The sequence below is a fragment of the Amycolatopsis coloradensis genome, from assembly GCF_037997115.1.
Classification (GTDB): Bacteria; Actinomycetota; Actinomycetes; order Mycobacteriales; family Pseudonocardiaceae; genus Amycolatopsis; species Amycolatopsis coloradensis_A.
The window spans coordinates 4,932,425-5,044,810 of the sequence record NZ_CP150484.1; the positions used below are offsets into that span (position 1 = coordinate 4,932,425).

At 68.5% G+C, this 112,386-nt stretch carries 108 protein-coding genes and 2 pseudogenes (2 of these 110 only partly in view); 59 read left to right on the forward strand and 51 right to left on the reverse strand.

Annotation, left to right across the window (positions count from 1 at the left end):
• On the forward strand, positions 1 to 954 hold the end of the coding sequence (locus LCL61_RS23050) for a glycoside hydrolase family 2 TIM barrel-domain containing protein (protein ID WP_340681620.1). 2,781 nt of this gene lie to the left of the window's left edge; 954 of the gene's 3,735 nt are visible here — the last part of the coding sequence; its start codon lies beyond the left edge, outside the window; the stop codon is at positions 952 to 954.
• A gap of 70 nt (positions 955 to 1,024) precedes the next feature.
• Here the strand turns inward: LCL61_RS23050 and LCL61_RS23055 are convergent, their stop codons facing one another.
• Positions 1,025 to 1,660, reverse strand: coding sequence for a hypothetical protein (locus LCL61_RS23055; RefSeq protein WP_340681621.1), 636 nt, complete (start codon positions 1,658 to 1,660; stop codon positions 1,025 to 1,027).
• A 307-nt stretch (positions 1,661 to 1,967) separates the two neighbouring features.
• Here LCL61_RS23055 and LCL61_RS23060 point away from each other — a divergent pair, with 307 nt between their 5' ends.
• The gene (locus LCL61_RS23060) at positions 1,968 to 2,375 is read left to right on the forward strand and encodes a hypothetical protein (RefSeq protein ID WP_340681622.1); all 408 of its coding nucleotides are present in this window, start codon (positions 1,968 to 1,970) and stop codon (positions 2,373 to 2,375) included.
• Between the two features lie 26 nt (positions 2,376 to 2,401).
• Here the strand turns inward: LCL61_RS23060 and LCL61_RS23065 are convergent, their stop codons facing one another.
• A complete protein-coding gene (locus LCL61_RS23065; protein WP_340681623.1) occupies positions 2,402 to 2,950 on the reverse strand; it encodes a hypothetical protein in 549 nt (182 codons plus the stop codon).
• Positions 2,951 to 3,234: 284 nt separating this feature from the next.
• Here LCL61_RS23065 and LCL61_RS23070 point away from each other — a divergent pair, with 284 nt between their 5' ends.
• Positions 3,235 to 5,523, forward strand: a complete 2,289-nt coding sequence (locus LCL61_RS23070) for an ATP-binding protein (protein ID WP_340681624.1) — start codon at positions 3,235 to 3,237, stop codon at positions 5,521 to 5,523.
• Between the two features lie 111 nt (positions 5,524 to 5,634).
• On the opposite strand, the gene LCL61_RS23075 is transcribed toward LCL61_RS23070, so the two are convergent.
• The 7 genes from LCL61_RS23075 to LCL61_RS23105 all read right to left on the reverse strand — a co-directional run bounded on the left by LCL61_RS23075 (position 5,635) and on the right by LCL61_RS23105 (position 13,086).
• Positions 5,635 to 6,165, reverse strand: coding sequence for a DsbA family oxidoreductase (locus LCL61_RS23075; RefSeq protein ID WP_340681625.1), 531 nt, complete (start codon positions 6,163 to 6,165; stop codon positions 5,635 to 5,637).
• 588 nt (positions 6,166 to 6,753) lie between these two features.
• Entirely contained in the window at positions 6,754 to 7,527 is a 774-nt protein-coding gene (locus LCL61_RS23080) for an HpcH/HpaI aldolase family protein (RefSeq protein WP_340681626.1), read from the reverse strand.
• On the reverse strand, positions 7,512 to 8,297 hold the full coding sequence (gene hpaH / locus LCL61_RS23085; RefSeq protein WP_340681627.1) for a 2-oxo-hept-4-ene-1,7-dioate hydratase: 786 nt from the start codon (positions 8,295 to 8,297) through the stop codon (positions 7,512 to 7,514). Before hpaH ends, LCL61_RS23080 begins: the two co-directional genes overlap by 16 nt.
• 9 nt (positions 8,298 to 8,306) lie before the next feature.
• On the reverse strand, positions 8,307 to 9,401 hold the full coding sequence (gene hpaD, locus LCL61_RS23090; RefSeq protein ID WP_340681628.1) for a 3,4-dihydroxyphenylacetate 2,3-dioxygenase: 1,095 nt from the start codon (positions 9,399 to 9,401) through the stop codon (positions 8,307 to 8,309).
• A gap of 31 nt (positions 9,402 to 9,432) precedes the next feature.
• The gene (hpaE, locus tag LCL61_RS23095) at positions 9,433 to 10,938 is read right to left on the reverse strand and encodes a 5-carboxymethyl-2-hydroxymuconate semialdehyde dehydrogenase (protein WP_340681629.1); all 1,506 of its coding nucleotides are present in this window, start codon (positions 10,936 to 10,938) and stop codon (positions 9,433 to 9,435) included.
• Positions 10,939 to 10,951: 13 nt separating this feature from the next.
• Entirely contained in the window at positions 10,952 to 11,623 is a 672-nt protein-coding gene (locus LCL61_RS23100) for a GntR family transcriptional regulator (protein ID WP_340681630.1), read from the reverse strand.
• Positions 11,605 to 13,086 carry a fumarylacetoacetate hydrolase family protein gene (locus LCL61_RS23105; protein WP_340681631.1) on the reverse strand — a complete coding sequence of 494 codons (1,482 nt, stop codon included), beginning with the start codon at positions 13,084 to 13,086 and terminating at the stop codon, positions 11,605 to 11,607. Before LCL61_RS23105 ends, LCL61_RS23100 begins: the two co-directional genes overlap by 19 nt.
• Before the next feature lie 147 nt (positions 13,087 to 13,233).
• Here LCL61_RS23105 and LCL61_RS23110 point away from each other — a divergent pair, with 147 nt between their 5' ends.
• Positions 13,234 to 14,607, forward strand: a complete 1,374-nt coding sequence (locus LCL61_RS23110) for an MFS transporter (RefSeq protein WP_340681632.1) — start codon at positions 13,234 to 13,236, stop codon at positions 14,605 to 14,607.
• Between the two features lie 43 nt (positions 14,608 to 14,650).
• On the opposite strand, the gene LCL61_RS23115 is transcribed toward LCL61_RS23110, so the two are convergent.
• A complete protein-coding gene (locus LCL61_RS23115; protein ID WP_340681633.1) occupies positions 14,651 to 15,340 on the reverse strand; it encodes an IclR family transcriptional regulator in 690 nt (229 codons plus the stop codon).
• Positions 15,341 to 15,399: 59 nt separating this feature from the next.
• Here LCL61_RS23115 and LCL61_RS23120 point away from each other — a divergent pair, with 59 nt between their 5' ends.
• From LCL61_RS23120 to katG, 4 genes are all read left to right on the forward strand, one after another.
• On the forward strand, positions 15,400 to 15,933 hold the full coding sequence (locus LCL61_RS23120) for a flavin reductase family protein (protein WP_340681634.1): 534 nt from the start codon (positions 15,400 to 15,402) through the stop codon (positions 15,931 to 15,933).
• A 31-nt stretch (positions 15,934 to 15,964) separates the two neighbouring features.
• Positions 15,965 to 17,422, forward strand: a complete 1,458-nt coding sequence (gene hpaB, locus LCL61_RS23125) for a 4-hydroxyphenylacetate 3-monooxygenase, oxygenase component (RefSeq protein WP_340681635.1) — start codon at positions 15,965 to 15,967, stop codon at positions 17,420 to 17,422.
• Positions 17,423 to 17,577: 155 nt separating this feature from the next.
• Positions 17,578 to 18,009 (forward strand): Fur family transcriptional regulator, encoded by a 432-nt coding sequence (locus LCL61_RS23130; RefSeq protein ID WP_340681636.1) that lies wholly within the window; start codon positions 17,578 to 17,580, stop codon positions 18,007 to 18,009.
• Positions 18,010 to 18,041: 32 nt separating this feature from the next.
• A complete protein-coding gene (gene katG / locus LCL61_RS23135; protein WP_340681637.1) occupies positions 18,042 to 20,282 on the forward strand; it encodes a catalase/peroxidase HPI in 2,241 nt (746 codons plus the stop codon).
• Between the two features lie 107 nt (positions 20,283 to 20,389).
• Here katG and LCL61_RS23140 read toward each other — a convergent pair whose 3' ends face one another.
• From LCL61_RS23140 to LCL61_RS23160, 5 genes are all read right to left on the reverse strand, one after another.
• Positions 20,390 to 20,863: a DUF4383 domain-containing protein gene (locus tag LCL61_RS23140; protein ID WP_340681638.1), complete on the reverse strand. Its 474-nt coding sequence runs from the start codon at positions 20,861 to 20,863 to the stop codon at positions 20,390 to 20,392.
• On the reverse strand, positions 20,860 to 21,024 hold the full coding sequence (locus tag LCL61_RS23145; protein ID WP_340681639.1) for a hypothetical protein: 165 nt from the start codon (positions 21,022 to 21,024) through the stop codon (positions 20,860 to 20,862). Before LCL61_RS23145 ends, LCL61_RS23140 begins: the two co-directional genes overlap by 4 nt.
• A 50-nt stretch (positions 21,025 to 21,074) precedes the next feature.
• Complete coding sequence (locus LCL61_RS23150; RefSeq protein ID WP_340681640.1) at positions 21,075 to 21,530, reverse strand: ester cyclase; 456 nt, start codon at positions 21,528 to 21,530, stop codon at positions 21,075 to 21,077.
• The gene (locus tag LCL61_RS23155) at positions 21,527 to 22,423 is read right to left on the reverse strand and encodes a hypothetical protein (protein WP_340681641.1); all 897 of its coding nucleotides are present in this window, start codon (positions 22,421 to 22,423) and stop codon (positions 21,527 to 21,529) included. The genes LCL61_RS23150 and LCL61_RS23155 overlap by 4 nt, the downstream gene beginning before the upstream one ends.
• Positions 22,424 to 22,515: 92 nt before the next feature.
• Positions 22,516 to 23,526, reverse strand: a complete 1,011-nt coding sequence (locus tag LCL61_RS23160) for a hypothetical protein (RefSeq protein ID WP_340681642.1) — start codon at positions 23,524 to 23,526, stop codon at positions 22,516 to 22,518.
• A gap of 192 nt (positions 23,527 to 23,718) precedes the next feature.
• Between LCL61_RS23160 and LCL61_RS23165 the strand changes: the two genes are divergently transcribed.
• From LCL61_RS23165 to LCL61_RS23205, 9 genes are all read left to right on the forward strand, one after another.
• Complete coding sequence (locus tag LCL61_RS23165; protein ID WP_340681643.1) at positions 23,719 to 25,119, forward strand: fatty acid desaturase; 1,401 nt, start codon at positions 23,719 to 23,721, stop codon at positions 25,117 to 25,119.
• Positions 25,116 to 25,310 (forward strand): ferredoxin, encoded by a 195-nt coding sequence (locus tag LCL61_RS23170; protein WP_125782839.1) that lies wholly within the window; start codon positions 25,116 to 25,118, stop codon positions 25,308 to 25,310. The genes LCL61_RS23165 and LCL61_RS23170 overlap by 4 nt, the downstream gene beginning before the upstream one ends.
• A 2-nt stretch (positions 25,311 to 25,312) precedes the next feature.
• Entirely contained in the window at positions 25,313 to 26,521 is a 1,209-nt protein-coding gene (locus tag LCL61_RS23175; protein ID WP_340681644.1) for an NAD(P)/FAD-dependent oxidoreductase, read from the forward strand.
• 1 nt (position 26,522) lies between these two features.
• A complete protein-coding gene (locus LCL61_RS23180; protein ID WP_340681645.1) occupies positions 26,523 to 27,149 on the forward strand; it encodes a TetR family transcriptional regulator in 627 nt (208 codons plus the stop codon).
• 394 nt (positions 27,150 to 27,543) lie between these two features.
• Complete coding sequence (locus LCL61_RS23185) at positions 27,544 to 28,032, forward strand: hypothetical protein (RefSeq protein ID WP_340681646.1); 489 nt, start codon at positions 27,544 to 27,546, stop codon at positions 28,030 to 28,032.
• The gene (locus LCL61_RS23190) at positions 28,032 to 28,670 is read left to right on the forward strand and encodes a DUF3558 domain-containing protein (protein ID WP_340681647.1); all 639 of its coding nucleotides are present in this window, start codon (positions 28,032 to 28,034) and stop codon (positions 28,668 to 28,670) included. The genes LCL61_RS23185 and LCL61_RS23190 overlap by 1 nt, the downstream gene beginning before the upstream one ends.
• A gap of 41 nt (positions 28,671 to 28,711) precedes the next feature.
• The gene (locus LCL61_RS23195; RefSeq protein WP_340681648.1) at positions 28,712 to 29,926 is read left to right on the forward strand and encodes a hypothetical protein; all 1,215 of its coding nucleotides are present in this window, start codon (positions 28,712 to 28,714) and stop codon (positions 29,924 to 29,926) included.
• A gap of 35 nt (positions 29,927 to 29,961) precedes the next feature.
• The gene (locus LCL61_RS23200) at positions 29,962 to 30,747 is read left to right on the forward strand and encodes an ESX secretion-associated protein EspG (protein ID WP_340681649.1); all 786 of its coding nucleotides are present in this window, start codon (positions 29,962 to 29,964) and stop codon (positions 30,745 to 30,747) included.
• A 171-nt stretch (positions 30,748 to 30,918) separates the two neighbouring features.
• Positions 30,919 to 31,221, forward strand: a complete 303-nt coding sequence (locus tag LCL61_RS23205; RefSeq protein WP_340681650.1) for a DUF1905 domain-containing protein — start codon at positions 30,919 to 30,921, stop codon at positions 31,219 to 31,221.
• Between the two features lie 3 nt (positions 31,222 to 31,224).
• Here LCL61_RS23205 and LCL61_RS23210 read toward each other — a convergent pair whose 3' ends face one another.
• Entirely contained in the window at positions 31,225 to 32,199 is a 975-nt protein-coding gene (locus tag LCL61_RS23210) for a metalloregulator ArsR/SmtB family transcription factor (protein ID WP_340681651.1), read from the reverse strand.
• Between the two features lie 72 nt (positions 32,200 to 32,271).
• Here LCL61_RS23210 and LCL61_RS23215 point away from each other — a divergent pair, with 72 nt between their 5' ends.
• Positions 32,272 to 33,513, forward strand: a complete 1,242-nt coding sequence (locus LCL61_RS23215) for an MFS transporter (protein ID WP_340681652.1) — start codon at positions 32,272 to 32,274, stop codon at positions 33,511 to 33,513.
• A gap of 66 nt (positions 33,514 to 33,579) precedes the next feature.
• Here the strand turns inward: LCL61_RS23215 and LCL61_RS23220 are convergent, their stop codons facing one another.
• Positions 33,580 to 35,610, reverse strand: coding sequence for an MMPL family transporter (locus LCL61_RS23220; protein ID WP_340681653.1), 2,031 nt, complete (start codon positions 35,608 to 35,610; stop codon positions 33,580 to 33,582).
• Between the two features lie 106 nt (positions 35,611 to 35,716).
• Here LCL61_RS23220 and LCL61_RS23225 point away from each other — a divergent pair, with 106 nt between their 5' ends.
• Both LCL61_RS23225 and LCL61_RS23230 read left to right on the forward strand, forming a co-directional pair.
• On the forward strand, positions 35,717 to 36,199 hold the full coding sequence (locus tag LCL61_RS23225) for a MarR family winged helix-turn-helix transcriptional regulator (RefSeq protein WP_340681654.1): 483 nt from the start codon (positions 35,717 to 35,719) through the stop codon (positions 36,197 to 36,199).
• An 11-nt stretch (positions 36,200 to 36,210) separates the two neighbouring features.
• Positions 36,211 to 37,671: an SDR family oxidoreductase gene (locus tag LCL61_RS23230; protein WP_340681655.1), complete on the forward strand. Its 1,461-nt coding sequence runs from the start codon at positions 36,211 to 36,213 to the stop codon at positions 37,669 to 37,671.
• Positions 37,672 to 37,718: 47 nt separating this feature from the next.
• On the opposite strand, the gene LCL61_RS23235 is transcribed toward LCL61_RS23230, so the two are convergent.
• Positions 37,719 to 39,428: a glycoside hydrolase family 6 protein gene (locus LCL61_RS23235; RefSeq protein ID WP_340681656.1), complete on the reverse strand. Its 1,710-nt coding sequence runs from the start codon at positions 39,426 to 39,428 to the stop codon at positions 37,719 to 37,721.
• Between the two features lie 202 nt (positions 39,429 to 39,630).
• On the opposite strand from LCL61_RS23235, the gene LCL61_RS23240 reads away from it, so the two are divergent.
• The 3 genes and pseudogenes from LCL61_RS23240 to LCL61_RS23250 all read left to right on the forward strand — a co-directional run.
• Positions 39,631 to 40,308, forward strand: coding sequence for a response regulator transcription factor (locus tag LCL61_RS23240; protein WP_340681657.1), 678 nt, complete (start codon positions 39,631 to 39,633; stop codon positions 40,306 to 40,308).
• Positions 40,301 to 41,695 (forward strand): ATP-binding protein, encoded by a 1,395-nt coding sequence (locus tag LCL61_RS23245; protein ID WP_340681658.1) that lies wholly within the window; start codon positions 40,301 to 40,303, stop codon positions 41,693 to 41,695. The genes LCL61_RS23240 and LCL61_RS23245 overlap by 8 nt, the downstream gene beginning before the upstream one ends.
• A gap of 57 nt (positions 41,696 to 41,752) precedes the next feature.
• Positions 41,753 to 42,718 (forward strand): annotated as a pseudogene (locus LCL61_RS23250) (acyltransferase family protein); the annotation flags it as partial.
• A 165-nt stretch (positions 42,719 to 42,883) separates the two neighbouring features.
• Here the strand turns inward: LCL61_RS23250 and LCL61_RS23255 are convergent.
• A complete protein-coding gene (locus LCL61_RS23255; RefSeq protein WP_340681659.1) occupies positions 42,884 to 44,332 on the reverse strand; it encodes a DHA2 family efflux MFS transporter permease subunit in 1,449 nt (482 codons plus the stop codon).
• A 299-nt stretch (positions 44,333 to 44,631) separates the two neighbouring features.
• Here LCL61_RS23255 and LCL61_RS23260 point away from each other — a divergent pair, with 299 nt between their 5' ends.
• Positions 44,632 to 45,405 (forward strand): maleylpyruvate isomerase N-terminal domain-containing protein, encoded by a 774-nt coding sequence (locus tag LCL61_RS23260; protein WP_340688655.1) that lies wholly within the window; start codon positions 44,632 to 44,634, stop codon positions 45,403 to 45,405.
• 293 nt (positions 45,406 to 45,698) lie between these two features.
• On the opposite strand, the gene LCL61_RS23265 is transcribed toward LCL61_RS23260, so the two are convergent.
• Entirely contained in the window at positions 45,699 to 46,088 is a 390-nt protein-coding gene (locus LCL61_RS23265; RefSeq protein ID WP_340681660.1) for a helix-turn-helix domain-containing protein, read from the reverse strand.
• 98 nt (positions 46,089 to 46,186) lie between these two features.
• Here LCL61_RS23265 and LCL61_RS23270 point away from each other — a divergent pair, with 98 nt between their 5' ends.
• Positions 46,187 to 46,594, forward strand: a complete 408-nt coding sequence (locus LCL61_RS23270) for a RidA family protein (RefSeq protein WP_340681661.1) — start codon at positions 46,187 to 46,189, stop codon at positions 46,592 to 46,594.
• A 4-nt stretch (positions 46,595 to 46,598) separates the two neighbouring features.
• Here the strand turns inward: LCL61_RS23270 and LCL61_RS23275 are convergent, their stop codons facing one another.
• Both LCL61_RS23275 and LCL61_RS23280 read right to left on the reverse strand, forming a co-directional pair.
• Entirely contained in the window at positions 46,599 to 47,078 is a 480-nt protein-coding gene (locus tag LCL61_RS23275) for a cupin domain-containing protein (protein ID WP_340688656.1), read from the reverse strand.
• Between the two features lie 281 nt (positions 47,079 to 47,359).
• Positions 47,360 to 47,791, reverse strand: a complete 432-nt coding sequence (locus LCL61_RS23280; RefSeq protein WP_340681662.1) for a VOC family protein — start codon at positions 47,789 to 47,791, stop codon at positions 47,360 to 47,362.
• A gap of 103 nt (positions 47,792 to 47,894) precedes the next feature.
• Here LCL61_RS23280 and LCL61_RS23285 point away from each other — a divergent pair, with 103 nt between their 5' ends.
• The 12 genes from LCL61_RS23285 (at position 47,895) to LCL61_RS23340 (ending at position 62,211) form a co-directional block, all read left to right on the forward strand.
• The gene (locus tag LCL61_RS23285) at positions 47,895 to 48,551 is read left to right on the forward strand and encodes a GntR family transcriptional regulator (protein WP_340681663.1); all 657 of its coding nucleotides are present in this window, start codon (positions 47,895 to 47,897) and stop codon (positions 48,549 to 48,551) included.
• 152 nt (positions 48,552 to 48,703) lie between these two features.
• Positions 48,704 to 50,014 (forward strand): sugar ABC transporter substrate-binding protein, encoded by a 1,311-nt coding sequence (locus LCL61_RS23290; RefSeq protein WP_340681664.1) that lies wholly within the window; start codon positions 48,704 to 48,706, stop codon positions 50,012 to 50,014.
• Complete coding sequence (locus tag LCL61_RS23295) at positions 50,014 to 50,970, forward strand: sugar ABC transporter permease (protein ID WP_340681665.1); 957 nt, start codon at positions 50,014 to 50,016, stop codon at positions 50,968 to 50,970. The genes LCL61_RS23290 and LCL61_RS23295 overlap by 1 nt, the downstream gene beginning before the upstream one ends.
• Positions 50,963 to 51,802 carry a carbohydrate ABC transporter permease gene (locus tag LCL61_RS23300; protein ID WP_340681666.1) on the forward strand — a complete coding sequence of 280 codons (840 nt, stop codon included), beginning with the start codon at positions 50,963 to 50,965 and terminating at the stop codon, positions 51,800 to 51,802. The genes LCL61_RS23295 and LCL61_RS23300 overlap by 8 nt, the downstream gene beginning before the upstream one ends.
• 32 nt (positions 51,803 to 51,834) lie before the next feature.
• A complete protein-coding gene (locus LCL61_RS23305; protein ID WP_340681667.1) occupies positions 51,835 to 53,175 on the forward strand; it encodes a GH1 family beta-glucosidase in 1,341 nt (446 codons plus the stop codon).
• A gap of 270 nt (positions 53,176 to 53,445) precedes the next feature.
• Positions 53,446 to 54,921, forward strand: a complete 1,476-nt coding sequence (locus LCL61_RS23310) for an amidohydrolase family protein (RefSeq protein ID WP_340681668.1) — start codon at positions 53,446 to 53,448, stop codon at positions 54,919 to 54,921.
• Entirely contained in the window at positions 54,918 to 56,060 is a 1,143-nt protein-coding gene (locus LCL61_RS23315) for a M20 family metallopeptidase (RefSeq protein WP_340681669.1), read from the forward strand. The genes LCL61_RS23310 and LCL61_RS23315 overlap by 4 nt, the downstream gene beginning before the upstream one ends.
• A gap of 31 nt (positions 56,061 to 56,091) precedes the next feature.
• Positions 56,092 to 56,976, forward strand: a complete 885-nt coding sequence (locus LCL61_RS23320) for a GNAT family N-acetyltransferase (RefSeq protein WP_340681670.1) — start codon at positions 56,092 to 56,094, stop codon at positions 56,974 to 56,976.
• Positions 56,973 to 58,079, forward strand: coding sequence for an o-succinylbenzoate synthase (gene menC, locus LCL61_RS23325; protein WP_340681671.1), 1,107 nt, complete (start codon positions 56,973 to 56,975; stop codon positions 58,077 to 58,079). Before LCL61_RS23320 ends, menC begins: the two co-directional genes overlap by 4 nt.
• A 76-nt stretch (positions 58,080 to 58,155) precedes the next feature.
• Positions 58,156 to 59,826 carry a PucR family transcriptional regulator gene (locus LCL61_RS23330; RefSeq protein WP_340681672.1) on the forward strand — a complete coding sequence of 557 codons (1,671 nt, stop codon included), beginning with the start codon at positions 58,156 to 58,158 and terminating at the stop codon, positions 59,824 to 59,826.
• A 141-nt stretch (positions 59,827 to 59,967) separates the two neighbouring features.
• Positions 59,968 to 61,236: an MFS transporter gene (locus LCL61_RS23335; RefSeq protein ID WP_340681673.1), complete on the forward strand. Its 1,269-nt coding sequence runs from the start codon at positions 59,968 to 59,970 to the stop codon at positions 61,234 to 61,236.
• A gap of 60 nt (positions 61,237 to 61,296) precedes the next feature.
• A complete protein-coding gene (locus LCL61_RS23340) occupies positions 61,297 to 62,211 on the forward strand; it encodes a serine hydrolase (RefSeq protein WP_340681674.1) in 915 nt (304 codons plus the stop codon).
• Here the strand turns inward: LCL61_RS23340 and LCL61_RS23345 are convergent.
• Positions 62,180 to 62,374 (reverse strand): hypothetical protein, encoded by a 195-nt coding sequence (locus LCL61_RS23345; RefSeq protein WP_340681675.1) that lies wholly within the window; start codon positions 62,372 to 62,374, stop codon positions 62,180 to 62,182. The genes LCL61_RS23340 and LCL61_RS23345 overlap by 32 nt on opposite strands.
• Before the next feature lie 41 nt (positions 62,375 to 62,415).
• Between LCL61_RS23345 and LCL61_RS23350 the strand changes: the two genes are divergently transcribed.
• Positions 62,416 to 62,895 (forward strand): VOC family protein, encoded by a 480-nt coding sequence (locus LCL61_RS23350; RefSeq protein ID WP_340681676.1) that lies wholly within the window; start codon positions 62,416 to 62,418, stop codon positions 62,893 to 62,895.
• A 381-nt stretch (positions 62,896 to 63,276) separates the two neighbouring features.
• On the opposite strand, the gene LCL61_RS23355 is transcribed toward LCL61_RS23350, so the two are convergent.
• Positions 63,277 to 63,921: a response regulator transcription factor gene (locus LCL61_RS23355; RefSeq protein ID WP_340681677.1), complete on the reverse strand. Its 645-nt coding sequence runs from the start codon at positions 63,919 to 63,921 to the stop codon at positions 63,277 to 63,279.
• The gene (locus LCL61_RS23360) at positions 63,909 to 65,108 is read right to left on the reverse strand and encodes a sensor histidine kinase (RefSeq protein WP_340681678.1); all 1,200 of its coding nucleotides are present in this window, start codon (positions 65,106 to 65,108) and stop codon (positions 63,909 to 63,911) included. Before LCL61_RS23360 ends, LCL61_RS23355 begins: the two co-directional genes overlap by 13 nt.
• A gap of 73 nt (positions 65,109 to 65,181) precedes the next feature.
• Between LCL61_RS23360 and LCL61_RS23365 the strand changes: the two genes are divergently transcribed.
• Positions 65,182 to 65,508, forward strand: a complete 327-nt coding sequence (locus tag LCL61_RS23365) for a putative quinol monooxygenase (RefSeq protein WP_340681679.1) — start codon at positions 65,182 to 65,184, stop codon at positions 65,506 to 65,508.
• Here the strand turns inward: LCL61_RS23365 and LCL61_RS23370 are convergent.
• The gene (locus tag LCL61_RS23370) at positions 65,492 to 66,361 is read right to left on the reverse strand and encodes an alpha/beta fold hydrolase (protein ID WP_340681680.1); all 870 of its coding nucleotides are present in this window, start codon (positions 66,359 to 66,361) and stop codon (positions 65,492 to 65,494) included. The two genes, LCL61_RS23365 and LCL61_RS23370, sit on opposite strands and share 17 nt — an antisense overlap.
• A 121-nt stretch (positions 66,362 to 66,482) precedes the next feature.
• Here LCL61_RS23370 and LCL61_RS23375 point away from each other — a divergent pair, with 121 nt between their 5' ends.
• Entirely contained in the window at positions 66,483 to 67,400 is a 918-nt protein-coding gene (locus LCL61_RS23375) for an AurF N-oxygenase family protein (RefSeq protein WP_125676900.1), read from the forward strand.
• A 1-nt stretch (position 67,401) separates the two neighbouring features.
• Positions 67,402 to 68,907 (forward strand): FAD-dependent oxidoreductase, encoded by a 1,506-nt coding sequence (locus tag LCL61_RS23380; RefSeq protein ID WP_340681681.1) that lies wholly within the window; start codon positions 67,402 to 67,404, stop codon positions 68,905 to 68,907.
• Positions 68,908 to 68,914: 7 nt separating this feature from the next.
• On the opposite strand, the gene LCL61_RS23385 is transcribed toward LCL61_RS23380, so the two are convergent.
• From LCL61_RS23385 to LCL61_RS23415, 7 genes are all read right to left on the reverse strand, one after another.
• Positions 68,915 to 70,144, reverse strand: coding sequence for a cytochrome P450 (locus LCL61_RS23385; RefSeq protein WP_340681682.1), 1,230 nt, complete (start codon positions 70,142 to 70,144; stop codon positions 68,915 to 68,917).
• 90 nt (positions 70,145 to 70,234) lie between these two features.
• Positions 70,235 to 71,188 (reverse strand): PDR/VanB family oxidoreductase, encoded by a 954-nt coding sequence (locus LCL61_RS23390; protein WP_340681683.1) that lies wholly within the window; start codon positions 71,186 to 71,188, stop codon positions 70,235 to 70,237.
• A 15-nt stretch (positions 71,189 to 71,203) separates the two neighbouring features.
• On the reverse strand, positions 71,204 to 71,953 hold the full coding sequence (locus LCL61_RS23395) for an SDR family NAD(P)-dependent oxidoreductase (protein WP_340681684.1): 750 nt from the start codon (positions 71,951 to 71,953) through the stop codon (positions 71,204 to 71,206).
• Positions 71,950 to 72,444, reverse strand: coding sequence for an aromatic-ring-hydroxylating dioxygenase subunit beta (locus tag LCL61_RS23400; RefSeq protein ID WP_016334552.1), 495 nt, complete (start codon positions 72,442 to 72,444; stop codon positions 71,950 to 71,952). The genes LCL61_RS23395 and LCL61_RS23400 overlap by 4 nt, the downstream gene beginning before the upstream one ends.
• Entirely contained in the window at positions 72,437 to 73,732 is a 1,296-nt protein-coding gene (locus LCL61_RS23405) for an aromatic ring-hydroxylating dioxygenase subunit alpha (protein WP_340681685.1), read from the reverse strand. The genes LCL61_RS23400 and LCL61_RS23405 overlap by 8 nt, the downstream gene beginning before the upstream one ends.
• Positions 73,733 to 73,737: 5 nt before the next feature.
• Positions 73,738 to 74,109 (reverse strand): hypothetical protein, encoded by a 372-nt coding sequence (locus LCL61_RS23410; protein ID WP_340681686.1) that lies wholly within the window; start codon positions 74,107 to 74,109, stop codon positions 73,738 to 73,740.
• A 38-nt stretch (positions 74,110 to 74,147) separates the two neighbouring features.
• Positions 74,148 to 75,287, reverse strand: coding sequence for an acyl-CoA dehydrogenase family protein (locus LCL61_RS23415; protein ID WP_340681687.1), 1,140 nt, complete (start codon positions 75,285 to 75,287; stop codon positions 74,148 to 74,150).
• 158 nt (positions 75,288 to 75,445) lie between these two features.
• On the opposite strand from LCL61_RS23415, the gene LCL61_RS23420 reads away from it, so the two are divergent.
• The 5 genes from LCL61_RS23420 to LCL61_RS23440 all read left to right on the forward strand — a co-directional run bounded on the left by LCL61_RS23420 (position 75,446) and on the right by LCL61_RS23440 (position 79,684).
• On the forward strand, positions 75,446 to 76,933 hold the full coding sequence (locus LCL61_RS23420; RefSeq protein ID WP_340681688.1) for a PAS domain-containing sensor histidine kinase: 1,488 nt from the start codon (positions 75,446 to 75,448) through the stop codon (positions 76,931 to 76,933).
• A gap of 70 nt (positions 76,934 to 77,003) precedes the next feature.
• Positions 77,004 to 77,519, forward strand: a complete 516-nt coding sequence (locus LCL61_RS23425; RefSeq protein ID WP_340681689.1) for a flavin reductase — start codon at positions 77,004 to 77,006, stop codon at positions 77,517 to 77,519.
• Positions 77,520 to 77,527: 8 nt separating this feature from the next.
• Positions 77,528 to 77,788 (forward strand): hypothetical protein, encoded by a 261-nt coding sequence (locus tag LCL61_RS23430; protein WP_340681690.1) that lies wholly within the window; start codon positions 77,528 to 77,530, stop codon positions 77,786 to 77,788.
• Positions 77,785 to 79,032 carry an amidase gene (locus LCL61_RS23435; RefSeq protein ID WP_340681691.1) on the forward strand — a complete coding sequence of 416 codons (1,248 nt, stop codon included), beginning with the start codon at positions 77,785 to 77,787 and terminating at the stop codon, positions 79,030 to 79,032. Before LCL61_RS23430 ends, LCL61_RS23435 begins: the two co-directional genes overlap by 4 nt.
• A 10-nt stretch (positions 79,033 to 79,042) precedes the next feature.
• On the forward strand, positions 79,043 to 79,684 hold the full coding sequence (locus tag LCL61_RS23440; protein ID WP_340681692.1) for a response regulator transcription factor: 642 nt from the start codon (positions 79,043 to 79,045) through the stop codon (positions 79,682 to 79,684).
• Here the strand turns inward: LCL61_RS23440 and LCL61_RS23445 are convergent.
• On the reverse strand, positions 79,674 to 80,252 hold the full coding sequence (locus tag LCL61_RS23445; RefSeq protein WP_340681693.1) for a nuclear transport factor 2 family protein: 579 nt from the start codon (positions 80,250 to 80,252) through the stop codon (positions 79,674 to 79,676). The genes LCL61_RS23440 and LCL61_RS23445 overlap by 11 nt on opposite strands.
• Positions 80,249 to 81,571, reverse strand: coding sequence for an MFS transporter (locus LCL61_RS23450; protein ID WP_340681694.1), 1,323 nt, complete (start codon positions 81,569 to 81,571; stop codon positions 80,249 to 80,251). Before LCL61_RS23450 ends, LCL61_RS23445 begins: the two co-directional genes overlap by 4 nt.
• 159 nt (positions 81,572 to 81,730) lie before the next feature.
• Here LCL61_RS23450 and LCL61_RS23455 point away from each other — a divergent pair, with 159 nt between their 5' ends.
• Genes LCL61_RS23455 through LCL61_RS23465 form a run of 3 tightly spaced genes read left to right on the forward strand, consistent with a single transcriptional unit; the run spans position 81,731 to position 86,557 of the window.
• Positions 81,731 to 83,203: an amidase gene (locus LCL61_RS23455; RefSeq protein WP_340681695.1), complete on the forward strand. Its 1,473-nt coding sequence runs from the start codon at positions 81,731 to 81,733 to the stop codon at positions 83,201 to 83,203.
• 38 nt (positions 83,204 to 83,241) lie between these two features.
• Positions 83,242 to 83,982, forward strand: coding sequence for an ABC transporter ATP-binding protein (locus LCL61_RS23460; protein WP_340688657.1), 741 nt, complete (start codon positions 83,242 to 83,244; stop codon positions 83,980 to 83,982).
• Between the two features lie 4 nt (positions 83,983 to 83,986).
• Complete coding sequence (locus LCL61_RS23465; RefSeq protein WP_340681696.1) at positions 83,987 to 86,557, forward strand: FtsX-like permease family protein; 2,571 nt, start codon at positions 83,987 to 83,989, stop codon at positions 86,555 to 86,557.
• An 18-nt stretch (positions 86,558 to 86,575) separates the two neighbouring features.
• Here LCL61_RS23465 and LCL61_RS23470 read toward each other — a convergent pair whose 3' ends face one another.
• Both LCL61_RS23470 and LCL61_RS23475 read right to left on the reverse strand, forming a co-directional pair.
• Complete coding sequence (locus LCL61_RS23470) at positions 86,576 to 87,925, reverse strand: DUF2252 domain-containing protein (RefSeq protein WP_340681697.1); 1,350 nt, start codon at positions 87,923 to 87,925, stop codon at positions 86,576 to 86,578.
• Positions 87,926 to 87,976: 51 nt separating this feature from the next.
• Positions 87,977 to 88,825, reverse strand: coding sequence for a DUF1206 domain-containing protein (locus LCL61_RS23475; RefSeq protein WP_340681698.1), 849 nt, complete (start codon positions 88,823 to 88,825; stop codon positions 87,977 to 87,979).
• A 50-nt stretch (positions 88,826 to 88,875) separates the two neighbouring features.
• Here LCL61_RS23475 and LCL61_RS23480 point away from each other — a divergent pair, with 50 nt between their 5' ends.
• Positions 88,876 to 89,235 (forward strand): antibiotic biosynthesis monooxygenase family protein, encoded by a 360-nt coding sequence (locus tag LCL61_RS23480; protein ID WP_340681699.1) that lies wholly within the window; start codon positions 88,876 to 88,878, stop codon positions 89,233 to 89,235.
• A 37-nt stretch (positions 89,236 to 89,272) separates the two neighbouring features.
• On the opposite strand, the gene LCL61_RS23485 is transcribed toward LCL61_RS23480, so the two are convergent.
• The 5 genes from LCL61_RS23485 to LCL61_RS23505 form a co-directional block, all read right to left on the reverse strand.
• A complete protein-coding gene (locus tag LCL61_RS23485) occupies positions 89,273 to 90,625 on the reverse strand; it encodes a GlxA family transcriptional regulator (RefSeq protein ID WP_340681700.1) in 1,353 nt (450 codons plus the stop codon).
• Between the two features lie 2 nt (positions 90,626 to 90,627).
• Positions 90,628 to 91,026: a hypothetical protein gene (locus LCL61_RS23490; RefSeq protein ID WP_340681701.1), complete on the reverse strand. Its 399-nt coding sequence runs from the start codon at positions 91,024 to 91,026 to the stop codon at positions 90,628 to 90,630.
• A gap of 320 nt (positions 91,027 to 91,346) precedes the next feature.
• Positions 91,347 to 91,988: a response regulator transcription factor gene (locus LCL61_RS23495; protein WP_340681702.1), complete on the reverse strand. Its 642-nt coding sequence runs from the start codon at positions 91,986 to 91,988 to the stop codon at positions 91,347 to 91,349.
• The gene (locus LCL61_RS23500; protein ID WP_340681703.1) at positions 91,985 to 93,088 is read right to left on the reverse strand and encodes a sensor histidine kinase; all 1,104 of its coding nucleotides are present in this window, start codon (positions 93,086 to 93,088) and stop codon (positions 91,985 to 91,987) included. Before LCL61_RS23500 ends, LCL61_RS23495 begins: the two co-directional genes overlap by 4 nt.
• A gap of 59 nt (positions 93,089 to 93,147) precedes the next feature.
• Positions 93,148 to 94,146 (reverse strand): LacI family DNA-binding transcriptional regulator, encoded by a 999-nt coding sequence (locus LCL61_RS23505; RefSeq protein ID WP_340681704.1) that lies wholly within the window; start codon positions 94,144 to 94,146, stop codon positions 93,148 to 93,150.
• 161 nt (positions 94,147 to 94,307) lie between these two features.
• On the opposite strand from LCL61_RS23505, the gene LCL61_RS23510 reads away from it, so the two are divergent.
• The 6 genes from LCL61_RS23510 (at position 94,308) to LCL61_RS23535 (ending at position 102,450) form a co-directional block, all read left to right on the forward strand.
• Positions 94,308 to 95,375 carry an ABC transporter substrate-binding protein gene (locus LCL61_RS23510; protein ID WP_340681705.1) on the forward strand — a complete coding sequence of 356 codons (1,068 nt, stop codon included), beginning with the start codon at positions 94,308 to 94,310 and terminating at the stop codon, positions 95,373 to 95,375.
• A gap of 2 nt (positions 95,376 to 95,377) precedes the next feature.
• Entirely contained in the window at positions 95,378 to 96,853 is a 1,476-nt protein-coding gene (locus tag LCL61_RS23515) for a sugar ABC transporter ATP-binding protein (protein ID WP_340681706.1), read from the forward strand.
• A gap of 34 nt (positions 96,854 to 96,887) precedes the next feature.
• Positions 96,888 to 97,844, forward strand: coding sequence for an ABC transporter permease (locus tag LCL61_RS23520; protein WP_126735093.1), 957 nt, complete (start codon positions 96,888 to 96,890; stop codon positions 97,842 to 97,844).
• Entirely contained in the window at positions 97,841 to 98,833 is a 993-nt protein-coding gene (locus tag LCL61_RS23525) for an ABC transporter permease (RefSeq protein ID WP_199745489.1), read from the forward strand. The genes LCL61_RS23520 and LCL61_RS23525 overlap by 4 nt, the downstream gene beginning before the upstream one ends.
• Positions 98,834 to 98,842: 9 nt before the next feature.
• On the forward strand, positions 98,843 to 101,566 hold the full coding sequence (locus LCL61_RS23530; RefSeq protein ID WP_340681707.1) for an AbfB domain-containing protein: 2,724 nt from the start codon (positions 98,843 to 98,845) through the stop codon (positions 101,564 to 101,566).
• Between the two features lie 131 nt (positions 101,567 to 101,697).
• Positions 101,698 to 102,450, forward strand: a complete 753-nt coding sequence (locus tag LCL61_RS23535; RefSeq protein ID WP_340681708.1) for a LysR family substrate-binding domain-containing protein — start codon at positions 101,698 to 101,700, stop codon at positions 102,448 to 102,450.
• A gap of 66 nt (positions 102,451 to 102,516) precedes the next feature.
• On the opposite strand, the gene LCL61_RS23540 is transcribed toward LCL61_RS23535, so the two are convergent.
• From LCL61_RS23540 to LCL61_RS23550, 3 genes are all read right to left on the reverse strand, one after another.
• Positions 102,517 to 102,867: a DUF5997 family protein gene (locus tag LCL61_RS23540; protein ID WP_340688658.1), complete on the reverse strand. Its 351-nt coding sequence runs from the start codon at positions 102,865 to 102,867 to the stop codon at positions 102,517 to 102,519.
• 250 nt (positions 102,868 to 103,117) lie between these two features.
• The gene (locus LCL61_RS23545) at positions 103,118 to 104,143 is read right to left on the reverse strand and encodes a DUF1648 domain-containing protein (protein WP_340681709.1); all 1,026 of its coding nucleotides are present in this window, start codon (positions 104,141 to 104,143) and stop codon (positions 103,118 to 103,120) included.
• Positions 104,140 to 104,535: a GntR family transcriptional regulator gene (locus LCL61_RS23550; RefSeq protein WP_340681710.1), complete on the reverse strand. Its 396-nt coding sequence runs from the start codon at positions 104,533 to 104,535 to the stop codon at positions 104,140 to 104,142. The genes LCL61_RS23545 and LCL61_RS23550 overlap by 4 nt, the downstream gene beginning before the upstream one ends.
• Before the next feature lie 71 nt (positions 104,536 to 104,606).
• Here LCL61_RS23550 and LCL61_RS23555 point away from each other — a divergent pair, with 71 nt between their 5' ends.
• Entirely contained in the window at positions 104,607 to 104,969 is a 363-nt protein-coding gene (locus LCL61_RS23555) for a hypothetical protein (RefSeq protein WP_340681711.1), read from the forward strand.
• Here LCL61_RS23555 and LCL61_RS23560 read toward each other — a convergent pair.
• Positions 104,966 to 105,460 (reverse strand): hypothetical protein, encoded by a 495-nt coding sequence (locus LCL61_RS23560; RefSeq protein WP_340681712.1) that lies wholly within the window; start codon positions 105,458 to 105,460, stop codon positions 104,966 to 104,968. The two genes, LCL61_RS23555 and LCL61_RS23560, sit on opposite strands and share 4 nt — an antisense overlap.
• A gap of 214 nt (positions 105,461 to 105,674) precedes the next feature.
• Between LCL61_RS23560 and LCL61_RS23565 the strand changes: the two genes are divergently transcribed.
• Entirely contained in the window at positions 105,675 to 106,811 is a 1,137-nt protein-coding gene (locus LCL61_RS23565) for a serine hydrolase domain-containing protein (protein WP_340681713.1), read from the forward strand.
• A 34-nt stretch (positions 106,812 to 106,845) separates the two neighbouring features.
• On the opposite strand, the gene LCL61_RS23570 is transcribed toward LCL61_RS23565, so the two are convergent.
• Entirely contained in the window at positions 106,846 to 107,139 is a 294-nt protein-coding gene (locus LCL61_RS23570; protein ID WP_340688659.1) for an isocitrate lyase/phosphoenolpyruvate mutase family protein, read from the reverse strand.
• A gap of 345 nt (positions 107,140 to 107,484) precedes the next feature.
• Here LCL61_RS23570 and fusA point away from each other — a divergent pair, with 345 nt between their 5' ends.
• A complete protein-coding gene (fusA, locus tag LCL61_RS23575) occupies positions 107,485 to 109,524 on the forward strand; it encodes an elongation factor G (RefSeq protein ID WP_340681714.1) in 2,040 nt (679 codons plus the stop codon).
• A 96-nt stretch (positions 109,525 to 109,620) separates the two neighbouring features.
• Here the strand turns inward: fusA and LCL61_RS23580 are convergent, their stop codons facing one another.
• From LCL61_RS23580 to LCL61_RS23595, 4 genes and pseudogenes are all read right to left on the reverse strand, one after another.
• Positions 109,621 to 110,403 (reverse strand): PE-PPE domain-containing protein, encoded by a 783-nt coding sequence (locus LCL61_RS23580; protein ID WP_340681715.1) that lies wholly within the window; start codon positions 110,401 to 110,403, stop codon positions 109,621 to 109,623.
• Positions 110,404 to 110,473: 70 nt separating this feature from the next.
• Positions 110,474 to 110,752: a VOC family protein gene (locus LCL61_RS23585; protein WP_425341929.1), complete on the reverse strand. Its 279-nt coding sequence runs from the start codon at positions 110,750 to 110,752 to the stop codon at positions 110,474 to 110,476.
• Positions 110,661 to 112,046 (reverse strand): annotated as a pseudogene (locus tag LCL61_RS23590) (MFS transporter); the annotation flags it as partial. The pseudogene LCL61_RS23590 and the gene LCL61_RS23585, both read right to left, overlap by 92 nt.
• An 81-nt stretch (positions 112,047 to 112,127) precedes the next feature.
• Positions 112,128 to 112,386, reverse strand: partial view of a dihydrolipoamide acetyltransferase family protein gene (locus LCL61_RS23595; protein ID WP_340681718.1) — the 3' portion only. It continues 935 nt past the right edge of the window; only the last 259 of its 1,194 coding nucleotides appear in the window; its start codon lies beyond the right edge, outside the window; the stop codon is at positions 112,128 to 112,130.

Here is a 112,386-nt window from a genome sequence, read left to right on the forward strand (position 1 = left end):
GGCGGGAAGCGGATCCCCGGCCTGGACCGGACTCCGCTCGACGGGAGGTCCGTGGGGGTCGTCGAGGACGAGGGTTCGGTGACGGCGTCGGCGGCCGGGGTCACGTACCGGGTGGACAAGACCACCGGTGCGCTGGCGTCCATCCGGCACCAGGGCAAGGAACTGCTGACCGCAGGGCCGAAGCTCGACGCATGGCGGGCACCCATCAGCAACGAGACCTTCGCCTGGGGCAGGGCAGAGGGCGAGGACTGGCGCAAGGCCGGGCTGGACCGGTTGAAGACCACGGTCACGGACGTCCGGGTCGAGAAGGACGGCTCGCGCGGTGTACGGGTGATCGTCGACAGCCGGGTCGCGGCTCCGGACGTCGCCGGGGCGTGGTTCGACCAGACGATGACCTACGCCGTCGACCGGACCGGGACGCTGATCCTCGGCAATCGGGTGATCCCGCAGGGAAGTGTGCGAACTTTGCCGTATCTGCCCCGGATCGGTGTCTCGCTCGCGGTGCCGGACCGATACGACCGGTTCGCCTGGTATGGACGGAAAGCAGAGAGCTACGTCGACCGCAAGGACGGGACGCCGATCGGCGTGCAGTCGAGCACGGTGGACGAGCAGTACGTCGAGTACCACCGGCCGCAGGACCACGGAAACCACACCGACAGCCGGTGGGCGCTGCTCACCGACGGCCGGACCGGTGGCCTGCTGGTCGGGGGCGCGAACGACGTCAGCGTGACGCCGTTCGACGACCTCGATCGGGCGGCATACCCCTTCCAGCTGCAGCGCAACAAGGGCTGGTTCACGCTGCACGCGAGCCACGCGGTGACCGGAGTCGGGGACACGCCCAACCCGGTGCGGGAACACAGTCAGGTCCGAGCTGACAGCACGTATGAGTACACGCTGTCGCTTCGGCCGTTGACCGTGCAGGAAGCGCGGGTGGGGCTGCCGACCGGCGGGTGACCTTGGACGTCGCGAAAGCCACTTTCACGACACCTGATGTCTCGAAAGTGGCTTTCGCGGCACCCGTCGGCTAGTTGAACAACTTGTAATTGAGCACGATGTATCCGGAATTCTCGGCGATCTTGACATCGTTCGCGCTGAGCCATCCGACCGTTCCCTTGGATGTCCTCAGGCAATGTTGCACACCGGCGAATATCACCTCGGGGCCGGGAACCGTTCCCTTTCCCTCGGAAACGATCTTCGGGCACTGCGCCGCGGCTTCCTGCTCGGTTCCGTAGTAATAGAACAGGCCCGATCGATTGGCGGCCAAATAGCTTCCGTTGAAATAGAGGTCTATGTCGCCGTTGGGGCCCGATGCGGACACCGGGGTGGCGCGGGAGGCGTCGAGGTCGACCCCCATGTCCGCATCGAGCTTCACCTGCTCGGGGACGGCTTCAGCGGGTTTGTTCCCCTGTTGCTGCGCGCTGGTGGCATCTTGCGACGACGACCCGGATGGCGAACCTCGGTCGTCGGCGCCTTTCGCCGGCTGTGCACTGGTGTTGATGAGTGCCACGACCACCGCGCCCACCAGGCCCACCACCGCGGTTATGACAGCCGCCAAAATCGCTCCACGTCGGCTGACAAGCGCCGCGGCCACTGCCGGATCCGAGGTTTTGACGTTTCTCGCCTGGTCGGTTTTCGACCGGCCGCGATCGTTGTTCGTCACATGATCTCCCCTGCCAAAGATGCTGAAGGAGACTACAACAAGATCAAGAAGAGATTGGCTTCAGACTCAGCCCGCTTGGGAATTTCCGGGCGCGAAGTCATCGGGGCGGATCTTGGTGCAGGCTCTCGCTGGACCTTGGGTGATCCGGTCGTAGGACCTAACGGCACGCGTTTCACCCTGCAGGGCTAAAACTTCGGTATCGGAACAAGCGCGGGCCGCCGCTGTCCGGGTGATGTCGAGGCGAGGCCGGTCTCTTCGCCCGGGCAGTCGCTAGTCTTGATCTTCGACTGCGAGGGAGACTGAAATCATGGCGGAATGGGCCGATCTGGTCGCGTTCGTACGACACGAATATCGGGTCGTGAAGGACGAACCGGACGAAATTCGCATCCGCTTGTCCTACGGCGACGACGACGACTACGAAGAGCGGGCACAGACCGTGGTCATCGCACGGGAGATCTTCGACCGCCGCGAGGACTGGGTGCAGATCGCGACACCGTTCGCGCGGGTCAGCGAGGTCGACCTGGCCACCGTGCTGACCGAGATCGGCAACACGATCGTCGTCGGGGGACTGGTGGTCATGGGGGAGCACCTGGTGCTGCGCCATTCCCTGCCGTTGGTGAATCTCGACATCAACGAGTTCACCGACCCGCTCGAACTCGTCGCCGGCTCGGCGGAACTACTCGAACAACAATTCACGGGTCGCGACGACTACTGATCATCCGGTCGTGAGCTGACGGAGTCCTACCGGCCGGCGGCGAGCGCGGTCACTTCGTCGAACGTGGTGACGCGTTCGCGTTCGTCGTCGGTGAGCTTGTTGATCGCCGCCCTGAGGGCTTGTGCCTGCGGGGTGCCGGGCAGCCTGCCGTCGAGGAGATCCGGCAACCCGAGCTCGTATCCGCAGCGGACCCTCGGTGGGTAGCGGTGCCGTGTGCGCGCGACGGCGGACGCGACGCGGAGGCCGTGTTCGGTGCCCGGCGGGGTCGCGGGACGATCGACCTCTATCGCGGCGAAGCGGAACGCGTTCGCTTGATCGCACGGTTCGCAGCCTGATGGCCCGGAGCCGAGTTCGCTGCCGCACTCGGCGCACCGCAACCGTACTAGGGCGGCATCGACCACCCGCCACTCGAAGGACGACGGATCGGCCAGCACCGTTTCGGCGAGATCGATCTCATCGACGGTTCCCGCCGTGACGCCGTACTCGGCGAGAAGCTCCAGCCAGACAGCGTCGATACTCGCTTGGATGGTGGCCAGTGCCTCCGCGGGACGGCCGCCACGCGGTAGTGCGGGCATGATCAGGAGCCTACTCCGAACCGGCCGAGCGCCGGATCGGCTCGGCGAGATGCCGGCGGGTGGTCGAGTGTCCATTGAGGACGAAGGTGGGCGCGCCGTGGTCGAACCCGAACCGTCGCGCCACGATCGGGGACCGGTTGCTCCGTACAGGTGAGCCGGTTCGCTGGGGATGGACGTGCGAGTACCGTGTCCCAGGTCGTCCTTGTCCGTCCGGAGTCGATGCTCGGATGTGAGGGATCGTGACCAGGCGAGCGGGTATGTTACCGGCCGAGGTGTCGAGTTTCGTGGGCCGGCGCCGAGAGCGGGGCGAGCTCAAGCGCTTGGTGGCGGATTCGCGGCTGGTGACGGTGACCGGGCCCGGTGGGGTGGGGAAGTCCCGGCTGGCCCTGCGTGTCGCGGCGGAATTGCGGAAGGGCTTCGCCGACGGGGTGTGGTGGGTGGAGCTCGCGGCGTTGCGGGATGCCGGTCTGCTCGCCCAGGCGGTGGCGGAGGTGCTGGGCGTGCAGGATGTGACGCCGCGCCCCTTGACCGACGTGCTGGCCGAGTACCTGGCGACACGGTCGCTGTTGCTGGTGCTGGATACCTGTGAGCATCTGGTGGATCCGTGTGCGGTGCTGGTCCACCGGCTGCTGCGAGCCGCACCGGACCTGCGTGTGCTGGCCACCAGCCGGCAGTCACTGAGGGTCACCGGAGAGTGCTTGTATCAGGTGCCGCCGCTGACGGTCCGACCCCAGGAACACGGCGCGTTGTCCGACGGAGCGAACCTGTTCGTCGAGCGAGCTCGTGCCGTACGCGCGAGTTTCGGCTTGACCGAGCAGGACACCGAGACTGTCGTGCGGATCTGCCGGCGCCTCGACGGGATCCCGCTGGCGATCGAGCTGGCGGCGGCGCAAATACAGGCCCATTCGGTGCGAGACGTGCTGGACCGCCTTGATGACCGGTTCGACCTGCTGGTCGGTGGCTGCCGTGGCGGGCCGGTGCGACACGCGACGTTGGAGACCGCGATCGGCTGGAGCCACGACTTGTGCACTCCGGCGGAGCGGCTGCTGTGGGCACGGATGTCCGTTTTCGCCGGAACCTTCGATCTGACCGCCGTCCGCGAAGTCTGCTCCGATGACCGGCTTCGTGCCGAGAGGATGGTGGAGCTGGTGGCGGGGTTGGTGGACAAGTCGGTCCTGCGATGCGAGGAACACCGATCCGGGATGCGCTACCGCCAGCTGGACACGCTCCGCGACTACGGCCGCGACCGGTTGCGGCAGACAGGCGATGAGGAGGTGCTGCTGCGGCGCCACCGCGATCATTACCTGCGCCTGGCGAAGAGGTTCGAAGCGCACTGGTGCGGCCCGGACCAGCTCGACTGGTACGAACGGCTGAACCGCGAACACGCCAATGTCCGGGCCGCGATGGATTTCTGCCTCGGCGATCGCCGGGAACATCTGCTGGGGCTGGAACTGGCCACCGCGCTGAGGTGCTACTGGTTCGGTTGCGGGTACGTGCGCGAGGGGCGGCATCACTTGGACCGCGCGCTGGCACTGAACCCGGTGCCGAGCCCGACGTGGGCCGTCGCGGTGTGGGCCCGTGCTTGGCTGCTCCTGGCTCAGGGCGACCTGGATGCGGCGGACGCCAGTCTCGCTCCCGGCATGGCCTACGTCGAACAGCACGGCGACACCGCGACCACCGGGTGGACCGTTCACGTCGCGGGACTGGCCGCGATGCTCCGTGGTGACCCGATGCGGGGAGCGGAACTGGCCGAGCGTGCCGCGAACCTGCACCGGTGCGGCGGTGATCCCGGGACCGGGCTGTTCGCCGCGTTGGCCGTGCAGTCCATCTCACTTGCTGCGGCAGGGAAATACGACCGTGCGGTCGCCGTGACGGAGGACGGCCGGGCAGCGTGCGATCGGTACGGCGAACGCTGGATGCGCTCGTATCTCAGCTATGTCCGTGCCTTGGCGGAGATGGGACGGGGTGACACCGGCACAGCGGTGAACTTCGCCCGTGACGCACTGCGGTTCAAACGCCTGCTGACCGATCAGGCCGGGATCGCGGTCACCCTGGACGTGCTCGCACAGGCGACCGCGGCACTGGGACAGGCGGACAGGGCCGCCTGTCTGCTCGGCATCGCGCACCGGCTCTGGCATACCTTCAGCCTGCCCCAGCTCGGCTCCGCAGCCCTGCTCGCCGCCAGTGAGCACTGCGAAGTGATCGTCCGCCGCGGTCTCGGTGACGCCGCCTACCGGGCGGCGTTCGACCTCGGCGCGGCTCTCGACTTCGACGACGCCATGGCCTACGCCCTCGACGAACAACCACCGCCGCTGGAGCCCGCCCCGTCGTTCGACGGCTGGGAGCTGTTGACCCGGCGCGAACTGGAGGTCGCCGAACTCGTTGCCGAAGGGCTGACCAACCAGCAGATCGCCACCCGATTGGTCATCGCCAAACGCACCGCCGAAGGCCACGTCGAACGCATCCTCGACAAACTCGGCCTCCCGAACCGCACCCGCATCGCCACCTGGGCCGCCGAGCACGGCACCGCCGCTCGTGCCGCGGGATCGGCTGACCAGCCAAACCGCCGCTGAGCTCCTCGTCCGAGTCCGCTTCCGGAAATCGGGCGGCGGTCGAATTCGCGACGCTGGTCGGAGATCAGGGCCAGATCGGCGGCCCGGCCGGGAGTGATCTTCGTCCGGGTGTCACGTGTTCGCAGTCGACCCCGGTGAGTTTGTTGATCGCCACCCGGTCGGTCTGTGCTGGGCAGTTCGCCTTCGAGAAGGGCTCCGGAGCCCTGAACCGCGCTCGTCGCCGTCGGCGTCGATGCGGTGATCGCCGTCGACGGGGACGACCGTCAGTTCGTGGGTTTCCGTGGCTCTATCGTGATTCGTGTGCTTTTTCCAGCGCGGAAAGGATGTGACCGCGGACTGCGCGCCGGAAACGCCATAAGCGCCGTTCAGCACGAAGAACGGCACCCCGTTCACGCCGATCCTGCGCGCCTCGGCGAAATCCACGTCGACCTCGCCCGCGTACTTCGTGCCCTCCAGTACTTCACGCGCCTCGTCCTCGGGGACGCCGACCTCGGTGCCGAGCCGGACCAGCGTGTCGAGATCGTCGACGATCTCGCCATCACAGAGATGCGCCTTGAGCAGCCGCTCGTGCATCCGATCGCCGAGCCCGTGCTGGTCGGCGAGATGGTTGAGGCGGTGGGCGTCGAGTGTGTTGACCGACACGGCGTTGTCGAGGTCGTACGTAAGACCCTCCGCGGCGGCGAGTTCGGTGGGTGGCGGTGACGGGCGCGGTTCTGGCGGGTCTCGAATCGAGCCCTACGTTGGCCTTCGGTGTTGTTTTCGGGTTCATCGGTGTTGTCGCCGCGGCTGGTGCTGTCGCGGCAGGTCGATTGCCGGTGGCTTCGGTCGCTGATCGTGAGGCGCGGTCGACGAATCCGGCTTGAGTCCATGGGCGCGGATGTCTTCCCGGTGTGTGGTGATAACGGTTCTAGTGGGGGTAGGGCAACGGTGGCGTGTTGCGAAAGAGGCTTTCGCAACGTTGGCGGAGGCGGGGTGCGCGGTCGGTGCAGGTGGTCGTGAGTGGCGATTCGGCCTCTAACCCGAATNTGAACCGAGCAGTCCGTGAAGGCCTCCTTCCCTACCCTGAAAGTAGGGAAGGAGGCCTTCACGGACACGCCACCAGGACACGCCACCTTCGACGGTGACGGCGACGGCATCGTCGGAGTTCCGGCTCGGAACGGCATCCTGCGCGACAGGATGAGAGACGCGGTGGGTCGCCACGACGGCAGGGCGTGGCGGCCCACCGCCCGGTCATGAGTCCGGCGGATGCCGCCGCGCGAGCGCCTCCGAACCTTGTGCGAGGAGGGTGACATCAGCACCGACCAGCACGAACGAAGCGCCGGCGTCAAGATAGCGCTGAGCCTGCGCAGGGTCGAACGCGTTGACTCCCACCGGTTTCCCCAGAGCAAGGACGGCCTCGAAGGTGCTCAAGACGGCCGAGGTGACGTCGGGGTGCGTCTGCTTTCCGAGCAGCCCCATCGAGGCGGCCAGATCGGACGGTCCGACGAACACCCCGTCGACGCCGTCGACAGCGGCGATCTCGGCGGCCGCCGCGACTCCCGTCGTCGACTCGATCTGGACGAACAGCGACGTGAACTCTTCGGCCTTCGCGAGATAGTCCTCGACTCGGTTCCAGCGCGCCGACCGCGACAGGGCGCTGCCGACACCACGCACGCCACGTGGCGGATAACGGACGGCCCGCACCACGGCTTCCGCTTCCTCCGCGCTGTCGACCATGGGCACCAGCAGGTTCTGCGCGCCCAGGTCGAGCAGTTGCTTCAGCGCGACCGCGTCACCGGACGGGGCGCGCACCATCGGCGTGATCGGATACGCGGCGATCGTCTGCAGCAACGACTGCACCGTCTCCAGCCCGGCGGGGGAGTGCTCGGTGTCGACGAGCAGCCAGTCGAGCCCGGAACCCGCGCAGATCTCCGCGACCACCGGGCTGCCCGACGTGACCCACATGCCGATCCGCGGCCGCTCGCCCAGCTGATCCCGGAACGGCGGAGCTAGACGAAGCGGCATGTGATCGCCCCCAGATCCCGGTAATCGGCGGTCACGGTGTCGCCGGGGTGCACCCACATCGGCCGCGTGAACGACCCGGCCAGCACGATGTCACCCGGGTCGAGTTTGTCACCGTGCTGAGCGAGCTTGTTCGCCAGCCAGGCGACGCCGTTCGCGGGATGGTTCAGCACCGCGGCGGCGACGCCGGATTCCTCGATGGTTTCGTTGCGGTACAACAGCGCCGAAACCCACCGCAGGTCGACGGCGTCCACGGCGACCGGGTTGCCGCCGTAGACCATCCCGCCCATGGCCGCGTTGTCGCTGATCGTGTCGACGATGGTCCGGCCGGCCATCTCGATCCGGGAGGACAGGATCTCCAGAGCGGGCACGACGTATTCGGTCGCCCGCAATACGTCGAACACCGTGGCGTCCGGCCCCGAGAGGGAATCACGGAGCACGAAGGCCAGCTCGACCTCGATGCGCACGTTCGAGAACCGGCTGTGCTCGATCACGGAACCGTTCTCGAACACCATGTCGGCGAAGATGGCGCCGTAGTCGGGTTCGGTGATCCCGGTGGCGGCCTGCATGACCTTCGACGTGAGCCCGATCTTGCGCCCGACCGGACGGCGCCCCGCCGCGATACCCCGGCGCCGCCATTCGTTCTGCACGGCGTACGAGTCCTCGACGGTCATGTCCGGGTAGCGCCCCGTCAGCAGCGGGATCGTTTGCCGGGCCTCCTCCGCGGCCGCCAGTTCGTCGGCGATCGCGATGATCGTTTCCTGTCCGAGCATGTCCCCGCCTCAGAGCTGGTTGCCGAGTTTGTACTCGCCCTGTTTCCAGGCCGGCAGTTCGCCTTCGTCGTCACCTTTGCGGGTGTAGGAGAAGCCGTCGGCGCCGATGGTGACCTCCAGTTCGCTTTCCTCGGTCCTCGCTACCACCGGCTGCGGCTTGCCGTCGAGGTCGAGTACCAGCGAGGCGTCGGTGTACCAGGACGGGACGACCGGCGTGCCCCACCAGTCGCGGCGCTGGTTGTCGTGCACGTCCCAGGTGACGACCGGGTTGTCCGGGTCGCCGGTGTAGTAGTCCTGCGTGTAGATCTCGACGCGGTGCCCGTCGGGGTCGCGCAGGTACAGGTAGAACGCGTTCGACACACCGTGCCTGCCGGGGCCGCGTTCGATGTGGTCCGACATCCGCAGCGAGCCGAGTTTGTCGCAAATGGACAGGATGTTGTGCTTCTCGTGCGTGGCGAAGGCGACGTGGTGCATCCGCGGCCCGTCGCCGCCGGTCATCGCGGTGTCGTGCACGGTCGGCTTGCGGCGCATCCAGGCCGCGTAGGTGACCCCCTGATCGTCCTGGATGTCTTCGGTGACCCGGAAGTTGAGGTCTTCCATATGCTTCACCGCGAGCGGGACGTCCGGCGTGACCTGGTTGAAGTGGTCGAGCCGGACCAGCGCGCCAGGGACGTGCAGGTCATAGCGCCAGCTGAGTCTGTCGACGTGCTCGACGTCGTGGAAGAACTCGAGCGGGAAACCGAGGGGGTCCTGCACCCGGACCGAGTCGCCGATGCCTTGGGTGAACCCGTTCTCGTTGCGCTCGACGCGGCAGCCCAGCTCCGTGTAGAACGCGACTGCCTTGTCCAGGTCCTCCGGTGACCGCACCCGGTACGAGAACGCCGCGACCGCGGCGACCGGTCCCTGGCGCAGCACGAGGTTGTGGTGGATGAACTCGTCGATCGTGCGGAGGCTGACCGTGGTCTCGTCCTCCTCGGTCACCGTCAGGCCGAGGACGTCGGCGTAGAACGCGCGCGAACGCGCCAGATCGGTGACGATGAGTTCCATGTACGCGCAGCGCAGGACGTCCGGCGGCGGCGATTTCGGGGTGGGGATCGGCTTCATTGCGTCATCCTTTGTGGACGGGGGAACGGGTTCAGCCCTTGCCGAAGGCGGGGTTGTGCACCTCGCCGAGATTGATGTGCACCGCCTGCTGGTCGGTGTAGAAGTCGATCGAGCGGTAGCCGCCCTCGTGTCCCAGCCCGGAAGCCTTCACCCCGCCGAAAGGCGTGCGCAGGTCGCGGACGTTGTTGGAGTTGAGCCACACCATGCCCGCTTCGACGGACTGCGCGAAGTTGTGAGCCCGCTTGAGATCGTTGGTCCAGACGTAGGCCGCCAGCCCGTACTTCGTGTTGTTCGCCAGTGCCAGTGCTTCGTCTTCGCCGTCGAACGGCGTGATCGCGACGACCGGGCCGAAGATCTCCTCCTGGAAGATCCGGGCGTCCGGTTTGACGTCGGCGAACACCGTCGGGGTCACGTAGTTCCCGGTCGGGAAGCCGTCCGGGCGGCCGCCACCGGCGACCAGCCTGCCCTCGGTCTTGCCGATCTCGATGTACTTCATGACCTTGTCGTAGTGCTCGGGGTGCACCAGGGCGCCGACCTCGGTCGCGGGGTCGCTCGGGTCGCCCACCTTGACCCGCTTGGCCTGCGCGGCATAACGCTCGACGAACTCGTCGTAGATCGCGCGCTCGACCAGGATCCGGCTTCCCGCGGTGCAGCGTTCGCCGTTGAGCGAGAACACACCGAAGATCGTCGCGTCGATCGCGGTCTCCAGATCGGCGTCGGCGAAGACGATGGCGGGTGACTTGCCGCCCAGCTCCATCGACAGTCCTTTGAGGAACGGCGCGGCGTTGCCGAAGATCAGGCTGCCGGTGCGGCTCTCTCCCGTGAACGAGATCAGCGGGACGTCCGGGTGCTTCACCAGCGCGTCGCCCGCGTCCTCACCGAAGCCGTTGACGAGGTTGAACACGCCCGGCGGCAGCCCGGCTTCCTCGAAGATCTCCGCCCACAGCGACGCGGAAAGCGGGGTGAACTCGGCGGGTTTGAGCACCACGGTGTTGCCGGTCGCGAGTGCGGGCGCGAGCTTCCACGACTCCAGCATGAACGGCGTGTTCCACGGCGTGATCAGCCCGGCCACGCCGATCGGCTTGCGGTTGACGTAGTTGATCTGGCGGCCGGGCACCTTGTAGGTGTCGTCGGCCTGCGCGACGATCAGGTCGGCGAAGAACCGGAAGTTCTCCGCTGCCCGGCGCGCCTGGCCCAGCGCCTGCGAGATCGGCAGACCCGAGTCGAAGCTCTCCAGCGCGGCCAGCCGCTTGTCCCGCGACTCGACGAGATCGGCGATGCGGTTCAGCACGCGCGAGCGTTCGCGCGGCAGCAGCTTCGGCCAAGGTCCCTCGGTGAACGCCTTCCGCGCGGCGGCGACGGCGCGGTCGATGTCGGCCTTCTTCCCCGCGGCGGCCTGGACGTAGACCTCGTTGGTGACCGGGTCGATCACGTCGAAGACGGCGCCGTCGGCGGAATCGGCGAGTTCGCCACCGATGTAGTGCCGGATCCGCTCAGGGACACCGTCCGGGATCGGCCGGGGAGTCGTGCTGGTCAAGATTCCTCCTCAGTCAGCGGTTCGCGCGCTCTCGAGCGTCCAAAAAGGCCTGCATGGTGGCCCAGCGGTGATTGCGCGCGGCGAATTCGATGTCGAGTGGATCGGCCTTCTCGGAGATCAGCCGGAGGATCTCTTCGTGTTCCTCGACCGACCGGTGCGCGCGGTCGGGGACGAACGCGAACGTGGAGTCGCGCAGTCCGGACAGCCGGGTCCAGCCCTGGTGCACGAGCTCGAGGATCTGCGGGTTGGGGCAGCATGCGAAGAGCAGCGAGTGGAACTGCTGGTTCAGCGCGGTGAACTCGTGCGCGTCGAAGTGGTCCAGCAGCGCGATCATGCGCTCATTGACCCGACGCGCCCGCGCGATGTTCTCTTCGGACAGCTGCGGCGCGGACAGCGCGGTGGCGACGCCTTCGACGACACCGAGGGTCTGCATGGCGTGGACGTACTCGTTCTGGTCCACCATCGCCACCCGTGCGCCGACGTTGCGTTCGAAGGTCACCAGCCGTTCGGCCTCCAGCCGCCGGATCGCCTCGCGCACCGGGACGACGCTCATGTCGAGCGCGCCGGCGATCTCGGCGAGGACGAGCCGGTAGCCGGGTCCGTACTCGTGCCGGGCGATCCGCTCACGCAACCACTCGTAGGCGAGTTCGGACTTGCTGGTCGTCTTCACTGCTTCTTCTGCCATGCCTCATACCTTTCCCGCCACAACGGGTTCAGCGGGAAGAGCCCCTCGATCGGGCGGCCCTGTCCGACCTGCTCCGCGATCCAAGCGTCCTCGTCCTCCTGGACGAGCGCCGCGTCGACGACCTCTTCGGCCAGCGACGGCGGGATGACGACCACGCCGTCGTCGTCACCGACGATGATGTCGCCGGGCAGCACGGTGGCCCCGCCGCAGGCGACCGCGACGTCGGTGTCCCACGGCACGTGCTTGCGGCCTAGAACCGCCGGATGCGGGCCCTGCGAGAACACCGGGAGCCCGGTCGCGGCGACGGCCTCGAAGTCGCGGACCCCGCCGTCGGTGATCACCCCGGCGGCGCCGAGGTAGCGCGCCCGCAGCGCCAGGATGTCCCCGAGTGTCCCGGAACCCTTGTCGCCGCGGGCTTCGATGACGATCACCTCACCGGCGCCGACCGAGTCGAAGAGGCGCTTCTGCGCGTTGTAACCGCCGCCGTGGGACTTGAACAGATCCTCGCGGTTCGGGACGAAACGCAAAGTCCTGGCCGTGCCGACGACCTTCGAGCCGGGCAGATTGGGACGTACGCCGTCGATCGCGACGTTGTTCAGCCCGCGTTTGCGCAGCTGAGCGGACAAGCCCGCCACAGGTGCGCGCAGCAGCTTGGCGCGAAGTCCTTCGCTGAGCGCGGCAGTGTCCTCTTCGACCTGTTCGACGGGCGTGCCCCAAGCCTCGGCACGTTGCTTGTCGTCCGCCTCGGGCAGGCTGCCGATGTCCGAAAAGGACCGGATCCCCTGGGTGACGGTGGTGTGCAGCCGTCCGCTGCTGACGGAGGTGCCGGGAACGTCCACTTCGACGACGACGACGTCGCCGGGGGAGACCACCGTCGACCCGGCCGGGGTCCCGGTGAGGATGACGTCGCCCGGTTCGAGGGTGAAGTGCTGGGAGAGGTCGGATACGAACTGCCGTAAGGGGAACAGCAGTCCGGCAGTGGTGTCCTCCTGCACCAGGTCGCCGTTCACCCACGTGCGGACGCGCAGCGACGAGGGATCGACGTCGCGCGCGTCGATGAGGCCCGGGCCGAGCGGGGTGTAGCCGTCGCCGCCCTTGGAGCGGACGTTGGAGCCCTTGTCCGCGGCGCGCAGGTCGTAGAGCCCGAAGTCGTTCGCGGCGGTGACCGCGGCGACGTGCTCCCACGCCTGGTCCGCTTTGACCCACCGGGCCGCGGTGCCGATGACCAGCGCGATCTCGCCTTCGAAGGCCAGCAGTTCGGTCCCGGCCGGACGTTCGACCGTGCCACCGGACGTGCCGATCGAGCTCGACGGCTTGAAGAAGTACGACGGGTTCGCCGGACGCCGTCCGCGCTGCTCCGCGCGTGACGCGTAGCTGAGATGGACGGCGATGATCTTGCCCGGCCGGGTGCCCAGCGGACCGGATGTGCGGCCGGAAGGCGCTGATGCCTCGTAAGTGCCCATGTTCCCCTGAATCCTCGACCTTGCTTCGTATCTAATAACGTATATGATTCCGTGCCACAGTGGCAAGGCGGTCACCGAGTGGCCTTCGCCTCGCCCGGGATCCCTGCGGGCCGCCACTCGCGTCAGGCCTATGTCAAAGGAGTCAAGGTGTCGAATCCAGCGCAGGATGAACGCACGCCCGGCCGGACCGCCCCACCGTCTTCCGATCGGCGCCGGGTCGCGTTCGCGACCGTCGTCGGCACCACGGTCGAGTGGTACGACTTCTTCGTTTACGCGTCCGCCGCCGGTCTCGTCTTCGGCAAGCTGTTCTTCTCCGGTCTCGGTGCCAACAGCACGCTCGTCTCCTTCGCCACGGTGGGCGTGAGCTTCCTGTTCCGCCCGCTCGGGGCGTTCCTCGCCGGGCATTTCGGCGACAAGTACGGCCGTCGTGTGGTCCTGGTGCTCACCCTGATCCTGATGGGCGCCGCGACCACGCTGATCGGCGTGCTCCCGACGTTCGACCAGATCGGTGTCCTCGCGCCGGTACTGCTGATCCTGCTGCGGATCCTGCAGGGCGTTTCGGCTGGTGGGGAATGGGGCGGCGCCGTGCTGATGGCTGTCGAGCACGCGCCGTCGAAGCGCAGGGGACTCTTCGGCGCCTCGCCGCAGATCGGCGTCCCGCTCGGGCTGTTGCTGGCCTCCGGCGTCCTGGCGCTGACCAGCCTGCTCGTCCCCGGTCAGGCGTTCCTCGACTGGGGCTGGCGCATCCCGTTCCTGCTCAGTGTCGGGCTGATCCTGGTCGGCCACTACGTGCGGCGCCGCGTCGAGGAGAGCCCGGTCTTCCGCGAGATCGCCGAACGGCGTGAGCAGACCCGGACCCCGATCATCCAGCTGTTCCGCAAGCACGCCGTGCTCGTCCTGGTGGCCGCGCTGGTGTTCGCGGGCAACAACGCCGTCGGCTACATGACCACCGGCGGTTACATCCAGAACTACGCGACCAACCCGAAGGGCCCGATCGGCCTCGACCGCGGCCCGGTGCTGTGGGCGGTGACCGCGTCGGCGGCGACGTGGCTGCTCTCGACGTGGGCGGCGGGCGCGGTGTCCGACCGGATCGGCAGGCGGCGCACCTACGTGGTCGGCTGGATCGCGCAACTCGCCGGCGTCGCGCTGCTCTTTCCTTTGGTGGACACCGGCAACATCGTGTTGCTGGCGCTGGGCCTGATCATTCTCAGCGTCGGGCTCGGGTTCACTTACGGCCAGCAGGCGGCGTTCTACGCGGAGCTGTTCCCCGCGTCGATCCGCTTCTCCGGCGTTTCGATCTCGTACGCGCTCGGTGCGATCCTCGGCGGCGCGTTCGCGCCGACGATCGCCACCGCGCTGGTCGACGCGACCGGCACGTCGGTGTCCGTGGCCGTCTATCTGGCCGGGATGACCGTCGTCGGTCTCATCGCCACCTTGCTGCTGCGTGACCGGTCGGGAATCCCGCTCGGACCGGACCACGAAGCCGAGCAGGCGGTGAGCCCGCTCCGGTTCGGCAAGTGACGAACGTGGCGTGATCGAGTGGACCCCCGGCCGTCCGTGACGCTCACCCGCCGAGAGCGTCACGGACGGCCTTCGCCGCCGCCTTGAGCCGCTCCGCTAGCTCGGCGGGAGTGCGCGTGCTGGACAAGTAGACGACCGCGAGCGCCGCGGGGGCGTGGCCGCGCAAGGGGAGCGGCACGGCCACCGAGCTGAGATTCTCGATCACTTCACCATGGCTGTCCGCGTAGCCGCGGACAGCCACTTCCTGTACCTCGACGGGCCGGTCTTCCAGCGGCAGCTGGGAAAGGATCGCGCGGCCGGGAGCGCCCGCGGTGAACGGATGCCTGGACCCCGGGCGCTGCGCGACGGACGCGATGGCGTGCCGGGGTTCCACGCTGACCAGCGTCACGCATTCCTCGCGGTCCATCACCGCCACGAAGCAGGTCATGCCGAGTTCGTTCGCGACCGCGGTCAGTTCTGGCAGCGCCGCGGCCTGCAGATCGTGTTTGATCCCGGCCGCGAGCGCCGCCAGCCGCGCGCCGAGTTCGTATTTCCCGGCGGGTTCCCGTGTGAGGAGTCCGTGCTCTTCGAGGGTGCGGATGAGCCGGTACGCGATCGAGCGGTGCACCCCGAGCCGTTCGGCGATCTGGTCGACACTGAGCGGTTCTTGGGCGTCGGCAAGGACTTCGAGCACGCGGATGCCGCGGCTGAGCGTCTGGGACGTGCTCGCGGTCTTGCGGGACTCCGAAACCATCGTATACGATCCATTTCGATAGTTGAACTGGCTGTTCGATTATAGAACAGGAATCGACGATGATGTCACGCGAAACCAGTTTCTCGCCGGGTTCGAGCCTGTATCGGCCACCCGCGCAGTTCTTCCGAGGCTGTCTCGGCCGCTTCGCGACGGGAGTGGCCGTCGTGACCTTCGACGCCGCTGCAAAACGGCACGGCCTGACGGTGAACTCCTTCACCGCGGTCTCGATGGATCCGCCGCTCGTCCTCGTTTCGATCCAGCGCACCGTGAAGAGCCACGACCTGCTCGCCGGTCGCCCGTTCGCGGTCAACGTCCTCGGCGCGGAACAGGAGGCGCTGGCGATGAACTTCGCCGGACGTCCGACCCCCGAAGGCGCGCCGACGTGGGTCGAAGGCGGGCACGCGCCGCGGCTCGGCGGCGTCCTCAGCTGGTTCGACTGCACGCCGTGGGCCGCCTACGACGGCGGCGATCACACCCTGTTCCTCGGCGAGGTGCGGGAGTTCGACTACCGCTCCGGTGACGCGCTCGGCTTCGTCAACGGGCAGTTCTCGACCATCCACGAATCCGCGCAAGGCCACGAATCCCTGTTCTGACAACGACGTCCACCCCGAAAAGGAGCCCGACATGGGAGCCCGTACCGGACAGCAGTACCTCGACAAGCTCAACGCGATGACGCCGGAGTTGTACGTCGACGGCGAGAAGGTGACCTCCAAGGTCGCCGAGCACCCTGCTTTCCGCAACAACGCGCTGACCTACGCGAAGCTGTTCGACCTCCAGCACGACCCGGCGCACCGTGACGTCCTGACCTACGAATCGCCGACCACGGGGGAGCGGGTCGGAACCTCGTTCCTGGTGCCGCGCAGCGAGGAAGACCTCAAGCGCCGCCGCGCCGCCTTCTCCGTCTGGGCGCAGTATTCCAACGGCTTCCTCGGCCGCACCGGCGACTACATGAACTCGTCGCTCACTGCGCTCTCGACCGCGAAGAAGTTCTTCTCCCAGGCCGATCCCGTTTACGGCCAGCGCATCGCGAAGTACTACGAGATGGCGCGTGAGAACGACCTCCTCGCGACGCATACCCTGATCCCGCCGCAGGTCAACCGTTCGGTGTCAGGCAGCCAGCAGGGCGGTGGCAACCTGTCGGCGAAGGTGGTCGAGGAACGGGAAGACGGCATCGTCGTGCGCGGCGCGCGGATGCTCGCCACCATCGCGCCGATCGCCGACGAACTCCTGGTCTTCCCGTCGACAGTCCTGCGCGGTACTCCCGAGGACGCCCCGTACTCCTACGCTTTCGCCGTCCCGAACGACGCGCCCGGTCTCAAGTACTTCTGCCGGGCCGGACTCGACCACGGCCGCTCGCACTTCGACGAACCGCTCGCCTCCCGGTTCGAGGAAATGGACGCGGTCGTGGTGTTCGACGACGTCTTCGTCCCGAACGAGCGGGTCTTCCTGCTGGGGCACCCGGAGCTGTGCAACGCCTGGTACTCCGAGACCGGCGCCGGCGCGCTGATGACCCACCAGGTCGTCACGCGCACGCTGGCCAAGACGGAGTTCTACCTCGGCCTCGCCAGTGAGATCGCCGCCGCGATCGGCATCGGCGGTTTCCAGCACATCCAGCAGGACCTGTCGGAGCTGATCTCCTACGTCGAGATCGAGAAGGCCGTGCTGCGCGCTGCCGAGGCCGACGGAAAACTGAGCGAGGACGGCGTCTTCCTGCCCAAGTGGGAAGTCCTCAACGCCGCCCGGAACTGGTATCCCACGAAGGTCTCGCCGCGGCTGACCGAAATCATCCGTAAGTTCTCCGCCTCCGGGCTCATGGCCCTGCCGGGCGAAGCGGACTTCGAGGCCGAAGGACGTCCTGACATCGACACGTACCTCCAGTCGGCCACGCTGCCGGCCAAGGACCGCGCGCGGCTGTTCAAGCTGGCGTTCGACGCGTCGGTCTCGAGCTTCGCCGGGCGGGAGTCGCTGTACGAGTACTTCTTCTTCGGCGACCCGGTGCGGATGGCGGGTGCCCAGGTGAACGCGTACCCGAGGGAGGCGCTGCGGGAACGGGTCCGGGAACTGCTGGCGCGGGACGAGTGATCGGAGCTGAAGGGCGCTTTCCCCGCATGCGATGTGGGGAAAGCGCCCTTCGCTGCGTCTTATGCGGGGAAAGTCCCCTTCGGCTCGTCGTGGACCGAGACACGCCCGGGATGCAAGAACTTGATTCATTCCAGAAAATGGGCCAGACTGCGGCCGTGCCCACGACCCCGGACTTCGAGCGGATGCTGCGCGGGGCCTCCCTGCGCGTGACGCGTCCCAGGGTGGCCGTGCTGACAGCGGTACGCGACCACCCGCACGCCGACACCGACTCGATCATCGGTGCCGTGCGTACGGAACTCGGAGAGGTCTCTCACCAGGCCATTTACGACGTGTTGCGGGCACTGACCGCCGCGGGTCTCGTTCGGCGGATCCAGCCGTCGGGGTCCGTGGCACGCTACGAGTCCCGGGTCGGGGACAACCACCACCACGTCGTGTGCCGAACCTGTGGTGCCATCGCCGACGTCGACTGCGCCGTCGGTCCCGCACCCTGTTTGACCGCGTCGAACGACCAAGGCTTCGTGATCGAAGAGGCCGAGGTCATCTACTGGGGCCTGTGTCCCGACTGTGCCGTTGAACCCCGTTCCTGAGCCCTGCAGTTCTGATTCCCGGAAGGATTCCCGTGTCTGACAGCCCGGACGCCGTCATCGGCGAAATGAACGAAGAGAGCGCGGGCGGCTGCCCCGTCTCGTCGGGCCGCCGCAACCACCCCACCGAAGGCGCGGGCAACCGTGACTGGTGGCCGAACCAGCTCAACCTGAAGATCCTCCGGAAGCACTCGGCGGCTTCCGACCCGATGGACGCCGGGTTCGACTACGCCGCCGAGTTCAAGACCCTCGACCTCGCCGAGCTCGCCAAGGACGTCGACGCCGTCCTCACGACGTCGCAGGACTGGTGGCCCGCGGACTTCGGCCACTACGGCGGCTTCATGATCCGTATGGCGTGGCACAGCGCGGGCACCTACCGCATCGAGGACGGCCGCGGCGGCGCGGGCGCCGGCATGCAGCGTTTCGCCCCGCTCAACAGCTGGCCGGACAACGGCAACCTGGACAAGGCCCGCCGCCTGCTCTGGCCGGTCAAGAAGAAGTACGGCCGCAAGATCTCGTGGGCCGACCTGATGATCTTCACCGGCAACCGTGCCCTGGAGACCATGGGCTTCAAGACCTTCGGCTTCGCAGGTGGCCGCGCGGACGTCTGGGAGCCGGACGAGGACGTGTACTGGGGTCCCGAGCGCACGTGGCTCGGCGACGAGCGCTACACCGGCGACCGTGAGCTGGAGAACCCGCTGGCCGCCGTGCAGATGGGTCTCATCTACGTGAACCCGGAAGGCCCGAACGGCAACCCGGACCCGCTGGCCGCGGCCCGCGACATCCGCGAGACCTTCGGCCGGATGGCGATGAACGACGAGGAGACCGTCGCGCTGATCGCCGGCGGCCACAGCTTCGGCAAGACGCACGGCGCGGCCGACCCGGACAAGTACGTCGGCCCCGAGCCCGAAGGCGCTTCGATCGAGGAGCAGGGCCTGGGCTGGAAGAACACCTTCGGCAGCGGCAAGGGCCGCGACGCGATCACCAGTGGCCTCGAGGTCACCTGGACGCCGACCCCGACTCAGTGGAGCAACTGGTTCTTCCACAACCTCTTCGAGTACGAGTGGGAGCTGACCAAGAGCCCGGCGGGTGCCCACCAGTGGGTCCCGAAGGACGGCAAGGCGAAGAACACCGTGCCGGACCCCGAGGACGGCAAGCTCAACCGCGCGCCCGGCATGCTCACCACCGACCTGGCGCTGCGTTTCGACCCGGTCTACGAACAGATCTCGCGCCGGTTCTACGAGAACCCGGACCAGTTCGCGGACGCCTTCGCCCGTGCCTGGTTCAAGCTGACCCACCGTGACATGGGCCCGATCCAGCGCTACCTCGGCCCGCTGGTGCCGCAGGAGACGCTGATCTGGCAGGACCCGGTGCCCGCCGTCGACCACGAGCTGATCGACGACGCGGACATCGCCGCCCTCAAGGAGAAGCTGCTCGCTTCGGGCCTCTCGGTCTCGCAGCTGGTCTCCACCGCGTGGGCCTCGGCCTCGACGTTCCGCGGCAGCGACAAGCGCGGTGGCGCGAACGGCGCCCGCATCCGCCTCGAGCCGCAGCGCGACTGGGAGGTCAACGACCCGCAGACGCTGTCCCAGGTGTTGCGGACCCTCGAGGGTGTCCAGGAGGCGTTCAACAACGCCCAGACCGGCGGCAAGAAGGTCTCGCTCGCCGACCTGATCGTGCTGGGCGGCGTCGCCGCCGTCGAGCAGGCCGCGAAGGACGGCGGGCACGAGATCACCGTGCCGTTCACCCCGGGCCGCACCGACGCGACGGAGGAGCAGACCGACGCCGAGTCGTTCGCCCCGCTGGAGCCGACCGTCGACGGGTTCCGCAACTACCGCGGCAAGGGCCACCGTCTCCCGACGGAGTACCTGCTCCTCGACCGCGCGAACCTGCTGAACCTGAGCGCGCCCGAGATGACCGTCCTCGTCGGCGGTCTGCGTGTCCTCGGCGCCAACGCCCAGCAGTCCAAGCACGGCGTGCTCACCGAGAAGCCGGGGTCGCTGACCAACGACTTCTTCGTGAACCTGCTCGACATGGGGGTCCAGTGGACCGCCACGTCGGAGGACGCGGAGACCTTCGAAGGCCGCGACTCCGCGACCGGCGAGGTCAAGTGGACCGGTACCCGTGCCGACCTCGTGTTCGGGTCCAACTCCGAGCTTCGCGCGGTGGCGGAGGTCTACGCCAGCGACGACGCGAAGGAGAAGTTCGTCCGTGACTTCGTGTCCGCGTGGGACAAGGTGATGAACCTCGACCGGTACGACCTGGTCCGAAGCTAGCCGACCGAGCGTCCGGGCCCGCGTGAGGTCTCCGTGGCGTCGGTCGTNCTTGGTCACGTGATCTCATAGGCGTATGAGCACCATCGACCGGCGGGCCCGGACGTCTTTCACTGGTGCTGCAGGTCCGGTTCCGGGTAGTCGCCTGCCTTGCGTTCGAGCGCGGTGGTGAAGAGACCCAGCGCGATCATGCCGACGCCGAGGCCGAGATGCAGCCAGTTGTCGGCGACGTTGAACGGCAGGAAATTCCCCGGGCTGCTCTGCGGGATCGCCAAGCCGATGAGCCACAGGAGCAGATAGATCCCGCCGCCGACCATCAGGAAGACCCGGGAAGCGGCGCGTTTGCCGGCGGCGAGCACGCCCACCACGCCGAACAGCAGATGCACCAGGTTGTGCAGGATCGACACGGCGAAGACCCCGAACAAGCGTGCGCCGGAATGATGCCCGGCGAATTCGAGCTCGTCGTAGCCGGTGGTGATACCCGGGATGAAGCCGAGGACGCCGACCACGAGGAAGACCGCGCCGACCGCCAGCGCGGCCACTTGCGGCGGACGCCGTCCGGTGTGGGTGCCGTTCGCGGTCATGAGTCGCGGCCGTCCGGTCGTTCGCCCGCGGAACCTTCCCGCGCTTCGCCGGATTGCTCGACGCTCTTGCGCTGTTCCTCAGGCGAATTCGGGTTTCGGTGGTCGGCGCCCTCGGCCGGGTCCGTGGGGCGGGCGCCGCGCACCGCCTCTTCTTCGTCCATGCCGGCCGGGTACCCCGGGTGCTCCGGGATAATCCTCGGCCGGCGTCGGCTCAGACGTCGCCGGACGCCAGAAGGGTCAGGAGTTCGGCGTGCCCGGCCTGGGTGATCAGGCTGGCGGCGTCGAAGTAGATGCGCTCGTTCGTGATCCGATCCTCGTCGAAGAAGAACACCGCGATGATCGGCACCCGGAACGCCTTGCCGGTGGGCGGGCGGCCGTAGAACTCGCCGAGGTTGGTGCCGAGCAGGTCGAATTCGACGATGACCGACTCGTCGGCGAAGTGGTACCGGACGTTGTCGTGCCGCTGGTCCGGGAACGCCGTCCTGGTCATGCGGTAGTAGGCCATGACCTCTTCGCCGCCGTCGAAGATCTGCCCGGTCGCCATGATCTCGTAGTGCGGATGGCCGTTGAAGGTGCCCAGTGTGCGGTCGAACTCGTGGGCCACCTCGGTGTCCATATGCTCTTCGATGATCTTGAGGCGGCGCTCGCGCAGGTCTTCGCTGATCACTGGTCCTCCGGGTGGTTCCTGGTCGCGATCCGGAGCCTGCCGCCCGCGGCCTCGTCGTCCGTTCCGTAGAGCAGGCTGCCGCACGAGCGTGACAAGCAGGTCATGGCCTCGATCTTGTGGCCGGGGAAGTCGCCGATCCTCACCGGAACGGGGGAGAGGGCGATCGAGCCGTCGGGGCGGAGGACACCGGCCTCGTACACGGCCGAATCGAAGGGGCCTTCGTCGCCGGGATCGGAGGCGGCCGAGATCAGGACGCGGTCGTCGGCGGTGATCTCGACGTCCGAGGCGTGCCGGACGTGGGCGACCGGGTACGGGACGCGGAACGGGATCGACTTCGGCTTCTTGAAGGACAGCTTCGAGACAGAGAACTCCGCCGAGTAGAGCGTGGCGGGGCGGGTGTCCTGACCGCGGTCCGCCCAGACCGCGAACAATCGGTCATTCACCTTTTTCAGCGCGAAACCCTCGTAATTGTCGTCCGGGTCGCCTTTCGGGACCTGGAAAGTGCCGAGCACTTTCAGGCGCCGGTCCTTCAAGGTGAAGTGGAAGCCTTTGCCGTCGCTGGCCAGTGCGATGAATTCGCCGTTCTTCCCCGGCACGGGTTCGGCCGCTTCGAGATCCACCGGGAGCTCGCCTGGCCAGTCGAGAGAGTCCACGTTGGACACTTTACCGTGGTCGATGCGGACCCGTACCGCACGGTTCTCTCCGGCTTTCTTGTTGTCCCGCAGGACAAGCGCGTCGATACGGTCGTCGTCCCTGTCCAGGACGGCGATGCCGCTGGCGCCGGAGGTCATGCCGGTGCCGATGGATTCCCAGCCGTCGCCCGCGAGCGCGGCGGACGGCAGGAACAGGGGAATGGTCAAGGCTGAAAGAATGGCGATGGAGGCGAATTTCATGCCGACAAACTAGTTCAAGAAGAGGCCGGGGGAAAGGCCGGAATCGATGCACTCCATTCCGGCGCGAATCCGCGCCGGAATGGAGCACCGGTTCAGCCGCAGGAGAGGGTGCCGGAGCGGAGCGCGTGGCCGCCTTCGTTCCCGTCGTCGGCCCAGACGACCTGCTTGCTCCCGGAGGCGCACGTGGCCGAAATCGCGAAGCCTTCGTTGTTGTAGTCCGGCATCCCGCTCGGCCGGTCGTGCATGGCCGTGACGGCGAACTTGCCCTGGGCGTCGACGGCCAGCGTCGTCGAATCACCGCCGCAGGTGTCGTCGCAGACCGCCCACAGTTTGCCGGTGGAAGCCTCGTACTCGAGTTCCATGATCGAGCCGAGCCCGCTCGCGAAACTCGCGACCCGGGTGTACTTCCCGCCCGCCTGGTCGAGCGCGTAGGCGTAGATCATCCCGTTGCTTTCGAGGCCGACCAAGTAGAGGCCGGTGCCGTGGCCGGGATAGTTGCTCGGGTTGTACGGAGTCTTCGTGCGCTGGTCCACGAACCCCTTGGCGGTGAGAGCGCTGTCCGGGATCCACGAGACGGCTTCGAGCCCGTCGTTGGCCGAAACCTTCGGCAGGTCCGCCGTCAGGTTCCATTCGGCCTTGGCGCTGAGGCTCTTGGCCGAACCGGAGACGTCGTACCGGAGCACCTTGAGAGCGCTCGTCCTGCTGTTGTCGCCGTCGCGTTCGGTGGCCGCGACCACGCCGTCCGGGGTGGCCACGACGGCTTCGGCGTCGGGGTCGCCCTTGCCGTCGCGGTAGCGCAGCTGCTTGCCCGACGACCAGCCGTTGGCCGTGTCCGGCTGCCATTTGGTGCCGTTGCGCACGAGGCGGTACAGCGTGCCGGGACCGTTCTTGACCGCCCACAGGACGTCGGGGCTTCCGAAGGACAGGCCGCTCATGTTGCCGCCGAGAACGTTCGAACCGTCGGCGGTGGTGACGGCCGAAGCGCCCGGCCAGGGGCTGTTCGCCGTGGTGCTCGCGGTGGCGGTCGCGGCGGGCAGCGTCAGCAGGGCCGCGGCGACGGTGGCCACGGCGGCGGGCCGGATCCGGCGAGTTGATCGGGGCATTCGCGCTCCTTCGGGGCGGACGAAGTGGGTCGCGGCGTGTCGTCACAAGTTAAGTAAGTTTCCTTACGAATACAAGATATCGCCAGGTTCTCACGAAATGAAGCAACGCTGGGTTTACAAATGGTGTCCACTTGTCAAACCGGATGTACATCGCCTAAAGTTTTGTAAACCCAGCCAACGGAGGAGGGTGCGATGAGCGAGATGACGGGCACGATCCCGGCGGGCTCGACCGAACGGTGGACCGACCGCAAGCGGTACCTCTGGCTGATCGGCCTGGTGGTCCCTTCGCTCGCCTTCCTGGCCATCGGCCTGCACGCGGCCACCGGATGGGGTGTGTGGTTGTGGATCGGGCCGATCGTGATCCTGGTGATCGTGCCGCTGATCGACCTGCTGGCCGGCCTGGACCGCAGCAATCCGCCCGACGACGTGATCGAACGGCTGGAGCGGGATCGCTACTACCGGTGGATCACCTTCGCCTTCCTGCCCATCCAGTACGCGGGTTTCGTCGTCGCGTTCTGGCTGATCGCCCGCGGCGACCTTTCCGTCGCGGACAAGATCGGGCTGGCGATCTCGATCGGCTGCATCGGCGGTATCGGCATCAACACCGCGCACGAACTCGGGCACAAGAAGGAGAGCCACGAGCGCTGGCTGTCGAAGATCGCGCTGGCGCAGAGCTTCTACGGCCACTTCTACATCGAGCACAACCGCGGCCACCACGTCCGCGTGGCGACCCCGGAGGATCCGGCCAGCAGCCGGGTGGGGGAGAGCTTCTACCGCTTCTGGCCGCGCACGGTGTTCGGCTCGCTGAAATCCGCGTGGGGTCTGGAGCGCAAGCGGTACGCCCGTCGTGACCGGCATCCGTTCCGGATCGGCAACGACGTGCTCAACGCCTGGCTGATGTCGGCGGTGCTGTGGGCGGCCATGACCGTGTGGCTGGGGCCGGGGATCCTGCCGTATCTGGTGATCCAGGCCGTGATCGGCTTCTCGCTGCTGGAGGTCGTGAACTACATGGAGCACTACGGCATGCGGCGGCAGAAGGTCGGCCCGCCGAACCGGCGCCGCTATGAACGGGTGGATCCCAGCCACAGCTGGAACTCCAACAACATCGCCACCAACGTGCTGCTCTACCACCTGCAACGGCACAGCGATCACCACGCGAACCCGACTCGCCGCTACCAGACGCTGCGTGATTTCGCGGAATCGCCGGTCCTGCCGACGGGGTACGCCGGAATGATCGTGCTGGCGCTGTTCCCGCCGGTGTGGCGGCGGGTGATGGATCCGCGCGTCCTCGCGCATTTCGACGGCGACATCTCCCGGGCCAACATCCAGCCGTCGAAGCGGGCGAAGATCCTGGCGCGCTACGGAACGCGCGTCACCGCGCCGTCCCGGGTCGTCGCCGACACGCACGGCGACGCGACCGAAGGCGGGATGTGCCCGGGCTGCGGCTATGTCTACGACGAGAAACTCGGCGATCCGCGTGAGGGTTTCCCCGCCGGAACGCCGTGGTCGGCGATCCCGGATTCGTGGTGCTGCCCGGACTGCGGCGTGCGGGAGAAGGTCGATTTCGTGGCACCGGGAAGGGTCGGAGCATGATGAAGATCGAAGCGGACCGCGCGAAATGCGACGGGCTGGGCATGTGCGAGGCGATGGCGCCCGACTTCTTCGAAGTGGGCGACGACGGGACGGTCGTCGTGCTCGACGAGCGGCCCGGTGAGGAATACCGCCAGGACCTGTCGGCCGCTGTCGACGCCTGCCCGGTCCTCGCGCTGAAGCTGCGGGACTGACGATGGCACTGGTCGTCGTGGGAGCGTCACTGGCCGGACTGCGCGCGGTCGAGGCCGCGCGCCGGGGCGGGTACCGGGGACGGATCGTGCTGATCGGCGCGGAGGAGCACCCGCCCTACGACCGGCTCCCGCTGTCGAAATCCTTCCTGGCCGCGGACGGCTCGGGGCGAGTCGACCCCTTCCACACCGAGGCGGTGCTGCGCGACGAGATCGGCGTCGAGTTGATGCTCGGCGCGCCGGCGGACGGGCTCGACACCGCCGCTCGCGAGGTGTCGGTCGCCGGAACGACGGTTCCCTACGACGCACTGGTGATCGCGACCGGTGCCACCGCGCGGCGGCTCCCCGGCAGCGACGGGATCGCCGGGGTTCACACGCTGCGGACCGCCGAGGACGCGTTCGCCGTCCGTGCCGCACTCGACGACGGCGCGCGCACGGTCGTGATCGGGGCGGGTTTCATCGGCTCGGAGGTCGCCGCCGCGGCCCGGAAACGCGGGCTGTCGTCGACGATCGTCGAAGCGCTCGACGTCCCGCTCGTCCGAGCGGTCGGGGCCGAGGCGGGCGCGGTGTGCGCTTCACTGCACCACGACGCGGGTACGGAACTGCGGCTTTCCACGACGGTCACCGGCCTGGAATCCGACGGCGGTGCGGTGACCGGCGTCCGGCTTTCGACCGGTGAGGTGCTGCCCGCGGATCTGGTGGTCGCCGGCATCGGCGTCGTCCCGGCCACCGGCTGGCTGGCGGGGAGCGGGGTCCCGCTGCACGAGCGCGACGGTGGCGTGGTGTGCGATGCGACGCTGTCGACCGGGGTCCCCGGTGTGTACGCCGCCGGAGACGTCGCACACGCCTCGAACCCGTTGTTCGACGGCGAGCTGATGCGGCTGGAGCACTGGACGAACGCCGCGGAGCAGGGTGCCGCGGCCGCTCGTCACGCGCTCGCCCCGGCGACGGCACGCGCGCTGGCGCCGGTGCCGTACTTCTGGTCGGACTGGTACGACCACCGGATCCAATTCGTCGGCACCCCGCGGGCGGACGAGGTGGTGGCCGCCGTCCCGGAGGCCGGTGGCTTCACCGCGCTGTACCGGCGCGGGGACCGGGTCGTCGGGGCGCTGACGATCGACCGGCCGCGCGAGATCATGAAGTACCGCCGCCATATCGCGGGACGGGCGCCGTGGCCCGAGGCGCTGGCTTTCGCGGCGGGCACGGCGGCCTAGAATGACGATCATGAGTGAGGTACCGGCGACGGGGGGTCCGTACCGTCAACCGATCGTCGCGTCGGCGATCGAACTGACCGTGCGTTCCGGCTGGTCCTCGGTGACGATGAGCAAACTCGCGGAGATCGTCGGCGTCAGCCGTCAGACCGTCTACAACGAACTCGGCTCGAAGAGCCAGCTGGCCGAAGCGATGATCTCGCACGAACTCGCCCGGTTCCTCGCTGTGGTCCGTGAAGCGTTCGAACGGCACCCCGGCGACCTCGTCGAGGCGATCCACGACGCCGTCCGAGGCGTCCTCGAACTCGCCGACGACAACCTCCTGCTGCGCGCCATCGTCTCGGCCACACATGGCGCCGACACCGAGTTGCTGCCGCTGCTGACGTCGCGGGCCGGGAGCCTCCTTGGCGAAGCGACGGTGATGCTGCGCGGTCGTGTTCGCGCCTACGGTCCGCCGCTGGACGCCGAGCAGCTCGACGTCGCCATCGACGTCGTGGTCCGGACCGTGCTGAGCCACATCATGCAGCCGTCGGACACTCCGGCGCGCACGGCCGACGCGCTGGCGTGGATGGCGTCGCGTGTACTCGGCGCGACGACGGCTCGGTCACTGCGGCATCCTTCGCAGAGTTAGGGCGCTGCCGCTCGGGGAGTCGAGTTTTCTGGACATGCCGTCGCCTCTTGATGACGACTCCTGCGCGTTTGTCGCATGTGCCGGAGACGGGCGAGCTGGAGAAGATCGAAAGCCTGATGGGTGGCATTGGCCCGCCGGAAGCCCGGACCACCGGTAGCCGGAAATCCCCGTCGTTCGCCCGTCGCGGTGAGCGAAATGTACCCCCGTGCTAAACCTCCCGCGGTCGGTGTCACATCGCGTTACCACTGGCGGAGATACCCATCAGTAGCCGAGCGACCACTCTTGTAACAGCACACGCACGGTGAACGATCCGCTACTCTGATCGGCGCGACTGAACAGGCTGCACCGATCAGCACCGCAACGCACCAGGGCGAGGGGTTCGAGGGGTGGACGCGTGACCGAAGCAGAGAGATCGTCATGGCTGGGTGACCTGGGGTTCTACATCACTGACGACCGAGTGGCGGAAAACCGAGTGACAGAAAACGTCAACCGGGCCAAGGTCGCCGAAATCGCCACCAACGACCAAGTGCAACAAGCCGCCCATGCTCCCGGGTTCCGGCTTGATCGCGACCACGCCGAAAGAATGGTCCAAAAAGCCAAAGAAGTCTTGGAACACTTGCGAAACGATCAGACCATCACTCAGTCGCTGGAGCGAATGCGGTCGGCTGCCGAGGATCCGGTGAGCATGGGATTCACCAAGGCGGCCACGTGGAACGGCGATCAGCCGGGGGCGTTTGCCTATGGGGCGGGGCATGTTCGCCTTGAGATGCTCTATCTCAAGGAATTGGTCAAGCGACTTGAGAAGGCGCTGGGCCGAACAACCGAAAATGACCAAGAATCTGGCGAAGCCCTTAAGGGCAGCGTTCAAGAAGGAGCGGTGTAATGCGTCGGCAGGTCATCATTATCGCACTCGGTGCGGCAACGGCATTGACCGTCGCGGCCTGCTCGGGTAGCGGCGCTACCCCTGGCACGTCGACCCCGGCCCCTCCGACGACGCCAGCGGCAAGTTCAGGGCAGGAATTGCCGTATGCGGGTGCGCCGAAGGTGTCCATGCCGCTCCCGGAGTCGATTTTCTCCGGTGACCCGTGCGCGGACACTCTCAACGCCGACCAAATCCTCAAGGCCGTAGGAAAGCCTTCGGAAACCAAACGTGTGGACGCGGACACGGTCGGTCCGGGTTGTCAATGGCTCAATAAAAGCACTACGGGTCAGGTGACCATGCGGTATGCCACCAAGTTGCCTGGCGGCTTGAGCGCTATCTATGAGAATGTGAAGCCCAAGGCTGAAATCTGGAAGCCGATTTCTTCCCTGCAAGGTTTTCCGGCTGTTGCGTATGTCTCCCCTTCTGGTGGTTCACCTACCGAGTTCTGTCAGATCAGTATCGGGGCGACCGATAGCACCACCATTGAAGTGTCGGTATTTCTCAGCCTCAACTCGGAAGGCAAGAAAGATCCGTGCGAGTCGGCTAACACGGTGGCGGATCTCGTTATGACGAGTCTTCGTGCGAAGGCGGGTGTCTAGGCGTGAGCTTTCTTTCTGGTCTCGTGCATGGTGTCGGGGGCTTGTTCTCTGAGCTGGGTAAGGCTGCCGGGGATTCCTTGAAAAGGGCGGTAAACTGGACCCGCGATTTGTTTAGCGGGGATCTTGGTACGCAGCCGGTGCCGGTGCCCACATTCGTGAAGCAGGTGCACGCGGGTACCTCCAGCCCGTGGCACGAGGCCGCCACGCAGGCAGGGCGGGCCTCGAAAGGACAGGGCGACCACGCGGGTATCCTCCGAGAGATCATCGGCGGCCTGGACTCTTCCTGGTCCGGTGCGGGTGCGGATGCCGCACGCGAGCGTGTCCATAAGCTCTATACGGTGGCTGATTCGGCTGATAGGTCCATGGCACGTAATCAACAGTTGGTGTTGACTGCCGCGTCAGGGTTTGAGCACACCAGAGCCACCCTCAAGCCGATGCCCCCACGTCCGGACAAGAGTTTCGGGGATGTGATTTCGCCATGGGACACCGACACTGAAAAGGCGATCAACGACTACAATAAAAAGGCGGAATTCAACCTCGCGACCTACAAAAGCTATGAAAGCCAACTCAAGCAGGCACAAAGTGGTTTGCAACGCGACTACGGGCAGCTGGGTTTTTATGACGGCGCGGATATCGCGTTAGTGCCTCCTCGCAAGAAGGGTGGGACCCCACCACCGGGGCACCCCTCACCCCCTCCGAGTGTGGGGGGGCGCAGCGACGGTGACGGCGGCTATGTGGGTAGTTCGGGGTTCTCTCCGTTCCCGCCCCCCGGTCACACACCAGGCACTCCTGGCAGTGGTTCTCACGTCGGGGCCGGTGTGGGAGGAGATCACACTGCGACCTCTGGCTACAACCCAGCCGCGCGCGATGGCCTGTCCACCCCGAACATCCCTTCCCCATCGAGCGGTCGGACCGAGACCGGGTCAGGGGTCGGTAGCGGCTTTCTGCCCGGCACGCCCGGCTCTGCCATCGGCGGGGTTGGTGGGCGCGCGGGCGGCGTGGGTGCTGGTCGCGGCAGCGGTGCGGGTGTCCTCGGCGGCGCGGGCGGTAGCGAGTCCGGCCGGGCGGGCGCGCGGTCGACCGGTACGGGTGCCCCGGGCGCGCCCGGTGGGGCGATGGCTCCCGGCGCGCGCGGCGACAAGAGCGAGGACATCGAACACGCCCGTAAGTACGGGCTGGAGGAGGCTCCGTTGGAGATCGCCGATATCGACCCCGAGACCGGGTACACGGTTGTTCCGCCGACTATCGGAACATGACCACGTTCCCTTGATATGCAAGGAAAACACGCGCTATGGCTCTCATTGACGCGCCGCTGGTGTTGCCGAAACTCGCGTTACTCACGGTGTGGGGGTGGCACGCGAGCGACCTGGGGAACCCGCACCCGATCTTTGGCACCAACACCGGGTACTACATGCCCGATGGGGCTACAGCGCGGATCGAAGCGGGCACTTGGGAACTGCTGTCCGAGCATCGATTGGCGCGTGGGCAACGGGTGAGCCCGCTCCTGCTCGACACTCTCAAGGTGGTGGGCGGAGCGGATCGTGAGTTCTACGGGTGGACCGCTTACCCGGCGGGGAGCGACCGCGACGGGGGCGGGTTCTTCACCGGTTCCCGAGATCGCGACGCGGTGCGGGTGCTGGTCGATGACGACGCGGTGATCCTGCAACCACTACCGGACCACCGGTACCTGGCGGCGGATCTGGTGGAGGTGCTGCCCCCTGTCGACTCGGCAGAAATCCGGGACCTGTCCGTGCCGCGCACGGCCCCCGCGCGGCCGGTGGCGGTTGCGGCGAGCCGTAGCCCGCTCGCCCACTCCGACCCCGAACAAGGCGACCCGGACCGGGACCTGATCACCGAACTCATGCACGCCCCACGCGACGCGACCCACCAGCTGTATACAGCATTCACCACCGCGCGCGGACGCTCCCGGAGTGTGCCGATCACCGTCGTGGACTTGATCGAGCGCGGGCGGGTGATCACCTACACCAACACCGACAAGGACGGCACCGAGTACATCCACGCGGCCGGTAGCGATGGGTTGGTGCGGCTCCTGGAGAACACCAACCGCACCCTCTGACACCGAACGCCGGCGACCTGCATGAACACAAAATCGGCAGGTCCCGAGCATGTCACAAGAGGGCGGGTCCCCTGGCGACGTTCAGCACACCCCCGATGCCACATTGGGGACACCGAAGTGGTCAGCGGCGACGAGGCGGAAACTGTCGGACCCGTATGCGAGGCTCCACCGATGATCGTCGTGTTCGATGCCGAGCTCTGGGTCTGGGACGCCCGCCGCGAGGAGACCTGGACCTTCGTCAGCCTGCCCCAGGACATCTCCGAGGAGATCCGCGAGATCACCGACGGCCCGCGTAGAGGGTTCGGCGCGGTCCGGGTCCAGGTCGGTATCGGTGGCAGCCAATGGAAGACGTCGATCTTCCCGGACGCCAAACGAGGCGCGTACGTATTGCCGGTGAAGAAAGCGGTCCGCAAGGCCGAAGGGATCGAGGAAGGTGATGTGGCGAAGGTGACGGTCGAGCTGATCGACCTCTGACCGTCAAAGCAGGCGTTCACCGAGCGGTGTCGTCAGGTAGAGGACGCTGCGGCCGGAGCGTTCGCGTGCGACCAGTCCGCTGTCCCGCAGGACCTTGAGGTGCTGGGAAACGGCGCTCGGAGTCACGCCCAAAGCACGGGCCAGATCGGTCGTGGTCGCGGGGGACGACAGGGCCGAGAGGAGGTCTGCCCGCGTCCGCCCCAGCAGTCGTACTGTGCTGGACCCGGCCGAAGGGGTTCCGGCAGCCCACAGGGCGCCGGTTCCCCGCGCCGGATAGCGGATCGTGGTCTGGGTCGAGGTGTTCTTCTTGATCAGGACATACGGAGACCCGAGGACGACCGGCATCAGCACGAGGCCACCCGGCCCTCGTGTGACGACACTGTGCCGTTCTCGCCATCGTTCGCCGGCCAGCGTCACCCGATCGGCGCGCCAGCGCAGATCCGGATGCAGATCGGCGAACAACCGCTCGGCACCGCCCGCGGTCAGTTGCCTTGCGCGGAACCCGACATCGGCGTCCAGCACTGCCCGTATCCGCGGCCAATGCGGCGCGACCAGGCGGTCATGCGCTTCACGTAGTTCGTCGGCGATCTCTCGCAGACCGGACGTGGGGTTGTCGGCGAGTGCCGCGGCGGCGGTGGGGAGCCTTCCACCGAAGACCCGGCCGAGACTCGCTCGCACCCGAGCTTCCGGGGTCCGCCGTAGCGCGTCCAGGTCATTGTCGAGGGAGGCCCCTGAGTCGCGGGGAGCGGGGACGAGGAACTCCGGCCAGCTCAGCTTGCCGTTCACGAGCAGCGGCCAGGTCCGGGAGAGATCGAGGGGCTCGCGATCGAGCTCCTCCTGAGCCCACCGCAGCCAGGGCAGGTTGACCGGATTCCGGTCGAGGCCGGCGATCTGAAGCAGACAAGCCACGGTTTCGGACAGTGGCGAGATCGCGAATCGGGTCGCGGCCAGTTCGGCCACACCGAGTTCGAGGGTCATCGGCATCATTCGAGTATGTAGGGACGAGCTAAATGGTGTTTCGGGATCACCAGGCGGCGCCACGATCCGATCATGTCCCACCTGCCTCACGCCTACCGACGACTGTGGTGGGCCACCGGGATCGACAGTCTCGGAAACGGCGTCTTCACCGCGGCGCTGCCCTTGCTGACCGTGACGGTGAGCCACGACGCGAGGGACATGGCCTTGGTCTCCGCCACGACGTATCTGCCGTGGCTTCTGCTGTCGCTCGTCGCGGGATCTGTGGCCGACAGGGTCGACCGGATCGCCCTGATGTGGCGAACACAGACACTCCAAGCCCTGATCGTCGGCGTGCTCACCGTGCTCGTCGCGGCGGGGGTGGTCACCGTGCCGGTGCTCGTCGTACTCGCGTTCGCGCTTGGGTCGTGCGACGTCTTCTACGACAACGCGGCGCAAACGGTGCTCCCGGACCTCGTCTCGAAAGGCCGGCTGCATCAGGCGAACGGCAGCCAGCAGGTGGCGTTGGTCGTCGGCAGGCAGTTCGGGGGCCCGCCTCTGGGAAGCCTGTTCTTCGCGCTCGCTTGGACGCTCCCGTTCGCCGTCGACGCCGTGTCGTTCGTCCTCGCCGCCCTGCTTCTTGCCGGGCTGCCCCGCCGACGACACGTGCCGTCGGAACGAGTGAAGGTCCTCGACGGACTTCGCTGGCTGAGGAAACACCGCCTGCTTCGTACTCTTGCTTTGCTGCTGGGCGTCAACACGTTCTGCGGTCAGTTCGGGAACGCGACTCTCGTGTTGTTCGTGACCGACGTGCTGCATCTCGGCGCGGGAGTGTTCGGTCTGCTGCTCGCCGGCGCGGCGGTCGGCGGCATCGCGGGCGGACTGGTGATCGCGCGGCTGGTCGCCCGGCTCGGTGACCTCCGCGCGCTCCTCGTCTCGCTCGCCGTGAACGCCGTCGTCTTCGCCGGTATGGGGTTCAGCCCGAACGTCGCCGTGCTCGGCGGGCTCTTGGCGGTGAGCGGTTTCGTGACGACGATCTGGAACGTCGTCACGGTCGGCGTCCGGCAGCGAGAGGTACCCGCGTCGCTGCTCGGCCGTGTCAACAGCGTGTACCGGCTGCTCGGCTGGGGGCTGATGCCGCTCGGCGCGCTGACCGGTGGGCTGCTCGCGCACAGGTTCGGGCTTCGCGTTCCCTACCCCGTCGCGGGAGTCTTGCGAGGCTTCGCGCTCTTGGCCGCGCTTCCCGTGCTGATTCCGGCGATGCGGAACGCCACTCCTCGGGGAGTTCGGTCAGCCTCCGCAGTTCGTACACCCCGTGGACCGAGCCGTCGTGCTTGAACCTGACCCCCGACAGGGCGGTGGAGAGCCGGAGGGAGGTGGGACTCGGCCCGGCGATCGCCGCGTTCATTCCCGGCCGGTCTTCGCCAGCCTCGACGGCCACCAGATCCTCCGTCCGACGTCCACCGCCAGCGCCGGTACCAGCAGCGAGCGCACCAGAAGCGTATCGAGCAGGACGCCGAACGCGACGATGAACGCCAGCTGCGCCAAGAAGAGGATGGGCAGGACGGCCAGTGCGGCGAAGGTCGCGGCGAGTACGACTCCCGCGGACGTGATCACGCCGCCCGTGACGCGGAGGCCGCGCAGCGTCCCGTCCCGCGTGCCGATTCTGCCCGCTTCCTCGCGGACCCTGGTCATCAGGAAGATGTTGTAGTCGATCCCCAGCGCGACAAGGAAGACGAAGCCGAACAGCGGGACGACCGGGTCGGCGCCGGGAAAGTCGAAGACGTGGTTGAACACCAGCGCCGAGACACCCATCGTCGCGGCGAAGGACAGCACCACCGTGCCGATCAGCAGCAGCGGCGCGAGCAGCGACCGCAGCAGGAGGGCGAGCACGAGGAAGATCACGACCAGGACGATCGGGATGATCAGCAGCCGGTCGTGCTCGGAGGTCTCCCTCGTGTCGAGCAGGGTCGCCGTCGGTCCGCCGACCTTCGTGCCCTCGACGCTGTGCACGGCTTCCCGGATCCGTTGGACCGTCGCGACCGCCGCGTCGGAATCCGGGGGATCCGCGAGGACCGCGTCGATCTTCGCGAGCCCGCCCGCTTCGCCGCTTTGGCGGACGTCCGAAACGCCGGGGACCCGCGCCAGCGTGGTGACCGCTTGTGCTTGACCGGCTGGTGTGATGATCACCGTGGGCGAGCCGGAGCCACCGGGGAAGTAGCGCGAAAGGACTTCCTGCCCCGCGACGGAATCGACCGGAGTGAGGAAGACGGCGGACTGCGCGGTGCCGGAGGCCTTGAGCTGGGGGAGGAACGCGCCGCCCGCGAGCAGGACGACCGTCGTGACGATCCAGATCGTGCGCGGAGCGCGGGCGACCCAACCGGACACGCGTGCCCAAATGCCGCCGGTCTCTTCGCGAGGCTGGGTCACCGTCGGCCGGAAGGGCCAGAAGGCGTTGCGCCCGCACAGGGCCAGGACCGCGGGGAGGAACGTGATGGTCGTGAGGAAGGCGGCGCCGATGCCGATGGCGGCGACCGGGCCGAGCCCTTTGTTGGAGTTGAGGTCGCTGAACAGCAGGCAGAGCACGCCGAGGATCACGGTCCCCGCCGAGGCCGCGATCGGCTCGATGGTCGAGCGCCAGGCCGTGCGGAGCGCGGAGCGCGCGTCGTCGGTCGCCCTGAGTTCTTCGCGATAGCGCGAGATCATGAGGAGCGCGTAGTCGGTGGCGGCGCCGAAGACGAGGATGAACAGGATGCCCTGGCTCTGCCCGTTCAGCGCCAGCACGTCGTGATCCGCGAGCAGGTACACCGCGAGACTCGCCGTTCCCAGCGCGAAGACCGCGGACAACAGGACCAGCAGGGGGAGCAGCGGACTCCGGTAGACGATGATCAGGATGACCGCGACGACCGCGCCCGCGACCAGGAGCAGCAGTCCGTCGATCCCGCCGAACGCCTCCTTGAGGTCGGCGATCTGTGCGGCGGGGCCGGTCACGAGTACCTTCAACCCGTCGGGGGTGTCGCGGGCGAGCGCCTCTCGCAGCGCCTCGACGCCGTCCCCTGGGTCACTCTTGGCGTCCAGGAACACGACGACCTGCGCGCCCGCGTTGCTCCCCGGCGCCGGGACGAGCCGGGCGTTCGACGTGCGGTCGGCGAGGAATCGCTTGTCGTTCTCGGTCAGGCCTGCGGGGCGCTCGGCGACGACGATCGCCGGGATCACGGAGGCGCCGGCGAACTGCTTCTGGAGTTCGCCGACCTCGGTGGCTTCGGCCGACGCCGGGAGAAAACTGCTGCTGTCGTTCTCCGTGACCTGGCTCAGCTTGCCCGCGTACGGGCCGCTGAACCCGCCGAAGAGCAGCCACGCGACCGCGACGAGGGCGGGGAGCAGCCAGCGCAGAGGTGACCGCGTGCGGGCTGGGCGTTCGACTTCCGAGATCATGGACGGATGGCTCCCGTGGCATCGCTACTTCGACGAGTGAATAGTTCGACCATCGAAATAGTAGAGTGGTCACCCGGACGGGGCAACGTGAGGGGAGGTTCCGGTTATGGCCGCGGGCTCTGAAGAGGTCGAACAGGTCACGGACGATCTGCTCGTTCTCCTGCTACGCCAGCTGACGGTCGAGTCGGACCGGTTCGCGGAGATGTTCGGTGAGTCACACGGCCTGCACCGGACCGACCTCAACGCGCTCGCGGTGATCATGGACGCCGCCCGTATGGGGGACCCGATGAGCCCGAGCAGGCTCGCGAGCGCCCTGCACCTGAGCGCGTCGGCGACGACGGCGGTGCTGGACCGGCTGGAGCGGGCCGGCCATCTCTACCGGGACCGGAGCGCCACCGACCGGCGCAAGGTCGAATTGCGGATGCACGACCAGGCACGGCGGATCGGTGCGGAGTTCTTCCAGCCCCTCGGGGAGCGCTACGCCGAAGCATGGCGCGACCTGGGGGAGGACGAGCGGCGGGCGGTCGCCCGGTTCCTCCGGAACAGCATCGCCGCGACCGTCGAAGTGCGCGGTCGCCTGGCACCGTGAACACTCGGGGCATGCGATGCGTGGTGCTCGGAGCGACCGGTTATGTCGGCGGACGGCTGGTCCCGCAACTGCTCGACGCGGGCCACGACGTGCGCGTGGTGGCCCGCTCGCCGGAGAAGGTCGCCGAGGAGCCGTGGCGTGACCGGGTCGAGGTCGAACGCGGCGACGTCACCGATCCGGCCTCCATCGAGACGGCACTGGCCGACTGCGAGGTTGTCTACTACCTCGTACATTCCCTGGCGCGCAAGGACTTCGTCGACGTCGACCGGGAAGGGGCGCGGACGGTCGCCGAGGCGGCGAAGGCGGCGGGTGCCCGGCGGCTGGTTTATCTGGGCGGCATCGTGCCGGACGACGAGGAGCTGTCGCCGCACCTGGCGTCGCGCGCCGAAGTGGGCCGGGTCCTGCTGGATTCCGGAGTACCCGCCCTCGTCCTGCAGGCCGCGGTGATCATCGGTTCGGGTTCGGCGAGCTTCGAGATGCTGCGCTACTTGACCGAGCGGCTTCCCGCGATGGTGACCCCGCGCTGGGTGCGCAACCGCATCCAGCCGATCGCGATCCGGGACGTGCTGCACTATCTCGTGCACGCGGCCGACCTGCCGTCCGAAGTGAACGGCGCCTTCGACATCGGCGGGCCGGACGTGCTGACCTATTTGGACATGATGCGCCGATACGCCGTCGTCGCCGGTCTGCCGAGGCGAGCGGTCGTACCCGTTCCGGTGCTCACTCCGTGGCTGTCCGCGCAGTGGGTCAACCTGGTCACGCCCGTGCCGAAGTCGATCGCCGTACCGCTGATCGAATCGCTGGTGCACGAGGTGGTCTGTCACGACCACTCGATCGCCGAGCACATCCCCGACCCCGATGCCGGCCTGACGCATTACGAGTACGCCGTCGAACTGGCGCTGACCCGGATCCGCAACGCCGACGTGCCGACCCGCTGGTCGGACGCGTCGAGTGCCGCGGCGCCTTCGGATCCACTGCCGAGTGATCCGGATTGGGCGGGCGGGACGGTCTACGAGGATGAACGGGCGCAGCGGACGGATGCCTCGCCGGAGGCGCTGTGGGACGTCATCGAGTCGATCGGCGGGGAACACGGGTGGTACTCGTTCCCGCTGGCTTGGTCGGTCCGCGGCTGGGCCGACCGGCTCGTCGGCGGTGTCGGGTTGCGGCGCGGGCGGCGGGATCCGCGGCGGCTGCATCTCGGCGAGGCGCTCGACTGGTGGCGCGTCGAATATCTCGATCGGCCGCGCCTGCTGCGGTTGCGGGCGGAAATGAAGCTGCCGGGGCGCGCCTGGCTCGAACTCGGCGTCGAGTCCGATGAGGACGGTCGGACCGTGTACCGGCAGCGAGCGGTGTTCGAGCCGCACGGGCTGGCCGGGCACGCGTACTGGAAGGGGATCGCGCCGTTCCACGGTGTGGTGTTCGGTGGCATGGTCCGCAATATCACCGGTGCGGCACAAGGAGAAGCCTCGTGAGTGGCAGGGACGGTTAGAACCGTCCTCACCACTCACGAGACCATTGCCTACAGAGCCGGGTAAGCGTTCCTCAGCAACTCCTGGAACTGGGCGGAGAACCAGTGCCCGGAGAGCGGCGCGTCGGGCAGCGCGCCGGACAGGTTGTTCTGGTTCCGCGGGTTGCCGGTGTACGTCGGATCGCACATCCGGTCGAAACCCTTGCCCTCGGTGTTCGGGATCTCCTTGCTGGCGCCGTCGGATTCACCGGGCGGCTTGATCCAGACGTAGGCGTCGATCCCGGCTTCCGGCGCGGCCTTGGGGCGTTCGCCGAGCCCCGCGCCCGCCTGGTTGCACCAGTTCCCGAGATGGATGCGGCGATCCGTCCTGCTCCCGTTCACGTAGGCGTCGACCGTGGTGGACGGCCCGGGGCCGGACGGTCGCGCGGCACCGCCCCAGCCGTTGCGGGAGGTGTCGATGAGCATGCCGACGTCCGCCGGGAAGCCCGCCCGGATGGCCTCCTGCCGGAAAGCCTGCGCGTAGGACAGCTCGTCGACGTAGCGGTTCCAGTCCACCCACTTCGACGTCCGCACCGAAGTGCCGCCGACACTGTCGTTCACGGTGAAGTACGGCTCCCTGAGCGCCCCATAGTTCGCGGTGTTCGCGACGAAGCCGTGCACGTTGGCCAGTGTGCTGCCGGAACTCTTCGCGGCCTGTGCGAAGAGCGCGGCGGACGGGCCGAGGTTGTCGTCCCAGCCGAGCCAGCCGTGGTGCCCGGCGTCGATGTAGTTGTAGACGTTGGGGATCGCGCCGAACTTCGCCAGCGCGTAGCCGACACCGGCGACGTAGTTCCCGTTGGCCTTCATGACGTCGCATTGGGGCGTGGCCGTCGGCCGTGGTGTCACGTTGGTGACGAGGTTCGGCAGGGAGTCGATCTCGATCACGGTCACCACCCGCAACGTCGCGTACTTCGGATCGGCGAGGATCGTGGCGATCGGGTCGATGTACTCGGCCTGGTAGCGCGGGAGTTCGTCCGCCTTGAGCTCGCCGTTCGACGCGAGTGCGGAGCAGTCACGGCCGGGCAGGTTGTAGATCACCAGCTGGACGACCAGCGGTTTCCCGGCGGCCTGCTGAAGCGCTCCGTCGAGATGGGCGCGCAGCCCGCGGCTCGTGCTCGTGCCCTCGATGGCGGCGATCCGGTCGAGCCAGACTCCGGTCGGCTGGTTCGCGATTCTTGCGCCGCCAGGTTCGGCGGCGGCCTTCGCCGACCATTCCGGGTTCACGTACACCCCGGCGCCGGCGTAGGGGTTGTCCGCCTTGGGGCCGCCAGGACCGGGAGTGGTCGTGGTGGTGGGCGTGGTGGAACCGGTGCAGGTGGTGCCGTTCAAGGTGAAGACGGCGGGTTTCCCGTTGGTGCCGGAGTAGCTGCCGTTGAAGCCGGGGGAGACGGCGGCGCCGGTGTCGAGCGAACCGTTCCATCCCACGTCCCGGACCGTCACTCGCGTGCCCTGCTGGCCGAAGCTGCCGTTCCAGCCCTGCTGCACCTGCTGGTTTCCGGGGAAGTCCCAGCTCAGCGTCCAGCCTCCGCTGATCGGGTCACCGAGGTTGGTGACGGTGACGGTGGCCCCGAAACCGGTGTCCCATTGGTTGGTGATCGTGTAGTCGACCTTGCAGCCCGGTGCCGCTTCGGCGCTCGAGCCCAGCACCACCGGCACCGCCACCATCGCGAGTACCGCGCCGACGGCCGATGGTGCCGAAACACCCTTTCTGCGGAATCTCATGCGTCGCCTCCTTGCGACCGGAATCCGATTTATGGGAGCGCTCCCATCGAGGACCGTAGAGGGGCGGCCGGGGTCGTGACAAGGCCGGGCGAGCTGAAATGTGGGAACGCTCCCGGAATACGTCCTGACGGCGGCGAGCCTTCACCCGGACAGCGGGCGGGCGGTGACCGGAGATGACTCGGACGTATGGGATCGTGAGCGGATGAGGATCTTGCTCGTGGAGGACGAGCGAAGGCTGGCCGAATCGCTGCGCGCGGGGCTGAGCGCCGAGGGCTATGCCGTGGACGTCGCGCACAACGGCCGCGACGCGCTTTGGTACGCCGCCGAACACCCGTATTCCGCGATGATCCTCGACATCATGCTGCCGGGGCTCAACGGCTACCGCGTTTGCCGGAGACTGCGCGAACGGGGCGACACCACCCCGATCCTCATGCTGACCGCGAAAGACGGCGAGGACGACGAGATCGAGGCGCTGGACACCGGCGCCGACGACTTCCTCCCGAAGCCGTTCTCCTACGGCGTCCTGCTCTCCCGGCTCCGGGCGCTGATCCGGCGCGGGGGAGCGACCCGGCCGGGCACGCTCCGGCTCGGCGACCTCGAACTAGACCAGGCGAGCCGCGTCTGCCGTCGTGGCACGGCCGAGATCCCGTTGACCACCAAGGAGTTCGCTCTGCTGGCGTATCTGATGAAGCGGCAGGGCGAGGTGGTCACCAAAGCCGAGTTGCTGGAGAACCTCTGGGATTTCGCCGCGTCGGCGACCGTGAACCTTGTCGAGGTGCACGTGAGCGCGCTGCGGCGCAAGATCGATCTGCCGTTCGGGGCGGAGACGATCCGGACGGTGCGCGGCGCCGGCTATCACGTGGTGGGCTCCGGTGCCTAAGGCGTGGAGGTCGACCCGCTTCCGGGTCGCGCTGACGTCGTTCGTGACGTCGCTCCTCGCGCTCGGCGTCGTTTCGGCGTGGCTGGTGCTCGATGCCCAGAACCGGCTGGGGGCGGGGGCCGCGCAGGTGGCGAAGGCGCGCGCGGCGGCGATCGTGCAGCTGCTGAACACCGGCGCCGCGCCGGCCGATCTGCTCCTGCTCGTCCGGGACTCGGCCTACGAGGTGATCGACCGGTCAGGCAAGCGCGTAATCGGATGCCCCGGTCTGCGGCACGGCATGCTGAGCCAGTCGGACATGTACAAGCCCGGTGATTACGTGTCGGTACTCGAAGCGGGTGCGGTCGACGAGTCGATGGCGGGGTCGGTCGGCTGCCGGGGAGTGCTCGGCCGTGCTGTCGAGACCACCGAGACACGCGTGCACGTCGCGGCCGAGACGAGCGGCGACAGCAAGTACCGGATCTACGGCGCCGCCGTCGTCGACGAGTCCGGACAGGCGGCGCTCGATGCGGTGCGCGTGACGCTGCTGGCTGGTGTCCCGATGATCGCACTGCTGATCGGGGTGATCGCGTGGCTCGCGGTACGCCGTTCGCTGCGGCCGGTCGAGGCGATCCGCTCGGAGGTCGCGGAGATCGGCGCGCACGACCTCTCCCGCCGGGTCCCGGCCCCGGACAGCGCCGACGAGATCGCGAAGCTCGCCGAAACGATGAACACGATGCTCGCCCGCCTGGACACGGCGGTCACCCGGCAGAGCCGCTTCACCTCGGACGCGTCGCACGAACTGCGTACTCCGCTGGCCTCCCTGCGGACCCAGCTCGAAGTGTTGCTCGCCCATCCGGACCGGCTGGACTGGCGCGACGCCTGCCGCAACGCGCTGCTCGACATCACCCGGCTGCAGGATCTCGTCGGTGACCTCGTGCTGCTCGGCAAGCTGGACAACGCGGGGCCGGAACGGACCACGCCGGTGCGACTGTCCGAAGTGGTCGAGTCCTGTCTCTCCGGGCGGAGGAGTGTCCGGGCGGAGATCGACGGGGATCCGGTGGTCCTCGGCGACCGCGGCAGGCTGGAGCGGTTGCTGCGCAATCTGGTGGACAACGCGCAACGCCATACCAGTACGGGCGTCGAGATTCAGGTGTCCACTGTGGACGAAGTCGCCGTGGTCGCGGTCACCGACGACGGGCCGGGCATTCCCGCCGCGGACCGTGAGCGGGTGTTCGATCGCTTCGTGCGTCTCGACGACGGACGTGCGCGTGACGACGGTGGCGCGGGCCTCGGGCTGGCGATCGTCGCCGAGATCGCCGAGGCGCACGGTGGATCCGTCGAAGTCGCCGACCACGACGGCGGTGCCCGGCTCGTCGTCCGCCTGCCGTTGGCGAAAGCGCGAAGCTGAAGACGACTTCAGCTTCCTTAAGCTTCGGTTCAGCGTCCACGCACGAACCTTCGGGGCATGTTCGCTCCTGCACGCCGCTCCTGGTGGCGGCCCCTCGGCCACGCCGACTACCTGGCCTCGTCGTGGTTCCCCGGCCTCACCGGCGTACGCGCGCTCGCCGCCGTGGCCGTCGTCTTCTTCCACTACGGGGGCCCGGTCGTCGACCGCCTCCAAGGCTGGATCGCCGTGCAATTGTTCTTCGTGTTGTCCGGCTTCCTCATCACGACGCTGGCCCTGCGCGAGGAAGACCGTGACGGCCGGATCTCGTTGCGCGGGTTCTACCTTCGCCGGGTCTTCCGGATCATGCCGGTGTACTTCCTGTTGCTGGCGCTGACCACGGTCGCGGTCCTGCTCGGCGGGACGTACCAGAGCAGCAGGCTCGCCGACGCCATGCCGTACTACCTCGTCTTCGGCAACGAACTCGTCGACTTCAACACGCCCTACCCGACGTCGTGGTCGCTGGGCGTGGAGGAGAAGTTCTACCTGGTCTGGCCCGCGCTGCTGGTGCTGACTTCGTTCGCGCGAAGCGGGAGGGCGGTGCTGCGTCTGCTGCTGGGCGCTTCGGCTGTCCTGGGTGTCGTGCTGTTCGCGTTGCCCCTGGCGCCCTCGCATACCTGGGCGAGTCTTTCGGTGCACTATTGCTCGCTGGTCATCGGCTGCCTGCTGGCGATGACGCTCCACCATCCGCGCGGGTTCGCCCTCGTCCGGCCGCTGACCAGCCCGGTCGTCGCGACGGTCATCGGCTGCGGGTTCGTCGTGCTGCAGTTCTCCGTCGGCCCGCTGGCGAAGGCGCTCGGCGGGCACTGGCAGTTCGTCGTGCCGGTCTACGCGGCGGGCTCGGCACTGCTGCTCGTGGCCGTCGTTTCGCCGGGTCCGGTCCGGACGCTGCTCTCGAGCAGGCCGTTGACCTTCGTCGGCGACCGTTCGTACGCGCTCTACCTCGCCCAGACCGGCGCGGCCGGGGTCACGGGCTGGCTGCTGCCCAGCGGGCTCGCCAAGGCCGCCGCGACCACCGGTGTCGCGTTGGTGTTCGCCTGCGCGCTGCGCCGCTGGGTCGAACTGCCCGCCATCGCCTACGGCCGGAAGGTGATCGGACGACGCGCGCCCGCCGTCCCTCCGGTGGAGGCGACGGCGGGCGCGCGGTCGACGTCAGTGGTGCGCGGCCACCGCACCGGTGCCGGCGCTCTTCTTGACGAAGAGCGATCCGACGAACGCGGCGAGGCCGACGCAACCGGCGACCATGAACGTCGTGCGGATACCGCCCGCGTCGGGACTGACCGCCCCGGCCGTGGTCGTGCTGGCCGTGGCCACCGCGATGAACATGGCGGTGCCGAGCGCGCCGGCGAGCTGCTGAAGGGTGGCGAGGATCGCGCTGCCGTGTGAATAGAGGTGCTCGGGCAGCGAACCGAGGGATTCGGTCATCAGCGGCGTCATCATGAGGCCGAGCCCGCCCATCAGCAGGACGTGGATGGCGATGACCGCGATCAGCGGCGATCCCGCGCCGAGCAGGGCGAACAGCCACAGCGAGATCGCCATCGCGGCCGCGCCGGGGATGACCAGGGGCCGGGGGCCGAAGCGGTCGTACAGCGCGCCGACCGGGCGGCCGAGCAGCCCGAGGACCAGGCCGCCGGGAAGCACCGCGAGCCCGCTGACGAACGTGGTGGTGTGCAGGACGGTCTGCAGGTACAGCGGGAGCAGGATCGCCGCGGCGCCGAGCAGGCACATGAACAGCAGGGCCGTCAGCACCAGGGAGACGACGAAACTGCGGTGGGTGAACGGACGCAGGTCCAGCAGCGCGCGGTCCTCCTTCTGGAGGCGCAACTGACGCCAGGTGAACACCACGAGCGCCACGACACCGACCGCAATCGGCGCCCACGGCGGCACCGGCTGATGCCCGCCGGCGGATTCGCCGGACACCGACAGGCCGTACAGCACGCCGCCGAAACCGAGCGCGGACAGGACCACCGACAAGACGTCCAGCGGCACCTTGCGGGTGTCGCTGTCCAGCCGCAGCTGCACCATACCGACCACCAGGGCGGCGAGCGAGAGCGGCAGGACGATCCAGAACATCCAGCGCCAGCCGAGCGACGAGAGCACGGCGCCGCCGATGGTCGGGCCGATCGCCGGGGCGACCGCGATGACGATGGTGATCGTGCCCATCGTGGCGCCGCGTTTCTCGACCGGCACGAGGCGCATCACCGTGGTCATCAGCAGCGGCAGCATCACCGCCGTCCCGCAGGCCTGGATGACGCGGCCGGTCAGCAGGAGGGCGAAGCCCGGGGCCAGCGCGCTGACCAGGGTGCCGGTGCTGAACAGGGTGAGCGAGGCCAGGAACACCTGGCGCGGGGTGAACCGCTCGAGCAGGAACCCGGTGGTCGGGATGACGACCGCCATGGTGAGCAGGAAGCCGCTGGTCAGCCACTGGACGGTGGTGGTCGGGACCTGGAGGTCGACGGTCAGGTCACGCAGCGCGACGCTCAGGATGGTCTCGTTGAGGATCATCACGAACGCGGAAAGGACCAGGACCCCGATCAGGAGCCCGGCTTTCGCCGGTGCCCTTTCCTGGTCGTGGGCGGTTTCGGGCAGGGTCTCGGTCATCAGTGAAGGGCTCCTGGAAGGGCGCGGGTCCGCGTTGGCCACCTTCGGCGCCGGCAACGGTGACAGCGAAGGCGAGGCTGAGTCTTTCCGTTCAGTCTGCCCGTGCCGGTCGGTGTGTGTCACGTGAATTTCCGTAGTGAGTACGGTCACTGCGCTTTCGGGCAGTGCGGGACCGCGCGTGAGCGGAACGGTTTTCGGTGGCAGCACGATAAAATCGGCAGGTGACCAGAGCGATCACGGCGGATCGATGGCGTTCGGTGCGGCGAGCCTATCGGGTGACGGGTGCGCGATTCGCGGAACTGGTCGCCCGCGTTCCGGATCCGGACGCGATGGTCACCGCGGAGTGGACGGTGGCCGAAACGGTCGCCCATGTCGCGATGATCGCGAAGATGTACACCTCGCTGGTGCGGCCGGACGGCGCGTCGATTTTGGACGCCCGCGGGCATAGCCAGGTCGAGAAGACCACTGTGGACACCGTTTCCGTGCTGAACGCCTTGGTGTTGCGAGGTTTTCCCGAACGCGACATCCAGGTGCTCGTCACCGGATTGCTCGCGGACATCGAAGAAGTACTGCGGGTGACCGAGGGCGCGGACCCGGGTGCCCCGCTGGACTGGCTCGGGGGTTCGAAGGTGCCGCTGGCCGGCGTCCTCGCGCACCTCGTCAACGAACTGCAGATCCACGGCTGGGACATCGCCAAGGCGCTGAAGCTGCCGTGGACGATCCAGCCGGCTGACGCGGCGTTGTTCTTCGATCTGTTCTTGGTGGGTGTGCTGAGTCACGACATCGGGCACCTTCTCGACACCGGCGAGCCGCCGCGGGATCGACGCATCGCCGTGGCGTTCCGGTCCGCGTACACGTCCCCGGTCGTGCTGGTGCTGCATCGGGGGCGAGTGACGGTCGAGGAGTCCGGCGGACCGGTCGACGTGCGGATCTCCTTCGACCCGCCGACGCTGAACCTGATGCTGTTCCACCGGGTCGGCAAGCCGCGTTCCGCGCTGACGCGCAAGATCGTCGTCAGCGGTCCGCGACCGTGGCTGTTGCCCGCCTTCCTGCGGGTGGTCCGGTTGCCGTAGGGCTTCGGGTGGCTTGAGTGTTAGGTGCCTGCTGCCGGTGCGCGGATGGCGGTTTCGCGTGACTGGACGGACGACACACGTGTCTGGATGGACGACACGCGTGACTGGATGGACGACACGACCGCGGCCGGGTTCCGCCGCGTGTCGTCCGTCCAATCACGCGTGTCGTCCGGTCAGTCACGCGACATCGCCGGTGCCGAACCTCGTGAGTGTCGCCGCCGTGATCGAGGCCCGTTGCGGAGCATGGATCCGTACCGCGGCGAAGTGCACGGTGCGAGACCCCGACCAGGCCGTCAACCGTTGACAGGCGTGTCGAACCGGCGTCGCGAGTCTTCGATGTGGCCGAGGAACCGGTGGGTCCAGTCGCACATCCCGTCGACCGTGGCGCGCAGGCCGTGCCCCGCCTCGGTGAGGGTGTAGTCGACGCGCGGTGGCACCGTCGGGTGCACCGTCCGTTCGATCAGGCCGTTGCGCTCCAGCATGCGCAGGTTCTGGGTGAGCATCTTGTGACTGATGCCCTCGATGTCGTCGCGCAGTTCGGTGAACCGCCGGGTTCGGTCGCCGATCGTCTCGATGATCAGGAGCGCCCATTTGTTGGCGACGTCGGAGAAGATCTCCCGCGCCAGTGAGTCCGCCCGCATCAGATCGGCGTCGTCCGAACCGTTGAGCCGCTTGGTCACCATGAGGTTCCCCAGTCACGAAAAAGTGCGTTCTTCCAGGTCGTCGCACACTCTCCTACAGTTCCTGGGTAACCACAAGTGACCATGAAAGAGGAGTACGGATGAGCATCACCCTGGTGAACCCCGCGGGACTGCCGGAGATCCCCGCCTACCGGCAGGTGTCGATCGCGACCGGGTCGAAGCTGGTCTTCATCGCGGGGCAGGTGTCCTGGGACGCCGACGGTGTCCTCGTCGGCGAGGGTGACCTCGCCGCACAGGTCGAACAGTGCTACCTGAACATCGGCACCGCGCTCGCTGAGGCCGGCGCCACCTTCGACGACGTCGCGAAGATTACCGTCTACGTCGTCGACTGGACGCCGGACAAACTCGCGCTGTTCCTCGAAGGCGTGGACCGGGCGGCCGCGAAGCTGGGCGGCACCCCGGTCCCGCCGGGAACACTGATCGGCGTCGCGGCCCTCGACGTGCCCGAGCACCTCGTCGAGGTCGAGGCGACCGCGGTCGTCGACTGAGCGGTCACTGACCGCGCGCGGCGCGCCAGATCGGGCTGTCGACGTAGTGGTTGTCGTACTGCTTCGAGGACGCGGCGATCTCCGAGGGGTCGGCTTCACCGCGCGCGACCCGGTCGAGGAGCCGGTAGTAGTCGAAGCGGGCCATGCCCGGGGTGAAGGTGACCAGGACGTCGGCGTCCGAGCCGGCGGCGGGGCCGAACGCGTGCGGCACCTTGGGCGGCACGGCGAGGAAGTCGCCCTTCTCCAGCGTGTGCAGGGTTTCGTCGACGAGAACCTGGAGCTTCCCTTCGAGCACGAAGAAGAACTCGGTCGCCCGGATGTGGAAATGGGCCGGGGTGCCGAAGACGCCGTCCTTCAGGGTCGCGCGGTTCGCGGTGAAGCCCCCGTCGGTGGTGTCCGAGTCGGCCAGCAGCGTGATTTCGCTGCCCGGCGCGTCGCTGACGATCTCGGCGTCGGCGGCCCGGAGGAGGATGGGGTCGAACATGGTGGCGTCTCCCTGGTTTTCCGTGGTCAGCAGGCTCGCTGACAGGACCAGCTTCCCGCCGCGCCAGTCCTTGATCAACGCGGAATGCGGCACCGAACGATAATGCTCGGGTTATCGATCGCTGGTGTGTCGTGAGTGGTGATCCTGAGGGTGGTGAAGGCCTCCTTCACCACCCTCAGGGTAGGCAAGGAGGCCTTCACGGACCCGCGATCAGCCGCAGCCAGAATCCGGTAGATGCCCAGGACGCCTTGGTTCGAACCCGAATCGACACTTCCGGCCGGTCAGACGGCGAAGACCTGCGAGTCGTCGGCGAACGCCTTGAACTCCAGGGCGTTGCCCGCGGGGTCCAGCAGGAACATCGTCCACTGCTCACCGGTCTGACCCTCGAAGCGGACGTAAGGCTCGATGACGAACGAGGTGTCCGCCGCGCGCAGCCGGTCCGCGAGCTTCCGGAACTCCGGCACGGTGAGGATCAAGCCGAAGTGGGGCACGGGAACGTCGTGCCCGTCGACGGGGTTGTGGATCTGGCGCGGCCGCTCGGGCGCGAGGTGCGTGACGAACTGGTGGCCGTGGAGGTTCCAGTCGATCCACGTGTCGGAGCTGCGGCCCTGTTCGAGGCCGAGGACTTCGCCGTAGAAGGCGCGTGCGGCGGCGAGGTCGTCGACGGGCATGGCGAGGTGGAAGCGCGGGATGGGGGAGTCGAGGACGGTCATACCCAGGGGATCCTTTCCGGAGGGAGGTGCACGTGTCGCAATGTTAACATTAGGACAAAGTGCGTGGTCGCTACTATCGGGCGTTCCGGCGGGAGGGATGAGGATGAGCGAACCCGGCAGGGTGGTGCCGGCACGTCGTCGCGGGCTGGCGGACGAGGTCGCCGACAGGGTCAGGGACGCCATCTTCGGTGGCGCCTATCCGCCTGGCGCGCAGCTGCGCGAGGTCGAGCTTTCGGCGGCGCTCGGCGTCAGCCGCGGCCCCGTGCGTGAAGCACTGCTGAGACTGGAGCGCGAGGGTCTGGTCCGCAGCGAATGGCATCGCGGCGCGATTGTCACGACCCTGTCCGATGTGGACGTCGCGGAACTCGACAGCCTGCGGTCGGCGCTGGAACAGCTGGCCGTCCGGCTCGTGGTCGCGAACGCGCCGGACGCGGACCTTGCCGCGCTCGACGAGATCGTCGACCGGATGGACCGGGCAGGCGACGAGCACGAGATGGTCCGCTGTGACATCGACTTCCACGACGCGGTCTACGCGGCGTCCGGTCACCGGCGGCTCGTCGAGGCGTGGCAGGCGATCCGGTCGCAGGTGTACCTGTTCCTGCTGACGAGGATCGGCGTGAGTTCCGACGGCTACCTCGCGAGTATCCCGGCCGAGCATCGTCGGCTGGCGGCCGCTCTTCGTGCCCGTGACGGTGAGAAGGCGCTCGAACTGTTCGCTGTCCACCGCAGCGAGGCCTTCGCTGTGCTGACCGGGAAGTGATCGTGCCCGGCATCCTCTGGCACGAACGGGACGAAATGGTGCGCGGGTCTTGACGGCAAGGTTGGCCAAGGCTTAACTCAAGCCCTGAAATAAGACGTGTCCCGGGTCACAGGCTCCGGACGCGGCTTGGCCACTCACCCCGAGGACCATCGATGCGAATCGGAAAGATCGCTCCCGCGCTCGTCCTGGCGCTGGCGGCCGCCGCCACGACGGCGTGCGGCGGCGGCACGTCGTCCAGTGCTCCCAAGGAGCTCGTGTACTGGGCGTCCAATCAGGGCACCAGTCTCGACAACGACAAAGCCGTACTACAGCCCGAGCTCGACAAGTTCGAGAAGGCCTCCGGGATCAAGGTCAAGCTCGAGGTCGTCCCGTGGACGGATCTGCTCAACCGGATCCTCGCGGCCACCACCTCCGGCAAGGGGCCGGACGTGCTCAACATCGGCAACACCTGGTCGGCCTCGTTGCAGGCGACGGGTGCGTTCCTGCCGTTCGACGACGCCGCGCTGGAGAAGGTCGGCGGCAAGTCCCGCTTCCTCGGCCCATCGCTGGCGGCCACCGGGGCGAGCGGGCAGCCGCCGGTCGGCGTACCGCTCTACGGCCAGGCGTACGGCCTGTACTACAACAAAAAACTCTTCTCGGAGGCCGGTATCACCAAGCCGCCCGCCACCTGGGAGGAACTCGTCGAAGACGGCAAGAAGCTCACCAAACCCGACAAGGGCCAATGGGGGCTCTCGCTCCAGGCGGGTCAGATCACCGAGAACAGTCACCACGCGGCGATCCTCGGCGCCCAGCACGGTGCGCAGTTCTTCACTCCCGAGGGCAAACCGCAGCTGGCCTCGGATCCGTCGGTCGCGGCCGTCCAGCAGTTCGTCGATCTGATGCAGAAGGACAAGATCGTCAACCCGGCCAACGCCGAGTACGCCGACACCGCGAAATCCCTCAAAGATCTGTCGGACGGCAAAGCCGCGATGTTCATGAACCAGGCCTCCGCGGGGTCGTTCAAGAACATCGGGATGGACATGGCGAACCTCGGCGTCGCGCCGATCCCGCTGCCCGCCACCGCGCCGCCGAACGGCCGGAAGGTGACCAGTTTCGTCGCGGGCATCAACATGGCGGTCTTCAAGAACACCAAGAACCCCGACGCCGCACTGGACTTCGTGAAGTTCATGGTCTCGGCGCCGGAACAGGCGCTGCTCAACAAGACCTACGGTTCGCTGCCGACCGTCCAGGACGCCTACAGCGACACGGCGTTCCAGACCGAAGACGTCAGGGTCTTCCAGAACGTGCTCGCGAACTCGGCCGAGCCGATGCCCCAGGTCCCGCAGGAATCGCAGTTCGAGACCCTGATCGGTACCGCGATGAAGGCGATGTTCGCCGACGTCGCCGCGGGCGAGCCGGTCGACGGAGCCAAGATCCGTGACCAGCTGAACCAGGCGGACCAGCAGATCGCGGCCGGTAGTTGATGCCGACCGCTCTCGACGATGCCCCGGCCGTGAAGACGGCCGGGGCTCCCCGGCCCCGAGGTGTCCGGCGTGACCGGCGCCGGGCCGCGCTGCCGTATCTGCTCCTGCTGCCCGCGATCCTGCTCGAACTGCTCGTCCACCTGATCCCGATGATCGCCGGGCTCGTGATGAGCTTCTTCAAGCTGACGCAGTTCTACATCCGTGACTTCTCGTCCGCTCCGGCGGCCGGGCTGGACAACTACAAGTTCGTCCTCGACTTCGACGCCGCGGCGGGGAAGTCGCTGCTCGGCTCGTTCTGGATCACCGTCCTGTACACCGTTCTCTCCGTCGGGTTCTGCTGGCTGTTCGGAACGTCGGCCGCCGTGCTGATGCAGAAGAACTTCCGCGGACGCGGCCTGCTCCGGACCCTGTTCCTGGTGCCGTACGCGCTGCCGATGTACGCCGCCGTGATCACCTGGTCGTTCATGTTCCAGAAGGACACCGGCCTGGTGAACGACCTGCTCGGCACCGACTCCTTCTGGCTCATCGGGGACAACAGCTTCTGGTCGCTCGTGGTGGTCTCGGTCTGGCGGAACTGGCCGTTCGCGTTCCTGATCGTGATGGCCGGGCTGCAGAACATCCCCGGCGAACTGTACGAAGCGGCGGCCATCGACGGCGCGGGCTGGTGGCGGCAGTTCCGGGCCATCACCCAGCCGATGCTGCGGCCGGTCAACCAGGTCCTGCTGCTGGTGCTGTTCCTGTGGACCTTCAACGACTTCAACACGCCTTATGTCCTTTTCGGAGCGTCCGCGCCGAAGGAGGCGTCACTGATCTCGATCCACATCTACCAGAGCTCCTTCGTGACCTGGAACTTCGGCCTCGGCTCGGCGATGTCGGTGCTGTTGCTGCTGTTCCTGCTCATCGTCAGCACCGTCTACTTGGGACTGAGCGCGCGAAGGAGGAACGCCGTTGTCTGAGCCTCGCTGGGTCCCGTGGGCCCGCCGATTCGTCCTCGGCTTCCTCACCTTGTTCACGCTGGTGCCGCTGTACGCGATGGTTTCGTCGTCGCTGAAGCCGCTCGGGGACGTGCAAGGTACCTGGGAATGGGTGCCGACGACGCTGACCATCCAGCCGTTCTTCGACATCTGGGAGACCATCCCGCTCGCCGAATACTTCGTGAACAGCCTGGTCATCTCAGGCTCGGCCGCGATCCTCTCGGTGGTGATCGCGATCTTCGCGGCGTACGCCCTGAGCCGGTTCCGTTTCCGCGGCAAGAACTTCTTCAAGATGACCGTGCTGTCCACCCAGATGTTCCCCGGCATCCTGTTCCTGCTGCCGCTGTTCCTCATCTTCGTCAACATCGGCAACACCACCGGCATCGTCCTGTACGGTTCCCGGCTCGGGCTGATCATCACCTACCTGACCTTCTCGCTGCCGTTCGCCATCTGGATGCTCGCCGGCTACATCGACTCGATCCCCAGGGAACTCGACGAGGCCGCGATGGTCGACGGCACCGGGCCGCTCGGCGCGCTGATCCGCGTCGTCATCCCCGCGGCGATGCCGGGCATCGTCGCGGTGGGGATCTACTCGTTCATGACGGCCTGGGGCGAGGTCCTGTTCGCGTCGGTGATGACCGATTCGGGCACGCGGACCCTCGCGGTCGGTCTCCAGGAGTACTCGACCCAGGTCCAGGTGTACTGGAACCAGGTCATGGCCGCGTCCCTGATCGTCTCCGTCCCGGTAGTCGCCGGATTCCTGCTGCTCCAGCGTTATCTCGTCGCCGGGCTCACCGCCGGTGCCGTGAAATGACCAGCCCGTCGCTCCGTACAGAGAGGTCCGCCTTGAATCTGCACCTGCCCGCCGATTTCCTGTGGGGTGCGGCCACCGCCGCGTACCAGGTCGAAGGCGCCGTCGACGCCGACGGCCGCCTCCCGTCCATCTGGGACGATTTCGTCCGGGTCCCGGGTGCCGTCCTGAACGGCGACACCGCCGACGTCGCGTGCGATCACTACCGGCGCTGGCCGGAGGATCTCGCCATCATGAAGCGACTGGGCCTGGGCGCCTACCGCTTCTCGGTCGCGTGGCCGCGAGTGATCCCGACCGGCCGCGGCGCGGTCAACCCGTCCGGGCTCGACTTCTACGACCGGCTGGTCGACGCGTTGCTCGACGCCGGGATCCGGCCGTTCGCCACGTTGTTCCATTGGGATCTGCCGTCCGCCCTGCAGGCGAAGGGCGGCTGGCCCGAACGCGACACGGCCTATGCCTACGCCGACTACGCCGCCGTCGTGGCGGCTCGGCTGGGTGACCGGGTGAAGGACTGGAACACGGTCAACGAACCGCTGTGCTCGGCTTGGCTCGGCTACCTCGAAGGGCGTTTCGCCCCCGGGATCAAGGATCTCAAGCAAGCGATCCACGCCTCGCACCATCTCCTGCTCGCGCACGGCCTCGGGGTCCAAGCGATCACCGCGAACGCCGCGCAGCCCGCGAACATCGGCCTGGTGGTCAATCTCAGCGGGATCGAGCCGGCGTCGGATTCCGCCGCGGACGTCGAGGCGGCGGCGCGGATGGACGGACACGTCAACCGCTGGTGGCTCGACCCGTCGAACGGCCGCGGCTATCCCGCGGACATGATCGAGGTCTACGGCGTCGAACCACCCGTGGCGGGGAACGATCTCGAGGTGATCTCGGCCCCGGTCGGCTACCACGGCCTGAACTACTACTTCCGGCAGATCGTCGAGGACGATCCGAATGGTCCCGCCCCGCGCGCCCGGCAGGTGCCGGTCGAGGGTGCGGCCACCACCGCGATGGGCTGGGAGATCCACGGGCAGGGGCTGGCGGACCTGATCCACCGGCTCACCGACGAGTACGGTGCCCGTGCCATCTACGTCACCGAGAGCGGGGCGGCCTTCGACGACAAGGTCGCCGAAGACGGATCGGTCCATGACGCCGACCGCATCGCCTACCTGGAAGAACATCTGGGCGCGGTGGCGGGCGCCGCCGAAGCGGGCGCACCGGTGAAGGGCTACTTCGCGTGGTCGCTGCTCGACAACTTCGAATGGGACAGCGGGCTGAGCAAGCGGTTCGGGCTCGTGCGGGTCGATTACGACACGCAGGTCCGCACGGTCAAGGCGAGCGGGCACCGGTACGCGGAGATCATCGCGGCGCACCGGCACCGCTCGTGAGTGGTAAGGACGGCTAGGGCCAAGGATGTCTTGGCCACCTGCTGCCGATGCACGTGATTGGACGGACGACACGCGTGATTGGACGGACGTCACGTGAGAAGCCGGTCGGGTCTCATGGGTGGTAAGGACGGTTCTAACCGTCCTTACCACCCACGAGCGGTTCGTGCGGACGGATGGACCGAGGGGTCCGGATTCGTCGCGCGGTACGAACGGACGCCCGCCGAAACCTCCTAGGGTCGCCATGAACGAGGCGATCCTAGGAGGCGAAGCATGCGGACAATTTTGCGCGGCGGTCGTGTCATCGATCCGGCGACGGGGTTCGACGGCACGGCCGACGTGCTGGTATCCGACGGCGTGGTCACCGCCGTCGGGGAGGGATTGACCGCGGAGCCGGGCGACGTGGAGATCGACGTCTCCGGGCTCGTCGTCGGGCCGGGCTTCATCGACTTGCACAGCCACGTGCACACCATCGCGGGCCAGCGGCTGCAGGCGATGGACGGCGTGACGACCGCGCTCGACCTCGAGGCCGGGTTGATGCCGATCGAGCGGGCCTACGCCGAGGCGGCCGCCGCGGGCCGTCCGCTGCACTACGGCTTTTCCGCCTCCTGGGGTGCCGCGCGGGCGCAGGTGCTCGCCGGGATCGAGCCGGACGCGAATATCGACAGCGGGCTGGCGGTGCTCGGGAACCCGGCCTGGCAACGGTCTTCGTCACCGAAGGAACTGGCGGCCTGGCTGTCCCTTGTGGACGGTGAGCTGGCCGCGGGCGCGCTCGGTGTCGGCGTGCTGCTCGGCTACGCGCCCGACACCGACCCCGGCGAGTTCCTCGCGCTGGCCCGGCTGGCGCAGGAGGCCGGCGCGCCGACGTACACCCATGTCCGTGAACTGGTCGAGGTGAACCCGGAGACACCGATCGACGGTTCGGCCGAGATCGCGATCGTCGCGGCCGAGACCGGTGCCGCGATGCACCACTGTCACGTGAACAGCACGTCCGGCCATCAGATCGAGCGGGTGCTCGCGGCGCTCGAAGCGGGACGCGCGGCCGGGTCGCGGGTGACCGTCGAGGCCTATCCGTACGGGGCGGGCAGCACGGGGATCGGCGCCGCCTTCCTTTCGCCCGAGCGCCTGAAGATGAAGGGGCTGTCCCCGTCCAGCGTGATCATGCTGGAGTCGGGGGAGCGCATCGCCGATGAAGGCCGCCTGCTCCAGGTGCGCGCCGAGGATCCCGGCGCGCCCTGCATCCTGGAGTTCCTCGACGAAAGCAGCCCGCACGACCTCGGACTGCTGCGCCAGGCGCTTGCGTTCCCCGATGCCATCGTCGCGAGCGACGCGCTGCCCGTGTACTGGAAGAACGGCACGAGTGAGAGCACCGAATGGCCGCTGCCGCCCGGCGGCGCGACCCATCCGCGCACGGCCGGGACCTACGCCAAGACGTTGCGCCTGATGGTGCGTGAGAGCAAGGCCTGGACCTGGCTGGAGGCGTTCCGGCGCTGCTCCTACCTGCCGGCGCGGGTGCTCGACGAGGTCGCCCCCGGGGCGCTGGCCAAGGGACGGCTCAATGTCGGCGCCGACGCCGACATCGTCGTGATCGACCCGCACGCGATCACCGACGCGGCGACGTACTTCGACTCGACGCGGCCCTCCGTCGGTGTCCGGCACCTGTTCGTCTCGGGGGTCCCGGTCGTCACCGACGGGAATCTGCGCACGGACGCCTTCCCCGGCAGGCCGCTGCGGGGTGAGCCGCGATGAGCGACCTGCTCGCCGACATCGAGACGCTCGTGCGCTGCGAGTCGCCGTCGTCGGATCACGAAGCGGTGTCCCGCAGTGCCGAAGTGGTGGCCGGAGTCGGCCGGAGACTGCTCGGCGTGGATCCGGAGAAGATCGTCGTCGACGGCGTCACCCATCTCCGCTGGAGTTTCGGCGCCGGACCGCCTCGTGTCCTGCTGCTCGGTCACCACGACACGGTATGGCCGCACGGTTCACTGGAGACCCATCCGTTCTCCGTGCGGGACGGAGTGTTGCGCGGACCCGGTTGCTTCGACATGAAGGCGGGGGTCGTGATGGCGTTGCACGCCGCCGCGACCGTGCCCGACCGCGACGGACTGTCCATTCTGGTCACCGGTGACGAGGAGATCGGCTCGCCGTCCTCTCGTGCGCTGATCGAGGAGACCGCGGCGGGGTGCGACGCCGCGTTCGTGCTGGAGGCTTCGGCCGACGGCGGTGCGCTGAAGTGCCGCCGCAAAGGCGTTTCCCATTACCGGGTGGAGGTGACCGGCCGTGCCGCGCACGCCGGGCTCGAACCGGAAAAGGGGGTCAACGCGGCAATCGAGATCTCCCACCAGATCCTCGCGGTGGCCGCGCTCGCCGATCCCGGTGCCGGGACCAGCGTGACACCCACGGTCGTTTCGGCCGGTACGACGGTCAACACCGTTCCGGCCGCCGCGCTTGTGGCCGTGGACGTCCGTGTCTGGAACGAGGCCGAACAACTCCGTGTCGACCGGGCCATCCGGGAACTCCGTCCGGTCCTGGACGGCGCCGAGGTCCGGGTGACCGGCGGGATCAACCGGCCGCCGCTCGAAGAAGGCTCGTCGGCGGGACTGTTCGCCCTTGCCCGCGAACTGGCGGAGGAACTCGGCCTCGGAGAACTGAATTCCGCGTCGGTCGGTGGTGCCTCGGACGGCAACTACACCGCCGGGATGGGCGTTCCCACGCTCGACGGCCTGGGCGCCGTCGGCGGCGGGGCGCACGCCGATCACGAACACGTCATCGTCGCGGAACTGCCGCGCCGTACCGCTTTGCTGACCGCGCTCGTGGAAACCGTACTCGCGAAGCGGGGTCCGTCCGGTGCGACGAATCCCGCGGGCGAATCTGGTACGGCACGACGGTGACTCGGCCGAGGTGCCGGGAAAGGATTGCCCCGTGACAAATCTTGCTGCGAACGCGGAAAGCCCGGCGTCGGTGGCGGTACGCGACGAGGCTGTCGCCGCCGCGCGGGCCTCGGCCGTGGCTTCGGGCGTCGAAATCCGCGAACTGACCGAAATCGCCGAGCTGGCCGCCGTGGTCGGCCTGTTCGAGTCGATCTGGCGGTCCGCGCCGGGCGGCAGGCCGGTGAGCACGGAATTGCTCCGCGCGATGTCCACGGCCGGGAACTACGTCGCGGGCGCGTTCGGGAACGGTGAACTGCTGGGCGCCTGTTTCGGATTCTTCGGAAGCCCCGGAAAGGCGAGCCTGCACAGCCATATCGCCGGTGTCGCCAAGGCGGGTGCGGGCCGCGGGATCGGGCACGCGCTCAAACTGCACCAGCGCGGATGGGCACTGCACCAGGACGTCTCGGTGATCACCTGGACGTTCGACCCGCTGGTGCGGCGCAACGCCTATTTCAACCTGGGGAAACTCGGCGCGCGCCCGATCGGTTACCTGCCCGACTTCTACGGTCCGATGGAGGACGACATCAACGGTTCGGGCGACACCGACCGGCTGATGGTCGGCTGGGATCTCCGGAGCCCGGAGGTCCGCGCCGCCGCCTTCGGCGAACCGGTCCTCATCGACGCGGAAGCGCTGGGCGCGGCGAGGGCGCTCTCGGTCGGTCCCGACGGCGGTCCGAGCATCGGATCCTCGGACACGCCGACCGTGCTCGTCGCGGTCCCGCCCGACATCGAACGGTTGCGCCGCACCGATCCCGGTCGCGGCAGCGCGTGGCGCGTCGCCCTGCGCGAAGTCCTCGGCGGACTGATGGCGGACAACGCCCACGTCGCCGGTTTCGATCGTGCCGGCTGGTACGTGATCTCCAAGGAGCAGTCGTGAAACTCAGCGGTGTGGAACTTCGCCGGGTCCGGATGCCGCTAGTGGCCCCGTTCCGGACGTCGTTCGGTACACAGTCCGAACGAGAACTGCTGCTCGTCCGCGCGGTGACCCCGGCGGGCGAGGGCTGGGGCGAATGCGTCGCGATGGAGGCGCCGCTCTACTCGTCGGAGTACAACGACGCCGCCGAGCACGTGCTGCGGAACCATCTGATCCCCGCCCTGCTGGCGGCCGAGGACGTGACCGCGCACAAGGTGACGCCGTTGCTGGCGAAGTTCAAGGGGCAACGGATGGCGAAGGGCGCGCTGGAGATGGCGGTCCTCGACGCCGAACTCCGCGCGCACGACCGGTCCTTCGCGGCCGAGCTGGGGTCCACTCGCGACTCCGTGGCCTGCGGCGTCTCGGTCGGGATCATGGACTCGATCCCGCACCTGCTCGACGTCGTCGGTGGTTACCTCGACGAGGGCTACGTCCGGATCAAGCTGAAGATCGAACCCGGCTGGGACGTCGAGCCGGTCCGCCGAGTCCGTGAGCGCTTCGGTGACGACGTGCTGCTGCAGGTCGACGCGAACACCGCGTACACGCTGGACGACGCGCCCTTGCTGGCCCGGCTCGACCCGTTCGGCCTGCTGCTGATCGAGCAGCCGCTCGAAGAAGAGGACGTGCTCGGCCATGCCGAACTGGCGAAACGCATCCGGACGCCGATCTGCCTCGATGAGTCGATCGTCTCGGCCAAGGCCGCCGCGGACGCGATCAAGCTCGGCGCCTGCCAGATCGTCAACATCAAACCGGGCCGGGTCGGCGGTTACCTCGAAGCCCGCCGGGTGCACGACGTCTGCGCGGCGCACGGGGTCGCGGTGTGGTGCGGCGGGATGATCGAGACCGGGCTCGGCCGGGCGGCCAACGTCGCGCTGGCCTCGCTGCCCGGTTTCACGCTGCCGGGCGACACCTCGGCGTCCGGCCGGTTCTACCGCACCGACATCACCGAGCCGTTCGTGCTCAACGCCGGGCATCTGCCGGTGCCGGCCGGACCGGGTCTCGGCGTGACTCCGATTCCCGGGCTGCTGGACGAGGTGACCACGGAGAAAGCGTGGATCGGTTCGTAGCGTTCTACGAATTCCGGGGTTAGATTTGGTCGGATCGAACCGGTCGGTTCGGCGACGCCGGGTTTAACTTCGGGGGGTGCTGACACCGGTGCCCAGCAAGCCGCATACGAGCTTGGGACGCGTCCTCGAAGACCTCGGGGACGTGCTCCTGGAGCCGGTCGCGGTCGGCCGGACCACCCGCAAGCAGCTCGGCGGGGTGGTCATCCACGATCCGCACGACGAATCCGACATCCCTGGCGGTGCCGTCGTGCTCGGCGTCGGGGTGCGGGACCAGGACGAGGTCGTCCGCCTCTTGCACGACGTGGGTGCGAGAGGCGCGGCGGCGCTCGTCGTCCGGTCTCCCGTCACCCCGGCGCCGGAACTCCGGCGAGCCGCGGAGTCTTCCGGGGTCGCCCTGCTGGGGCTCGCGCGAGGCGCGTCCTGGGCGCAGCTCGCCGCCATGCTCAGGACGTTGCTCGCCGAAGAGGACGTCGGCGAGGTCTCGCCGCAGACCCTCGGTGGAATGCCTTCGGGTGATCTGTTCGCGCTGGCCAACGCGATCGCCGCGCTCATCGACGCGCCGGTGACCATCGAGGATCGCAACAACCGGATCCTCGCGTTCTCCGGACGCCAGGACGAAGCGGACCCGTCCCGGGTGGAAACGATCCTCGGCAGGCAGGTTCCGGAGCGGTTCGCCCGCGGCCTCGAACAGGACGGCGTCTTCGAGAAGCTGTACCGAGACCAGGCGCCCGTGTACGTCGATCCGCAGCGGTACGACGACAGTGCCATCGCGCTGCCTCGCGTGGCGCTCGCCGTCCGCGCCGGCGACGAGGTACTCGGATCGATCTGGGCCGCGGTCCGGGAACCGCTCAGCGGGGAGCGCACGCAGGCGTTGATCGACGCCGCCAAACTCGTCGCGTTGCACCTGCTCCGGTTACGCGCGGGCGCCGACGTCGAGCGGCGGCTGCGCGCGGATCTGGTGAGCACGGCACTCGAAGGAGGGTCCGGCGCACCGGAGGCCATCGCCCGGCTCGGGTTGCTCGGCCAGCCGTCGATCGTGCTCGCCATGGGACTGCTCGGCACACCGGACCCCGAGGACGACCTCCGGCTGGTCGCGGACCGCCAGCGGGTGGCCGACGCGCTGGCCATGCACCTGAGCGCCGTCCAGCCTCGTTCGGCCGTCGCGCTGGTCGGCGACGTCGCGTACGGCATCCTCCCGATGCCCGGCGGCCAGGCCGACTGCCAGGAGCGTTCGGTTCGGGTCGCGTCGACCTTCCTGGAGCGCACGGGACGCCGGGCGGCGGCCGCGATCGGCATCGGGCCGCTCGCGCTCGACGCGTCCGGTCTGCACGCCTCCCGCGACGGTGCTGACCGGGCGTTGCGCGTGCTGCTCACCAACGGCGGCGCCAAACGCGTCGCGACCGCCGAAGACGTTCACGTCGACGCGCTCATGCTGGAGCTGGCCGACCTCGCCGCGGCCAGGGGAGACGTCGCGACGGGACCGGTCGCGCGGTTGCTGGCCTACGACGCTCAGCACCAATCACAACTGGTGCACACCCTTCGGTGCTGGCTCGACGCTTTCGGTGACATCGGAGCCGCGTCCGCGTCGGCCTACGTCCATCCGAACACCTTCCGCTACCGGCTGCGGCGCCTCGCCGAAGTCGGCGAGATCGACCTCGACGACGCGGGGGAGCGGTTCGCCGCGATGCTGCAATTGCGGCTGCTGCCCCGCGACGCGCGGACCGGGCCGCCCGGCACTGAAGACTGACCTTCGGTCTTCCGGCCCGAAACGACGGCCGATGTTCGTGTGATCGCACGAACTCCGCTCGGCCACCGCGTTTCAGAATGAGTGACCGGCGCCACGCTCGCGCCGTTCTCCCTTCTCTTCCGAAGATCCCGCGGAGGCGCCATGACGGCAGTGGTCAATGAGGACACCTGGACAGCACGGCGGATCAACAGGACCGCGCTCATCACGATGGTGGTGATGGTGTTCGCGTGGGCGGTCGACTACATCGACCGGTTCTCGATCGGGATGGCGTTGCCGATGATCGGCGCCGAATTCGAGCTCAGCAAGACCGAACAGGGCTGGCTCGTCACCGTGTTCGCGCTGGTGTACATGGTCTGCCAGATTCCGGCGGGCTTCCTCGCCGACCGGTACGGCTCGCGGGGGCCGATGCTGGTGACGCTGCTGCTCTGGTCGGCGTTCACCGCGATGACCGGGATGGCGGGCACCTTCGGCATGCTGCTCGTCGTCCGCGGTCTTTTCGGTGTGTGCCAAGGACTTTTTCCGGCGGCCTCGTTCAAGGCGATCGCCGAACGGACCACCCCCGGCAATCGCGCGACGGTGACCGGCGTGATGCTGTCCGCGGGCGGCATCGGCGCCGGCCTGGCGCCGCTGATCGTCGGCCCGCTGCTGATGGCGGTCGGCTGGCGGCACACGTTCTTCTGGATGGCTGGGATCGGCGCGCTCATCGGTGTTGCCGTGTGGACGATCCTGCCCAAGGCACTGCCCGAAAGGCTGAGCAGCCTTCCGCGCGACGTGGTGAAAACCCCCGAGGTATCCCGGAAACAGGTGCTGAAGTCCCCGGTGATCTGGAAGTTCACCCTGCTGTTCTGCGTCACCAACATGCTCAACTACGGGATGATCACGTGGGTGCCCAGCTACCTGCTGGAGTCGAGGGGGCTGTCGCTGAGCCAGACCGGGATTCTGGCCGCGATCCCGATGCTGGTCAGCATCGGCACGACCATTCTCGGCGGCTGGCTGTTCGACCGGTACTTCCACGATCACGGCCGCTGGTACCTCGGTTCGATCGCGCTGGTGACCGTGGTGCTGCTGACGTTGATGGTGAACGCGGACAGCACGGCGGAGTTCACGCTCTACGAGACGCTCGCCCTCGCTGTCTTCGGTATGGCGACGATGGCGGTCTTCGGCCTTCCGCTGCGGGTGCTCCCCACCGCGGTCACCGGGATCGGCATGGGAGTGATGAACTTCGGCGGCCAGGTGGCGGGTGCCGTCGCCCCGGTGGCGATGGGGTGGCTCGCCGACACCTTCTCCTACAGCGCCGCGTTCGGTTTCCTCATCGGCACCACCTTCCTCACCGCCGTGATGGCGTTCTGGGTGCCGCAGAACCCGGCGCAGTTCTCGTTCTCCCCGGCGAAAACCAGCACCGGCTCGTGAATGGCAATGACGGTTCTAACCGTCCTTACCACTCACGAGCCTCAAGCAGACAGGAGTCCCATGCGCACAGCGTCCGAAGTCATCGAAACGATCACCGAACGAGCGAAGGAGGCCGGCGTCCGGGTCCGGTTGCACGCGGCCGAAATCGACGGCACCCGGCGGATCGGCGTCGACGAGCACGCTCCTGTCGTCACGGCGTCGGTCTTCAAGGTCCCGATCGCGCTGGAACTGGCGAAGCAGGGCGCCGAGGGCGGCCTCGACCTCGGCGAGCGGGTCAGCGTCCCACCTGGACACCCGACGCCGAGCCCGTACGGCCTCGCCACCTTCCGGCACGAGATCGCGATGTCCTGGTACGACCTCGCGATCCTGATGATCGGGATCAGCGACAACGTCGCCACTGACCTGATCCTCGACCGCGTCGGGCAGGAATCGACGGAGAAAACCTTGTGTGGCCTCGGTTTCGAGCACACCACCGTGTCGCAGGACTGCGGGGAGGTGCTCGGCAGTATCGGCGAGGACCTCGGGATCTCCTACGAGGACGACGAAAGACTGCTGACCGAACTCCCGATGGAGCGCATCGCGTCGTTGCGCGCGCTCCAGCCGGAACACACTTGCGCCACGACAGCCGAAGAGATCACCCGGTTGCTCGGGATGATCTGGCGTGACGAGGCCGCGTCGCCGTCCGCGTGCGCGGACGTCCGGCGCTGGATGGAACTCCAGGTGTGGCCGCACCGGCTCCGGTCCGGGTTCCCGGACGACGGGATCCGCGTCAGCGGCAAGACCGGGACTCTTCCGTCGGTGCGCAACGAGGTCGGCGTGGTCGAGTATCCCGATGGCGGCCGTTACGCGGTCGGAGTTTTCACCGACGCCGTCGACGCACGGTCACGCGTGCCGGAGCGTGACGCGTTCATCGGGTTCGCCGCGGCGCGGGCCGTGGAATGGCTCAGGCTTTGCGCCGAGCCAGGTGGCGAATGATCAGCAGCACGATGCATACGACCGCGACGGCGCCGGCGATCATGCGGAGGGTCCAGTCCAGCCCCGCGAACTGGCCGATCGCGTTGGTGGCCGCGCTGACGAGGAGGACGAGCCAGAGGGAAGCGGTGACCAGTGCGCCGCCGGACTTTTCGGTGTCGTTCATGAAGAAGACGCTAGGGTTCGGCAGGGCGGGCGACCAGGGGAGTGGCCCCCGTCGCGAGGTGGTGCTGGCGCTACCTTCGCGACCGCACCGAGCGCAACGTCCTCATCGTCGTCGAAGATCTCGACGCGGTCATCGCCTTCTTCGTCGAACTCGGAATGGAGCTGGAGGGCAAGGGACCACTCCATTGGCCGGGGGCTGAACGGGTCATCGGGCTCGAAGACGTCCGCCAGGACGTCGCCATGCTGCGGATCCCGGACGGTCCCGGAGGGATCGAGCCGGCGAAGTTCCACCGGCCGAAGGCCATCGGCCCCGAACCCAAGGACGCGCCGGCGAACACGCTGGGCATCCGCCGTGTCAGGTTCGCGGTCGACGACATCGAAGACGTCATCGCCCGCTCGCGTGCCCACGGCGCGGAACTCGTGGGTGGGCTGGAGCGGTACGAGAACAGCTATCTGCTCTGCTACGTCCGCGGTCCCGAGGGCATCGTCGTCGGACTGGCGGAAGAGCTCGGAGGCTCGTGAGTGGTAAGGGCGGTTCTCTTTGAAAGGTCAGGCATACGTGGCGGGTCGGCCGCGGACTTATCGCCACGAGGATCCGGCTCGGGCATGAGTGTCCACAAGGGACGGAGAATCAGTTTCCGGCGCCTGATTCGAGCACTTGCGCAGTTTCGCGTGGAGGTTGTGAGTGGCAATGGTCGTTCTAACCCTCTCTGCCACCCACGACTCATTGCGAAACCGGACATATGGGCATGAACTAGGCGTGCACTGCCGGGCTGTGACCTATGTGGACGCCGGAGGCTCGAGCCGGTCGAGGAACTTGCCGTGAAGTCAGCGAAAGGCCCGCGTGGCAGGCGTCCACAACCCGCCACGTTTGCCTTACCGCTCAATGGCCGGCCCTACCACTCACGAGGCGCCCAGGTAGGCCAGCACCGCCAGGACTCGCCGGTGCCCGCTGTCCTCCGGCAACCCGAGTTTCGCGAAGATGTTCCGGATGTGCTTGTGCACCGCGCCGTCGCTCACCACGAGCAGTTCGGCGATGGTCGTGTTGTTGTAGCCCTCCGCCATCAGCCCGAGCACCTCGCGCTCCCGCGCGGTCAGCCCTTCGAGCGGGTCGCTCGCCCGGCGGTGCGCCATCAGCTGGGTGATGACCTCGGGGTCCATGGCCGTCCCGCCCTTGACGACCCGGTCCAGCGCGTCGAGGAACTTCTCGACCTTCCCGACCCGCTCCTTGAGCAGATACCCGACGGCGCCCTTGCCGTCGGCGAGGAGTTCCGCCGCGTAGCCGGTTTCGACGTGCGCGGACAGCACCAGCACGGGCAATCCGGGATACATCTTCCGCGCTTTGACGGCGGCGCGGAGCCCTTCGTCCGTGTGGGTCGGCGGCAGCCGGACGTCGGTGATGACCGCGTCGGGCCGGTCCTCGGTGACCAGTTCGAGGAACTCGTCCACGTCGTCCACCGCCGCGGCGACGTCGATGCCCGAGGTGTTCAGCAGCATCACCAGGCCTTCGCGCAGCAGCGCGTCGTCCTCGACGATCACGACCCGCATGGCAACTCCACTTTCAGTACGGTCGGCCCACCGGCGGGGCTGGACAGTTTCAAGGTCCCGTCGAACGCCTCGGCCCGTTTGCGGATCCCGGACAGACCGCTGCCCGCCGCTTCGTCGGCGCCGCCGTGGCCGTCGTCGCGGATCTCGATGAGCAGGGTGTCTGCGGTACCGTCGAGGGTGATCCAGGCGTGTTCGGCACCGGAATGTTTGGTGATGTTGGCCAGCATCTCGGCGACCACGAAGTAGGCGGCCGCTTCGACGGCCGCGGGACGGCGGCTGCTGCTGCGCACGTCCACGGTGCATGGGACCGGGCAGCGATCGGCCAGCGCGGTGACGGCGCCGTCGAGGCCGCGGTCGGTCAGCAACGGCGGGTGGATGCTGCGCACGACGGTCCGGAGTTCGGCCAGCGCGCCGGTCGCGGTGTCCTGTGCCTTGCCGAGCAACTCCCGGGCGCGTCGCGGGTCCTTGTCGAAAAGCGAATCGGCGATGCCCAGCTGCAGGACCACCGCGGCGATCCTCGCCTGCGTCCCGTCGTGCAGGTCCCGTTCGAGACGACGGAGTTCGGCGCCGTGCGCCTCCAGCGCGGCGGCACGCGACGCGGCCAGTTCGACGACGCGGTCGGTCAGCACGACTCCGGCCGCCGGCGCGAGCAGCCTGCGCGCGACGGTGGCCTGCCATCGAGCCACACGGGGGAACAGGAAGATCAGCGCGACCATGCCGACCCCGGTGATCGCGCTGAGTGCCGCCAGGGGCCACGACGTGACCATGAACCCGAGCGAGCTTTCCGCCCCGCCGGGCACCGTCGGCCAGATGAACGCGGTGACGATCTGCCGGAGTCCGCCGAGCGGCAGGGCGATGGCGAAGATGCCGATGACGAAACCGGTGGCGCCGTGGAAGACGAGCCAGCCGAGGTCCCGTCGTGACGCCGGGTCGGTCACCGGGTTCCCGGACCGGTACGGCTCGGGGATCGGCTCGCCCAGCAGGCGGGCGGCCCGCCGTCGTTCGAAGTTGACCGGACGGCGGATCAGCTGGAGCGCGACGGGCAACGCCGGGATCCCGACGCCGAACGGGCACATCATCAGCACGAACAGCATGCCGACGAGGACGAACCAGGCGACCATCGAGGAGGCCGCGCCGACCGCCAGGTACCGGATCGCGGACCAACAGGACCGGAGCCGGGTGATCACCCGGACAGTCTCCCATCCCGCCGCTCGCGGCTCTCAGCCCGTGGCGTGTGAGATCCTTTGCGATACTCGGGGCATGATCTTGATCGTCCTCAAAGCACGGATCCGTCCCGAGAAGCGAAGCGAGTGGCTGGCGGGTATCGACCGGTACACGCGGCAGGTGCGTGACGAACCCGGCAACATCTCGTTCGACTACTACCAGAACGCCGGTGACGAGAACGAATTCGTCCTCGTCGAGGTTTTCGCCGACAGCGCCGCCGGTGACGCGCACGTCGCGACCCAGCACGCCCAGGACTTCTTCCCGTTCATGTCGACCGTCGTCGCGGAGAAGCCCCGGATCAACTACCAGAACCTCGACGGCGACGCCTGGTCGGAGATGGCCGAGGTCACGCCGGTCGACTAGCCGCCTCCGTGGCGGTGCGGTCGATGATGGCGGCCAGCGTCGCCGCGGCTTCTTCGGGCACCCAGTGGCTGACGCCGGTCAGGATTTCGAGCCGATAGCCGGCGTCGACGTACTGGCCGGCGAGTTCGGCACTGCGCCGGGACAGGGCCGTGTCGCCGTCGCTCCATACGTGCGTGGTCGGCACGGTGACGTGGGCACGCAGGGCCGCCGGGTGGTGCAGCGGCATCGCGCGGTACCAGTTCAGTCCGCCGGTGAGGGCTCCGCCGAGCACGATGTCCCGCCGGACCTGGTCGATCTGCGCCGGTGTCATCCCGGTGCCCGCCAGCGTGCGTTCCAGCACGCGTGGCCGGCGCCGGATGGCGAATTCGGGCAGCCAGGGGAGCTGGAACAGGAACATGTAGTACGACCGGACGAGCTGGTCGCTGGTGAGCATCGCGCGAAGGAACGCTCCGGCGTGGGGGACCGACACGGTGGTCAGCGACCGGATCAGATCCGGCCGTCGCGCCGCCGTCGACCAGGCGACGACGGCGCCCCAGTCGTGCCCGGCCAGGTGCACCGGCCCGGCTCCGACGGCGTCGATGAGCGCGACCGTGTCGGCCACGAGACGGCTCGACCGGTAAGCGAAGCGGCCGCGTGGGCGCGCGCGGGGTGAGTAGCCGCGCTGGTCGGGCACGATCGTGCGGTATCCCCGCTGGTGGAGCAGGGTGGCGGTTTCCGTCCAGGAGGCGCCGGTCTGCGGGAAGCCGTGCAGCAGGACGACGACCGGGCCGTCGAGCGGTCCGGTGTCGCGTACGTCGAAGGTGAGTCCGTCGTGGTCGAAGGAGTCGATACGGCGGGGGGGGGGGGCGGTCATGGGCGGATCTCCCATTCTTCGGTGGTCTGGCGGGGCCACTCGGCTATATGTTACCTTGAGTAACAGTGAATCGCGGTAACAGGTAGCCGCACACTCTGTCGACGTCGTCAGGGAGGTCCGTATGACCAGCACCGATGTGCCACGCACCGCGGCAACGGCCGGGGCAGGCCGCCACGAGACCGCGCAGCGGCTCCTCGATTCGTCCGCGATGCTGTCCTACGACCCCGCCACCGAGGTGGACTGGGAGACGCCGCTGGACAAGGACTTCCACGGCGCCAGCCCGGAGTGGAGCACTCTCTACGGCACGAGCTACTGGGCCGAGATGAGCACGGAGCAGCAGAAGGAGCTCACGCGCCAGGAAGCCGCTTCGGTGGCGAGCACCGGCATCTGGTTCGAGATGATCCTGCAGCAGATGGTGCTCCGCGACTTCTACGCCAAGGACCCGACCGACCCGGCGTTCCAGTGGGCGCTCACCGAGATCGCCGACGAATGCCGTCACTCGATCATGTTCGCCCGCGGCGCGGAGAAGCTCGGCGCGCCGCCGTACCGTCCGCGCAAGCTCGCCGTCGAACTCGGCCGGATCTTCAAGGCGACGGCCACCGGCGAAGCGGCGTACGCGGCCATTCTCGTCGCCGAAGAGGTCCTCGACGTGATGCAGCGTGACTGGATGCGCGACGAGCGCGTGGTCCCGTTCGTGCGCACCATCAACAACATCCATGTGGTCGAAGAGTCCCGCCACATGAAGTTCGCCCGTGAGGAGACACGGGAGCAGCTGGAGGGCGCGGGTTTCGTGCGCCGCCGGATCAACGCGCTGGTCATCGCCATCGCGTCGTACTTCATCGTCAGCAGCATGATCAACCGCGACGTCTACAAGAACGCGGGGCTCGACACCAAGCGCGCCTTGCGTGAGGCGAAGGCCAATGAGCACCACAAGGCGATGATGCGGTCGAGCTGTGCCGGCCTGATGGAGTTCCTCGGCTCCTGCGGTCTGCTCACCCGCCCCGCGCTGGTGTTCTACAAGCGGGCGAACCTGATCTGACATGGCCTTCGCGATCACCCAGACCTGCTGCAACGACGCCACCTGCGTGTCGGTCTGCCCGGTCAACTGCATCCACCCGACGCCGGACGAGCCCGACTTCGGCACCACCGAGATGCTCTACGTCGATCCGGCCTCGTGCATCGACTGCGGGGCCTGCGCGGACGCCTGCCCGGTGGACGCGATCTTCCCGGCGGATCTGCTGACCGGATCGCTGAAGGTCTACGCGGGAATCAACGCGGCCTTCTACGCCGACCGTGAAGCCGTCCCCTCGGCGGATCCCGCGCCGAACTTCCACCAGTGGGCCCCGCCGACGTTCGACCGGGCCATCCCCAGCGATTTCGCGCCACCCGACATCGCCGTCGTCGGCACCGGCCCGGCCGGTATGTACGCCGTGGAGGACCTGCTCCTCCACACCAACGCGCGGGTCACCCTGATCGACCGGCTGCCGGTCGCGGGCGGGCTCGTCCGTTACGGCGTCGCTCCGGACCATCCCGCCACGAAGCGGATCGGCGAGACGTTCTCGCGCCTTCACGAGCACCCGCGGCTGCGGATGCGCCTGGGCACCGAGGTCGGCCGCGATGTGTCCGTGGACGAGCTGGCCGAGCGCCACGACGCGGTCGTCTACGCGGTCGGTGCCTCTTCCGCGCGCGGTCTCGGCCTCGATGGCGAGGAACTGCCCGGCAGCATCGCCGCGACCACCGTCGTCGCCTGGTACAACGGTCATCCGGACGTGCCGGCGAACGCGGTGGACCTGTCCGCGGAACGAGTCGTGCTGGTCGGCACCGGCAACGTCGCGCTCGACGTCGCCCGGATCCTGACCGCCGACCCCGACGACCTCGCCAGGACCACGATCGCCCCGCACGCGCTGGAACGCTTGCGTACCAGCAAGATCCGGGAAGTCGTGCTGCTCGCCCGGCGCGGGCCCGAGGACGCGGCCTACACCTCGCCGGAGCTGCTCGCGCTGGCGGGGCGCGCCGGCGTGCCGCTCGTCGTCGACGACGCGGACCCGCGCACCACGGCCGCGATCGACGCCGGCAACGGCAAAGCGGCGCTGCTGCGTGAACTCGGCCGCGAGACCGTCGACTGGACGGCGCCGCCGACCTCGGACGGACGCCGGATCGTCCTGCGCTTCCACTCCGCACCCACCGCGATCATCGGCGACACGCAGGTGCGGGGCCTTCGCGTCACGGGCCGGGACGAGCCGGTCGAAATCGCGGCGGGCCAGGTCGTGCGCGCTGTCGGCTATCGAGGTGTGCCGGTGCCGGGTCTTCCGTTCGACGACGCCCGCGGCACGATCCCGAACACCGCCGGCCGCGTCGACGGACTCAGCGGCGCCTACGTGGTCGGCTGGATCAAACGCGGCCCCTCGGGCGGAATCGGCGCGAACCGGACTTGTGCGCGGGAGACCGTGGCGACGCTGCTGGAGGACATCACGTCCGGCAGGCTGCCGGTACGGGCGCGGCGGTCGCCGGTGGCCGCGCTGGCGGCGCGGTTCCGGCGGCGTTGACCCCAGGCTACGAGGCCGGCGTCCGCCGGTTCAGCAAGACCGGCAGTACGCGATGCCCGTTGGAAATGAACGAGTCGAGGTGCCGCATCGCGTCGGGGGTGGTCGCGAGGGTCATGTCCGGGAAGCGTGCGAACAAGGCCGGAAGGGCGATCGCGGCCTCCAACCGGGCCAGTGGAGCGCCGATGCAGTAATGCGCGCCGTAGCCGAACGCGACATGCGCTTTGTCGGCGCGGGTGACGTCGAACGCGTCGGCGTCGTGCCCGTGCACCGCCGGGTCGCGTCCGGCGGCCGCGTAACCCGCCAGAATCGCGTCGCCTTTCCGAATGACGACGTCGGCGACGGAGATGTCCTCGACGGCGTAGCGCAACGGCAGGTTGGCCACGGGTGCTTGCCAGCGCAGCGTTTCCTCGATCGCGTCGGCCCACGAGACCCGGCCGTCGCGGAGCATGGCGAGTTGGCCGGGATGGGTCAGCAGGGCGGTGATGGTCTGGTCGAGGAGATTGACGGTGGTTTCGTGGCCCGCCGAAATGAACAGGATCAGGGTGTCGAGGAGTTCCGTTTCGTCCAGCCGGGCGCCGTCGTCCTGGGTGTGCGCGGCGAGGAGGGCGGTGGTGAGGTCCTCGCCGGGGTTCGTCCGCTTCTCGGCGACGAGTTCGGTGAAGATCGAGTGGATGTCCTGGTAGGCGGCCAGCATGGCCTCCTGGCTCGCCGAGGTCCGGAAGAAGACGTCGACGGAGTGGCGCAGTCCGGCGCGCGCGGAGTCCGGTACGCCGAAGAGGTGGCAGATGACTTCGATGGGCACCGGATAGGCGAAATTCTCCCGCAGGTCAACAGGTTCACCCTCGGGCAGGGCTTCGAGTCCGGTCAGCAGGCCGTCGACGATCCGGGTGATCCAGGGTTCCAGCGTCGCGATCCGGCGTGCCGTGAAAGCCTGCGTCACGAGGGAGCGCAGCCTTTTGTGGTCGGCGCCGTACGCGGTGAACATGTTCCGCACCGAGACCCACACCAGCAACGGCCAGTCCGCGCTGACGTCGGCCAGCGCGGGCCAGTGCTGACGCGCGTCTTTGGACACGCGCGGGTCGCTGAGCAGGTCGCGCAGGAGTTCGTAACCCGTGACCGACCACGCCACCACACCGCCGGGTAACTCCACCCGGGTGATCGGGCCACGCTCGCGCAAGCGCTCGTTCTCGGCGTGGATGTCGTTGCCGTGCGGGTCCAGTACCAGGGGACGCGTCACCGGGGATCACCCTTTCTCGGCGGAGCGGACCGGATCCAGCCTGCCAGCGGAGCGGTCGCCCGGCTATTCGCCATTCGGGGCTGGCGACGCTCAGTACAGCTCGATGACGAGCCTGTCGGTGAGCGCTCGTGAGACGCAGAGCGCCATCTGGCCTTCGCGATCGGCGGCGGTCAGGCAGTTGTCCCGATGGTCCGGGGTTCCTTCCAGCACGCCGGACACGCACGAGCCGCAAATGCCTTCCTCGCAGGACTTGAACACTTCGATGCCGTTGTCCTCGAGGACTGCCAGGATCGATCTCCCGGCAGGCACCTCGAACTCCTCGCCAGTGTCGAGTTCGACGGTGAGCGGGCGGTCGGCCGACGTATCCACCTCGGCGGCTTCGAAATGCTCGACGTGCACGTGGTCCGCGCCGACGACCGGGCCGAGCACGTCGCCGACCTGCCGCGTGAAGCCGTCCGGGCCACAGGTGTAGACGTGGGCCGACGGCGTCAGGTCTTCGGCGATCGTCCGCAGGACAGCGGGCTGGTCGGCACGGGGCACGCCGAAACGCGGCCGCACCCGGTCGGCGAACTCCACCCCTTCTTCCAGCAGTTGCACGAACGCCGCGGTTTCGCGAGAGCGGGCGAAATAGTGGAGCTCGAATTCACTGCCCGAGGTGTAGAGCTCGTAGGCCATCGACAGCAGCGGAGTGATACCGATACCGCCGGCCACGAGGACGTGCCGGTCGGCGTCCTCGGCGACCTTCAGCAGATTGCGCGGCTCGCTGATCTTCAGGTGATCGCCGACCGAAACCTGGTGCATCGCCGCGGATCCGCCCCGCGAATTCGGCTCCCGTTTGACGGCGATCAGGATCGAACGCGGGTCGTCCGGGGCGCCGCACAGCGAATACTGCCGCAGCACCCCCGTCGGGCCGACGACGTCGACGTGCGCCCCCGCCCGGTAACGGACGCGCAGCGGCTCGTCGTCCTGCCGGACCAGCCGCAGGGTACGAATTTCCGGTGTCTCGTCGGTGATTTCGACGACGCGGAAGAGGACGTTCGTCATCTGGGTGCCTCCTGGTCAGCGCATGAACAGGCCGCCGTTCGCGTCCCAGCAGGCGCCGGTGACGGAGGCGGCTTCGGGGGAGGCGAGCAGTGCCACCATCTCGGCGATGAACGTCATGCTGCCCAGCCGTCCGACCGGGATGCCGGCCGTCAGCTTCGCGAGGTTCTCCTCACCGACGATGCGGTGGACCATGGGGCTGTCCTGCGGCCCGGGGGAGACCGCGTTCACCGTGACTCCCCGTGCGGCGAGCTCGCGGGCGAACACCTTGGTCGCCGTGAGGATCGCGCCCTTTGAGGACGCGTAGTGCCCGCCGGTCGAGGTGCCGCCGTTCTGCCCGGCCAGCGAGGCCAGGTTGACGATCCGGCCGTACCCGGCTTCGGCCATGTGCGCCCCGAACAGCTGACAGGCGTGGAAGGTGCCGTTGAAGTTCACCGCCATCACCTCGTCGAGCTCCTGCGGCGTGATCTCCAGCAACGGTCGTGCCTGGGTGCGGGCGGCGTTGTTGACCAGCACCTGCACCCCGCCGAAGTCACCGAGCACCGACGCGAGCAGCTGGTCGATGTCCGGGCGGCCGGCGACGTCGACGCGGTAGCTCTGGGCGTGTGCCCCGGTCCGGTCCAATTCGGTCGCGAGCCGTTTCGCGGCCGCCTCGTCGAGGTCGGCGATCGCCACCCGGTGACCACCGCTGTGCAGGCGCCGCGCGATCTGCTCGCCGAGCCCGGTCGCCCCGCCGGTGACCACGGCGACCGGCGCGTTGCCGCTCACAGCAGGAATCCCGCGGCGGGAACGGCTTCGTCGGCGTTGACCAGCCGGACGACCTTGCGGGCGAAGCGGTCTTCGCCGGCACTGGCGCCGAGGCGGACGACGTAGTCGACGTCCGCGGCCCAGAGGTCGTGACGGCCGCGTTTGTAGGCCACGATGATCTGGGCGGCCTTGAGCGTGACCGACCGGTCGTCGACGTCCGTGGGGATGAAGCGCGAGACGGTCCGCACGGTGATCGCCGAGTCCACCGCGGCGATCGCGTAGCCCTCGGTCATCCGCCGCACGCGCAGTCCGCGCATCCGGGCGTCGTCGTTGACCATGTTGAGGACGTCGTCGAAATCCTCGGCGTCGCGTTCGATCGGGATGACGTACCTCGCGTCTTCGGCGTAAAGCCCTTGCCAGGTCTCGTATTCCTTGGCGTCCAGCAGCGCGGCCTCGCGCCACGCCAGCTCGATCGCGCGGACCACGCGGGGATCGGTGAGGGTCTCAGTCATCGCTCATCATCCGCTTCCATTGGGCGTACGCCGCCCGCATCCCGGTCTCGTCGGTGACATGGCTGGTCGGCCAGCCCTCGGCGGAGGGCTTCTCGCGACCCAGACCGCGGTTGACCATGATCGGCAGTTCGGGTGCACCCTGGGCACCGCGCTGCACCCGGTCCCAGCCCTCGGAGTCGTCCGGGGTGCCGAATCCGAACGGACCCTGGAAATGTTCGTGGGCGCGCAGCCGCTCCCGGTTGACCGGCCCGACGATCTCGGCCGGGCCGTCACTGCCGAGGGCGACGTGCTCGATCACGGTCTCGTCGACACTGATCGGCCGCAGCACCCGGAAGAACGAGATCGACATCGACACGTTCGGGAACAGGTTGAGATTGAACCCCGTGCCGTGCACGGCACGGACGAGCCTGCGGATCTCGGCCTCGTCCGCCCCCGCCGCTTCGAGCCGGGCGACCAGGCCGTCGAACCGCGGCTGGAGCGGCTCGCTGCCGTCGTCCGCGTCCAGATCCGAGTGCTCGGGGACCATCTGCATCACCGAGTGGCCGTTCCCCAGATCGTGGGTGACCGCCGTCGGATCGGTCATGAACGACATCATCTCGGCGGTTTCCGCGTCGACCGAGGCCATCCAGGAGCGGTGCACGATGGGGAAGTGGTACCCGTCGGTGGTGTTCTCCAGCTGGATCTTCCAGTTGCCCCGATAGGTGAACCGGTGGGTGCCGAGCACCTTCACCGGATAACCGCCGCCCTGCGCCATGAAGCGATCGATCCACAGCTTGACGTCGCCGAGGAAGTCGGCCAGCGGCTCGGCCTCGGCGTTCAGGGTCGCGAAGATCATCCCGCCGTAAGACTCGGTGCGCAGGGTCTTCAGCCCGAGATCCGCCTTGTCCATGACGCCCTCGTACCCGTCGGGGTACGGGATGCCGCGCAGTTTGCCGTCCAGCCCGTAGGACCAGGCGTGATAAGGACAAGTGAATCCGTTGGCGTGGCCGGTCTTCTTCTCGCAGAGCGACGCGCCCCGGTGGCGGCAGCGGTTCACGAGCGTGCGGATCTCGCCCTTGCGGTCCTTGGTGACGATGACCGGATGCCGTCCGACGTGGGTCGATTTGAAGCTGCCCGCCTTGGGCAGCTCCGATTCGTGCGCGACCCAGATCCAGGCCCGCTCGAAGATCTTCGTCATCTCCTGGTCGAAGATCGCGGGATCGGTGTACATCCGGCCGGCGACCCGGTCGCCGAGGACGAGGTCCGCGGGCGGCAGGTCGTACACGGTGGCGGCGGTGAATTCGGTCATCGCGATCAGCCCCGGTATTCGCGCGGAGTGAGGGCGCGGCCGATACGCGCTTCGATCTTGGCGTACTTCCACAGCTTCCACGGACTGTCGCCGACCGGTGTGCCGCGCAGGAAGTCGCACGCCTGCTTGACGGTTTCCTGCGAGTCGACGTCGCAGAGCAGGTAACAGGTCCACGGCCAGCCGTCGGACGGGCCGACCATATGCGAGTCGTCGTCGATGTCGCCGATGAAGTCCACGCCGGGCAGGCCCTTGATGCCGTCCATCAGCGCGACGAAGGCGGTCCACACGTCGCCGGCGGCGACACCGCCTTCGGGCAGGTCGAAGAAGTTCTGGTTGATACCGATGCAGAACAGCACGCGCAGCGGGGTATCGCTCATGGTGGTGGTCCAACTCCTCGTCAGCGGTCGGTGGTGGGTCACTGGAAGCCAGGAACGGTGGGGGGATGGCCCATCAGCACGGCACCCGCGGCGTCGTACATGGCCGGGCCCAGGAAGGCGTGCTGCTGCGGGACCAGGGCGTCGCCGAGCAGCCACTGCAGCGGATGGTTCGTGGCGATGGCACCCGTCCCGGACAGGCCGATGACCCGGTTGACAGTCTCGGCGGCGGTCTTCGCGAGATGGGTCGAGGCCAGCCGGAGATGGGCGTTCTGGTGCGGCGCCACGGGATCGCCGTCCAGCACGGTCTGCCACGCCTCGTCGGTGACCTCGTAGAAGTACGCCCGCGCCGAACGCATCGTCGCCTCGGCTTCGGCCAGTCCCGTCCGGTAGTAGGCGCGGTCGGCGAGTTTCGGCGCGCCCGTGACGCCCGAACGGCCGCTGCCGACCTCGGTCGCGAAGTCGAGCGCCGCGCGGGCGACACCCGCGCCGACGACCGCCAGGACCTGGGAGGCGTAGGCGAGGGTGGGGTAGCGGTACAGCGGCTCGTCGATGGTGGGCTCACCGCCGCGGATGAACGTCCATTCGCGCGGGACCTCGACCTTGTCGACGACCAGGTCGAAGGAACCGGTGCCCTTCATTCCGACGACGTCCCACTCCTGGATGATCTCGACCTGCTCGGGCCGCAGCAGGGCGGTGCGCGGCTTTCCGGCGGTCGTGTCGTCTCCGGGGATCCCGACGCCCAGGACGTCGGCGCCCATGCAGCCGCTCGCGAACTTCCAGCGACCGTCGACCAGGAAGCCGGACGCGGTGGGTTCGGCCCGCTGCACAGGGAAGAGGCCGCCGGCGAAGCACAGATCCGGACCGTCGGCGTACAGCTCGGCCTGCGTCTCGCTGGGCAGCGCCGCGAGGTAAACCAGCGCGGAACCGAAACTGGCCACCCAGCCGGTGGATCCGTCGACGACGGAGATCCGCTCCACCGTCCGCAGGAATTCGGCCGGGGGCAGGGGCCTGCCGCCGAACCGTTCGGGGGTCGCGGAACGGTAGACGCCTGCTGCCTTGAGCCGGTCGACGAAGTCGCGGGAGACGTACCTTTGGTCCCGGAACTCCTGACGGCGCTCGAGGAGTTCGGCCAGGACATCGTCGAGTGTCACGGCCGGGCTCTCCTGGATCTGGGCCATCGGGCGCTCCTCGCGTCGTAGGGAAGATGTCTCCGACGCTAGGGATCACCGCCGCGCGTGGCCATTGGTCATTGCCTGCCGTCGGCCAGGGAGTCCCACGCAGAGGGGTAGGGGAAATCCTTACCGGCCGCCCGGCGGCGGACTCCTATGCTGAGGCGGTGCAGGTCGATCCGATTGCGCCCGAGCTGGCCACCGGCGACTTCGTGGCGATGATGAACGCCTCGAAGGTGTGCGTGCTCGTCCACGACGCGGCGACCAAGAACATCCTGTGGGCCAATCCCGCCGCGTGCGAGATGCTCGAGTTCAGCCTTTCGGAGCTGCGCCCGCTCAAGGCCAACCACATGAGCAGCTCCGCCCAGCAATACGACCGGGTCATCGGGCGTGCGTGGCTCCAGGCCGCGGTGGAACACGGTTCGAGCCGCATCGTGTGGCACTACCGGAGCAAGTCCGGCCGCGTGATACCCACCGACGCGGTGGCCATCCGGGTCGAGCTGGAGCGGGGACCCGCGGTGATGGTCCAGTTCCGCGACATCCAGCGCGCGGAGGAGGTCGAACGGGAACTGAAGCTGACGACGTCGTACGTCGACGCGCTGGCGCGGCACACCTCGACCGTGGCGTTCATGCTCGACGCCGCCGGAGCCGTGCGGTTCGCCACGGACAGCGCGCTGACCTTCCTCGGCCTGACCGGCGACGACGACCGGCTGGCCGGGGAGCCGCTGACCGCGTACGCGCGGCTGCATCTGGGCGGCAGGCCGGTGCGCTGGACCGAGGTGGTCGCGGGCGCGGACCCGGTCGGGCCGGTGCAGCTGGAGTTACCGGGGGAGAACGCGACCTGGCTGGAAGGGAGCCTGGAGCGGCTGTCGGAGTCCGAGGTCGACGCGTATCTGATGATCCTGCACGACGTCTCCGAGCGAGTGCGTGGCGAAGCACGGCGGGAGCTGGAACTGCGGCACGAGAACTATCTGGCCCGCTACAACGCCATGGGGGACATGGCGATGGCGATCGCGCACGAACTCGGCCAGCCGCTGGCCGCCGCCGCGAACTTCATCGCGGGCATCCGCGCCCGTGCCGCCACGATGGCGGAAGGCGGTGACGTCCGTGAGCAGATGGGCTACGGCCTGGACAGCGTGGCGCGCCAGATCGACCGGGCGAAGGAGATCGTCGGTTCGCTGCGGTCCTTCGTCGGGCATCTGGAACAGGTCGAGCAGATGGTCGATCTGAACGAGATCGTCCGGGAGTGCCTGTACTTCATCGAGCTGAGCGCCGCGCCGCACGCCGTGGACGTCCGCGTCCGGCTCGACCCGGCGCCGGTCCTGGTGCGGTGCGAACGCGTCCTCACCGGCCAGGTGGTGATGAACCTGTGCCTCAACGCGATCGACGAGACCGCGGAATGCGAGCCCGTGCAACGGCGGATCACGGTGGGCACCCAGGCCAAGGAGGGCGTCGGCGTCCTCACCGTCGACGATCACGGCCGCGGTGTCGCCAGGGATCCCTTCGCCGAGTCGTTCACCAGCAAACCCGGAGGCAGCGGCATCGGGCTGGCGCTGAGCCACCGCATCATCACCCGGCAGCACGGAAGCATCTGGGCCGAGCGGCGCGACGGCGGGGGCTCCCGGTTCGGGTTCGCCCTGCCGCTGGACACGTAAGGGAAATCCTCAGGCGGCGCGGTGGAACTCGGGATATCGCCGGTTTCGGCCACGGCTCTAGCGTCGAGGTATGCCCGATGAGCTGACCACCACCCAGCGACGGTTCCGCGCGGCGATGGCGAACCTTTCGACGGCTGTCAACATCGTCACCACCGACGGCGTCAGCGGCCGCGCCGGCATCACGGTGAGCGCGGTCTGCTCGGTCACCGACACACCGCCGACCCTGCTGGTCTGCGTCAACCAGTCGAGCTACACGCACGACATCTTCCGGACGAACGGGCGGATGGCCATCAACGTCCTGGCGCCCCAGCACAAGGACCTCGCCCTGCAGTTCGCCGGTGCGACGGACGTGCCGATGCTCGACCGGTTCCGGTTCGAGGTCTGGGATCACGACCGGTTCCGCATCCCCGTCGTCCGCGACGCGGCCGCCGTCCTCATCGGCGGGGTCGGCGCCGAGTTCACCCAGGGCACGCACACCGTGCTCTTCGTCGAGGTCGAGGACGTCTTCGTCAACGAGGACGCCGGGGGTCTCGCCTACTTCCGGCGCGAATTCCACCGGATCGCGCCGACCGGCGCGAACGCGTGAGGAGCCGGATGAACGAGCGCACCACGTTGATGTGTTACAACGACACCCACGGATACGGCTGGCGCCATGTGGACCTGTTCGTGCACGACGCCGAGGGCCGTGAGCTGGACTGGGTCCACTGGCAGGTCCCTGCCGACGGTCCCGACGCCGCCGACGAGGTGACCGCGCGGGTCGAGCCCCTGCTGAGGCGTACTTCGGAGTGGCGGCACGGGGTGAGCGCCGGCGGCGTCGACTATTGGGAAGCGGATGCCGCGTGGGAGGAGCAGTGAGGCTCGCGCGCCCGTGGCCGCTGCGGGAACTCGCCCGGGATCTGCGGCAGGGACGGACCACTCCGGAAGCGGCGTCGAAGCGGGCATCGGCCCGGATCGCCGAGACGGAAGCGGATCTGCACGCCTGGGTCGAACGGACGGCCTTCCTTCCGGGCGTGGGTGGGCCGCTCGGCGGCGTGCCGCTCGGGGTCAAGGACATCATCGATCTGGCGGGCGTGCCCACCCGCTGTGGTTCGGTCCTGCGCGCGGACATCGCTCCGGCGACCTCGGACGCGGCGATCGTGACCGCGTGGCGCGCCGCCGGCGCTGTGCCGCTGGGAAAGACGGTCACCACCGAGTTCGCGTTCTTCGCCCCCGGCACGACCCGCAATCCCGCGGCACCCGGTCATACCCCGGGCGGCTCGTCGAGCGGATCGGCCGCCGCCGTCGCGTCCGGACAGGTTCCGCTGGCGCTGGGCTCGCAGACCGCCGGATCGGTCACCAGACCGGCGTCGTACTGCGGGGTCGCGTCACTGGTCATGAGCCATGGCCGGTATCCGGTCACCGGGGTGACGGGGCTGAGCCCCAGCCTGGACAGCCACGGTGTTTTCGCCGCCACGGTCTCCGATCTCGCGATCGCCTGGTCGGCGCTGACCGCCGATCCCGGTCTCGAACCGCGGCCGCCGCGGATCCTCGTGTGGTCCGCCGACGCGCTCGACGTCGTCGAAGCGCCGATGCGGCAAGCCGTGACACAAGCGGCGAAACGTCTGCGGGAAGCAGGGGCGACCGTCTCGGCTTTCCTCGACGAACGGCTGATGGCCGACCTCACCGATGCGCATCCGGTGGTGATGGCCTACGAAGCAGCCCGCGAAAGGGCCGCCGAGCTCGCCGTGGCCGAGCGGTTGAGCGCTCCCTTGGCGCAGCTGCTGCGGACCGGCGCCGCGACATCGTTCGACGAGTACGAAAGCGCCCGCGCGACCATCGCCGACGGTGCGGCCCGGCTCGCCGAGGTGTTCGACTCCTGCGACGTCGTGCTGGGCCCGGCCGCACCCGGCGCGGCGCCGCGAGGACTGAAGGCGACCGGGAATCCCGTGCTGAGCCGTGGCTGGCAGGCGCTCGGCCTGCCCGTGATCGCTCTGCCAGGGTTCACCGACCCGGCGGGCCTGCCGCTCGGACTTCAGCTCGTCGGGCGTCGCGGCGGGGAAGCCGAACTGCTCGGGCACGCCTGCTGGGCGGAGCGGGTGCTCGCCGGGGATTCATGGTAAGGAGCTCTCCATGGTCACCACCGATTCCGCATCCGGCGGCGAGACGCCGCCGGTGGTCTACATCGTCGACGACGACGAGGCCATCCGCCAATCCCTGGTGTTCCTGCTGGAGAGCGTCGGCATTCAGGCGCTCGTCTACCCGGACGGGCCGACGTTCCTGGAGGAGTTCGACCCCGACGAGCCGAGCGTGCTGATCATCGACGTCCGGATGCCGGGGCTCAGCGGTCTGCAGCTGCAGGAGAAGCTCGTCGCGCGCGAATTCCCGGCCCCGGTGATCTTCTGCTCCGCGCACGGCGACATCCCGATGTCGGTGCGGGCGCTCCGGCTGGGCGCCGTGGACTTCCTCGAAAAGCCGTACGAGCCGCAGCGGATGCTGGAGGTCGTCCAGGCGCAGCTGGTGGCCGCGGCGGAACGGTTCTCGGCGGCCGCCTGCCGCAAAGCCGTCGCCGAGCGGATCGCGACACTGACCCCGCGCGAGCGGGAGGTGCTCCGGCTGGTGATCGACGGCCTGCCCAGCCAGCTGATCGCGCGCCGGCTGGGCACCAGCGTGAAGACCGTCGATGTGCACCGGGCCCGGATCAAGGCCAAGACCGAGGCGGACAGCCTCGGCACCCTGGTGCGGGACGTCCTGCAGCACCAGGTCACGGTGTAGGTGCCGGTGGTCTCGTTCCCGGCGCCATCAGGACCGACGCCGCCGGGAAGTCCGACGCGAAATCGCCGGGCAGCGGGGCGATGAAGACGTTCTCGGTCCGCGTGCGGGTGATGAGCCAGTGGCCGTCTTGGCGCCGGAACGCGTTGTTGAGCCTGCTGGATCGCAGCAGGCCGGTGCCGTCGGCGTACAGCCACGGCTGGACGTGGATCCATTGCCCCTCGGCCCGGTCGCCGTCGACGTGGATCTGCTCCGACGTCAGGTAGTGGGCGTTGAGGACCAGCGCCGGATCCCGCTTCTCGCCCCAGAACCGTTCGAAATGCGCCCGGATCCGGTCCTTGCCCACCGCGCGGCCGAACTGCCCGTCGTAGTGCTCGCCGACGCCCTCCCAGACGGCGTCCTCGGCGTACAGCTCGAGGATCAGCTCGATGCGGTGGTCGTCGCCGGTGACGCCGTACTCCGGGCACGGGGTGTCGCAGAGGAACATGTAACGGGCCTGGATGCGGCGGATCTCGGCCTCGGCCTCCAGCACTTCGACGCGGTGACGCAGTTCGGCGAGTTCGTCCTTCATCGGTGGGTCCTCACTGGCGCGGTTTCGGGAAGGGCCAGCAGGCAGACGACGGTCAGCGCCATTCCGCCCGCGAGGTAATAGCCGACCGAGGCCGAGGAGCCGGTCCATTCGATGAGCCGGTTCGCCATCGATGGCGCGAGGCCACCGCCGAGCACCGCGCCGAGCTGGTAGGCCAGCCCGGCGCCGGACTGCCGTTGCTCGGGTGTGAACAGCTCGGTCAGGTAGGTGATCAGCGGGCCGAACAGGAACCCGGTGACGGCGAAACCGACGGCGATGGCGAGCGCCCATGCGGTCAGCGTGCCGATCTCCGCGATCGGGAACAGCAGGAACATGTAGGCCAGGACCGCGACGGCCGACGCGAGCATCACGGGTTTGCGGCCCAGTTTGTCGGAGAGCCGTGCGCCGATCACGACCGTGACCGCGTGGAGCGCGAGGCCGGGCAACGTGCACCACAGCACGTCCTGGATGTCCAGCCCGAGGCCCTTCGGTGCCGGACCGGCGGCATAGGAGAGCATGAACCCGGCCAGGACGAACATGACACCGTTGAGACCGGTGTTCGCGCCTGCCGCGAGCAGCAGCTTGCCCCAGTTGTCCCGGATGACGTTCCAGATCGGCAGTTTGACGATCTTCTTGTCCAGTTTGCTGGCCGCGAGCTCGTGGAACACAGGCGATTCCTCGAGGGCACGCCGCGCCCAGACACCGATGGCCAGTACGACCGCGCCCGCGATGAACGGGATCCGCCAGCCCCAGCTGGTGATGACCCCTTGCGGCAAGTAGAAGATCAGCACGAACGCGAGGTTCGCCAGCAGCGCACCCAGCGGCGACCCGAGTGCGACGAACGCGCCGAACGCCGCCCGCCGCGACGGCGGCGCGTGCTCCACGGCGAGTACCGACGCCCCGCCCAGTTCGCCGCCGCGCGAGAAGCCGTGCACCAGGCGCAACAGGACGAGCAGCAATGGCGCGGCCACACCGATCGTGGCGTAGCCGGGCAGCAGTCCCATCAGGACGGTGGCCGCGCCCATGAGGTAGAAGGTGATGAGCATGGCGCGGCGGCGGCCGTAGCGGTCGCCCACCCAGCCCATCACGATCGCGCCGAGCGGCGCGACGACGTAGCCGATCGTGTAGGTCGCCAGGCTCATGAACGAGGCGAACCAGGGATCGGTGTCGCCGGAGAAGAACACCTTGGGGAAGACCAGCGCGGAGGCGACCGTGTAGATCGAGAAGTCGAAGAACTCCAGCGATGTTCCGGCGCCCGCGCCGATCGCGAGCCTGCGGGTCTGGGCCGAGGTGGTCTTGGATGGAGCGGTGGATGCTGTCATGCGCTCTTCCTTGAACGGTGACGGACGGTCGACGTTGCGCCCCTCCCCGGCAACGTTCGTCCCAACGTAGGAAGCTCCAGGTGCCCCGCCTAGTGGAGGAACCCGCTGCCGGACTGAAGGTTTTCCCTACCGAGTCACCGATATCGAGGAGGTCCGCGCGTGAGCGCGATCAACGATCTGCCCGCCACCACCCAGGCCAGGATGCTCGCCTCCGGCGAGTTGTCGGCGAGGGAACTGCTCGACGCCACACTCGACCGCGTTGCTGAGCTGAATCCGGTACTGAACGCCGTCGTCAGCATCGACGAGGACAAGGCGCGGGCCGCCGCCGCGGCGGCCGACGAAGCGCAGGCGGCGGGGCGCTCGCTCGGGCCCCTGCACGGGCTTCCGCTCGCGGTGAAGGATCTCCACGCGACCGCCGGGATGCGCACCACCTTCGGCTCGCCCGCGTTCGAGGACAACGTTCCCGACGCGGACGAACTCGTCGTCGCCCGGATGCGGGCGGCCGGGGCGATCGTCTTCGGGAAGACGAACGTTCCCGAGTTCGGCGCGGGTTCGCACACCTTCAACCCGGTGTTCGGCCTGACCCGCAACCCCTACGCGCCGGACCGCTCCGCGGGCGGTTCGAGCGGAGGTGCCGCGGCCGCGCTCGCGGCGGGGCTGACGTCGCTGGCCGACGGCAGCGACATGGGTGGATCGCTGCGGAATCCGGCTTCGTTCTGCAATGTCGTCGGCCACCGCCCGAGTCCGGGCCGAGTCCCGGCGTGGCCGGCGAAAGACGCCTGGTTCACCCTCGGCGTCCAAGGTCCGATGGGGCGCACGGTCGCCGACGCGGCCCTGCTGCTGTCCGTGCAGGCGGGCCCGGACGAGCGCGCGCCGCTGTCGCTGCCCGAACCCGGCACCGTGTTCGCCGCCGAATTGCCGACCCGGCTGGACGGCCTGCGGATCGCGGTCTCACCGGATCTGGGCGGCCGGGTGCCGGTCGACGCCGAGGTCGCGGCGATCGTGGAAGACCAGGTGGACGTGCTGCGCGGCCTCGGTGCCGAAGTCGTCTCCGGCTGTCCCGACCTGACCGGAGCCGAGGAGGTATTCCTGACCTTCCGCGCCCTGAACTACGCGCAGGGGGTCGGTGACCTCGTCGACGCCGAACCGGACAAGGTGAAGCAGGCCATCCACTGGAATGTCGCGAAAGGACGCGCGCTCACCGGCGCCGACGTCGCCACGGCCATCCGGCTGCGCACCGAACTCTTCCACCGCGTCCGCGCCTATTTCTCCGATGTGGACGCCGTCGTTCTTCCCGCCAGTCAGGCACTTCCCTTCGATGCCGAGCTGGAGTACCCGAAGACGGTGGGCGGGTCCGAAGTGGACGATTACCTGCACTGGATGCGGGCGGCCTACCTGATCTCCGCCACGGAATGCCCGGCGACCGCCGTCCCGGCGGGCTTCACCGGCGAAGGGCTGCCGGTCGGGGTCCAGGTGGTCACCGCACGTCACGCCGACTTGCGCGCGCTCGGGATCGCGCACGCGCTGGAGATGGCGAACGGTCACACCACCCGCAGGCCGCCGCATGGTGGTGCCAGTACCACCACGAGTCTTCCCTCACGTGGGATCGATCCGGGCCTTCCCCGGCCGTAGGTTTCAGGAGAGAGATCACCACCGGTTAAGGGGAAATGATGAATTCAGGGGGCACGCGCGCCTTGACGCTGGAATCCGTGAGCAAGGTCTACGGATCCGGCGACGGCGCGGTCACGGCCTTGAACGGGGTGACCGTCGAGGTGCGCAAGGGCACGTTCACCGCGGTGATGGGACCGTCGGGATCGGGCAAGAGCACCTTTCTGCACTGCGCGGCCGGGCTGGACAAGCCGAGTTCCGGCCGGGTGCTGCTGGGGGACACGGAACTGAACAGGCTGCGTGAGAAGGCGCTCACCGAACTGCGGCGGACCCGGATCGGGTTCATCTTCCAGGCCTACAACCTGTTGCCGTCGTTGAACGTGCTGCAGAACATCACGCTGCCGACGCGGCTGGCCGGGAAGAAGCCGGATCCGCGATGGCTGCGCGAGATCGTCGAGGGAGTCGGGATCGCGAAGCGGCTCGAACACCGCCCGTCGGAACTCTCCGGCGGCCAGCAGCAGCGGGTCGCGATCGCCCGCGCGCTGATCACCCGGCCCGAGGTCGTCCTCGCCGACGAGCCGACCGGGGCGCTGGACACGCGCACCGCTCGCCAGGTCCTCGATCTGCTTCGCTCCATTGTGGATGGTATGGGGCAGACCGTGCTGATGGTCACCCACGATCCGGTCGCGGCTTCGGCCGCGCACGGCGTGCTGTTCCTCGCCGACGGCAAGCTGGCGGGCCACCTCCCGGAGCCGACTCCGGAACGGGTCGCCGAGCGCATGACCCACCTCGGGGAGTGGTGACGTCATGTGGGATTTGGCTTGGCAGACGACGAAGACCCGCTTGAGCGGTTTCGTCGGCGCGTTCGTCGCGATCCTCTGCGGGACGGCGCTGGTCGCCGGGTGCGGCATCCTGATGGAATCCGGTCTGCGCGCGGGTGTCCCGACGCAGCGGTACGCGGACGCGGCGGTCGTCGTCGGCGGTCAGCAGACGGTCGACCCGCCGGGTGCCGGCCCGCTCGAGACCCAGCAGGTCGCCGAGCAGGCTTCGGTGCCGGTGAGCCTCGCCGGGACGATCGCCGCGGTGCCGGGGGTTCGCGGCGTGGTGGCGGAGCAGAGCTTCCCGGCCACCGTGGTGACGGCCGACGGCCGGGTGCTGAACGGGCCCGAAGGCGGCCAGTCGTTGGGCCACAACTGGGACGCCGCGGCGCTGGCGCCGTTCTCGCTGCGTGACGGCCGGGCGCCCGCGGGCGCCGACGAGGTCGTCCTGGACGCGGACCTGGCGTCGCGGAGCGGGGTGTCGGCCGGTCAGCGGGTGAAGATCGCCGTCCGTTCGGCGCCGGTGGAGTTCCGGGTTTCCGGTATCGCCGCCCCGAAGTCGGGTGACGGACTCACCCGGCAATCCGCGGTGTTCTTCTCACCGGAGAAAGCCGCCGAACTCGCCGGGACACCCGGCCAGGCGCACGCGATCGGTGTGCTGGCGGACCCGGGTGTCGCGCCGGGGGACCTCGCCGACCGGATCCGCGACGCGGTCGGCACCGACAAGGTGACGGTGACGACCGGGGTCGAGCGCAGCACGGTCGAGTTCCTCGACGTCAGCCAGACCCGGATGCTGCTGATGGCGCTGGCGGGCTCGTTCGGCGGCTTCGCGCTCCTCATCGCGGTGTTCGTCGTGGCCAGCACGCTGGCGCTGGTCATCAACCAGCGACGCCGGGAGTTCGCGTTGCTGCGGGCGATCGCGGCGACTCCCCAGCAGATCCGCAAGCTCATCGGCGCCGAGACGATGATCGTCGCGGTGGTCGCCGGGGTACTGGGCAGCGGCCTCGGGGTGGCGGTGGGTTTCGGGCTGAGGAACGCCTTCGGGGCCATCGGCGTGATCCCGCCCGACTTCGAACTGGCGCTCAGCCCGATCCCGCTCGTCGCCGCGCTGGCGCTCGGTCTCGGCACGGCACGCCTGGCCGCCTGGTCGGCTTCGCGGCGCCCGTCGTCGATCCGACCGGTGGAGGCGCTCGGCGAGGCCGCGGTGGAGCGGCGTGAACTCGGGCGTGTGCGCGTCGTCATCGGCTGCGCGCTGGTGGTGGCCGGTCTCGGGGGATCGATGGTTCCGATCTTCCTCCGCGGTGACGCGGGGCTCGCGGCTTCGGGTGGTTCGTCGCTGATCATCGTGATCGGGCTGGCCGTGGTCAGCCCGAAGGTCGTCGCCGTCATGACGCGGCTGATCGCCCCGGTGCTCAACCGGACCTCGCGGATCAGCGGCTACCTGGCCGCGGCGAACAGCCAGGCCAACTCGCGCCGTCTCGCCGCCGCGGTGACGCCGGTGATGCTGGCCGTCTCGTTCGCGCTGACGATGTTCTACAGCCAGACCTCCGCGGCCGCCGCGCGACAGGAGGAGACCGTCGAGTCGACCACCGCCGACCACGTGCTCGCCGGGAGCACGGGCGGGCTCTCGCCGGAGGTCGCCGAGGCGGCGCGGCGGATCCCCGGGGTGGCCGCCGCGACCCGGGTCGTCCGCACCGAGGTGATCAACACGGTGCAGGAACAGGACAGCCTGCGCGTCGAGCGGTACGCGGCGCAAGGACTGGACGGCGCGCAGGTCCGCGGGAACCTGGAGCTGGGCGTGGTGTCGGGCAAGATCACCGACCTGACCGGGAACACCGTCGCGATGAGCGAATCGGAAGCAGGCTGGTACGAGAAGAAGATCGGCGACGAGGTCGAGTTCTACTTCGGTGACGGCGCTCCGGCCAAACTGCGGCTGGTCGCCACCTACAGCCGTGACCAGGCTTTCGGCCGTTACGTGCTGCCCGCGGACCTCGCCAGGGCGCACACCGGCGATCGGATGGACGACTCGGTGCTGGTGCGGCAGCAGCCCGACGCGGACGCCGCCACCGTGACCGCCGCGCTGAACGCCCTCGCGGCCCGCTATCCGGGGCTGGTCGTGACGCCGGGATCGGCGGTCGCCGCGCCCGCCGGCGGGCAGCAGCAGGCCCAGTTCTACGTGAACCTGGTCGCGGTCGGGGTGATCCTCGGCTACGTCGTGATCTCCGTGGCGAACACGCTGGTGATGAGCACGGCGCAGCGCTCCCGGGAGTTCGCGCTCCTGCGCCTGATCGGCACGACGAAACGCCAGGTGGTGCGGATGATGCGCTTCGAAGCGCTGACGACGGCCGGCGTCGCGGCGCTGCTGGGGACCGTGGTAGCGGGGGTTCCGCTGGTACTGCTGAACCTCGGTCTGCGTGGCACGCCGCTGCCGTCCGGCACGATCACCGTCTTCGGCGGGGTCGTCGCCGGGGCGATCCTGCTCGGCGTCCTGTCGCTCGGCCTGGCCACCCGCGTGGCGCTGCGGTCGAAGCCGATCGAGGCGATCGGTCTCCGCGAGTAGCGCGTCCCCGTCGTCCGGTCAGCCCTCAGCGGCGGGCCGGACGGCGGGGATCTTCCCGCCGCGGAAGGCGTCGACGAACAACCGGTGGTCGTCCCTTGACTGCTCGGCGTAGGCCATCGCGAACTCGGTCAGCGAGCGGACGAACTCGTCTTCACGGTCACCGATGACCCCGGCGATGGCCGCTTCGCTCTGGAAATCGACTAGGGTCTGCTCGGAGTCCGAATCGGACACACAGTGCATCTTCGCGGTGGCCCGGCCGAGGTAGTCGAGGACCGGCCCCATCTCCGACGGTTCGGTCAGATCCGACCAGTCCAGGTCGTCGACGTAAGGCGACAGCTCCGAGACGACGAACCCGGTCCCGTCGATCTCCGTGTAGCCCAGCCAGGGATCCGCGTGCGCCTGCAAGGCGCGCTGGGAGACGGCGGTACGGTGCCCCTCGTTGGTGAAGTAGCCGCGGATGCTCTGTTCGGACACGATACGGCTCGGCGCCGCGACGTTGCCCTGTTTCATCGACAGGACGACGTCGTTCTCCAGCGCCTGTGTCCGGCCTTCGACGAGGATGTTGTACGCGGGCAGTCCGGCGGAGCCGATGCCGAATCCGGTCCGGCCGACGATGTCCTTGACCCGGTAGGTGATGCTGCCGAACCGCTTGTTCTCCGGAATGGTGTCCAAATAGGACTCGAAGGCCCTGGTCGCGATCTCGTGTTCGGCTTTCTCGAGGACCCGGACACCAGGCCCGTGCCGGAACCTGCGGTCGTAATCCTCCACAGTGGTCAGCTCGTCGAGCAGGTCGATCCGTGTCTTGAGCCGGGCCCTCAGCAGGACGTGGTGCAGGACGCCCTCGGTGCTGTCAAGCTGAAGCCGGACGAGTTCGTCGCCGGGCTGCTCGGCGTACTCGCGGACCTGTTCGACGTAGGCGCGCAGATAGGTGCCGATCAGCGTCTCGATGTCGTCGTCCGAGATCGCCTTGCTCCACGCCAGCAGCGCGACACTGGCGGCCAGTCGTTTGAGGTCCCAGGTGAAGCAGCCGAGGTAGGCCTCGTCGAAGTCGTTGACGTCGAACACCAGCGTCCCGGACGAATCCATGTAGCTGCCGAAGTTCTCGGCGTGCAGGTCGCCCTGGATCCACACACGGCTGGTTTCGGCGTTCGCCCACGGATCGTCCTCGTGCGCCATGTCCGCGTAGAACAGGCACGCCGAACCCCGGTAGAACGCGAAGGGGGCGGCGGCCATCTTCCGGAACTTGCGGCGGAACGCGTCCGCGTCCGCGCGCATGAGGTCCTCGAAGGCCTCCACCAGTACCTCGACGATCCGCGCCTGACGATCGTCCTCGCCTCGCTCGCGGATCAGCCCGACCACACCTGTCATCACGACCTCCAGACGTCGTTCACGGTGCCACAGGTCGGTTCGCCGGGCAGGTCAGATCTTCCGGAAACGCGCGTCCAGTAGCGCGAAGGCGCCGAACGCGGCGATCCCCGCCGCGAGCACGAGGAGCATCGGACCGCCGTACGGCTGGGCGGAGAGCGTCTTCAGCGCGGCGTCGAGGCCGCCCGCCTTGGCCGGGTCGAACGTGACCGCCGCGACGACCGTCAGCACGCCGATGGTGCCGTACGCGGCGGAGAGCGCGATCCAGCCGACCTGCCCGAGCCGGATCGTCGTGGTCCTGGCGGGCTCGGAGGCACCGCTGAAGTCGAGTTCCCGGGTGAAGGTCTTCCGGATGCCACGCTGGGCGAGGAACACGGCCACCGCGACCACGGCGATCCCGGCGGCGGTGACCAGAACCGGTCCGTACGGCTCCGCGAGGATCCCGGCGACGAGAGAGCCTTGCCCGTCGTCGGCGCCCGCGACGGCGATCTTCACCGCGCTGTAGGACACGAGACCGTACAACACGACCTCGATCCCGCTGACGATCCTGCGTACGGTCCGCCGCCGTGCCTTGACGTGCCGGTGCCCAGTGATCGCCTCGCTGAGCTGCCACAACGCCAAGACGGCGAGACCGGCCGCGATCAGCCACAGCAGCCACGCGCCGCCCTCGGCGACCACCATCTGCAGTGCGCCCGCCTTGTCCGCCTTCGCCTTGTCGCCGAGTGCGACCTGCGCCGCGAGCCATGCGACGAGCAGGTGCACGATGGCGTAGCAGACGAGCCCGCCTCGGGCGATCAGGCCGAACGTCTTGCTGTCGCGCATCGGCCGATCCTCGCCGAGCGGACCTCTGCCCGCCAGACCCGGCCGGAGGAACATGTCGGGCAGGTCACTCTTGATCTCCACCGAGGTCGAGGGTGAAGGCTCGGGTCCATCACCTGTTTCGAGGAGTGAACATGAGTGAGGACAAGGGCTTCTACTCGATCATCGAGTACGCGGTCGACGGGCCGGAGACCCAGGCGGCGTTGGTGGAGGCCTTCGCGGAGATCCAGGAGCGCTGGGTCCGGTTCTACCCGGGGTACCTCTCGGCCCGCTTCCACGCGAGTGTGGACGGGACGAGGGTCGTCAACGTCGTCAGCTGGGCGAGCGAGGCGGACTACCGGCATTTCGAGGAGACGTCGGACACCGCCGGACGGCTCGCGGCCATCCAAGCGGCGCTCGACGGCCTGCCGGGCGACGTCGAGTCGCTGGTGAGCGCGAATCCGCGCTACCGCGTCGTCCGGGAGACCGGACCCGGCCCGCGGGCCGGTGACTGACACAGGGCCGAAGGCCTCGGTCCGAAAAGAACCAGGGTCACTCCGGGCCCGGCTGCCGCCGGGTGGTCCGGATCCGGCGATAGAGGGCTCGGATCCCGAAGGCCGCGAGCAGGCCGATGACGGCCAGCCCGAACGGCCGGAGCGTGACCGTCCACGGCCACGCTTCGCCATCGAGCGTGAGGTGCTCGGTCCGGTACTCCAGCGTTCTGGCCGTCCACCGCGTGGTCGCGGTGTCCGTGGTGCGCACGAGGTCTTCGAGTACGGCGTCGAACGGGAACCCCGGCGCCGCGTGCAGATACACCGGCGAGAACCCGGGGTACCGATCGGCGGCGCGACTCGCGGCCGCGTCGGCGCCGGGCACGATCAACCGGTCGTGGTCGGCGGTCGCCGGCGTGCCGCGCGGCGCGAAGGTCAGTCCGTGCCGGGACCGGATCGGCGTGCCGTCGAGGCCGACCGCCGTCGTCCCGACCGCCAGCGACTGCCCGTAGGTGTCGAACACCGCGGCGAGTTCCAGTTCCCGGATCCCGTTCGTCAGCAGGACACCCAGCATCGGCTTGTCCCAGCGGAACGCCGTGTTGAACCCGACCACGGTGTCCGCCGCATCGAAGCCGTTCTGCGTCATCGGCGGGCTGGGGCCGGGGGAGTAGTGGGTCCAGCCGATCGCATCCGCGGCCTTCCGCGCGGCTTCGGTGCCGGCGAAGCGCTCGGTGAGGTGGAGCGCTCCGTCGATGCCGGAGAGGATGCCGGCCGTGGTCACGATGTTCCCGTCGTCGACGTAGCGCGTGCCGCGAACCCAGTCCACGGCGGGGAATTCGTCGTCGAAGCCACCGATGCGGATCCAGTGCGCGGTGGCCTTCCTCCCGTCGAGGAGCCCGGCCGTGGCGAGCACACCCGAACCGTTGCAGACACTCATGAGCAGCGAGCCCCGCGCCGACTGACGCTTCAGCCAGTCGGTCACCGGCCGCGTGGTCGGCTCACCGAGATCCGGCAGCGCCGGCACCACCACGACGTCCGGCGCGGCGGACGAAAGCAGCCTGTCGAGATCGGCGAAACCCAGGTCGGGGATCAGGTCGAGGCCGCCGGTCAGGGTGACCGGCCGGACCTCCGGCGCGACGGTGTAGACGTTGAACGCATCGGCCGCCGCCAGGACCTCGTAGGGCGCGAGCGCGTCGGAGACGACGGCACCCTCGTTCCCCACGACGACCACCGCGGTGGGCTTCGCCGGATCGTGCGGCCGGTGGGCCGGGCGCGGCGCGACCCCGTCGGTTCTCTGTGTGTAGCGGTTTTCGAAGCTGGCGCCGAGGGTGACCGCGCCGAGTGTGACGGGCAGAGCCAGCGCGGCGACGGTGAACGCCAGCACGGTCAGCGTGATCCGGACGAAGGGTCGCATGGTCAGAGCCCGTACTCGGCGCGGCGGCGGATCATGGCGGCGAGCATCGCGGGCACCATCAGCACGTGCCCTGCCGTCATCAGGGTCGGACCCGAGACCAGGCCGGTCCAGAAGAACGGCAGGAACAGCGCGTAGGGCAGGTACATCGCGGCCGACATCTCGGCGATCGAAGCCCAGCCGTGGCGCCGGATCCGCATCCACAGCGCCATGCCGATCGACATGTTCGTCGCCATCACCAGCGCGTTCGCGGTCACGTTCCCGGCAAGGCCCGGCCACAGGAACGACCAGACCGGCTCCAGGACGATCATCCCGGCCACCATCGCGACCAGCATCTCCACGGCGTGGCGGATGAAGTGCAGGACGGCCTGCTTGCGGGTCTTCTGTTCAGTCGTGTGGTTCATTTCCGGCTCCCTCGGTCGATGCGATGGGAGCAATGTTCGGCCGAGACGGGGCACGGGAGCAGGTGCCGGAAGTCATGTGCGAGGTCATGTGTCCGTGAAGGCCTCCTTGCCTACCCTGAAGGTAGTGAAGGAGGCCTTCACTACCGTCAGGGTCGCCGCTCTCGTCTCAGGTGCACCAGCGACCACAGCAGGCACAGCAGGCACAGCGGCCGCGCGTGAAGGCCCCCTTCCCTCGGCTCAGCCGAGGAAACTCGACCNTTCCGATCTTCGACGGCGGCGGGCCGGGGTCAGAACCCGAATCGCCACTCACGACCCGCCGCTCAAAACAGGCCGAGTTCCTTCGCGCGCAGGGCGGCCTGGGTGCGATCCCGCACCTGGAGCTTGGACAGGACGCTCGTCACGAGATTCTTCACCGTGCCCTCGGCGAGGAACAGCGTCTTGGCGATCTCGCGGTTGCTGCGGCCGCCGGCCAGGAGCCGGACGACCTCGAGTTCACGCTCCGAGAGCGGGGTCGCCAACGGCCGGGGTGCCTCGGCGGGCAGCCGTGCCACCCTGGCGACGAGTTTCGCCGCGACCGACGGCTGCAGCACCGATTCGCCCCGTTGGGCCGCGACCAGCGCTTCGACCAGCCGCGTCGACGAAACGTCCTTGAGCAGATAGCCGACGGCCCCCGCGCGCAACGCGGCGAACACGTCCTCGTCGTCGTCGAACGTCGTCAAAGCCAGGACACGCACGTCCGGTTGCTCGGCCCGAAGCCGTGCGGTGGCCGCGATGCCGTCCAGCACCGGCATCCGCAGGTCCATCAGCGCGACGTCGGGACGGAGTTCGGCGCAGCGCCGGACGGCTTCCTGGCCGTTCGCGGCCTCGCCGACGACGTCGATCTCCGGCTGGACTTCCAGCAGGGTCGCCAACGCCTCGCGGAACAACGCCTGGTCGTCGACGATCAGCACCCGGACGCTCATCCCGGCACCTCCACGGTGAGCGTCGCGCCGTGCCCTTCTTCGGAGTCGACCGAGACACTGCCGCCCAGCCCGGCGACCCGCTCGCGTAGTCCCACGAGACCGAAACCCTTGTCCGGCGGGGGATCCCCGGTGAACCCGAGACCGTCGTCGCGGACCTCGAGCCGGATTCGATCGGTGACGGCGTAATCGAGCACCACGGTCGCGGCGGTGGCCCGCGCGTGCTTGCGCACGTTGGTCAGTCCCTCCTGTGCCGCCCGGAACAGAGACTCCTCCACGTCGGCCCGGGCGTCCCGCGCGGTGCCCTTGACCTCGAACCCGGTCGGCACGCCCGCCGCGGAAGTCTCCTCCGTCAGCGCCCGCACCGCGTCCGCGAGCGGTTCGGAACGCGGCTCCCGCAACGCCGACACCGATCGGCGGACCTCCGCGAGCGCCTCGCGTGACTGGTCCTGTGCCTTGGCGAGCATCCCGTCGGCTCGTTCCGTGTCGCCGGTACCGATCACCGCGCGGGCGGCCTGCAACATCATCTGGACGACGGTGAGGTGGTGACCGAGCCCGTCGTGGATGTCGCGCGCGAGGCGGTTGCGTTCCTGGATCGTGGCGAGCTGTTCGGCCTGCGCGGCCTGGTCGCGAAGACGTTCGTGCGCCTCGGCCAGCTCCTCCCGCGCGCGCTTCTCCCGGACGACCAATTCGGTCACCACGGCGGCGAAGACCATGACCGCCAGCGTCCCGAGCCCCTCGCGGAGCCCGTCCAGCGGTGCCATCGGCAGATGGATCAACGGGATCACCACCGCGACCCCGAAAGCGACCGGTAGTGGCAGCAGCAACACCGTGTGACAGACGAGGACCACGAGAAGCAGGACGGCCCCGATGGCGGCGCCCGACAGAGAGAACAGGGTGAAGCCGAGCGGTAACTGAACGCAGACGTACGCGATCGCCCACGGGCGCCCGCGTTTCTGCACCCAGGGGAAGCCTGCGATCGCGATCGCCGCGTAGATCAGCCCGGCGAGGAGCGTCGGCAGCACGAGCGTCTCGTATTTGGCCGAGCCGAGCGGCAACGTCACGTACGCGACGAGGGTCAGTGCGGCCAGAGCCCGGTTCACGGACACACAATGCCACGTACGGGGGCGAGATGGGCGAACTCGCGTGATCAGGCCGGGAGTCAGGCGATGGTGCTGTTCCGGATCTCCAGTGAGAACGGCGTCTGGACGTCTTCCGGTTCCAGGTCGCTCCCGCCCGCGATACGCCGCCGCAGCAGATCGACCGCGGCCCGCGCGATCGCCGCCTTGTCCGGCGCGATCGTCGTCAGCGATGGCAGGCTGTACGCGCTCTCCTCGTTGTTGTCGAAGCCGACGATCGCCATGTCCGACGGCACCTGGACGCCGCGTTCGGCCGCGGCGCGCAGGGCGCCGATGGCGAGAAGGTCGTTGAAGCAGAAGACCGCGTCGGGCGGTTCCGGCAGCGCGAGGAGGTGTGCCATCGCTTCGGCACCGTTGGCGCGGTGGTAGCGCAGGGCGGGCAGGACCAGTTCGGGAATGGGCACGAGCCCCGCTTCTTCGAGCGCGGAGTGGTAACCCTCCAGCCGTTGCGCGGCCGTGTGGCGCTGCGGATGCGCGCCGATCGCGGCGATCCGGCGGCGGCCGAGTGAGATCAGGTGCCGCACCGCGATCCTGGCGGCCTGGACGTTGTCGATACCGACGTGGTCGATCGGGACGTCTACGACGTGCTCACCGAGCATCACCAGTGGCACGCCCGGCGCCAGATCCTCGAAATCGTTGGTGTGCAAGGCTTCCGGACTGATGATCGCGCCGTCGATCAGATGGGGGCCGAGCGCGGACAGCGCGTTGCGCTCCCGCTCCCTGGTGCCGAGGGTCTGTTCGATCAGGACGTTCCACTCGTGTTCCTGCGCCGCCTGCAGCACCAGGCCCGCCAGCTCGCCGAAGTACGGGATGCTCAGCTCGGGCAGCATCAGCCCGAGGAACCCGGTGCGGCCGCGGCGGAGGTTGCGGGCGCCCAGGTTGGGCCGATATCCGGTCGACGCCAGTGCCTCCTCGACGCGTTTGCGGTTCTCCGGCTTGACGAAGTCGTAGCCGTTGACCACGTTCGACACGGTCTTGACCGAGACGCCCGCAAGCTTGGCGACGTCCTTGAGCGTGGCCACCCTCGCTCCCCTCTGCAGTGCTCCGGCACAGATCCGGCACAGCCTAGCCGCGCGAACGGCGGATTTACAACGTTGTACCAACGATGTAAATCTGGCATCGTCCCTATGAGTGACATGGGTCACCGCAGATCCGTGTGCTCGACTTCCCCGAGGAGCGATCGATGTCCCTGCCCATCCGCCGCACCCTGCTCCTGGTGACCGGCCTCGCGCTCGCGCTGACGGCCTGCACCAGCCGCGAGACCCAGCAATCCGCCCCGTCGGGGGCGGGACCGGCCGCTTCGGCGGCGCCGAACCAGGCCGCGGGGCCGGGATGCGCCCGCGAGAAGACCGGTTACCCGCAGGTGGACGTGAAGAACGCGGTCATCGGCTTCTCCCAGTCGGAGAAGGAGGCGAACCCGTTCCGCATCGCCGAGACGCAGTCCATCAAGGACGAAGCGACGAAACTCGGTGTCCCGGCGGACAAACTCCTGATCACCAACGCGCAGAGCGATCTCAACAAGCAGGTCAGCGACATCAAGTCGTTGCTGGACCGGGGCGCGCAGCTGCTCATCGTCGCCCCGCTGAACTCCGACGGCCTCCAGCCCGCCCTCGACGCGGCGAAGGCCAAGAAGGTCCCGGTCGTCACTATCGACCGCAAAGTGACCTCCCAGCCGTGCACCGATTACCTGACCTTCATCGGCTCCAACTTCGTCGAGCAGGGCAAGCGCGCCGCGCAGGAGATGGTGAAGGCCACGGGCGGCACCGGCAAGGTCGCGATCCTGCTCGGGGCGTCCGGCAACAACGTGACCACCGACCGCACCAAGGGGTTCAAGGACGAGATCGCCGCGACCACCGGCATCCAGATCGTCGCCGAGCAGACCGGTGAGTTCGACCGGTCCAAGGGCCAGGCGGTCATGGAGCAACTCATCCAGAGCAACCCGGAGATCACCGCCGTCTACGCCGAGAACGACGAGATGGGCATCGGCGCGGTGACCGCGCTCAAGGCCGCGGGCAAGACGCCGGGCAAGGACGTCAAGATCGTGTCGATCGACGGCACCCGCAACGCCGTCCAGCTCATCGCCGACGGCAGCTACAACGCGGTGATCGAGTCCAACCCGCGCTTCGGCCCGCTCGCCTTCACCACGCTGCAGGACTTCGCCGCCGGCAAGGAGATCCCGCCGACCGTGGTGATCTCCGACGACCAGTACGACTCGGCGAACGCGGCCCAGAAGCTCGGGAACGCGTACTGACGATGGAACCGGTTCTCGAGGTCGAAGGCGTGACGAAGACGTTCGCCGGGGTGCGCGCGCTCGACGACGTGTCGTTCGCGCTGCGGCCGGGCGAGGTGCACGCGCTGGTGGGCGAGAACGGCGCCGGGAAGTCGACGCTGATCAAGGTGCTCACCGGCGTGCACAAGCCGGACTCCGGCACGATCCACGCGCGGGGCGCGATCTCCACGATCTACCAGGAGGTCAACCTCATCCCGCTGATGAGCGTGGCGAGCAACGTGTACCTCGGCCGCGAGCCGAGCAAGCGGTTCGGGCTGGTGGACTGGGCGCGGATGAACGCCGACGCGGCGGCGCTGCTGAAGGACTACGGCATCGACGCCGACGTGCGCCGTCCACTCGGGACACTCGGTGTCGGCGCGCAGCAGATGGTGGCGCTGGCCCGCGCGGTGTCGGTCGACGCCGACGTCGTGATCATGGACGAGCCGACGTCGTCTTTGGAGCCGCGTGAGGTCGAGACGCTGTTCGAGGTCATCGGCAGGCTGCACGAACGCGGGATCGCGATCGTGTACGTCAGTCACCGCATGGACGAGCTGTACCGGATCTGCGAACGGGTGACGGTGCTGCGGGACGGCAAGCGGGTCCACACCGGACGGCTCGCCGACTTGCCGCGGCTGGAACTGGTGTCGATGATGCTCGGCCGCAGTGTCGGTGACATCCGTTCGCATGGCGCGACGGCCTTCGAGGGCGACCACGAGGCCGGCCGGGAACCGGTGCTGCGCGCGGAGAACCTCACCAGCGGCAACCGCCTGACCGGGGTATCGGTGGAGATCAGACCCGGCGAGATCGTCGGCCTCGCGGGGCTGCTCGGCTCCGGCCGGACCGAGACCGCGCGGGCGATCGTCGGCGATCTGCCGCTGTCCGGTGGCACCGTCCTCGTCGGGGGAAAGCAAGTCCCGCAAGGGAATGTGGCCGCCGCGATGCGCGCGGGGGTCAGCATGCTCGCCGAAGACCGCAAGACCGAGGGCATCATCCCGCATCTCTCGGTACGGGAGAACATCGTGCTCGCCGCGTTGCCGAAGCTGTCCCGTTTCGGCCTGGTCAGCCGTGCCCGGCAGGACCGGATCGTCGACACGTTCGTGAAACGCCTGCGGATCAAGGTCTCCAGCCCGGATCAGAAGGTCGCGGAGCTCTCCGGCGGCAATCAGCAGAAGGTGCTGCTCGCCCGCTGGCTCTGCACCGAACCGAAGGTGCTGCTGCTCGACGAGCCGACCCGGGGGATCGACGTCGGCGCGAAGGCGGAGGTACAGGCGCTCATCGACGAACTCGCGAAAGACGGGCTCGCCGTCCTGCTGATCTCGTCGGAGATGGACGAACTCCTCGACGGCGCCGACCGGCTGATCGTGCTCAAGGACGGCGCGGTGGTCGGGGAACTGGCGGGGGACGAGCTGACGCAGGACCACGTGCTGGCCGCGATCGCCTCGGGCGGTGCGGATGACTAGCACTCAGCGGAGAACGGAGGAACCGGGGCCCGCCATGACGGACACGGCGAAAACGGTGGACCGGACCCGGGCGGCGCGGTGGCTGCAGGAGTACGGCGTGTACGTCGCCGTCGTCGCGCTCGTCCTGTTCAACATCGCGTTCACGGCGAACTTCCTGACCGTCGGGAACTTCCGCACCCAGCTCATCCAGGCCGCGCCGGTGCTGGTGGTCGCGCTCGGGATGGCGCTGGTGATCGGCACCGAGGGCGTCGACCTGTCGGTGGGCGCGGTGATGGCGCTGTCGGCCGCGCTCGTCCCGCTGTACCTCGGCTACGGAACGCTGCCCGCGGTCGCCATCGCGCTCGCCGCGGGGCTGGCGGCGGGTGCGTTCAACGGCGTTCTCGTGGCCAGAGTCGGGATTCAACCCATCGTGGCGACGCTGGCGTTGCTCGTCGGCGGGCGCGGGCTCGCGCTGGTGCTCGCCGACGGCCAGCTGATCCAGCTGCACGATCCGGGCTTCCTCGCACTCGGCACCGGCGAGGTGCTCGGGATCCCGGTGAGCGTGCTCATCGCGGCCGTGCTGGCCGTGCTGATGGCGGCGCTGGTCGGGAAGACGGCGTTCGGCAGGCGGCTGGTCGCGATCGGCGGCAACCGGCGGGCCAGCGTGCTCGCCGGGCTGCCGGTCACTCGCGTCCTCATCGGCGTCTACGCGATCTGCGGGCTGCTCGCGGCGCTGGCCGGGGTGTTGTCCACCGCCCGGCTCGGCGCGGGCGACCCCGCGGACGCCGGCCTGCTGATGGAACTGTCCGCGATCACCGCGGTCGTGGTCGGCGGCACCCCGCTGACCGGCGGCCGGGTCCGCATCCTCGGCACGGTGATGGGTGTCCTGCTCATGCAGCTCGTCCGCGCCACGCTCATCAAGCACAACCTGCCGGATTCGACCGCGCAGATGATCCAGGCCGCGATCATCGTCGGCGCGGTGTACGTCGCACGGGAACGGAGCAGCCGATGACCGCGGCGCCCACGATGGCCGCCCAGGACTCCACGCGGCGCGAGCTGATGACCGGAGTGCTGCAGAAACAGGGCGCGGCGATCGCGCTGGTGCTCATGGTCGCCGTCGCGTGGCTGCTGTTCCCGCGCTTCGGCAGCCTGGACAACCTGCGCGACATCGCGTTGCAGAGCTCGTTCCTCGCCATCATCGCGCTCGGGATGACCTTCGTGATCATCACCGGCGGGATCGATCTGTCCGTGGGATCCGTCTACGCCCTCGGCGGGGTACTCGCCGCCTACGGGTCGCAATGGGGATTCCTCGTCGCGCTGCTGCTACCGCTGGCGGTGTGCGGGCTGATCGGCCTGATCAACGGGTTGCTCGTCGCGAAGACCGGGATGGCACCGTTCATCGTCACGCTGGCGTCCCTGCTGTTCGCCCGCGGGCTGCTGCTCGCGATCACCAGCGAGGGCGCGACGACGTACAAGATCCCCGAAGGCGAGGCGTTCGTCGAACTCGGGCGTGGCACGCTGTTCGGGTTCGGCTATCCGGTGTTCATCGCGGCGGCGCTCTGCCTGGTCGGTGGGCTGCTGCTGCGGCGGACCCGGTTCGGTCAGTCGGTGTTCGCGACCGGCGGTTCGGAGCAGTCCGCGAAACTGATGGGACTGCCGGTGGCGCGCACCAAGGTCACCGTCTACGTGATGAGCGGCGTCCTGTCCGGGCTCGCGGGCGCGCTCACCGCGGCTTACCTGCAATCCGGTGTCACAGTGATCGGGGTCGGCCTCGAACTGGACGCCATCTCCGTCGTCGTCATCGGCGGCACCCTGCTGACCGGCGGGATGGGCACGATTCTCGGAACGGTCATCGGGGTGGGCATCCGAACGGTCATCCAGAACGTCATCAACCAGATAGGAACTCTCGACAGCAACTACCAGTCGGTGGTCAGCGGTGCGTTCCTCTTGGTGGTCGTTGTGCTGCAACGGTCATTGGCCCGTACGACCGCCCGGAGATAGGGAGATCGCATGCACCGAAGAACCGCGCGCGCCCTGAGCGTCGTGGCCGGTCTGCTGGCCGCCGCGACGACACTCGTCCCCGTCGCCCAAGCCGCTCCCGTCCCGCTCCCCACCCCGTGGACCGGCCACGTCTCGCCGTCGAACGCGCTGCCCGAGTACCCGCGCCCGCAATTGGTGCGCTCGGAATGGCTCAATCTCAACGGAACCTGGGGTTTCACCGGCGCACCGAATCTGAATTCGCCGCCTATCGGCAGGCCGTTGAGCGAGAACGTCCTCGTGCCTTACCCGATCGAGTCGATGCTTTCGGGCATCAAACGGCATGAGGACAACATGTTCTACCGCCGGACGTTCACCGTTCCGTCCACTTGGGACGGTCGCCGGGTGAAGCTCAACTTCGGTGCCGTCACCTGGGAGACCAGGGTCTGGGTCAACGGGACGCCGGTCGGGAGTCACACCGGTGGTTTCGACGCCTTCTCGTTCGACATCACCCCTGCGCTCAAGGCGGGGGAGAACGAGATCATCGTCGGCGTCGCGTCTCCTGTCGACGGGAGCCGGTACCCGGTGGGGAAGCAGCGCAAGACGCCCAGCGGCATCTTCTACACGGCGGCGTCGGGGATCTGGCAGACGGTCTGGCTGGAGCCGGTGCGTGCCGAGCACATCACGCGGCTCGACACCACTCCCGATGTTCCCGGCGGCGCGCTCGACCTCGTCGTCCAAGGGACCTCAGGGCAGCAAGCGACCGCCGAAGTCCTTTCGGGTGGTCAAGTGGTCGGCACCGCCACCGGTACCGTCGGTACCCGCCTGCGGATTCCGGTGCCGAACGCACGGCTGTGGTCGCCCGACGACCCGTTCCTCTACGACCTGCGCGTCCGGCTGCCGGGAGGCGACGTCGTCACCGGGTACTTCGGCATGCGGTCGCTGGGCAAGGCGATGGTCGGCGGCGTGATGCGGCCGCTGCTCAACGGCAAGTTCGTCTTCCACTTGGGCACGCTGGACCAGGGATACTGGCCGGACGGCATCTACACCGCGCCGACCGACGAGGCCCTGCGGTTCGACCTCGAACGCCAGAAGGCCTTGGGCTTCAACATGGTCCGCAAGCACATCAAGGTCGAGCCGGCGCGGTGGTTCTACCACGCCGACAAACTGGGGCTGATGGTCTGGCAGGACATGCCGTCGCTCGACTCGATCGACGAGGTCCCGAACGGGCGCGCGAACTTCGAGTCCGAACTGCGGCGGATGATCGAGCAGCACAAGGGCATCACCTCGATCGTGCAGTGGGTGCCGTTCAACGAAGGCTGGGGCGAGTACGACGCCGGCCGCATCGTGGATCTGGTCCGCTCGATCGACGACACCCGGCTGATCAACCACAACTCGGGATCGAACTGCTGCGTGTCCGATCCGGATCCGGGCAACGGTGACGTGATCGACGACCACGCGTACCAGGTCTCCACCGGCACCAGGCCGCCCGACGCGCGAAGGATCGCGGTGCTGGGGGAGTACGGCGGCCTCGGGCGACGCGTCATCGGGCACGAATGGGAACCGGGCAAGGGCTTCGCGTACGGCGCGCTGTACCCGGACGAGACGTCGTTGACGAACCGGTACGTCGAGATCACCGAACAGGTCGGGCGGTTCGTGCACGGCCGCGGGCTTTCCGCGTCGGTCTACACCGAGCCGTACGACGTGGAGAACGAGGTCAACGGCTTCTACACCTACGACCGTCGCGTGTTGAAGATGACCGAAGCGCGGGTGCGCGAGATCAACCAGAAGGTGCTCGCCATCGCCAAGGGTACCGAGGTCGGCCGAGGCGAACTCCTGTCGCTACGGGTCACGACGGCCGGGTACACGGATCGCTATCTGCGGCACCAGGACGATTTCGTCCGCACGGACGTCCTCGGTGAAGGCAGTGCGGACCTGGGGAAGAAGGACGCGACGTTCTGGGCCCGGCAGGGACTGGCCGACGCGTCGTGCCTGTCGTTCGAGTCGCGGAACTACCCCGGGCACTTCCTGCGGCACGCGTCGTCGCGGGTCCGCAAGGACGCGAACGACGGTTCGGCGTCGTTCGCCGGCGACGCGACCTTCTGCGCGAGGGAAGGCGCCGGAGGAACGGCGCTGGAGTCGTTCAACCAGCGGGGCGCCTTCATCCGCCACTACGCCGAGACCGTCTATCTGGCGCGCAGCGGCGGGCCGAACCCGTGGGACACGCCGTCGAGCTTCGCGGCGGACACGACGTGGGCGGCGTCGGTCCCGCTTTGGCGCAGCGGCGCGGATCTGCCGCTGGACCAGGCTCGGTCGTTCAAAGTGGCCACGCCCGGCTTCACGGACCGCTTCCTGCGGCACCGCGACGGCCTCGCGCGGACGGACGTGGTGAACGCGGGGAGCGCGGCACTGCTGAAAGCGGACGCGACGTTCGTCGTGCGGCGCGGGCTCGCGGACCCCTCGTGCTACTCGCTGGAGGCGCGGAACTATCCGGGCCAGTTCCTGCGGCACGCGGACTTCCGGGTGCGGCTGGGCGGGAACGACAACACCGACCTGTTCCGGAAGGACGCGACGTTCTGCGCCCAGCCCGGTGCCGGCGGCGTGCGGTTGGCGTCGGTGAACGAACTGGGTACGAACGTGCGGCACTACGCCGAGGAGGTGTACGTCGCCACCAGCGGCGGCGGCCACCCGTTCGACAACCCGGTCTCGTACGACCAGGACGTGACCTGGGCGGTCTCCGCGGCTTGGGCTCCGTAGTTCGGGCTCGTGAGTGGCAAGGACGGTTCTAACCGTCCTTGCCACTCACGAGGGCAATGACCACTNCCGATCTGGTTCTAACCGTCCTTGCCACTCACGAGGGCGATGACCACTCCCGGTAACCTTGCCCCATGACCGGCCCGGATAGCCCAACCTCCTTCAAGCTCGCGTACGTCCCCGGCGTGACGCCCTCGAAGTGGGTCCGGATCTGGAACGAGCGGTCGCCCGGCGTGCCGCTCGAACTCGTCCAAGCGACCGCGGCCGAGGCCGCGGCGCTGGTCCGGGAGCGCGAGGTGGACGCCGTCCTGCTGAGGCTCCCGATCGATCGCGAGGGGCTGCACGCGATCCCGCTCTACACCGAGACGACCGTCGTGGTCGTCCCCAAGGACCACCTGGTCGCCGCCGCGGACGAGGTCTCCGTCGACGACATCGCCGACGAAATCGTGCTGCACCCGCTCGACGACACGCTGGACTGGGCCGCGCCGCCGGGGAAACCCGCGTTGGAGCGACCCGCCACCACGGCGGACGCCATCGAACTGGTCGCCGCCGGTGTCGGGCTCCTGGTCGTCCCGCAGTCGCTCGCGCGGCTGCACCACCGGCGTGACCTGACCTACCGTCCGATCTCCGGTACGCCGGAGTCCGGCGTCGCGTTGTCCTGGCCGGACGAAGAGACCTCCGACCTGATGGAGCAGTTCATCGGGATCGTGCGCGGCCGCACGGTCAACAGCACGCGCGGGCGGCAGCAGTCCCCGGAAAAGCAGGCGCCGGAGAAGAAGACCCCGGCGAAGAGCAAGCGCCCCCAAGCTGCCGGCCGGAAGCCGCAGACCGGGAATCGCCGCACTCCTCAGGGCGGGAAGCGCGGCAAGCCCCGTCGTCGCGGTTAGCGCCCGCGGGCCGAGGTTGCGAAAGTGGCTTTCGCAACGCTTCCGGCGCGGCAAGCCCGTCGCCGGTCAGCTTTCGCTGCGGGCGGCCTTGAGGCGCGCCTCCTCCTTGCGGACCTCGGCCTGCGTCTCGCGCTCCCGCTTCAGCCAATCGGGGTTCTCGTTCTTGACCGCTTCGATCTGCTCGGTGGTGAGGGCACCTGTGATCCCGCCGCGCGCCAGGCCGCTGATGGAGACGCCCAGCTTCGCCGCGATGACCGGACGCGGGTGCGGCCCGTTGCGGCGCAGTTCCCGCAGCCACTCGGGTGGCTCGGCCTGCAGCGCGTTCAGTTCGTCGCGGGAGACGACACCCTCCTGGAACTCCGCCGGGGTTGCCTCGAGGTACACACCCAGCTTCTTCGCCGCTGTCGCGGGCTTCATCGTCTGAGGGGTTTTCTGCGACGTCATCCCCTCAGGGTAACGAGCGGCCCGGGCACCGCCGATCACACCCGGTGATCAGCCCTCGGACTGGTCTTCGAGAAGGCCCGGCAGGGGGCGCCGGCGGGGTGTCCGGATCGGGGCCTTGCAGCGACTGGCCCGCGTCGTGCCCGGACAGCCAGGCGTCGAGCACCTGCTTTCCCACGAAGTCCGGCACCACGGCCACGGTTCCTCACCCACGGCCAGGGTATCGTCAGCCGCCCTTCGCCGGGAGGGTCACGACACCGAATCCGGCCAGCACCCCCGTCACGGCGACCGCGGCGAGGACGACCCACGCGATCGGATGCCCGAGATTGAGCGTCCAGTAGGTCCCGACCCGCCGGTGCACCAAGAGCGCGGGGTCGTTCCGGTTCAGGTAGACCATCCCGGCGGCGTGCCAATAGCGGTCGTCGTCGCGTTGTTCGTACCGGGTCTCCGGTTCGTCGCCGGTGGGAGACAACCGGTGCCCGGCGTCGCCTGCCCGGACGGAGAAGACGATCCACGCGATGAAGGCGGCGACGAGGGGCAGGTGGCCCACGATCGTCGTCGGCACCGTCGTCTCGACGAACTCCCACTGCTGGAGCGAAACGACGAGCATGGTCGCGTTGACGCAGCCCGCGGAGATCAGCAGCAGGCTGAGCACCCCGTGCAGGTACTCCTTGTACCGCGAAGCCGACGCCGACGGCTGTGCGGCGTCGATCTCGGGTCTGGCCCGGGAGATCGCGATGGTCAGAGGCGGGATCAGCACGAGGACCAGGATCTGCGTGAGGACCGTCGAGAAGTTCGTCGTGCCCTTGGACAGGCCGATGACCGCCGTGACGACGGTCAGCAGCGCCGCCGGCGCCAGCAGGATCCACTGTGGACGTACCGGATCCGAGCGCAGCGAGGTGTCGGCGATGACCGCCTGCCGTGTCCCGGCATACCAGCCCTCCTCGCGTTTCGCGGCGGCGATCGAACGACTGGCCAGGCCGCCGAGCAGCGAACAGGCCGCGACGAGACCGACCAGGACCATCTCGGGTGCGAGCCCGTCGATGAAGACGAGGGCGCAGGCGACAACCGCACCTACCGCGATTCCCCGGTTGTAGCGACGGCGCGCGAGGAGGATGACGGCCTCTCCGGTGCGCCGGGCCGGGACCCGGACGCCGAAGGGAAGAGTCGGCCGCGCCAGCGCGGGTGCCGAGGCGAAGGTGGCCGCGGTGAACGCGATCAGGGAAAGGTTCAGCCAGAGCGGTCCGGTCATCGCCGGGCGCTCACGGCGAAGGAGTCCAGCACGGACTCGCACCGGCTGGTCACCTCGCGCGGGCCCAAGCCCAGCGCGACGGCTTCGGCGAGCAAGGTGCGCAGACGGTCCTGCCATTCGTCCGCGTAGCCGTCCTCCGCCGGACCCGAGGACGCGTCACGCCGGACGACCGCGCCGGTCTTGCGGTTGATCCGGATGAAGCCCTGCGTCCGCAGCAGGTCATAGGCCTTGTTGACGGTGTGGAAGTTGATCCCGAGATCGGCGCCGAGCTGCCGGGTGGAGGGCAGGGCGCTGCCCTCGGCCAGTACGCCGTCGGCGACGGCTTCGACGATCCGGTCGCGGATCTGCTGGTAGATCGGAACCTCGCTGTCGAGGTCGAGAGTCAGCAACACCCCGCAAGGATATCTGCTATACACTTGCTATAACAACTACATCAGATGGCTATGGAGGGAAGGCGGTCACGATGGCGACGATGGACATCACCGAGGTCGGTGTACGGGTGCGGTTCTCGGCCTGGGAGCGGCTGGCCGTGTGGCGCGACGAAGTGGTCGTGCCACGGGCGGCGATCAAGGTCGTCGAGCAGGTCGACGCGCCCTTGCGGCGGACGCGCGGGGGACGGGTCGGCGCGCTGATCAGCGGAGTGCTGAAGGTGGGCTACTGGGGTCTGGGCACGGGGATCCGTCAGCTGGTGTCGGCTCGCGGAGGTGTGCCGGGGCTGCGGATCGAAATCGATCGCGAGGTCGCCGGGCTCCCGATCGACGAGGTGCTCGTGAGTGTGCCGAACGCGGCGGAAGTCGCCGGGGCGCTCGCGCCGAGCAACGCCTAGAGGTAGTCGAAGAACCGGTCCCACCACGACGGCGGCCGGTCCGCGGGATAGAGGGTGTCGAATCCGCTGATCCCGGTGTACTTGGTCCACAACGGGTGTTCGGAGACGGGCAGGTAGCCGAGCGCTTCCAGCTCGTCTTCGATCTGTCTTCGGACCGGTGCCGGGAAGAACTCCCGTTCCTCGTCTTCGTCGTAGCTGCCCGGATTCCCCAGCGTCACCGCGACGAGGCCGCCGAAATTGCTGACCGTGACGGTCACCTGGTCGCGTGCGGAGATCGCGCTCGCCGGGAGCACGATCCTGCCGAGGTGGCTGGCGTCCTGGACGTGGCGGTCGACTTCGCAGGTGCAGCCGAATCGGCGAGAGAGACGTTCGGCCAGTCGCTCGAAGCGAGCCCGTTCGGCCGGTCCGTCGAAGTCGTGCGGCACCTCCCAGTGGCCGGGTTGGTCCAGCTCGCGCAGCAGTGCCCAGGTCTGCTGTTCGTCGAGGGGCATCGTCGCCTCCCGGCCTCGGGTGGTCTAGTCCACTTACCGAACTGACCTTAGCCAGCCGCATCCCGCGCGGACAATGGTGGGACGAATTCTCCTCCGAAAATTTTCGGCGGGGGTAGCGCCAGCGCTACCCGGGATTCGGCAGTCAGCACTCCTGATCTTCGCGCCCAGTCCGGACAGAGTCGTAGGTGTCGATCAGTTCGAGCAAGGAGTGCGAATGACAGTACGCAAGGGTGTCGCGGTCCTGACGGCGGCGGGGCTGATGGGCGCCGCGTTGACCACGGCGGCGGACGCGGCGCCTGCCAAGGGGACGGAGCTGCAGAAGGGCCTCGATGCCTTGGTGCGTCAAGAGAAGTTCCCGGCCGCGCTCGCCTATGTGGCGGACGGAAGGCGTGCGGCGTCGCTGGTCGCGGGGTCCTCGCGGATCGATCGCCAGGTCCCGGTTCCCCGGGACGGCACGGTCCGGGCGGGCAGCAACACCAAGACGTTCACGGCGGTCGCGGTCCTGCAACTGGTGGCCGAGGGCAAGGTGGAACTGGACGCGCCGATCGAGAAATACCTTCCCGAGATCGTGCGTGGCGAGGGCATCGACGCAACCAGGATCACCGTCCGGCATCTGCTGCAGCACACCAGCGGGCTGCCGAACTACACCGAATACCTCGGGCTCGAGAACTTCGAGCAGGTGCAGCACCGGTATGTCCCGAACCACGAACTGCTCGCCGCGGCTTTGCGCCACCCGGCGAAGTTCGCGCCAGGCACCAAGTGGGAGTACAGCAACACCGGCTATCTGCTGGCGGGCATGCTGATCGAGAACGTGACCGGACGTCCGATCCAGGAGCAGATCACCGAACGCGTGATCAAGAAGGCGGGCCTGAAGCACACGTACTGGCCGCAGGTCGGCGACCAGACCATCCAGGGACGCCATCCGCAGGGTTACGCCATCGGCGACGCCGCCACCGGCAAGGTGATCGACGCGACCGAGCTGGACCCGTCCTGGGGCGGCGCCGCCGGGCAGCTGATCTCGACCCCCGGTGACCTCGGCAAGTTCTTCAAGGTGTTGCTCGAAGGCAGGCTGCTGCCCGCCGCGCAGCTGGCCGAAATGCGGAAGACGGTCGACGCGCCTCTGTTCCCCGGTACCAAATACGGCCTCGGCCTGATGAGCAACCCGCTCAGCTGCGGCGGCGTGTACTGGGGACACGGCGGGGATATTCACGGCTTCGAAACCCGTGGTGGGGCCACGGAAGACGGCCGGATCGTCGGGCTTGCCGTTACCGCGATGCCGGGTACCTTCGGCGACGGGGAGAAGGGTTCCAAGGCGGTCATGGCCACTGTGGACGCCGCGTTCTGCAAGTGACGGGTGCCGGGGGTCGTGAGTGGCGATTCGGGTTCTAACGCGAATCGCCACTCACGACCGGGGCACTCCTGGCCACGCCGAGTTCCCGGAGCGCGGCCAGATCCAGTTCCTCGCCGACGTTGCCGTTCACCGGGCACGCGAGTTCGCTGACCAGTGCGGCGATGTCGTCACGGCGTCGCACCCCGATGGGGTACACGCAGTCGGCGCCGGCCTCCCGGTAGAGCCTGCCCCGCCGGATGGCCTCGGCAACCCTTTCCGGCTCCTGGATCCCGCGGTCGCCCAGGAACGCGTCGACCAGCTCGCCGGTCCGGTGATCGGTGTCCTCCAGGTTGCAGCCGACGGCGCCGGTCTTCGCCCGGTTTCCTCCGGATCCGCGGAAAACCGGTTCCCGGTCCGCGCCTCCGGTGGCTACACTCGCCGCGAATCATCCCGGCGAGGAAGGACAGGACAGTGCGTCATCACCACGCCGTCGTCGTCCCCTCGGCCCGCTACGAGGTGATCCTCGTGTCTCCGCGCGTCCGGTGCCTGCCGCGCGGCTAGCACCGGCCCGTTGACGAACGCCTGACTTTTTCGCGCCCGCTTCCCGTCGTCTCACGACGGCGAGGGCGCCTGCCCGCGTTCGCCCGAATCGCGCAGTCCGAGCTCCGGAGATCACTTTCGAAAGGCCCGCGCCATGCGCACCGTCCCCCTGTCCGCCGTCCGCAATCTGGGCATCCTCGCCCATGTCGACGCGGGCAAGACCACGCTGACCGAACGGATCCTGTACGTCACCGGAACCACTTACAAACGTGGTGAGGTCCATGACGGCACTACCGTGACCGACTTCGATTCCCAGGAGCGAGACCGTGGCATCACCATCTTCGCCGCCGCCGTCAGCTGTACGTGGAACGGCCATCTCGTCAACCTGATCGACACGCCCGGCCACGTCGACTTCTCCGACGAAGTCGAACGGTCCCTCCGCGTCCTCGACGGCGCGATCGCGGTGTTCGACGGCGTCGCCGGGGTCGAACCGCAGAGCGAATCGGTGTGGCGCCAGGCCGACCGGCACGGCGTACCGCGGATCGCGTTCGTCAACAAACTCGACCGCGCGGGAGCGGATCTGGACGCGGCCGTGGAGTCCATCCGGGAGCGGCTGCATCCGCGTCCGCTGGTGGTCCAGATGCCGATCGGGCAGGAAGACGGTTTCGCAGGCGTCGTCGATCTGCTGCGGATGCGGTCGCTCGTCTGGGCCGACGGCGCCGAGCGGGCCGAGGACGGACCGGTTCCGGAGTCCCTTGTGGACGAAGCGAACCGGCGTCGCCGTCTGCTCGACGAGACCGTGGCGGAACTCCATCCGGCCGCGCTGGACGAGTTCTGCGCGTCTTCGGCGGTTTCGACGGAGACGCTGGTCTCGGCGCTGCGCGAACTGACCCACACCGGGGAGGGCGTCGTGGTGCTATGCGGCTCGGCGTACCGCAACCGCGGTGTGGAGCCGTTGCTGGAAGCCGTGGTGGCGTATCTGCCCTCGCCGTCGGATGTCCCGCCGGTCCGGGGCGAGTACGGAGGCACGGCCCACGAACGGCCCGCCGATCCGTCGGCGCCGTTCGCGGCACTGGTGTTCAAGGTGACCTCGACCGCCACCGGGCGGTTGACGTACCTGCGGGTGTACTCGGGCACGATCCGGACTTCGGAGGCGGTGATGGACGTGGGCAGCGGTCGTATCGAGCGCGTCGGCCGCATCCTGCGGGTCCAGGCGGACCGGCACACCAGGGTGGACAGTGCCGTCGCGGGCGACATCGTCGCGGTGGTCGGGCTGAAGACGGCGCGCGCCGGCGCGACGCTGTGCACGCCGTCGGAGCCGCTCCTGCTCGAGCCGCCCGTCGTGGCCGATCCGGTCGTGTCGGTCGCCGTCGAGGCACGCACGGGAACCGATACGGAACGGCTGATGTCGGCGCTGGCACGGCTGGTCGAGGAGGATCCGTCTCTGGTCATCCGGACCGATCGCGAGACCGGCCAGATCCTGCTCTCGGGAATGGGCGAACTGCATCTGGAGGTGGCGGTGGAGAAGATCCGTCGCGACCACGGGCTCGACGTCGGCGTCGGGCGGCCTCGCGTCGCTTACCGCGAGACGGTGGCTCGGGGCGTGTCCGGTTTCGTCTACCGGCACGTCAAGCAGGACGGCGGTGCCGGCCAGTTCGCGCACGTCGTCATCGACACGGAACCCTTGGAGAAAGGCGAATTCGAGTTCGAGTCCACTGTGGTCGGTGGCCGGGTGCCGAGGGAATACGTCCGCGCTGTCGAAGCGGGTTGCCGTGACGCGCTGGCGGAAGGCCCGCTCGGCGGCCATCCGGTGACGGGTGTGCGGGTTATGCTGACCGATGGCGCCACCCACTCGAAGGACTCGTCGGAGATGGCGTTCCGCATGGCGGGGCGGTTCGCGCTCCGCGAGGCGTTGCGCGCCGGCGCGATGACGCTGCTGGAGCCGGTCGCCGAAGTGACCGTCACCGTGCCCGAAAGCGCCGTCGGCGTGGTGCTCGGCGACCTCGCGGCCCGGCGTGGCCGGGTGCTGGGGTCGGTGGTGCGCGCGGGAACGACCGTGGTCACCGCGACCGTGCCGCTGGCCGAACTGTTCGGCTACGCGACGCGATTGCGCAGCCGGACCCAGGGCCGGGGCATCTTCACGGCCCGGCCGACCGGCCACGCCCCGGCGCCGGAGGGACAGCCGGTCCGGTAGATCGACGATGGCCCGCCCACGGCACTGTGGGCGGGCCATCGCCCGAACCGCTGTCACCCGGCGATCGGGCGCCGGATGACAGCCGTCTTCAACCGGTCACGGCGCCGGGTGCGGCGGACGGCAGTTCTGCCGCGGCAGCGCGTGCGATCCGTTGGTGTACACGCCGTCCGCGATCGTGTCCTCCATGATCGAGCGGTGATCGGTGGGACGGGCCCACTGGTAGCACAAGTGCTGGGCGAAGTATCCGCCCGGCGCTTCCAGGGTGTCGAAGTGGCAGACACCGTCGGTCTCGATGCAGTAGCGGATGTACGGGATACCGCCGAAGTCGGTGCGGCCGGGACCGAACGACACGTAGCCGCCGAACGGCGACGGCGCCCCGGTGCCCGGCGGGAGCACCGCGCTGATCCCACGTCCCGGCGGACCGACGGGCTGCATCGGGTCGGCGAAGATCTTCGCCCTGAACCGCGACTTGTCCACGGCCAGCTTCCCGTCGGCGATGTCGTTCAGCACCAGGTTCGCGACCAGCGCGCCCTGCGAGTAGCCGACGACGGTGAATTCCGCGCCCGGGTTCTCGTCGAAGGAGCTTTGGGCGACACGACGGGCTTCTTCGTGCCCGCGCGCGACACTCTGGTCCATCGGCGTCTGGTCGCAGTTCGGGGCACCGAGGGCGCCCGCCGGGTAGTGGACCACCTTCTTGATCCCGCCCCGCAACCAGGCGTCGTCGTAGACGGTCGCGGCCCCGTCGCAGGTGCCGCCGATGAGGATGTAGTACCGCGCCTGGTCGGCCGTCTCGGCCTGCGCCGACGGAGCGACGGCGCCGAGCAGACCGGTGGCCAGCACGGCCGCCGCCAGGACCCCCCTGAGCTTCTTCACATTCATCGTCCCTTCGTTCGATTACGGTGCGTGTTCGAACGCTAGGGACGAGTCATGAAATTTTGATGAAACCCCGTCAGCCGTGCGCGAGCACGTTGACCACGTGACCGCCGGGATCACGGACGAAGAATCGCCGGACGCCCCAGGGCTCGTCGGTCAGTTCGTGCACGATCTCGGCACCGGACGCCTTCGCTTCCTCGTACGCCGCGTCGACGTCGTCCACCTGGATCGAGACGGCCGGGACGACGGGCGCCGTCTCGTCGTGGGTCATGAGGCTCAGCTGCACCTCCGGCCGGTCCGGATCGGCCAGGGTCACGATCCAGCCGTGGTCCATCACCACTTCGAAGCCGAGCACCCGCTCGTAGAAGGTTTTCGCCTGCTCAAGGGACTTGGTCTCGAGGTCGGCTACCACTCTCTTGATCGCCATGCGCCGATACTGGCACAGCCCTCCGACGGTTTCGGGGGAGCAGGAGCGGGGTCGCGAGCATGAGCGCTCCGGCGATGCCGACCGCCGCGCGCGGCCCGGTGAACGCGGCGAGCAGGCCCCACAGGGCGGTCAGCGAGGCGGTGGTGAGTTTTCCGGCGATCGACCAGGCCGACAGCGTGCGCGCCGCTCGGTCGAGGGGAACCTGTTCGAGCCTGCTGGTGGCGAGCACCGGGTTGAACACGCCGATGCAGGTGATCAGGCAGAATTCGACGACGATGACCAGGATCAGCCCGGGAACACCGGGCTGGACGAAGACCAGCCCGATGGGCCAGCAGACCCGCAGCCAACCGGCGACGAAGAGGACCCTGTCCCGGCCGTACCAGGCGACCACGGTCCGGGAGAGCCTCGCCCCGATCAGCCCGCCGAGACACGGCACGGCGAAGGCCACCGCGTACTCCCACGGAGCGAAGCCGAGTTGCCCGAGCATCAGGACGGCCATCAGCGGCGCGGTCGCCATGATCAGGCCGTTGACCACGATCGTGTTGACGAACAGCGGCCGCAGCAACGGGTGGGTGAGGATGAACCGCCAGCCTTCCCGCAGGTCGCGGCCGGTCAGCCGAGGGCCTTCCCGTTTCGCGGGTGGTGGCTCCGAACCACCGACCGCACGGATCCCGATCGCCGAGAGCAGATAGCTGATCGCGTCGGCGGCGATCGTGACGACCGGCCCGAAGAGGCCGACGGCGAAACCGCCCAGCGGCGGACCGAGTACGGTCGCGGTCCAGGTCGTCGATTCGAATCGGGCGTTCGCGACCAGCAGATCGTCCGGTGGCAGCAGGGTTTTCAGGAACGCCCCGCTGGCGGCCAGGAACGTGATGTCGGCGGCCGCGACGACGACGGACACGGCGAGAAGCTGACCGAAGCCGAGCAGGCCGAACACGTACGCCACCGGGACGGTCAGCAGCGCCGCACACCGGATCAGATCCATCGCGATCATCACCGGCCGTTTGCGGCGGAACTCGACCCAGGGGCCGAGCGGCAGCGCGACCACGGCGCCGACGACGAGACCGGCGGCCGCCAGCAGCGAGACCTCCGTGGTGCCCGCGCCCAGCGCCACGATGGCGATCAGGCTGAACGCGTCGAACGCGAACCTCGTTCCGAACGCGCTCGCCGCGTACGCCGCCCACAGCCAGCCGAACCGTCGTCCCAGTGATCTCCCACCCACTCGCGAGATCCAAGCAAGCCGGGACCTCGAAGTCGAACAACGTGTCGTTGGCGGGTCACAACCGCGGGTTGTGCGGCCCGCTCAGAGCTCCCCGAGCGCGGTGACCGGCGATTCGACGCAGTCGGCGATGAACCGGAGGAATCCGCCGGCGGTCCCGCCGTCGCACACCCGGTGGTCGAACGCCAGGGTCAGCTCGCAGATCTTGCGCGCCACGAGCGCGCCGTCGACCACCCAGGCGCGGTCGATGATCCGGCCGATGCCGAGGATCGCCGCTTCCGGATGATTGATGATCGCGGCCGAGCCGTCGACCCCGAACACGCCGTAGTTGTTGACCGTGAAA

Excerpts from the sequence above, each read along its gene's own strand:
- LCL61_RS23480 (WP_340681699.1), top strand. The coding sequence starts at position 88,876 with ATGAGTGAGGACAAGGGCTTCTACTCGATCATCGAGTACGCGGTCGAC.
- LCL61_RS23370 (WP_340681680.1), bottom strand. The coding sequence starts at position 66,361 with ATGACCGCCCCCCCCCCCCGCCGTATCGACTCCTTCGACCACGACGGA.
- LCL61_RS23470 (WP_340681697.1), bottom strand. The coding sequence starts at position 87,925 with ATGACAGGTGTGGTCGGGCTGATCCGCGAGCGAGGCGAGGACGATCGT.
- LCL61_RS23285 (WP_340681663.1), top strand. The coding sequence starts at position 47,895 with ATGAGCGAACCCGGCAGGGTGGTGCCGGCACGTCGTCGCGGGCTGGCG.
- LCL61_RS23215 (WP_340681652.1), top strand. The coding sequence starts at position 32,272 with ATGTCCCACCTGCCTCACGCCTACCGACGACTGTGGTGGGCCACCGGG.
- LCL61_RS23580 (WP_340681715.1), bottom strand. The coding sequence starts at position 110,403 with ATGAATGTGAAGAAGCTCAGGGGGGTCCTGGCGGCGGCCGTGCTGGCC.
- LCL61_RS23235 (WP_340681656.1), bottom strand. The coding sequence starts at position 39,428 with ATGAGATTCCGCAGAAAGGGTGTTTCGGCACCATCGGCCGTCGGCGCG.
- LCL61_RS23365 (WP_340681679.1), top strand. The coding sequence starts at position 65,182 with ATGATCTTGATCGTCCTCAAAGCACGGATCCGTCCCGAGAAGCGAAGC.
- LCL61_RS23065 (WP_340681623.1), bottom strand. The coding sequence starts at position 2,950 with ATGCCCGCACTACCGCGTGGCGGCCGTCCCGCGGAGGCACTGGCCACC.
- LCL61_RS23240 (WP_340681657.1), top strand. The coding sequence starts at position 39,631 with ATGAGGATCTTGCTCGTGGAGGACGAGCGAAGGCTGGCCGAATCGCTG.
- LCL61_RS23200 (WP_340681649.1), top strand. The coding sequence starts at position 29,962 with ATGGCTCTCATTGACGCGCCGCTGGTGTTGCCGAAACTCGCGTTACTC.
- LCL61_RS23160 (WP_340681642.1), bottom strand. The coding sequence starts at position 23,526 with ATGCCCCGATCAACTCGCCGGATCCGGCCCGCCGCCGTGGCCACCGTC.
- LCL61_RS23230 (WP_340681655.1), top strand. The coding sequence starts at position 36,211 with ATGCGATGCGTGGTGCTCGGAGCGACCGGTTATGTCGGCGGACGGCTG.
- LCL61_RS23105 (WP_340681631.1), bottom strand. The coding sequence starts at position 13,086 with ATGGGCACTTACGAGGCATCAGCGCCTTCCGGCCGCACATCCGGTCCG.
- LCL61_RS23530 (WP_340681707.1), top strand. The coding sequence starts at position 98,843 with ATGCACCGAAGAACCGCGCGCGCCCTGAGCGTCGTGGCCGGTCTGCTG.
- LCL61_RS23555 (WP_340681711.1), top strand. The coding sequence starts at position 104,607 with ATGGCGACGATGGACATCACCGAGGTCGGTGTACGGGTGCGGTTCTCG.
- LCL61_RS23380 (WP_340681681.1), top strand. The coding sequence starts at position 67,402 with ATGGCCTTCGCGATCACCCAGACCTGCTGCAACGACGCCACCTGCGTG.
- LCL61_RS23490 (WP_340681701.1), bottom strand. The coding sequence starts at position 91,026 with ATGAACCACACGACTGAACAGAAGACCCGCAAGCAGGCCGTCCTGCAC.
- LCL61_RS23225 (WP_340681654.1), top strand. The coding sequence starts at position 35,717 with ATGGCCGCGGGCTCTGAAGAGGTCGAACAGGTCACGGACGATCTGCTC.
- fusA (WP_340681714.1), top strand. The coding sequence starts at position 107,485 with ATGCGCACCGTCCCCCTGTCCGCCGTCCGCAATCTGGGCATCCTCGCC.
- LCL61_RS23340 (WP_340681674.1), top strand. The coding sequence starts at position 61,297 with ATGCGCACAGCGTCCGAAGTCATCGAAACGATCACCGAACGAGCGAAG.
- LCL61_RS23535 (WP_340681708.1), top strand. The coding sequence starts at position 101,698 with ATGACCGGCCCGGATAGCCCAACCTCCTTCAAGCTCGCGTACGTCCCC.
- LCL61_RS23415 (WP_340681687.1), bottom strand. The coding sequence starts at position 75,287 with ATGGCCCAGATCCAGGAGAGCCCGGCCGTGACACTCGACGATGTCCTG.
- LCL61_RS23515 (WP_340681706.1), top strand. The coding sequence starts at position 95,378 with ATGGAACCGGTTCTCGAGGTCGAAGGCGTGACGAAGACGTTCGCCGGG.
- LCL61_RS23115 (WP_340681633.1), bottom strand. The coding sequence starts at position 15,340 with ATGGTTTCGGAGTCCCGCAAGACCGCGAGCACGTCCCAGACGCTCAGC.
- LCL61_RS23080 (WP_340681626.1), bottom strand. The coding sequence starts at position 7,527 with ATGCCGCTTCGTCTAGCTCCGCCGTTCCGGGATCAGCTGGGCGAGCGG.
- hpaH (WP_340681627.1), bottom strand. The coding sequence starts at position 8,297 with ATGCTCGGACAGGAAACGATCATCGCGATCGCCGACGAACTGGCGGCC.
- LCL61_RS23450 (WP_340681694.1), bottom strand. The coding sequence starts at position 81,571 with ATGACAGCATCCACCGCTCCATCCAAGACCACCTCGGCCCAGACCCGC.
- LCL61_RS23390 (WP_340681683.1), bottom strand. The coding sequence starts at position 71,188 with ATGACGAACGTCCTCTTCCGCGTCGTCGAAATCACCGACGAGACACCG.
- LCL61_RS23255 (WP_340681659.1), bottom strand. The coding sequence starts at position 44,332 with ATGACCGAGACCCTGCCCGAAACCGCCCACGACCAGGAAAGGGCACCG.
- hpaD (WP_340681628.1), bottom strand. The coding sequence starts at position 9,401 with ATGAAGCCGATCCCCACCCCGAAATCGCCGCCGCCGGACGTCCTGCGC.
- LCL61_RS23100 (WP_340681630.1), bottom strand. The coding sequence starts at position 11,623 with ATGGCAGAAGAAGCAGTGAAGACGACCAGCAAGTCCGAACTCGCCTAC.
- LCL61_RS23295 (WP_340681665.1), top strand. The coding sequence starts at position 50,014 with ATGCCGACCGCTCTCGACGATGCCCCGGCCGTGAAGACGGCCGGGGCT.
- LCL61_RS23355 (WP_340681677.1), bottom strand. The coding sequence starts at position 63,921 with ATGCGGGTCGTGATCGTCGAGGACGACGCGCTGCTGCGCGAAGGCCTG.
- LCL61_RS23425 (WP_340681689.1), top strand. The coding sequence starts at position 77,004 with ATGCCCGATGAGCTGACCACCACCCAGCGACGGTTCCGCGCGGCGATG.
- LCL61_RS23485 (WP_340681700.1), bottom strand. The coding sequence starts at position 90,625 with ATGCGACCCTTCGTCCGGATCACGCTGACCGTGCTGGCGTTCACCGTC.
- LCL61_RS23540 (WP_340688658.1), bottom strand. The coding sequence starts at position 102,867 with ATGAAGCCCGCGACAGCGGCGAAGAAGCTGGGTGTGTACCTCGAGGCA.
- LCL61_RS23145 (WP_340681639.1), bottom strand. The coding sequence starts at position 21,024 with ATGGACGAAGAAGAGGCGGTGCGCGGCGCCCGCCCCACGGACCCGGCC.
- LCL61_RS23060 (WP_340681622.1), top strand. The coding sequence starts at position 1,968 with ATGGCGGAATGGGCCGATCTGGTCGCGTTCGTACGACACGAATATCGG.
- LCL61_RS23520 (WP_126735093.1), top strand. The coding sequence starts at position 96,888 with ATGACGGACACGGCGAAAACGGTGGACCGGACCCGGGCGGCGCGGTGG.
- LCL61_RS23190 (WP_340681647.1), top strand. The coding sequence starts at position 28,032 with ATGCGTCGGCAGGTCATCATTATCGCACTCGGTGCGGCAACGGCATTG.
- LCL61_RS23140 (WP_340681638.1), bottom strand. The coding sequence starts at position 20,863 with ATGACCGCGAACGGCACCCACACCGGACGGCGTCCGCCGCAAGTGGCC.
- LCL61_RS23410 (WP_340681686.1), bottom strand. The coding sequence starts at position 74,109 with ATGAGCGATACCCCGCTGCGCGTGCTGTTCTGCATCGGTATCAACCAG.
- LCL61_RS23430 (WP_340681690.1), top strand. The coding sequence starts at position 77,528 with ATGAACGAGCGCACCACGTTGATGTGTTACAACGACACCCACGGATAC.
- LCL61_RS23275 (WP_340688656.1), bottom strand. The coding sequence starts at position 47,078 with ATGTTCGACCCCATCCTCCTCCGGGCCGCCGACGCCGAGATCGTCAGC.
- LCL61_RS23170 (WP_125782839.1), top strand. The coding sequence starts at position 25,116 with ATGATGAAGATCGAAGCGGACCGCGCGAAATGCGACGGGCTGGGCATG.
- hpaB (WP_340681635.1), top strand. The coding sequence starts at position 15,965 with ATGGGAGCCCGTACCGGACAGCAGTACCTCGACAAGCTCAACGCGATG.
- LCL61_RS23345 (WP_340681675.1), bottom strand. The coding sequence starts at position 62,374 with ATGAACGACACCGAAAAGTCCGGCGGCGCACTGGTCACCGCTTCCCTC.
- LCL61_RS23440 (WP_340681692.1), top strand. The coding sequence starts at position 79,043 with ATGGTCACCACCGATTCCGCATCCGGCGGCGAGACGCCGCCGGTGGTC.
- LCL61_RS23205 (WP_340681650.1), top strand. The coding sequence starts at position 30,919 with ATGATCGTCGTGTTCGATGCCGAGCTCTGGGTCTGGGACGCCCGCCGC.
- LCL61_RS23445 (WP_340681693.1), bottom strand. The coding sequence starts at position 80,252 with ATGAAGGACGAACTCGCCGAACTGCGTCACCGCGTCGAAGTGCTGGAG.
- LCL61_RS23525 (WP_199745489.1), top strand. The coding sequence starts at position 97,841 with ATGACCGCGGCGCCCACGATGGCCGCCCAGGACTCCACGCGGCGCGAG.
- LCL61_RS23310 (WP_340681668.1), top strand. The coding sequence starts at position 53,446 with ATGCGGACAATTTTGCGCGGCGGTCGTGTCATCGATCCGGCGACGGGG.
- LCL61_RS23270 (WP_340681661.1), top strand. The coding sequence starts at position 46,187 with ATGAGCATCACCCTGGTGAACCCCGCGGGACTGCCGGAGATCCCCGCC.
- LCL61_RS23220 (WP_340681653.1), bottom strand. The coding sequence starts at position 35,610 with ATGATCTCGGAAGTCGAACGCCCAGCCCGCACGCGGTCACCTCTGCGC.
- LCL61_RS23315 (WP_340681669.1), top strand. The coding sequence starts at position 54,918 with ATGAGCGACCTGCTCGCCGACATCGAGACGCTCGTGCGCTGCGAGTCG.
- LCL61_RS23405 (WP_340681685.1), bottom strand. The coding sequence starts at position 73,732 with ATGACCGAATTCACCGCCGCCACCGTGTACGACCTGCCGCCCGCGGAC.
- LCL61_RS23375 (WP_125676900.1), top strand. The coding sequence starts at position 66,483 with ATGACCAGCACCGATGTGCCACGCACCGCGGCAACGGCCGGGGCAGGC.
- LCL61_RS23265 (WP_340681660.1), bottom strand. The coding sequence starts at position 46,088 with ATGGTGACCAAGCGGCTCAACGGTTCGGACGACGCCGATCTGATGCGG.
- LCL61_RS23565 (WP_340681713.1), top strand. The coding sequence starts at position 105,675 with ATGACAGTACGCAAGGGTGTCGCGGTCCTGACGGCGGCGGGGCTGATG.
- LCL61_RS23465 (WP_340681696.1), top strand. The coding sequence starts at position 83,987 with ATGTGGGATTTGGCTTGGCAGACGACGAAGACCCGCTTGAGCGGTTTC.
- LCL61_RS23155 (WP_340681641.1), bottom strand. The coding sequence starts at position 22,423 with ATGAAATTCGCCTCCATCGCCATTCTTTCAGCCTTGACCATTCCCCTG.
- LCL61_RS23175 (WP_340681644.1), top strand. The coding sequence starts at position 25,313 with ATGGCACTGGTCGTCGTGGGAGCGTCACTGGCCGGACTGCGCGCGGTC.
- LCL61_RS23560 (WP_340681712.1), bottom strand. The coding sequence starts at position 105,460 with ATGCCCCTCGACGAACAGCAGACCTGGGCACTGCTGCGCGAGCTGGAC.
- LCL61_RS23210 (WP_340681651.1), bottom strand. The coding sequence starts at position 32,199 with ATGACCCTCGAACTCGGTGTGGCCGAACTGGCCGCGACCCGATTCGCG.
- LCL61_RS23335 (WP_340681673.1), top strand. The coding sequence starts at position 59,968 with ATGACGGCAGTGGTCAATGAGGACACCTGGACAGCACGGCGGATCAAC.
- LCL61_RS23495 (WP_340681702.1), bottom strand. The coding sequence starts at position 91,988 with ATGAGCGTCCGGGTGCTGATCGTCGACGACCAGGCGTTGTTCCGCGAG.
- LCL61_RS23290 (WP_340681664.1), top strand. The coding sequence starts at position 48,704 with ATGCGAATCGGAAAGATCGCTCCCGCGCTCGTCCTGGCGCTGGCGGCC.
- LCL61_RS23545 (WP_340681709.1), bottom strand. The coding sequence starts at position 104,143 with ATGACCGGACCGCTCTGGCTGAACCTTTCCCTGATCGCGTTCACCGCG.
- LCL61_RS23165 (WP_340681643.1), top strand. The coding sequence starts at position 23,719 with ATGAGCGAGATGACGGGCACGATCCCGGCGGGCTCGACCGAACGGTGG.
- LCL61_RS23280 (WP_340681662.1), bottom strand. The coding sequence starts at position 47,791 with ATGACCGTCCTCGACTCCCCCATCCCGCGCTTCCACCTCGCCATGCCC.
- LCL61_RS23180 (WP_340681645.1), top strand. The coding sequence starts at position 26,523 with ATGACGATCATGAGTGAGGTACCGGCGACGGGGGGTCCGTACCGTCAA.
- LCL61_RS23460 (WP_340688657.1), top strand. The coding sequence starts at position 83,242 with ATGAATTCAGGGGGCACGCGCGCCTTGACGCTGGAATCCGTGAGCAAG.
- LCL61_RS23120 (WP_340681634.1), top strand. The coding sequence starts at position 15,400 with ATGATGTCACGCGAAACCAGTTTCTCGCCGGGTTCGAGCCTGTATCGG.
- LCL61_RS23510 (WP_340681705.1), top strand. The coding sequence starts at position 94,308 with ATGTCCCTGCCCATCCGCCGCACCCTGCTCCTGGTGACCGGCCTCGCG.
- LCL61_RS23400 (WP_016334552.1), bottom strand. The coding sequence starts at position 72,444 with ATGACTGAGACCCTCACCGATCCCCGCGTGGTCCGCGCGATCGAGCTG.